Source organism: Paenibacillus sp. FSL H7-0331, assembly GCF_001956045.1.
This window is the reverse complement of record NZ_MRTH01000005.1, coordinates 230,687-346,029: the sequence shown is the minus strand read 5'-3', so window position 1 is coordinate 346,029 and position 115,343 is coordinate 230,687. Positions and strand designations below refer to the sequence as shown.

Sequence of the window (115,343 nt, the reverse complement as noted above, 5' to 3'; positions counted from 1 at the left end):
CAGCTACGAACACATCCCGATAACCATCGACTGCATCAGGCAGAATAGCGCTAACTCCATGCATGACCCGGTTATCATCGGCAAATATCAAATCAAAGGGCTGCAGCGTCGTACTAATCAGCGGATTACGGTCATTATCGTAGATCGTGCTTTCCCCACCAAGGACGTTCTCCCTTGCCAGAACCATCATCATAATGTACGTCACACCATCCCGGTGAACACCCTCTGGAGCCGGTTCTCCCTGCTCGTCGATTCTGGCTAATATGCGGATTTGATGAAGGGACACTTCCCAATCACTGGGGCCTTCCAATTGCTCCACTGCGTTAAAGGCCCATTGGAGCAGCCCTCTTAAAAATGTATTGTCCGTGACGATGCTCTCTTCCATAGGATCAAAGTGTCTTACGATTCCGCCGTTCAAGCTGTTGATTTCGGTTGGCTGGTAATAAGGGCGATCGTTGAAAACATGAAGGGCTCTGTCACTCGTACTGTATTCAATAGTGGCAAACCGGCGAAGCCTGTAGGTTCCATTGTCCTTCATATACTTATCAATTGTAAGATTGTGGAAGCTGTCGATAAATCGCTCAGCGTCATCTTTTTGAAAAAAATCAGCCTGTGTAAAAAAATCACTCGTTAATGGGTAATAACCCTGCTGTGCAACGTGAGCTGAGACCTGCTTAACATCCAGTGTTGTTTGTAAGGTTGGTACAGATGATTTCATAGTTGATATCGCTCCTTATATGAATGTTCGGATAACGGCTGCCAGACGGGGAATACCCTCGATGATTTTGTCCTCCGACATATTGGAAAAATTCAGACGCATCGCATGCTCATGACCACCATTCGGATAAAAGGAACCTCCAGGCACAAAAGCGATCCCTTTTTCCAAACTTTTTGCAAGAACCTCTCTCGTATTGACGGATGCCGGAAGCTCCACCCAGATGAATAATCCGCCTCCAGGCTTGCTAAATAAAGCCGTTTCCGGAAATTCACGATCCATAACATCCAGCATGATATTTCTACGTTTTCGATACACATCTTTGATTTTAATGACGTTTTGATCCAAATCGTATCGTTCCAGATAAGAATGGATCACCTGCTGGCAAAAAGTTGACGTATGCGTATCCGCAGCTTGTTTGGCCATCACATACTTTTCCAGCCACTGCGGAGAAGCACACACCCAGCCGACCCTGAAACCGGGGCAGAGAATTTTGGAAAATGAGCCGAGAAACACGACCTGATCCTTCTGATCCAACGAAGCTAATGAAGGGAGCGAATCACCTTCGTATATCAATTCGCCATATGGATTATCCTCGACCACTACGATCTCATAATGACTGACAATCTCCATCAATTCCTTGCGTCTTGCCAGTGACCACGACCGACCCGTTGGATTCTGAAAATCCGGGATCACATAAAGCAGCTTCACCCGATCTGTAGTCGCCAGAATACGTGTCAATTCCTCCATAACCATGCCTTGATCATCTGTAGGCACCTCGATAAATCTAGGGTTATAGAGGCGAAAAGCTTGAAAGGCACCGAGAAAAGAGGGACTTTCGCACAGTACCACATCCCCTTCGTCGAGAAACAGCTTGCCCGATAGCTCGATTCCCTGCTGCGAACCGCTTGTGATCAAAATTTGCTGTGGAGAGCAGGCTTTATCGAACTTCGCCTGCATCCGCTGTGCAATCTGCTCTCTTAACGGCAGGAAGCCCTCCGTGATCGTATATTGTAATGCTTGCTTGCCGTGGTGCTTCAATACGTGCTGGGATACTTCCTGGATTTCCTCGATTGGAAACAATTCGGGAGCAGGCATTCCTCCGGCAAAAGAGATCATGCCCGGTTGTTCCGTCATTTTCAGAATCGCCCGAATATCCGAACCATTCAAATGCCTAGTTCTTTCTGCAAACATCACACTGCGATACCTCCCGTACTGTCAGATTGTGCCCCCGTATGTATATCATAAAGGCGCACAGTTCCATCCGTACAATACCTATATCGCATCCCATGCATGCAAACAAACTATAGGCTCTGATTGGGGAGATGTGTCTGGATATAGGCTATAAACTCACGTGAAGCATAGGAAAGATATTGATTACGGCGGTAAATGAGAGCCAGCTCCCAGACCATAGCAGGGGAGGTAATCGCAGCTGTATGAATGGGTAAATGCTTTAAGCGACTCGCCATTGATCTGGGAATCAACGAAATTCCCTGCTGATTCGCTACCATTTCACAAACCAGATCCCACATCGAGGACATATGGACAACCCTCGGTTCAAAACCGGCCTGCCAACAGGCTTGAATGACAACATCGTAAAGGACGAACTCTTTGGAGAACAGGATAAACGGTTCCTCCTCAAGTTCCTTTAAATCGACGGACTCCTTCGATGCCAGCCAGTGCTGACTGTCAACAATGGCAACCAGATCCTCCTTCAACAAAGAGAACGTGCCATATAGCCCTGTATCTACCGGCAGCACAGTGACCCCAAAATCGATATGTCCATCATTGACTTGTACCTCCAGATGCTTGGCACTGTACTCGACCATTTGAATATCAATTCCCGGATATTGGCTCTTAAAGCCGACAATGATTTGTGGAAACAGCAGCGCGCCTACCGTAGGCATTAAGCCCATAACCACTTTTCCCCTTTTTACTTGAACCAGCTCATGGATGGACAACGATAAATCCTTCATCGACTGCATAATGTGTAAGGCTTGCTCGTACACAAGGTGGCCGGCATCCGTGAGTTCAACCTCCTTCTCCGACCGGTTCAGCACGAGAACCCCCAGCTCATCTTCAAGGTTTTTGATCGTCTTGCTGATCGATGGCTGCGAGACCAACAAGGTTTGCGATGCTTTTGTAAAGCTTTTGAGTCGGGCCACTTCTACAAAATAGCTCAGCTGTCGAATATCCATCACATCGCCTCCTCTAAACAAAAAGAACCGTATAGATAAAGTCCTATACGATTCCTCCATTTCACACGAGCAGCCTGCCCTCTTGTATAATCAGCTGTCCGTCGATATAAACATCCGGCTCATTCACGACTCCATCCACATGGACGCCAGCCACAATGGTACCGCCAAACGTGTGGTTGCTGCCGAAGGCGACATGAATCGTTCCATATACCTTCTCATCCTCCAATACAACGCCTGTAATCCTCGCTTTGTTGTTGGTTCCGATCCCAAACTCGGCGAGCATACGACCTTCCTGTTCACCCAATATGTGCAGCAGCTTATCCGAGGCAGGACCTTCCACGTCGACCAGACGTCCCTCCTTGATCGTGAGATGCAACGGAGCCCCCAGCTTGCCGATGCCTGCAAAGGAACAGTCGACCTCTATCTGTCCCTCTGCAGTCCCTTCCACCGGTGCTGTATAAGCCTCTCCTGACGGCAGGTTTCCCCACTCTCCCGGATTGAGGTACACGCCCGTACTCGGAAAGCCCTTTCTACCAGCTATGGAAAAAGTTAATGACTTGCCTCCCTTCTCGATGCGTACCGTGCTACCGTGCTCCAGCAGCTCAGCCGCTTTGACGGAAAGCTCTTTGACCTGGGCATAATCTGCCGATATCGCGCCCTCCAGAAACATGTCGGGCGTAATTCCCGGCATCGTAGCGATCCGCGCTCCACGTGCTACCGCTTCCTTGCGTGCCTTCGTATGTGTCAGCGAATGCTCGGTCACACAAACAATTACCTCGGAGCCTTTCATCGCCTCGCTTACGGCGGCTGGCGGCTCCTCACCGGATTTCCCTCTATCCCTCATAATAAGGAGCATGGCCTCGGCCTTCAGCTGCTTTCCTGCTAACCAAAGCGCCATACCCAGCTCCTGCTTAGCCTCATCGGCAACTACAAGGAAGGTTTCTCCTGCCTTTAAGCCCAAGCTGTTGGTCAAGATGTTAATACTGATATCTGTCAGTTCCTTGCTGCCTATCGATTCCATGCTGAATCATCCCTTTCCATCATTTGAATATATAACTATTAATCGACTTACCGATCACGTCTTCAATCGGCTGTAACAAAGCGGGATTGCTCATCGTCGTGCTTAGAATCAGCTGTCCTCTTGGCACATGAATGACGGCTACGGCCTGTCCTTTGGTAATCGCAGCCGATACAACCGGATGGGCGGTTCGGGCATCCAAAGTCATAATAAGATCAGGGAACGTCGCCAAGCGCTGACCGTCCTGTTCCAGTGTCATATATTCATTCCAGAACGTCAGCTCGTAATCACCGATCGTCACATGCCCGACATCCCAGCCACGATCCGTTGTTATTGCGAATTCACTAACCTCGCCTACAGCAACAACGCGTCCACCCAGTTTGCTGCAAACAGCTTCAATTGCCGATTCTCCCTTGTGGGTAAGCAGTGCCTCGCCAAGCTCTATAGCTTGGCTGATCGCACCCGGAGCACCATTGGCCCGTGCATACTTGACCGTTACCGGATTGCGCGCTACGGCGACCAGCCCACCGGCATCCACGGACACTCTTCTTATCAATGATGAGGTTTGTTCAATGGTCGCCGATACACTGACCTCCAAATACTGATTGCCTCTGCCTCCAGCGGCAGCTTGATGAGAAATATATTCGGGTAATTCATGCAGGTTCATCGCACCCATAATAGAGGTTGGATGAGCCCTGCCGTTACATGCCAAGTCAATAATGGGAAGGCCTGTGATTGCAGCCTGAAACCAGCCATTCACTGTCGTGTTCGCTCCGTTCTCATTGACGATGATCCCATCGATCGGCTTTTTGAACGATTCACCCAGCAATTCCATCGCCCGCAGACAGTGAATCGGTTTGACGTGTTTATCCTTGGCGGCAGGTGCACCAACAATCGATGTGGTAAGAAGCGTAGCATCCTCATCCATTTCATCGGCAGTAAGCAGATGAAGAGGACCTACTTCCAACGCCAGCCTGCCAAGCTGCAGCCCATCCTCGATCCAGCCGCCTCCACCTCCACCAAGCACAGCACCTCCATACACGGCATATTCCATCATTTGCTCATCCACATTTATTTTTCCCATCGTTTATCCCTACTTTTTAGCAAATTTGATTATCGAATTGAAGAAGCCATACAACGCATCACCAGCAATAAATCCAGCGGCAAGGATACCCAGAGGTGCTTCCGCTTCTTTTCCCTTGACCTTCAGTACAATGATACGGATCAGAATACCGGATAACACAACCCATCCTGCATTAGGATTAAGAATTAAGAGGCCTGTGGCGAACAAAACACCGAGCTGCCGTTTGGAGCCGCCGATAATTTGCAGGATAGCTCCTGGTATCGCCCACAGGAAGAGCTGCTTCGCCACTTCGGCCGATGCTCCAGCTTCAATCGTTTTGACGTACACCAGATCCACAGGAGGGATCAGGTTCCTTGCGAAAAATCCTTTATATAAAAAGAGTACGGTCAGCAAAGCGACACCAAAAGCAATCATGCCAGTAATGTACTGCTGTTTGCGTCCACGCAGCTCGAGCTCCGGGTCACTGCCGTTACCCCGTAAAATATAGCCTGTTTTCAAATCGTAACCCATGTCCGCAAACGCTGGACCGGTCGCTGCGCTAAATCCGACCAATAAACCCAATGCAATAGGAGGAAATCCCATCAAGACTCCCAAAATCAGCGTAATTAAAGCGACAGCGAACGCCGGAAACCATCCGGAATGCATGGCGGCAATGCCTACAATCAGTTCATGAAGATAGGCAGCCAATGCCGCGAATAAAAGAAACCAGATAAACATGCCGAACGACATTTGTGTTAACAGTCCACCAATTACAGCCAGAATCAAGGCAATAACCAGATAAGCCACGAAGCCAAATCCAAGGGTTCGGGTCGTTTCCTGATCGTTTTTCATCCCATCCGCCGCTTCTGATCCTTCACCCGCTTGCTGCTCCGTGGATTGCCCCTTTTTGTTTTTCGCTTTGAAAATGATCATCGTCGTCTGCACCAAAGCCATAAGTCCCCCACCAATCATAAATCCATGCGGGATATAGAGCAGATTCATATCAACGGCAAACAACGGTATCGAATACTGCCGCAGCAGCAGACCGCTTCCAAACATGGTAAGCGCCCAAATATTGCCAATAAAAGCGACCCCAAAAGCCGACATGGAGAGACCAAAATAGGCACCCACAATTCCTCCAGCAGCACCCAAGCCGAGGAGTACGGACCGTTTACCACCCTTTTGAGCGGCTACGATGGCCTCTGCCGTCGCTACACCCGGTGGCCAGGCTCCCGCCGCAGGAAACACCTTGGAATTAAACAGCTTATACAGCAGTGTTGCATCGAGAAACATCGCCAGAGCTGCACCAATCAGCATCGGAACGATCAATTCCGGCTTGCCCATGACAAATGGAATACCGATAGGAATCAACAAGCTGTTGGCTGCACCAAACGTAGCCGATGAAATCGAGGTTTGCATCAAGTTTTGACGATGAATGGACTTGAACATGGAGAAGGCAGGAATAGGAATCCGCCCTATCAGCATGGCAATTACAGCACCAATAATCGCGGTATTAGGGGTCAGTCCGAGCGAGGTCATGAGCTGCATACCGATAACTGCTCCTACAATCGCCAAAAAGATATTCATGATCAAGGCAACCGGTTCAAATATCGAGGGGTGTTTATCTTTGGATTTTTTGTTTTCAATCATAAATAGCTGCCTCCCATGTTGAATATCCGTCCTATAAGCCAATTCATCTGAGTACATGTATAGCTGTATTTAAAAAGACACCCGTCACCTCCGCCTATCCCCGTATATTAGAGCCCCAAAGCAGCTCTTTTAACATTACATGAATCTAACATAATACCTGACATCAAACATTAACTTACCTCAAAACTATAACAAAAGCAGGCCTGCCTTCCTATGGGAAGCGTACCAAATGGAAGAACGCATTTTTGGGCATGAACACAAAGGTAACATGCTGCTCTCATTCAAAATAGCGTTTTCAACTAATATTGGGTATGTAACAACCTTGTCATGTAAGTCGTGGAAAATCGTATGCAGCCGATGGTCGATATTCAGTCCCGGCAGGTATATCTATGTATGCGAAAAAGCCTTCCTCCCGACGATAACTCGTTCGGAAATGAAGGCTTTTTACAATACTATACGAAGGCTTGTGACTTAAATCCAAGCCTTTAAATTCACTTGTTTAATAAAGTCAGCTTGGGATTGAACCTCGGAGCTCGGCTTCATCGTATCCGCCTCTTCCTGATCTTCCCCGTTCATAATTCGACGGAATAATTCTTCGTTCTTGGTAGCCAGTGCAAAATCGATCAGCGATTCACGCTGAAGTCTGTCGGCTTCCAGCTGAATCAAAATTTCCTCCAGCTCAATGTCCGCAGCTGTTACAAAAAAATGCTTATTTATTTTGGGAACCCGCACTACATAATCAAAAACATTATCAGCGTTCCGGTCGATAGCCATGATATAACCATATTCACTAACAGGCAAGTTTTGCTCAAAAGTGTCTGCCACGATAATTACTCTTTGTCCCAAACGCAACATATGCCATTCCTCCCCAAGATTGACGCGTCTCATGCTTAGTATTCTATACAAATGTATGCCTATTAGCAAAATAATGATAGAGATCGTCCATAAATGGAGTCAAAAAAGACTACAAATATAGGTAGTTTGTAATAATTGTTTTTATTCTAGCATCTTTTATAGGGTTAAGCAATGATAGACAAAAAGCAAGGATACTTTGTTTCCAAAATGGCAGCCAACTGCGCTTTTTATAGAAAAAAGAGTCGAATCTACAAGTTTTATCCCGGTACAGCCTACCGCATGACAGGAAGAGGTTATCCATCAAGTCTGCTCGACTCTCGGATAACCTCAGCTGCATCAAACCCATAACGATCACTTATTTTTCGTATTCGGATGCCTTCTTTTTCAGTTCATCGAAAGCTTTATCTGGTGTTGTTTTATCAAACATCAGCGCCTCGGTAATCGATTTGTATTCTTTGGTATCAAAGTTGTTCCACCCCTTGGCACCCGGGTTAAATTGTTGAGCCCCTGCAATGGACTTGGCAATCATATCCACAGTCAATTTATCGGCAGCTGTGAATTTAGGCGTTAATTGAGCGACAATTTTATTGGAAACCGGCACACCACGAGTCGTTCCGGAAATTTCCCCAACCTCGGGGTCATTCACGAACCAATCGATAAATTTCGCTGCTTCGGCCTTGTTCTGTGAATCCTGACTTACACTGAAGAAGAAGGTCGCCTTCAGCCATCCACCGCCCTGCTTGTCCTTAGGCATTGCCGATACTCCGATGCTTCCAGGCTTCAGACCCTCCCATGAAGAGGCTTGCGCCGCATGTGCGTTTCTGAAAATGATTTTGCCATTCAGCATCAGGTCCAGCTTTGGATCCAGCTCCTTGTCGCCAACTGCGACATCCGGGGGAGGTACAATGCCTTCTTTTCTAAAATCGCTGAACGTCTTCACCCATTCCAGCCATGTATCCTTATCAAAGTTGAACTTTCCTTCCGGCGTTACCGGTTGTCCTTTACCTTTGCTTAATTGATAGGACGTATAGGCTTCGCGGTTCGTTGTCGCATCCTGCATCACATATTGATCCTTACCCAGCTTCGCTTTAATATCTCTGGCAAGCTTGAAATACTCATCCCAGGTGATTCCGTCCTTCAGCTGAAAGCCGAGCTTTTCCAGAGAGCCTTTATCATAAATCATGCCCCAGGCATTATTACCGAGTGGAATAGCTGTTGATTTATCCTTATATTTGCCGGCTTCGACCAGCTTCGGATCAATGTCCTTGACGTTGACGCTGCTTAAATCGGCTAATTGATTTCTGGCATTCCAGTCCGCTAGCCACGCTGCGTCCATCTGGATAATATCAGGTGCATTTTTGGCTGCTGCCTGTGTAGTCAACTTGTCGATATAGCCGTCAAAGCCGGAATATTCCGGTTCAAAGGTGACGTTCGGATTTTTCTTCGTATACAAATCAAGAATTTTGATGGTGGCATCATGTCTCGGCTGGGAACCCCACCAATTGATCCGGAGCTTGATCGGCTTGCTGCTTGCGGCGGGCTTGCTTTCCATTGTTGGCGCTGCAGCCGAATTACTATCCGGTACTTTGGCTGTTTGTGTTCCGGCTGCTGAACAGCCAACCATAGATAATCCCATCACGGTGGATACAACTGAAAAGATTACTTTTTTTCTCATTTTCATCATCCTGCATCATGTCCCCTTTAATTATAATAGCTTACCTTATTCATCATCTATTGAAGATCAAAGCCTATGAAAGCTTTAACCCTTAATACCGGTGGTCGCAATACCTTCAACAAAATGCTTTTGGGCAAGGAAGAAAATAATCACGGAAGGAATCACCGACACCAGACCCATTGCCAGCAGCTGACCCCATTCCTGAGCCGACTGTGAGTCATTGAACATCCGAAGCGCCAAGCCAACTGTATATTTATCAACCGAGTTAATATAAAGCATATGACCAAAAAAATCATCCCAATTCCATAAGAAGCAGTAGATTAATACAGTCACGAGCGCCGGCTTCGTTAACGGGATGATAATTCTCCAGTAAACTCCGAACCAGCTGCAGCCGTCCATTTTGGCCGATTCATCCAATTCCTTCGGAATGCCTCTAATAAATTGCACCAGCAAAAATACGAAGAACGCGCCTCCAGAGCCACCAGCCAGTGCATGCGGTACGATAAACGGCAAATACGTATTGACCCAGCCAAAGCTGTGAAACAACGCATATTGGGGAATAATCGTTACCTGTCCAGGCAGCATCAGCGTAAGCATCAGGATCGAGAACCAAAAGTTCCGCAGCGGAAAGTCCAACCGGGCAAAGCCAAATGCAACCAGACTGCAGGAAATAACGGTCGTGATGAGAATCCCAAGCTCCAGCTGCGCATTGTTCCAATAAAAATCAGTAAAGGAATGACCGGGGATGGCGTACCAACCATTACTAAAATTGACCCACATGGGGTTCGTCGGAAATAGATTCGGCAGGCTCATTTCCTGATTTGATTTCAGAGAAGCGCCCACCCACCAAAACACGGGGTAAATCATCAGCAGGCTGAGCACGGCAAGTCCCAGGTGTCTGAACAGGAGATTCCGTCTACTATTCATTTGCTCTTTCCTCCTTCAGACTCATAGAAAACCCAATATTTCGATGTCAGAAAAATAACAGCCGTGGAGGCCACAATGATCAAAAGCATAATCCACGCAAGGCCCGAGGCATAACCCATTTGAAGACGACTGAACGCACGTTCATACAAATAAAGCGAATATACATAGGTCGAATTGGCAGGTCCACCGTTGGTGATGATCATAGCCGGGGTGAACATTTGAAAGGCTCCGATAATACCCATGATCGAATTAAAATAAATGGTCGGCGAGAGCATCGGCAGTGTAATTCGGAAAAACTGCGTCGTTTTGCCCGCTCCGTCAACCGAGGAGGCCTCATACAAATCATTAGGGATCTGCTTAAGCCCCGCCAGAAAAATAACCATGGCCGAACCGAACTGCCAGCCTACCAGCAGCACTAAAGTCCACAAGGCCGTATCAGGATTCGTTACCCAGCCTGTCCCCTCGATACCAAAGTGGGCCAAAATATTGTTCACAAAGCCTTCCTTGCCAAAGATGTTCTTCCAGAGAATCGCTACCGCAATACTGCCCCCAATCAACGATGGAAAATAAATCGCCGTACGGTAAGCCGACATCCCTCTGATGTTTTTGGCTAACAAAATGGCGACCATCAGTGCCGCTACCAGTCGCAAAGGAACAGAGGCCGCTACGTAAATGAAAGTCACCTTCACAGCTTGTATAAATCGTTCATCGGATGTTATTATTCTGTTGTAATTCCTGAGCCCCACCCACGTTGGCTCCTCCAGCAGCGAAAAGTCGGTGAATGAATAATAAAGCGATTGCAGCATGGGGTATAATGTTAGGCCCAGAAAGCCCAACAGCCATGGAGATATAAACAAATATCCGGCAATCGGTGATTCCCACCGCTTGATTGTGGGTCGATGTCGCTTGATCAATGGATCTGATAGTGATGTTGCTGCGCTTTCTTTCATATCCGCCCACCTCGTTTGTTGTGTTTTTCTTATTATAAAATTTTCGATCCCGGGCGCCTATGAGGGTATATCACTATTTCTTTTAAATTAATCCGATATTTAGGCAGGAGGCGAAGCATTCATGTGGAAGATTGCGATCATTGATGATGACAAACAAGTTCTGAGAGGCATGAAGCAAGCGATTCCCTGGGACGAGTTGGGTGCCGAATGGGTCGGTGAAAGCACGAATGGTCACAAAGGACTTGAGCTGATCCGGAAGGAGAAGCCGGATATCGTCATTACTGACGTGTATATGCCTGTGATGGACGGGCTGACCATGATAGAACACTTGCGGAAAGAGCAGTTCCAGGGAAAGTTTCTGATTCACAGCGGCTATTCCGATTTTGAATTTGCACGCAAGGCATTAAGAATGAATGTGGACGATTATTTATCGAAGCCTGTTTCCAGACAAACACTTCGTGAGTCGCTTCAGCGTGTCATTCTTACAGTCGAAGAGGAAAATAAAATCCAGCTGGAGCAGAAGGCGCTGCGTGATAAAGTCATTTTGTATGAGCCGTTTGTCCATAAAGAATGGTTGAAAACCGCGGTTACCGGAACGATGGACGATTGGAATAAAGAACACCCGCTATTCAATACAGAAAAGGCGCAAACCCATCTGGTGCTGGGCATTGAAATTATGCGAACGGCGCGGATATCCGATGTTGCGGCTCCGGACCGCTTTTTGTTCCGGTTTGCCATTCAAAACATTATTCAGGAAATTCTCAGTGAACGGCAGCTGACCTTCGACTACGTCGAGCTGCATGGCTATCATGCCAGCTTGATTCTGCACTTCGAAAAGGACGCAAGGTATGAGGAACTGATTGATGGGGTGAAGTCGATTGCCGAAATGATCATTGATTGTGTGCACAGGTATTTGTCCATTTCCCTGCATATCGGAATCGGCGGTCTTAAAAACCATTGGTCACAAATATCCGATTCACTGGAGGAAGCGTTCCACTTTTTATCCCAAGGTGCTCCCCTCCTGTCCTCTTCGAGCTTATATGCCTATAACGATTCATCAAGTAAGCGTTCCCAATCGAATGGTGTATTAGCCAAACCGATGCGGTTTTATCACCAGCTGATTGAGGATATCAAAAACACCCAGGGAAAAATGGCGGAATCGATCATTCACAGTTATATCGATACGCTACATGAAAGTTCTGACTCCTCCGAGCCTTCCTTCCACGCGCTGGGCGCACAGTTCTGGACGATAGCCAGCTATGCGCTTAATGATGAGCAAATCCGGTTGTGGGAGATTTATACCGAGGTGCAGATCGAAGCCGAGCTGCGCAGTATTCATACTGCGGATCAATTCGGGGTGTGGCTGCATGATAAAATCCGCGGTATCTGTGTCAATCAGCATTGGCACGAAAACCTGAAGCACAAGCAGGCCGTTGATTTCATGAAGCAATATATTCATGAGAATTTCAAGCAGGACATTACGCTCGCCGAGCTTGCGGAGAAGGTATTCCTTTCGCGCAACTACCTGAGCCTGATTTTCAAAAATGCAACAGGAGAAACGATTAATAATTACATGATCCGGGTTCGTATGGAGCAAGCCAGAGCACTGCTCTTGAAGGGAACGTTCAAAATTTATGAGGTTGCAGAAAGTGTCGGTTACAAAAACATCCCTTATTTCAGTACGACCTTTAAAAAGCATTTTGGAATTACACCCATGGAATTAATCAGATAAATCGGTAATGAGGGCGGGAATGTCAAATGAAGCATATGTTCAAAAAATATCCGATCTATTACTTGCTGTATGGTGGATTCTCCTGCTTCATGGTCATTCTGCTCGTCGTCGTGATCTGGTTGGCATACTCGCTTTCCGCTCAGGAAATGGTAAAGAACACGTCTTATTATCAACAAAATGTATTGAATGAGCTGTACAGCAAAATCGGTATCCAAATGCGTTCAATCGAGCAGGTTTCATTGGCGGCCTCGCGTAATCCTTTGTTGTCCGATTACTCCCTGTTATCCGAAGACGTCTATTCCGACCATAAAAGGGGCGCAGAGCTGGAAGCTTATTTAGCTAGTATCACCTATGCCACACCCATGATCTCCTCGATTCAATTTTATACAAAAAATGTGGTCTACATTCAATCCCAGATGCCTGTTGTCTTTATTGAGGAGCAGAAGGTCAAAGGAGAGCCCTGGTACGCAGCGGTTGAAAATACCGATTTCTCGTGGGTGGGCGAGCGTACAATTCAATTGTTTAACGGGGATTTTTCCGTGATCAGCTTTGCCCGTAAAGTATATTCGTCTACTGGCGAATACAGCGGATTATTGCTATTAAATGTAAAATCGTCTGCTATTCAAAATCTGGTCAAGGGGGAAACGGCGGACGCCAACCGGATCTTGCTCGATTCTGGAGGCAGAGTGATTACGTTAATTGGAGATCCGCAGCTTGGACCCAATATTAAGGATTTTCTTCCTTATACGGTGAACGAATCCGGTTATTTAAAGGTCGATACGAAGGGATATACACTGGCTAACTCCAGCAGTCACTTAATGGTTTGGTCGAAGCATTTCAATTCGGACTGGACGCTCGTCGAGCTCACTCCGTGGAAGCAGATTACTTCAGGCAGTGTTCACAATGCATTTATTTTATCGTTAGTTGGTATTTTGGCGATATTCATTGCCTTGTTTTTCACTTTATTTTTCTCCAATCAGTTTATTAAACCGATCCGGCTGCTGCTGCATGAGATGGGCGGATACGCGGCGAATATCAACAAGGTAAAGCTGCCGGAGGATTACTATAATGAATATGGGGTGCTGTTCGCAGGCTACCGGAAGCTGATCGATCGGATTCAGGAGCTGTATATGTCGCTGGAAAACCAGTACATCAGGCAAAAAAAGGCCGAAATCAAAGCGCTTCAGGCGATGATCAATCCACACTTTCTGTATAATACCCTGGATCAGCTCAATTGGATGGCTCTTGGTGCCGGACAAGATAAAATGAGTGAAATTCTCGAGCTGATGGGACGCATGTTCAGGATCGGCTTGTCCAATGGGGAAAGTCTGGTTACGATCCACGATGAACTGCTCCACGCCGGCTGCTACATGCAGATCCAGCAGCTGCGCTGGGAGGAAGGCCTGACCGTCGTTACACATGTACCTGCCGAATTGGAGCTTTATTATATCCCGAAAATGACGCTTCAGCCCTTTATCGAAAATGCGATCATGCATGGCTTTGACGGAAGATCGGAAGGCACGATCTGCATCACCGCCGTTCAGGAGAATGAAGCGATAATATTTACCGTCTCGGACGATGGCGTAGGACTCAGGAATAACTGGAATTCAGGGGAAAAACGAAGCACCGGTGGTTATGGCATTCGTAACGTCACGGAACGCTTCGAAGCCTTTTTCGGTGCGGATTACGGGATTAACATCCATGACAATGATGCCGGAAGCGGTGTCACTGTTACGATTCGTATTCCCCTGCTGAACGACAATGACATTGATGGTCTGGGAAAGCCAACCGAAGGTATGCCACGTGCTTATCCGATGTAGAGCCAATAAGATTCATCTGACACTTCTCCAGCATGTCATTAGGGTTGGCGAAGCGCATACACCATGTGTACCCATTCGTTCAGCTGCTGCTGTACCGTGATGTAGCCATGCTCATGAAACCACTGCAGCAGCCTGGAACGGTCAGAGGGATAGCAGTTGGCCAGCTTGGCCAGTACATCTGTCCTGCCAGCTGCCTGCAGCCGGGTGAGATGTGCCGCTCTGGCATCTTCATGCTCGAACATAAGACCCGTAATAACGACACGTCCGTGCGGCTTCAGCACACGGTCCATTTCCGCAAGACCCAGCAGCTGCTGGGTCTCGTTCACATGATGGAACGCAAAGCTGGTCGCAGCAAAATGAAACTGGCCATCGAAGAACGGCAGTGCGAGCAGATTGCCAAGCTTCGCTTGCAGCGCGGGATATTTGCTGCGGCAGCGAACCAGCATCTGGCGCGATTGCTCGACAGCCGCAACCTCGGCACCTGTTTCCAACAGCCTTCCCGCCAAATTACCAGTCCCCGCGCCAATATCGAGCCCCACCTCTCCAGCCCTTGGGGCCAGCCACTGAACGGTAAAGGCCAATGCCTGCTCGTACTCATCTGCTGAGGCGATCCAACCGACCGGGCTTTCGCTCAGATCGAGTCGCTTGCGGTCAAACTGCTCAGCGATTTGGTCAAAGCCCCACTGATCCTCCCAGGAGGAACGGGCTGTCCGAATTCGCTTCGTATGCTCTGCGAGCTTGAACAGATCGTCCATGACGAGCGGCTTTCCTTCGTCCACCTGGTCAATCAGCTCATCCATGGCGGTCAGGGTCTGCTTCCATTCTACCCACTTGGAAAACAGGATCGCCCGCTGCAGCTCCAAATGATGATGCAGGGAGGTCGCATCGCCGCTGTCAAACACCCGCAGCAGCTTGGCAATGCTCTCGATGCCGATCCCCATCTCACGAAATGAAGTGATCGTTTGCAGCCGCCATGCATCCTCCTCAGTGTAGTGCCGATAGCCGTTGTGCTCATTTTTAACCGGCTGCAGCAGACCTTTCTCCTCATAGAAACGAATCGCCCTCGGAGTGACATCCAGCCTGCGGGCCAGCTCATTAATTTTCATATGCCCATCTCCCTGCTAACCCCATTGTAAACCATTACGTAAGGGGAAGGTACAGAGGCTTCTGCTTTATTTTCGTTTACCTATTTCCTTAAACAAACGCCTCAGCGTAGTCACCCCCAGCGTAATCGCAGCCCCCATCCCTGTAACCATCACGGTCAGCGCAATATATTCAAAAATGGAATAGTCATTCATTTTCCCCCAATCAATAGGTCCCTTCAAGTCTTCAATCACCTGATTCATCCCATAAATGCCACTGACCACCGAATAGATCGTTAAGATCAGCAGCAAGTAATTGGAACGTTTGGCTGTAAAATTTTCCTGATATTTGTACAGATCAGCCAGCGTTTCATTCACTTCTGCGTACAGCTCGTCACTGCCCAGATGCTTGCGAAGCTGGAGAAAAATTTCTTTGCCCTGGGATTGGGTAGCGACCTCCAGAAAGTAATAGCGGGCAGAAAAAATCGTAATCGAGCGGATCAAATCATCGATTTCGTCCTGATTCTGATCCAGCTGGACATGCGAATAACGGTTCGATAATTTAAGCAGCACAACTTTATAAAACAAATTAATGAGTACGCCATAATAATATGCTCCATACATGTGGTTGCCGAGAGCCGTAGTCACTTCCTTGGACTGATTCGTCAAACAAAAGAAGGAGTTCTCTTCAATCACATAAAACGTATCCGGCCCCCACCTGTCGTAAATGTGCTCATCCAAATACCGTTGAATATAGTCCATATTCGAAGAGCTAATATAAGGCGCGCCCTGAAGGTCCAGTCCATCGACCCGAGAGGCACGGTATATATCCTCAGGTGCAATCGGGCAGTTATCCGTGAAGGAAACCAGTCCCTGTACAAACATCCGCTCATCCACGAAAAAGGGCAGCTTTTCAAAATACGTTTTTTCCAGGTCCGTCTTGTCCAGATAGGCGATCATCCCGGGCACGAGTCCATCCAAAATAAATTCTTCGACCTCGTTGTAAAGCTTTCCATTGTGGACCAGCTCAACCGGCTCATCCTGATCCTTCATATTTTGCAAAATACGGAATCGGTTCACGAACTCCAGCACCTGCGAATAGGTTAAGTCGTCACATCTCACCTCGGTCCGTACCGTAATAAAGCCCAGATCAAAGGGACATAACACGACATCGACCGAATGTATACGAAACGGGATATGCTGTTGATTCATCCGCAGGCTGCAATCCATTTCCAGACGCTTGGAATAACGCAAAAATACATCCTTGGAATCTTTATGAGGAAAAATGACGCTATTCGTAAAAGGTAAATAATACCGTTCCAAATTCAAATGGGATACCTGATAGCCCTCCCCGTAGAATGCAGTCTCCAGCTCCAGATTTCCCAGTTCAAACGCAGCAAAGTCGTCCTTTTGCAGCTGCTGCTTCAAATCATCCTGGCAATCCTCATTAAGCGAGAACGGAAACACGAACTGAAGCAGTGCAGCCTTAAGCCGCTTTTCTTCTAATACAGGTTGAACCATGGTATGGGGTTGGATCATTCTTTTCACCGCTCCTACTGATCACCGAATTGTTCTCTATAGGTAGTATTACTCTACAACCCACCCAATCAATCAAAAAAGATCAAAAATCCAAAAAATTGAAGTAAAACTCCTTGTCCTTAATCGAATTGAAGGGTTCAAGAACGGTACTGAATGGTAATGATAGAATATATTCGGTTGCAAGGGGGATATCGCGCGTGGAGATGCTGTTTATCGTCATTTATTTGATTCTGATTGCCTTGGTGCTGGAGATTTCTTCTACCCTTCTGATCATATCAGGGCTAAAAAAGGAAATCGCGCGCTTTCAGGCGGTTTCCATGCTGACGGCAACCGGTTATACGACACTGGAATCGGAGCTGATCCTGCGTCACCCGGTACGCCGCAATATTGGCGTGTTTCTTATCTTGTTCGGCGTCTTCTCGTTGGCTGTTCTGATCTCCATTATCAGCAGCCTGTTGGGACAAAATTTACGAATCCCGGCTTTGACAATAGTAACCGTTGGACTTGCTGTAATTTTACTAACGGTCAAAAACAAAAAGATGATGGGTCTGCTCAAGCTCAAGTTTCATCGTCATCTGAATCAACAATTTGAGCTGCATCAGCTGCCCATCGAAGAAATTTTGTATACGAGCGACACCGATTGGGTCACGAATGTTCATATCCATGCCGACTCCAATTTAGTGGACCAAAGAACGGATGCCTTATTTGGTACGGAGGAAGATATTTTGCTGCTGTTTGTTCAGCGGGATGATCAGAAAATCAGACAGCAGTGCCTGAAGCTGACGATTCAGGAGGGTGACATCTTGTATGTGTATGGCAATAAATCGGCCATTGAGGAGAAATTTCACCATGAGCTCCAGAGCATGAAGCTGAGTAATCAGAAGGAGCAGCATGTTGTAGGTATGTAAATTGGGGGATCGACGCTACATCAAATAAAAAGCATCCAATGCTACCGACGCGCAGTAGAACATGGATGCTTCTCATAGTCGTTTGCAGATTATTTTACCCGTTCACTACATGAACGGCATGACCCGACAGAAAGCTTTGAACATTATCTACTGCTGTTCCCATCAATCTGGCTCTGGCTTCTTTCGTCGCCCAGGCGATATGAGGTGTAATCAAGCAGTTCGCTGCCGCATACAACGGATTCGAAGGTACAGGAGGCTCCACGGACAGCACATCCACCGCAGCTCCGGCAATTCGTCGATCATTCAAAGCAATTGCCAAATCCTGCTCGTTAATTAGTGCTCCACGAGAGGTGTTGATCAATATAGCCGAATGCTTCATCAGCGCAAGTCGCTCCGCATTGATCAGCTTTTCCGTAGCTGGTGTTAATGGGCAGTGCAAACTAATGACATCCGATTCTGTTAACAGCTGGTCAAGCTCCACCCACTCTACACCTTCGACTGGAGTCGGATTGCTTCTACCGCTACCCACTGCGATAACCCTCATGCCAAAAGCGTTGGCGATTCTTGCCACTTGACCACCAATACGACCAAGCCCGATCAACCCCATTGTTTTGCCTGAAAGCTCAATCAGCGGCGAACGTGTAAAGCAAAAATCTGGGCAGTTGTTCCAATCCCCCGCATGGACTGCGTCACTGTGAGTCTGTACCCGATGACACAGCTCCAGCAGCAGAGCAAATACGAACTGGGCTACGGATTGGGTTCCGTATGTAGGGATATTCGTCACAGGAATTCCCCGCTGTTTAGCCGCTTCCGTATCGACAATATTGTAGCCGGTTGCCAGCACACCAATATATTTGAGCTTCGGAAGCTGCTCCAATATAGCGGCTGACAGCTGTGTTTTGTTGGTCAGCACGATATCCGCATGAGCAGCACGCTCCACAATTTCAGTAACAGCCGTTCGATCATATACAGTAACATTGCCAAGCTGCTCTAATCTTCCCCAATCCAAATCCCCCGGGTTTAATGTGTAGCCATCCAATACGACTATATTCGCCATAACCGCACTCCTTTTATGATCAAGCTTTGATCTACTGTTATAACATTCCTTAGCTTAAGCATACAGCAATAGCCCTGTTATTTCTTCGTTTGTTTCAGCCTATTTTTGTACATAGAGGGTTCACATTTTTGGATAGGTTATACAATCCGCACGTCATTAATTTGGATCATGGAAATGAGCTGTTTGGGCATATTTTACAAATCGATCTTAATAAAAAAGACGGTACACACCTATAATGAGCAGCGTTACACAAGCATTGATCATCACGATTCCCCAAATGGTTAATTTCCCGTCCTTCATGCCAATACGACGCAATATTCGAGACAACATCTTGTTATGCCACCTTCCTTTATAAATTCCTGCGTTCATACACATAGATAGCAATGAACCATGAAACGATGAATAACACTAAACAACCTCCGCCTGCCCACCATCCATACATCGCCTGATCTGCGGAATTCGCGGAAAGGATATGACGAACATATCCTGAAACATGAACATCCATCCATTCCAACACTCGAAAGACAATAAGAATGACCCCTCCAATCGCGAAAATCACGATCAAATCAAGAAACGATGAGAAACGTGATCCTAATGCAAAAAACATCGGGAAATAGATCGAATAGAACATCACTAACACCGCAATCGAAATCAAGATGGACTGTAAGCTGAACCAAGGCAATTCCTCTGTAGGCAACACCATGGCAGCAAGCATACGCCACAGCAGCGTCAGCAGAAAAGCCAATGTCGTAAACAAAAGCACACCTAAATATTTGGAGGTTACAATATCCCGTCTTCGCAATGGAAAGGATGCCAGCATTCTTCCGTTGTGGTTCTTCTCATCCGATTTGCTCGCCACCACGATCAAAAAATGACTGAATATCGCAGCAGGTAATGACAACGGCAAGCCCTCGAAAGCGCCAAGTGCAAAAAAGAAGAAGCCTACGAATATAAATCCAAGTACGATAAAATGTTTTTGAATCTGGATATCCTTCACAAGCAGTTGGAGCATATTATATCACCCCCTGCGTATAGACCAGAATATCATCTAACGAAGGAGTTTCCACCAGGAACTGACTGTTGAATTGGTCCTCCACATAACTTGCTCTCGGGAGCAGACCTTCAAATCCGAGCGCGGTTTGCTGCAAGCCGATGATGGGAAGCGAATACTTCTGCAGCAAATGGACAGGGCCCTTTACCAGAAAATACGTGTCCAGCAGTTCCTCCTTGCTTCCGCAAAAGTGCAGCTGACCATTGCGAATATAAATAATATAATCGGCGATCCTTTCCAAATCGGCACTGATATGGGTCGAGAACAACACAGAACGTTCTTCATTCTGAATGTAATCACTTAATATCGATAGTACCTCCTTACGAAACACCGGATCCAGCCCCGATGTCGGCTCATCCATAATGAGTAATTCCGGATTATGCGCCAGTGCAGCAGCGAGTGCGAATTTCATCTTCATCCCTTTCGACAAATCGCTAATTTTCCTTCGCCCCGCTATTCCAAAATCCTGCAAATAACGTTGAAATATCGATTCATCCCATGTCGGGTAAAAGGAGGCTACGACTTTTTTCATTTCGCTTACCGTCAAATGGTTGTAAAAGAAATCCTCATCGTACACAAAGCCGATTTTGCGCTTAATTTCCCGCTCCCGATGCTGATAGGATTGATTGAATACGATCACCTCACCCTGATCAGGTTTAATCAAATTCATAATGGAACGAATCAACATCGTCTTCCCCGATCCGTTAGGGCCGATAAGTCCTGTAATATATCCGCTTTCTACTTGAAAATTAAGATCGTTAAGGATGAACTCTCCGCTGCGCTTGGTAAAATGCCGAAATTCAATAGCCTGCATTACTCATTCTCCTCTCCATAAAAAAGGGTGAACAGATTCAGCATTTCGTCGTGCTTCAAGCCAAGCGCCTGACTTTTCTTAACAACCGCCTTAATCTGCTCCTCCAGCTCGCGATATTGAATCTCCCGAATCGATTGCTTGTTTTTGCTTGATACGAAGGTGCCTTTTCCGGAAACAGAGGTGACCAGCCCTTCCTGTTCCAGTTCGTCATAAGCTCGTTTCGTGGTGATGACGCTGATTTTTAAAGTTTGGGCAAGATTCCGAATCGAAGGCAGCAGCTCCCCTTCCTGAAGTTGACCGGTCAGGATTTGATTTTTGAGCTGCTCTCTAATCTGTTCATAGATCGGAGCTCTTGATGCCAAAGATATAGAAAGATTCATCAATTCACCTCATCTCCAACAACTGTTTATACTGAATATATACACTATATAATACTCCTGTTCGTAAATCAAGAGATTAGTTTAGAGCTTGTCCAGCCCTTCAAGCACAAATAAACCCCGACCTGGACTTCACAGTCGCATAAGGTGGGGCATAGGTAGCTACAGCGTTATTTTTTTCTGTATTTTAACCGGAAACAACAGCGATCAGAAGGATATTTGGCTGCGTAGTGGGACTTATTCACCGGACTTTTAGAGCTGGATAAGCCCCTCACGCGACACGGTCAGCTTTTCGAATCCGGTATCCGTAATCGCATAGCTGTTCTCAATACCAACCACTCCACGCTGCGGGAATGTAAATTTGGGTTCGACAGCTATGACCATGCCGGGCTGAAGTCGATAGCTGAAGCCTTTGGCAAGCACAGGCAGCTCATCAATCTCAAGCCCGATTCCATGTCCGAGAAATTTAACCTGATCGTCGCCATAGCCCATATAATGGTCACTTAGTCCAGCAGCATGCGCCATTTGCAGTGAATGCATGTACAACTGCTCGCATACGGTACCAGGCAGCAGCTTCGATTCCACACTGCGTATAATTTGCTCCGAATGCTCATAAGCTTGAAGCAAATCCTCGGCTAATGTACCAATAACGACGGTTCGTGTCTGATCGATGACATAGCCATCGATGCAGCAGCCGATATCGATCAGAATCGGTTCGTTGGCTGCAATGGGGCGACGGCTCGCGCTTTGTGGACTTGCCGGGGATAAACCCTGACCTCCGGCGGGACCATCGAAATAAGTCGGCATTGCTGCTGCCTCTCCCGCTCCAATCATTCCCGTAATTACCTCTTGATTATAGCCTCGCATTCTCATTATACCGATGTGTCCAGCACGTCGTACATACGTCTCGATATGACTCATCAGCTCCAGCTCCAGCATTCCCGGGTGCAGCTTGTCGAGCGCATCCTCAAAAGCCAGATTGATGACCCGGCCCGCTTCACGAATGTATCCAATTTCAGCAGCTGATTTGATCATCCGAAGTTCACGGATCAGTAGTGAACCATCTACCCAATCCACTTGTGGCAGTACGGCTTCCAATCGTTTGAGCTGCTGCACAGGAAGTACATCAAATTCAGCAGCAAGCCTCAGGTTACGCGAATGCGCTGCATGGAATAAGGAACGATACACATCGGCCAGCCGTTCCCCAAAGCTTCGGAATGAGCCCAAAGACTCCACGGTAATGGAGGATTCCTGCTCTGCACGTACAACACTACGGCGAACAAAGAACACGGCCTCTCCCTCATTTGGCACAAACAAATACCCGGTCTGCATCGATCCTGTAAAATAATACAAATCGACATTTTGCGTGATCATACAGCCGTCAATCTGCAATTGCAACAGTCTTTCTTGAAGCCGTCTTATACGTTCAGTATGCTCGTTCATGAAACCTCTCCTTTAATATTTCCCGTTCAAAAACGAGCTTGATCATCAGCAATCATCACTGGCTGCACAGCAATTATCGAATTGGCAGCCAATTCAGCACGTTTTGAATTTTTTGATCCCAATAACCCCATTCATGGCTTCCCGGCTCTTCTTCGTAGGTCAAATCCAGCTTCATTGCGCGGCAGTGGTCACGGAAACGCACATTGTCCTGATATAGAAAATCCTCCGTGCCACAGCACTGATACAGCATTGGGCTTGGACCCTCGCCCTGCGCCACTTCCGCAGCCAGTTGAAAAAGATCATTACGGCTCCCCGCAAATTGATCCAGATCGCCAAAGATACGTTGGAACTCTACCGGATCACGCTGCTTGGCAATGGACGCAATATCAAGTGCCCCCGATAAGCTTGCTGCTGCTGAGAATCGATTCGGACACGACAACGCCAGCTTGAATGCGCCATATCCTCCCATCGACAAACCTGCAACAAAGGTGTCCTCCCTTGCCTCCGATAACGGAAAAAACGACCTCGCCAAAGCAGGCAGCTCTTCACTAATAAATGTCCAATACTTGTAGCCAACAGCCATGTCGGTATAAAAACTGCGGTTAACCGCAGGCATCACAACAGCCAATCCATAGGCGGCAGCATATCGCTCAATAGAAGTTCTTCTCATCCAAATCGTATGGTCGTCCGACAAACCATGCAGTAGAAAAAGCGTAGGGTGCTTTTTCTTGATTACATTGGATTCCATTCCGATCTGTCCTGTAGTCGACTGTGGTAAAATGACGTGCATGGATGCGGATACCCCGAGCGATTCCGAGAAAAAATGACAGTCCATAAAAGCCATAGATTCATGTCCCCTTTTGATTAATCTTACCTAGAGGGTAACAGGATTACCAAATAAAATCCAGCGAAAAGCTCTGACGGCTCTATGAGTTCGAAGAAGCCTCCAAGTCCACTACATAGTGGAACGGAGGCTCCATTGTATCAGGATCAACAATCAACATCCACGTGGGGAAGAGCAGATCCGATACCGACTTTTGTGATAGAGAGTTCGGTAAACACACGATTACAGAGACGCTGGTTGTTCCTCTACCGAATGAGAAATATCTTTTCTCAGTGCGGAACTGTCTCCTTATTAGGGCCTGCTAAACCGAGTGCATTGCGTAACCGCAGCATGACAACAACAGCTTCAGCTCGTGTACTCACCTTAGCTGCCCATTCAGCCTGCACTTGCTTGCTGTCTGTATCCGTTGAATGGCTATCATCCAACAGACCTGCAGAGATCGCTCGTTGTTCGAGCTCCGATTCGTCGTTAATGGAATTGGGGTCGATCGCTCTTAAGCTAAGTGCTATGAGGACTGAACGCGTTAATTCGCGGTTCCATTGGTCTGGTGTAAATTCATTTTCCTTAATGATACCGACATCCCGTAATGACTGAATATTACCGTTATAGAGCGTAATCTCAGTGGAATTCACTGCGCTTGGGGCCGAATTGGCTGCGCTCGGGGTCAAAATCGGAACTTCCAGACTTACCGTGAGCAGAGCGGCAAACTCCACCAGTGTCAAGGTATGATCCGGCTTGAAGGTTCCATCCACATAACCGGATATGAAACCATTCGCAGCAGCCTCACGAATCGGAGCCTCCGCCCAATGCCCTGTTATATCGCTAAATAAGAAAGCCATCTCTTCCTGGTTGTCAGCAGCAGTGCCACCCTCCTCAACAACGGGAAGAGCATCAGACACAACGACCGTATCGTTCGATCTGGCAAATCCTATATGACTCGGAATTAACAAACTAAAAGGCAATGTTACAACCGCCATCACGCAGACCAACCTTCTTATAATAGATAGTAAGGAAACAGCAATCATAAGTTTGATTTTGTTTTTGAAAATTCGATATGCCCGAGCTCTGTCAGTAACCGCTTTACGATGAAGAACATTGCTTTTGGGATAGGCCATCATTATTCAAGCCCCTCTCTTTAAAGTTAATGACTTACTCAGCTTCATAAACCTTCAATATGCGACTGCTCTCTCGTTTTCCTTCAGAGGTTATCGTCACATAAATGCGACCGCCATTGCTGTTAAGCTGAAGACCGCTAATCGTGGCTGTGGTCACACCAGATGCTGCAATGGCTGAGGCCTCGCCGCCGCTCAGCGTCTGAATTGGCGTAGCTATCAGTGCATCGGTGTAGAGCTTGATCGTATCACCTGGTTTGATCGCAATCGCTGTAACCTCATCATTACCGTAGGCTCCTGCCAGATTGGATACTCGCAGCTGATTAGGGGATAGCGGAAAGGTAACAGGCTCGGCCGCATATATTTTAGCCGTTCGTGCACTTTCTTCCTCTTGCTTATGCGTTACCGTTATATAAACAAGGCCATAACCAGTCCCAGGTAATGCTGCATGAACCACAACAGAGCTCGCATCATCCGATACAGTCGCGCTGCCAATAGCCACTACAGATATATCGTCCGCATATACCTTCACTGTATCACCAGTCTGCAGGCCGTTGACTGTAAGGGTATCTTCGGATCCCACAGCGTTATGAATTTGAATTTGGGATCGATCCGGCGCACCGCTCGCCAATTCGGCGGCGTATGCTTTAATGACACGTCGACTTTCCGCACGAAGGAAAGAGGTTACTGTCACGTATACATATCCGGCCTGTCTGCCCAACTGTGGGACCAAAACCTTCACTTGGGTTGAACTGCTGTCAGCGGTAGCCGTCCCGATCACAGTGGTTGAAGATGCATCAGCATATACTTTTACGACATCACCAGCAGCCAGACCCGACAGCTCAATTCGATCATCCGTTCCTACTGGCTCGTTCGTCACTACAATGGTGCTTGGTGACGGTGCAGCCGTAATCGGTTCCGAGCGATACTGCTTCACCACGCGTACACTTTCCTGCAGGGGTGGGCTTGTAATGGTCATATACACACTGCCTTCTCCCACACTCAACTGCGGGAGTGATGCATCCGCTGTGTCAGAGCCTGCAGCCACAGTAACCTGAGTCAAAGGAGAGGCTGCCTTCTCAGAAGCGTATACTTTCAAAATATCACCTGCCTGCAAGCCGCTCACGATAATATGATCATTCGTTCCACTAAGCTCATTCAGTACACGAATTTGTGCCAATTTCGGTTTAGCGCTCATGGCTTCACCAGCATATCCCTTTTCCGTTGCCCTACTCTCACCTTTTCCTAACTCCGTCAACGTAACGTAGACAACACCTTCGGTGCTTCCGAGCTGTCCGATGGAGACAACAGTGCCTTCGCGGGAACCCGTTACTGCTATAGCAGAGCCCAATAAATTGGTTTTCGAAGCGTCCGCATATACTTTGACGAGATCTCCTGCTTGCAGTCCCAGCAGTGCAACTGTATCCGGTGTGCCTGTTGAATTATTCGTAATCCGAATGTTGCTTGCAGAAGGCGCCACGGATAAAGGCTCGGCCAGATAAGATTTCACAATACGTCTGCTTTCCGAATACGCAGGCTGTGTTACGGTAACATATACATAACCAGCCGCAGCACCAAGCTGATTGATCGTGATTATTGCGCTATTCGACCCGCTGCCGACTGCAGCAGTACCCAGCGGTGTGGTCGTTCCGCCATCTGCATACACTTTGACGATATCTCCCGCGGACAGTCCGGTTACAGTAACCATATCCGATGTTCCAGTCAGCTTATTATCAATACGGATCATGCCTGGAGCAGGTGGAACCGATGCTGCGGCAAATGCTGTACCGGATACCGCCACCGGAAGCAAAGCCACGCTAACCAAGCACGCCATGCAGGCTTTCATTAAGCTTGTCTTTATAACCTTATTCATATGCAATCAGTACGCCTCCCCCTTTTACTGGCTTGACTTGAAATCCAATGGATATTCATAAATTACCGTTTTATATACATCTCCTTCATAAGAAAGTGAACTGTTGCGCGGCATTTTCACCTTCACCCTGTAGATCACAGCCGGCCCTTTCAGAACCTGAACAATATGCTCGCTTTCCCTCACATAGCTGTAAGGAAACACCACTCCCGGGGACAAATCGTCCACATAATCCTCAAATACGATAACAGGCGCAGCCGACAGCAGACTTCCTTCATAAGGTGTTCCATCCGGACGCAGCTGTAAATTTCCGCGAAGCCCTGCCTCAAATGCGGCATGTGCCAATGGACGCTCAAACACTACCAGACCTTCAGCGAGCCAATCCTTATTTACCTGCAGGGCCGCATCATGAGCGCCACGATTCAAAGTGAATTTTAACCGGTTATGTGTAGTCGTCGTAACAAACCTGTCTGCTTCAAACCCCGTCGTATACAAAAACATCAACACCACAAACAGCAGCAGCAGCGCTCGATTCATCTATTAATCACCGTATCATCGCCTCGCTCATCTGTTTGGCATAACGGACAATTTGTGGAGGTTCGCGGTCATGACTGCCAAACATGCTGTGAAACAGCCATCGTGGTGTACTTTTTACAGAAAGTGTGCCCTCAATATATTCGCCCCTCGGTGTGAGTGTCGTCGTTCCCGTAAATCGGATATCCACACCATCCAGCAAAAAGGTATGCTCCAGCGTATACCGCATCTCATCGATAATTTCCGGAGTAAATCGACCGTTATCTGCATTAGCTGCTTTTTGAATGGCACTGTCAAGCACCATTTCTACTGCATTGGCCCGAGTTGAATATATATCATGCAAAATCGGCTGAAATAGCAGCAGCAGCAAAATATAAACACTCAGCATCTCCACCAAAGCGGCTTTCATGCTGGTATGGAGTCAGATGGTATCGCAAAAGCAGGATGTAAGGATGGTGTATTCGTTCTGCGTTCCATGTCTGCGTACAGGCTGCGATGGATGTCTTCACGAATACCTCCCTGAGCTAATGCAGGTGTGTACATGAATGAGCTCGGAACGTTAGTATTATTGAATAAATCGTCCATTTGCGTCTTTTTATCCTTAATCGAGCTCCACATTGCCACAAAAATGAACAATCCGATGGCAGCCAATGTAGCTGCAATGAGTAAAAACTTTTCCAAGGCCGGTTTCATTATTTATCCACTCCTTCTATGATTCAACCAAAATGATTCGTGCTGCGTGCCAAATCCGTTACATACTGCTGGGCGATGTTTAACGCATTCCACAAATAAATCAACAGCGGGCTAAACGCCGCCGCATAAGCCAAGCTCCCAAAAAACTTGCGTCTTCGCCGCCGATTCTCGCGCAGCATCTGGGTATAACTCTCTTCCCTCGCCTCCACCAAGGCAGAAATATCCTCAGGCGGCGTCATTTCCAGATCTGCGAGCAGCTTGCACAGCTCCTTGGCCTCCTTGGTTCCGATATCCTCGCCAATCGCATGCAGTGCAGCGGACGCCCCTTCATCAAATAACCGCAGCCCTTTATTCAAGGCAGGTTTGATTCTTACCGTATAATCGCGCAGCTTGGTCAGCATCGTATGCAGATTCAGCCTGCGGCGACCAACCCCTTTAAGCTCGTCAGCGATCATGCTGTAAATCATAAACAGCTCGCGGTTTTTTTCCCCGTCGTCAATCTCCTTCCATTTGGCCAGAAAGTAAGTGAGCAGCGAAGCCCTCGTGTTGGTCGCAAGCAGCATCACAACCGGTCCCCACAGCTGAAGCAAGAGTGCAGGCAAGGATTGAACACCCCAATTGAATGAGATGTCATATAAGCTGTTGATCAACCATAGCAGCGCGACACCATAACGGACGGACTGGATTTTTAGCGCATTCATCCCCAACGGATACCCCGTGCGCTCCAGACGTTGATCCAGCTCTGGATGATCCAGCCAGGTTTTCAATCGTATATATTGCAGGCGGGACATATATTTAATGGACAGGGGGGTCCGCAAACGGCGATGTATCAGATAAGCAGCAAGCATGTAAATCAGGCAAATCAGGATGCCAAGAAGTCCTCCGCCGACAGCATATAGATCATGGTGCATCTGAAAGAAAACCTTCGACCTCCTTGTGGGCTAAATAATATGCTGAAGCTGATACCAACCTTCTAATAATCATTGGGCGGACGCCGAAACCAGGTTGCCAGAAGCAGCGAGCCAATAATGAAGCAAACTGTAACCGTCAGCCAAAAACGCCCTTGCTCCGTTCCTAATTGATAGTGTACCGTGCTCGTGTAGCCCATAAATATGACCATCATTAGCAAAAGCAACGGGAACAAAAGCACATGAAGCCAGCTCAGCTGCAGCACCTCAGAGCTGGAATCCCCCTCATCGCGCAGCATATCGATCTGTTTGTGAATATTTTTATCAATCGCCATGAGCGTGCTCTCCACATTTTCGTTACGCAGCAGCCCTTTCAGCATTGTTAAGCCAAGCTGCTTGGCAAAGGATGTTTGAATACTGTAGATAAATTCTTCAACCGCCTTCTCCATTTCGCGCGAGTCCACATAATTAAGCTCCTCCCTGATCAGGTTCATAAAATGACTGCGGATCGCACTGGACGACATTTCCTGACAAGCCAGCTGCAGCGCCATACGCATATTACCGCGGGTAACCTTGTATTTACTGGTCAAAATACCTATCGTTTCTGCAAGATCATAGCCGCTTTGGATTTGTTGGCTGCGCAGCTTCAGCCGTTGATAGATGATCAGTACTGCAAACGCGACAACGGCAATGAACAGACTGAAACGAATATCGAAAGCCATTACGTAGGAAACCATCCCGGCAGACAAGGAGCTCGATACAGCCAACAGTAAAAATCGCTGAACCGAATATTCGTTATAACGCTCCTTCATCGTAGCCTTCAGCAGCAGCTCCAGCTGACGATGTATTCTTCGGTATATTGCCGCAATTCGCCCTGCTTGCTTGTGGCCTCGAGGCTTACGTTTCAGCTGCTTCATGCTAAGTCGGTGTCGGTGCTCTGTCAGCAGCAGCTTACGAAGATAACGGAGAGGCTGCCTCAGAGCCATATACAAACCGATTGTAAATAAACACGCTAAGATGAACAGAAGCGCCATCGTCAAAATCGGGAACATAAACAAGCGCTAAGCCTCCTCATCCGTCGAGTGCTCTGTTGATGATATTACAGGGTTACTCGACATCGCAGCAGCCATTTGCTCCATCGAAACGCTGATTCGGTGCAGCGGATTAGCCGCTACAGGATTATAAACGACTATTCCTTCGTTCTCAGCAATAGGTGATGCCGCTGCCAATGCTGCTAACGCTTGGAAAGTTCGTTCGGACCATTCCGGATGCACCTCACGCATTTCCTTACGCAAGCCCTCACTCAAATCGTTGCGATACGTCCACGTATCCGTTCGCTCATTCCAATGCATCAGCTCATGAGTGCTAATTTCTCCGGTATAGCGATTGTAGCGAAGCTCCATAACACTTTTGAGTCGTTTACGCGTTCGAGTCGTGTCCTGCGTCTGCACAATCAGAATATCGATATTTTCGGCCACACGCTTTTCTTCCTCCTCAAAACGTACACCCGGATTCAAGCTGCACAGCAGCCTCGCGAACTGTGAGGGTACGGTTTCCGGCTTCCATGTGTGAAAGGTGCTGCCAAAGCCCTTGAGCAGTCGTTCGCATGCGAGCATCGCACCCTCCGCCTCGACTCTGCGTACTTCACCGATAATCGCATAGTCGACGTCGAAGCGCAGGATCTGATCCATTGCATGATGAAAGGTACCTTCATGGGTGATCCGTTCGATCAGCTTTTTTTCGGGAAAATCGCGGCTGGCAGCCAGCTCGTAATGCTTTTCGATAATCGCGCCGGTGTAATGGTTTTCCCGCTCCGCTATCAGTGCTTTAAGTGTCGTGGATTTACCCGTTCCTGGCGGACCAATAATTACTGTGTTGCAATGGGTTTTCGATATGCCCTGCAGCAGCTCAACAGCTTCCGGTGGAATGGTGCGGCGTTTGGTATCTGCCAAGTCCTCCACGGTAACCCTACCGATCAAAAACCGTCGAAACGTAATCACATCATGCCTTACATCGGGCTTCACCGTGAGCGTAACCCGCTCCCCCGTATATAAATCCACCTCCAAGGTTGTATTGTATAGATTGACGATCGCATCTTCCTTTTGGCGAGTGAGTGCGCGAATGATTTTATCCACCTCCTGTGTGGAGGCAAATTGAAATGGCATCCGTTCATGGCGACCGTGATGATGGATCCAGATGGAGGTTCCAATAATTTGCGCGGCGTAGCTGTCAGGATACGTTTGCCAGCAAGCCAGTGCCTTAAAGCCGTATATTTCATGAAACATCGCATGTGTCACATCGCCATAGCAGCGCTGCTCTTCCTTGGCAAACCGTCTGAGATTCATGTAATAATCCGGCAGCTCCAGTTGATGCAGACCCTGGCGGTCCACATGGGATTGAATTTGCTCCATAATGGCAGTCACTGTCTCGGGCACACCGATAATCGCTTTGTTTTCCAGCTCGACGAAAGCTTCGGCATCATCGCTATCCGGTGCTCCTGCCAGATTCCGGTTGCCTAGCCCTTGATGCATAGCACCTGCGAATCGTTCACCGACAATTTCTTTGTAGGTGTGGCAGGCTTGCTCGAAAAGCACCTTTCCACCACTACTCATCAATAGGGGAGGCGTATAGGTGTGTTCAACTGAGGACGAAAACGTCGGTTCCCATATCTCAGGCTCCGTATGAAACTGTCCAATATGAAACCGCGACTGACTTGCCAATGTTTAAGCCTCCTTTACAGGCTTCATCCAACGGAACCACGAGCCCTTCGAGGAGCCTGCCGCAGAATCCGTGTGCTTAGCCGTTTCTACAGCAGACGTGTGAACAAGCGGCAAATCATAATAATGCAGCATCGCCTTCGCTATTTTGCCCAGCTCTTTGTTGTAATCGTGATTGTGCGGATGGACCCAGCCAACCTCTGCTTCTTTGCGATAAAATGACGGATCATACGGCAAACTGCCTACATATGGCATCTCCAGCTGGCGTGAGAGCTGTTTTTCATTTTCGATATCGGGTGAGCGAATCATTTTATTAAACAGCAGCATCGATTGGCGCTGCTCCCATTGAAAAACCGGGTGCAAAATATGCTCGCACATTCGCCGCCACTGCGCCTTGGCTTGCTGACTCTGACTCATATAAACAAGCAGCAGATCAGAAGCATGTATGCTTTGTGCTGCCAATGCATGGTCAGGATAGCTGCCTGCATCCAGAAGCACCAGATCAAAGCACTCCCGCGCCTTCTCGATTAGCCATGACACGCCATCCGTCTGGTAATAATACAGCTTTTTCAAATCCCGGCTGCCTGCTAAATAATAAACGTTCGGTGCCAGCAGCTGCATTTTGCTCTGAAGTTCTGCAGCCTGAAGCTGCTTGCCCTGCAAGCTTCCCCACAGCTCATCCATATATTTGGCCGAATAAATCAATCCACTATCCCCGGGGTTCCAGCCGTTTAGTCCAAAAATCCCTACTTTTACTCCCGATAGTGCCGCCAGTGTAACTCCGATTGACAATAAGCTGGAGGTGACACCCAGCTGCGGAAGCGCGCCGATTGCGGTAATGACCTTACTGACAGTCCTTGCCTTAATCAGGCATATCTTCCCCGTCTCATCCGCTACCTGCTCAGGAGTATGGTATGGAAGCACATAGTCAATACCTTGCGCTGCACACAGGCTTTGCGTTGTTTTTAAGGTCAACGGATCCGTACCGTTGCTTAGTAAATAAATAATTCGATTCGCCAGATAATAACTGCGCAGCGTGAACAATTCGTGCATATCGAGCAGTACGTCGCTTACAATCCATACGTCTCCAGGCAATAACGAGGTCTCTGGAGCTGGTACAGAAGGATTCGATACGAGGGTTCGAGCTGTTTTCAGTAGAGAGTCCCGCTTGCTTTCCGTTCTTTCTCCCATCAGAAGAACGGCTACCATATCCTTGGATACGCTGGATACCGACTCATAATCGCCGGAAATTCGTAACGCCTCCAGCAGTCTTCTGTCGCCTGAAACCACATAAGCATTCAATGTTTAATAGACCTCCTTTAAGCTTATATACTACATACTAGTGATAAACGACCAGGAATCGGTACCCCTTCGTACCGTATTTGCGGATCAGTTCTTTTTGATCATTATTGACAATCAGCTCTATTGTACTGACCATACCTGTTGGCTTCTTACGGTCATCGGATGCTCCGATTTCCTGATTGTTGGTGCCCTTGGCATAGCTGACGACAATTTCCTGAAGTTTTTTCTCTTCCTCATAAGAAACATTCAGCTGGTCCAGTTTTTCACGTGATAGCTCCTGATTGGCTGTCTTGTCATCAACTTTTTTGCTTTCCTCCTTTTGGACCAGCAGCAAGGAGACCCGATCACCACGCAGCAAGCTGCCGGGCGGTTTTCCAAACATCCATTCCACCGGAAGCGGCATGTTCCACTCATCAGCACCAGGCAGCAAATGGGCGGTGTTCAGCATATCAGCTGTGATTTGCTCATTCAGCCGAACGGCTCGTGTCGTTTCCTGATGAAGTGCTGATGGCATACGTACCAATGCCCCGTCAACAAGCTGCTCTTTTTTTACCTTGACCGTTTTGAGGTCTGCTTCGGTTATCCGTAAGCCACGTTCGACAGAACGGGCAGCCTGGACCACTTCAACTGTTCCCCAGTTGGGTTCCACGAACCACTTCCAACCGATAAGCAATGCAGGTCCAGACAAGCACAAACCGATGACCAACACATAATACATACATTTATACCAAACATTCATCCTGCCGGGTCCTCCATTTCCTTTCTATCCGTTCCTCCACAGCTTGTGCAGCAGACCCTTGGGACCTGTATGAGGCAGCCAGCTGCGAAGCCAGTCTTGACTCGAACGCTCTAACTGAGCTCGGACTCCAGGGCGGTCCTGCACCAGTATACCCAGCCAGCTCGCCTCAGCCATCCTGGTAAAATCAATCGCCGGAAGCATACAAACCGGTGGTTCGGGAAATACACTCAGCCATTGTCCGGTATGACTGGAATTCACTGCCTTATTGGCGATGCCCCAGACTGGCTTGCCCAGCCGCTGCAGTTCTTTAAGCCGCTTCATATTACGTCTTGCGGCAGCCGATTCCAGCTTATGCAGCATCGGATCCATGACATAAACAAACTCGGAGGCAAGCTTAATCAGCTCGTTTGCCGTTTCATCCTCCCAATTGGAACCGATATCGACCAATATAATCGGCCGCTCTATCTCCTTGAGAATTAACTGCTGCAGTCGGCTGAACGCCAGCTCTGTCCGGTTACCGTCTGCTAGTGTAGGCTGTATCCGATCGATACTTATCGATTCATTGGACCATTCAGCTCCCGATAGGGGTGCCGCTGGCAGCCACAGCGTGTTGCCATCCTCCCAAGCTGTCTGCTGCTCCCGCAAATCCACTCCCGCTTCGTTATAGCAGCGATAATCGGGGGGAGCATGCTTCTCACCATACAGTAGTGCGTACAGCTCCGGATGCCTCGATTGCACCTCCAAAACCGCGTGCCTGACACCAAGCCCGTGCAGTGCGCGGGCCAGCGCTAGTGTCGTGAATGTTGCGCCAGCACCCACGTACAGCCCGGCTACAACCAAGACTCGCGGCGGCGACTTTGATAGCCCCTTTCCACCACTATCCCTTGAGGCTGTGCCGCTTTGTTCCGCTCGACCTCCGTCTCGATTTCGTCCTCGGCCACCATCCTCGTCTATTTCGCCATACATGTCTGCTCCATTGTTTCCTGCTGCTGTTTGCAGCGGCTGGATTCGCAGCAGCTCGTCGCGTACCTCCGCGGCGCTCTGGCAGCGAGCTCGCGGCTCCGCTTGCAGCAGCTTCTCCACAAGCGCCGACAAGCTCGCAGAGATCGCGGCGCTGTGATCGCTCAGCGGCCTGCGAACAGCATAATAATAGTGACCGCCGCTCAGCAAGTAATACAGCAGCGCACCCAATCCGAACAAATCGGTGCGCGCATCGGTCTGTCGACCTTCGAATTGCTCAGGTGCAGCAAAACCAATCGTGCCAATTCGCACCGTATCGGCAGCTTGTCCGGCCTTATAGCTGCGAGCTATACCGAAATCAATGAGCCGTATCCGCTCCTGCGCATCGATCATCAGATTCGCAGGCTTCACATCTCTGTAAATAATCGGCTCAGGCTGGTGGCTGTGCAAATACGCGAACACATCACACAGCTGCAGTGCATAGTCAATCACATGATTGACTGGCAATCGCTTGCCGGACCGTTCAAATCGCTGCAGCAGCGTTTCTCCCTCAATGTAATCCATCACCAGATAGCTGCAGCCATTGGAGTCAGCTGGAAAATAATCAACAATATCTGGAAGATTCGGATGGTTAAGTTTAACAAGCATTTCTGCTTCCGCGAGAAATTCATATTCAGTTCCATTGCTCTGTCTGGATTCCTTAACTGCCCAGCGCTTGCCGGTTAATCGCAAATCATCTGCCAAATATACAGTAGACATTCCCCCGCTTCCCAGCACGGCTACGATACGATATCGCCCTTCGACTACATCACCGATTTGTTTGCCCTGCGGCTGCATCTGCACCTCAACCACCCCCATTTGAGCTATGTGATCCCCTTACACGCTTGTCTACGACCAACACAATAAACTGCTATTACAATTAATCAACATCAGGATTAAACAATATTTAGATACAAAAAAAACCGCCCCTTCCATGCTTTTCAGCATGGGAGAGGCGGTTCTTCCGCTCATCACTTCCAATATTGACTATAAAATACCACATTTTTCAAATTAAATCAACTGTTTAGAAATATACTTGACTCTATTCTAATGTTGAGTCCATTTGTACAACATTTTCCGTTCCATTTTTGGTATTAAAGTATATATACTGAGTGTAAGTAGAGGCTATGTGAACGAGTTGGTATTTATAGTATTCACCATTTAAATAAGGGTCATTTTTTATCGTAACTTTTTGAAGAAATGTTATTTTAGAATCACTAGCGTATCTTGCTTCCAGAAATTTTGTAGCTTCACTTTCAGTAATTTTTAAGTCATCAACTTTAGTTTTATATGTGACTCCCTCAATAAGCCAGTTTGCATCCTTTTTTATTAATTTAATTTCAAATGAAGCACCATCAGATAACATATCAGGTAAACTTATTCCTTCTACAAGTAATGAATTTTCACTGACTTGATTAACTTTTAACCGAGTCTCGATTAGATCAGCAACAGGTAATTTGGTAGGATGACTTTCATTTAATGAATTAGAATAGTATTCTGAAAATTTGCCGTTTATAAAATTATCCGATAAATATTTTGAAAACTCTTTTTTTCTGGCTTCATAGGCTTTAGCAATTGTTTGTTTATCTGCTTTTTTGTAATCGATCCTGTACTTGGCAAAATCTTCTTTAAGAATATTTATATAAAATTGATTAGCATCGGACAGCAACTTATTAATGGTCTGAGCATCGGGTCCAAATACAACTTGGATACTGTCGTTAATGTTTACAACATGATTTGCGGAATCCCATTCGACCTTTGCCTCAAGTGATTCACTAACAAATCGAGCAGGTATCATTGTCTTTTCATTAATAATTTGAGGGGCTACGGGTAGGGTATTCAGTTGATCATTAACATAAGCTTTGATATCTCCAACTGTTAGCACAATTGTTTTAGCATCTTTCGTCGCGGTGATCTTCTTTGTCAAATCATCCCATTCTATAGTAGCTCCCAGATTCTCGAAAATATCTCTTAGCGGTACTAGTGTAGATTCGTTGATAATGACACCATTGATTACCTTGGGTAGCTTCACCTGATGATCTGCAGCTGCTGCGATGTTTAATAATAAAGATGAAGTTGTCAAAGTAATAGTTGTATATGAAATGAATGATTTTATAAGTTTACTTTTCAATATGATCTCCCTCTCCTCTAATTACATTATCGCGTTACATTATAACATGGCGGAAAATCATATCACCAACATTTGTATAAATAAGAAAAATAAAGGACTTAGGGCCGTGACAAAGATACTTGATGCGACTTATCAATTATTCGGGACCAAACGAATGTCTTGTCCTGTCCAGCAGCTCTTGATACAATCAATTTGTGTTATGTAAGCTCTAAGATTGTTCATTAGGAGTGTTTTTTTGGGCGATTATTTATTTGTATTGCTGGTAGGACTAGTAGCCGGTGCTGTCAGTGGCGTCATAGGAACAGGCTCGTCCATTATGTTATTACCTGTTCTTGTATTTGCATTTGGTCCTAAGCAAGCAGTACCCATTATGGCAGTGGCTGCTGTTATGGCTAACTTGACCAGAGTCGTTGTCTGGTGGCGTGAGATCAATTGGCGGGCCTTTGCTGCCTACTCAATTACAGGTGTACCCGCCGCCGCAGTGGGTGCGCGAACATTGTGGGAACTTCCAACAGCTGTTATATACATAGGGCTTGGTATCTTTTTTTTGCTTATGATTCCTGTTAGGTATTGGCTCAAGGCAAAGAATTTCCACATTTCCTTATGGCAGCTTGCCGTCGCTGGAGCTTTGATTGGCTTTTTGACCGGAATGGTCCTGTCTACCGGGCCTCTCAGTGTACCCGCATTCACCTCTTACGGATTAATGAAAGGTGCATTTCTCTCGACCGAAGCGGCTAGCTCACTTGCACTGTATATCAGCAAGGTTGTGACCTTCCAGGAGCTTGGCGCACTGCCCACAGAAATGATGGTACACGGAATTATCGTCGGCGCTTCTCTGATGCTCGGCACATTCGCTTCAAAAGCTATTGTTCAGCGAATGAGTGTCATCTCCTTCCAATATGTGTTAGACATTTTATTGTTAGGTTCCGGGCTTTCCCTTCTGTGGGCGGCAATCCATTAAACCACTTCGTCCAAAAAAAAGCACGGGCCCATAGATTGGGCTCGTGCTTTGGTCTATTCATCGCTTTTAAAGATAAGCCCGTTTGTACGGCTGCGGCACATGAGCATGCTCACTTTTTAATTCCAGAGCTGCATGAGTGGCCCAATACGGATCCCGCAGCAGACCTCGCGCAATTGCAACCAAATCAGCATCTCCATTGCCAATAACCGATTGAGCAAGAGCAGGGTACTCCAGCATACCTACTGCAACAACAGGAACGTCCAGAGCTTCTCGAATAGTGCGTGCATATGGAATCTGGTAGCCCGGGTAGTTTCCTGGTTTTTTTTCGCCTGCTGGTCCCTCCCCACCCGAGCTCACATGAAACACGTCTACACCAGCCTCTTTGTAAGCTTTGGCCAGCTGTAGGGTATGATCGATATCATAACCGCCATCCACATATTCAACAGCAGAAATACGGAAAAATAAAGGCATCTCCGCGGGTATTACTTTTTTAACAGCTTGAATAATTTCCACGCCGAACCGAGCCAGATCCTGTCCGTAAATATCGTCGCGTTGGTTTGTAAGTGGAGAATGGAACTGGTGGATAAGATAACCGTGTGCTCCGTGTAATTCAATCATGTCCACTCCTGCCTCTACAGCCCGTCGAGCTGTGTCCGCAAAAAGCTGTACCATCTCTTTAACTTCATCCGTCGTAAGTGCTCGTGGTACTTTATAGTTAGATCCTGGGTATTTGATCGCAGATGAGGATACGGGCACTTCGGCATCTTCAGCTTTACGACCGGCATGTGCAATCTGGATACCAATTTTGGCGTCATGAGCATGCACTTCATCAATAATTCGCGAGTAGGCCGGAATTTGGTCATCAGACCACAATCCTAAATCCTTATCACTTATGCGACCATCCGGATGAACGTCCGTCATTTCCATAATTATAAGCGCCGTACCTCCGATAGCGCGGCTAAGATAGTGGACATAGTGCCACTCATTCGGTTTGCCGTCCTTGGCATCAACGGAATATTGACACATGGGCGCCATCACCACACGGTTCTTTAATTGCAATCCTTTGATCTCAAAGGGCGTAAACAGTTGATCTCTCATCGTAATCCCTCTCCGCTGTTTCTATTTTGGTGTTACCTTTTACAGGCAATAATGACCTCTGCCTACTTTATTATTGATGCTTTTAGTATCAAATTCAAGTACCCACTTTTATGTAAGATAGTATAAAAAGTATAGTGTTAAGCACGAACCCTGCTCAACTATCCAGCTTTGCATAGCATGTACACTAGTGACGAATCCAATAAAGTAAATGTTTTACATCTAACTGCAAACCATCATTATTGTGCTCGCCCGTACCTTTTACTACAAAGAGCAGCAAGGTTTTTTAAATGTAAATTACTTTTTTGACTTCGGTGGCTAATACTCGGTGAAATGGGAAAACTATCTTCGTCCTATTACACGAAGGAGGCTTTGATTACCATGTGGACTGTCTCCATCCCCATTGTGCTGTCGCTATCGATGCTGCTGACCGGATCTATTAATGAGCTATCCAACGCTCCCAGTAAAGGGCGTCCTTATTATGAAAAAAGAGGTGAGATTGTATGGGAGGTGCCCACTGAGGAAAAGATTATCGCGCTGACCTTTGATGACGGCCCCGATCCTGAGGATACACCACAGATCCTGGACCTCTTGCAGCAATATGGAGCTAAAGCTACTTTTTTTGTGATCGGTGAAAAAGCTGAACGTTATCAGGACCTTATTAAGCGGGAAGTCGCTGAAGGCCATGAATTGGCGAATCACACCTATACCCATATGTATTTCACCCGCGGAGTCAAAGAAAGCAATATGCGTGACCAATTGATGCGGGCCGAAGAAGCTATACATCGGGTCTCTGGGCAAAAGCCGCACTTATTTCGTCCGCCAGGAGGCTACTATAACGATCCACTGATTCAAATAGCCAAACAGGAAGGCTATACGGTCGTAATGTGGTCCTGGCATATCAACACGATGGACTGGAATACACCGGGTGTTAATCATATCACCAACAAGGTCCTTAACAACTCGCGCAACGGAGATATTGTATTATTTCATGATTATGTGGAGGGCAAGACACAAACCATTGAGGCACTCAGGCGAATTTTGCCCGTGCTTAAAAGTCGTGGCTATCGCTTTGTCACGATTTCCGAGCTGCTCGAATATCGCAAAACCAGTCCCGTCAAAGGAATTGATTGAGCTTTAAACCTTAGGATTGAACAATGAAAAAGCACCTGTCAGCATCCAGTAACCTGCTGCCGCGGTGCTTCTTTACTTTTTGAGCTTTCATGAAAATGACATTTAATATTGCTATTATCGCTTATACGCCCCAAAATCCTGCGCCTGTAATGATAACCAATAAAATGAACAGAACCAGAATTTCTCCTGTTGATGTACCAAACCCGCCATATGCACCTGCACAACTTCCCACACCTACACCGCCAACATGTGCCAATAGAATCACTCCTATGTCATGATTAAGTCAACGACATCGAATCCTAATGTGCATCAACCTATGTCATAGTGTATGGCAATTAGCGGAAACGGTATAGACAAATGCACAGATTAACCGCCCATTTCGGGATTTATTGCGATGACTCTTCCAGGATCCAGACACCCTTGGCAGGAATCTTCACAGCTCCACTGACCGCTTGGCCGTCTAACAGCTCGGTGCGCTGGTTTGATCCCAAATTCACCTCGGTCTCGCTGTCATTATGATTTAATATCATCGTATAGGCCTGTCCGTCTTTTACACGTCGTGTCGCTTCAATTCCTTCAGGAGCAGCCAACACGGATTCAATCCCCGCTTGCTTCACCAGCATCGCGGCAAAATCGGCAAGAAACGATTTATCCGGACTGGATGCTACGTACCATGCCTCACCTTGTCCAAAGCTATTACGCGTCAGCACAGGCGTACCCTTATAAAACTCCTCACCATATTCAGCCCAAACCTCAGCCCCTTCGGTATGCAGAATATCACATAACAGTGTGCTGGAATATTCCTTTTTAAAGCCTTCCCGTCCTTCGGTCATCACGATGCGGTTGGACATATGCGGGAATAATGCATCGATTTCTTCAACCCAAATACCGAGCAGCTTGCGCAGCTCACCTGGATACCCGCCAAGTGTAACCAGATCGGATTCATTCACGATCCCACTGAAAAATGTCGTTACAAAACGTCCGCCTGCTTCCACGTAGCGTTCCAGTTTGTCGGCGACTCCCGGTTTCACCATATAGAGTACAGGAGCAATAACGACATCGTAACGGGAGAAATCCGCTTCCACTGAAATCATGTCAACTGCAATATTCTGATCATAGAAAGCCACATAATACTTGGCAAGCTCCGTCATGTAAGACAAATCGATCGTCGGTCCTGAGGAGAACTCCATAGCCCACCAATTTTCCCAATCGATGATGATCGCTACTCTGGCTTCGATCCGGGAACCGAGCAGCTTATCTCCCAGAACCTGAAGCTCGCCGCCAAGCGTCGCGCATTCTCTGAAAACACGGGTATGCTCATGACCGACATGCTCAATAACCGCTCCATGGTATTTCTCACATGCACCGACCGAACGACGCAGCTGGAAGAACATCACCGTATCAGCACCATGGGCTACAGCCTGATAGCTCCACAATCGCATCACGCCTGGACGCTTCAAGCCATTGTAAGCCTGCCAGTTTTGCTGGCTTGGCGTCTGCTCCATCAGCATGAACGGCTGACCATCCTTCAAGCCGCGCATCACATCATGCCACATCGCCACATGACTGAGCGGCGTCGTGTTGGATGGATAGCTGTCCCAGGAAACCACATCAACGTGCTTCGCCCATTTGGCATAATCCAGCTGCTTGAACATCCACATCATATTCGTCGTAACCGGAACATCCGGCGTAACCGTCTTCAATTCGTTGTATTCCAACAGATAGCAATCCAGCAGCCCATCCGAGTTAAAACGCTGGTAATCGAGTGAGATTCCTTGAAAGGTGGTCCGAGTTTCTGCGGAATGCTCACTTAACAAATTAGGCGGCACGATTTCGTCCCAATCATAAAATGTATGGCCCCAAAAGCGGGTATTCCACGCCTTGTTCAACTGATCCAGACTGCCGTAGCGCTGCTGCAGCCATACACGAAAAGCCTTGGCGCAGTTGTCGCAATAACAAATGCCGCCGTATTCATTATTTACATGCCACACAGCCAGCGCTGGATGATCCTTATACCGTTCAGCCAGCTTGCGTGCCAGCCGTGCTGCATAAAGTCTGTAGGTAGGACTGTTCGGACACGAATTATGACGTTGACCAAATGTATGCTTGCGCCCTTCAAAATCGACCCGCAGCACATCAGGATGCCGATGAGCCATCCAGGCCGGATGTGCACCCGTACTTGTCGCCAAGCAGGCATACACACCATTTTCATAAAGCTTGTCCATGATCTCGTCAAGCCATTCAAATTGGTAAGTCTCTTCATCCGGCTGCATCAAGGACCATGAAAACACAGCTACTGTCGCGATATCAATACCCGCCAGCTTAAACATTCTCATATCTTCGGTCATGATCTCTTGCGGCCATTGTTCGGGACTGTAATCGCCTCCATAAGCGATTTTGTTTAATTTATTGCTAATCATGGAACGACCTCCGCCTTCTTTTACTTACCTAACCATCGTTAAGCTGCTTGGCTCAACCTGATTCAATCTATTATGATGAAGGTATACCCAAATTTGCAGAAACCGGAGGCCCTTAGGCGTCCGGTTTCTTGGTATATTATGCTGTATAGAATGGATATTCATAATTGCCAGTTCGAGTATAGCTTATTTATATCCCAGCTTATGCAGGTTGCGCAGGCTGATTGCAAGACTGTCAAATGGATCGTTACCATAGCATTGATCCTGTTCAACCGCTCCCCATTCCACGCCCGCAGCATCACAAGCATTTAGAATGGCAGGGTAATTCATATTGCCCTCTCCCACTTCTGCAAAGCGGCGTTCCCTGTCAGCTGTAACTGCCCAGTCCTTCAGATGCACGACTTTCATACGTCCATCGACTTTACGGATCCATTCAACCGGATCAGCGCCACCAGCCTGTACCCAATGGAGGTCTAGCTCGAAATCAAATACTTCCGGATCGGACTCTTCGAACAAAATGTCCATTCCGGTGCGGCCATCGAATTTAACAAATTCAAACTCGTGGTTATGATAAATAAATTTCAATCCGGCATCGTGCAGCTTGCGGCCGACTTCTGAGAACTCCTTCGCAAACTTCGAGTAGCCTTCTTTGCTTGTCCGGTATTCCGGCGGCAATCCGCCCAATCCTACATATTTGCAATCCCAGATTTGGTGCTTTTTAATAACTTCATCGATATTGTCAAAATCCGAATAAGGAATATGGGTCGCACAAATCGTAAGCTGCTCCTGATCTGCAAGCGCCTTCAGTTCCTTGCTGTCAATGGGGCCTACACCGGAAACCTGGACCGAATCATAACCGATCTGTTTGACTTTTTTCAAACTAGCTGCAATATCCTCCGGTGTTTTCAAAAAATCCCTAACCGTATAAAGCTGTGCTGCAATTTTCAATGGTTATCGCTCCCTCATCTCAACTGTGAATCCCCTTCCATTTTACACGAAGTAGGAATAAACGGCTACCTTGTATTCTATCCGAACAAAAGATACGCTTATTCCTGAAGGAAGGAAATGCTCATCCCTACACAGAAGCTTCAGGATGAAAATAAATCAAATTTGTGATAGCCGTCTAAAGAAAACAGCTGGCCTGCAACCGCCCATGGAAGATTAAGCTCCGAGAACAGCAGACCTTCCGCCGCGGCACGACCTACATCAGCTCCGATACCTGTGATTCCTGTAAACACCGTATTTCCTTCATTTCTCCGCACGAGAAAAGCATCTGAAATCGGATGTGTTTCCCCGCTCGATTCAAAAGCACCATTAACAGCAAGCACAAAATTGCGACACTGCTGAAGTGAGCTTAGAAGAACGACCGATTCATCCTGGATAGCCGCCAATGTATTCAGGTAAATATTATGGACATAATCCTCATTGGCAAAGCTGCGGCTGGATGATTGCGAACCATCGGTTCGAATATAAAGAGTATTGTTATACGTCCATACTAATTCACCCTGTGTCCCTTTAACCGTGATAGAAGGAATGTTTTCGGCATCAAAGCACAAGCTGGCATAGAAATGAACGATAGCTCCACTTTGCGTACGAATCCGAAGACAAGAGGTATCCTCACCTTCAATAGCATTGGCATGATACAGCTCGGCTTGAATATCTAGCGGAGTGCTTTTTTCAGCATTCCCGCTGCCTGCAACCAGCAGGCAATTATTCAGTAAATGAGCCAACGGGTTATTGATCGTACCGTCGAGCACGTAATTGCCCTTATGAATAAGCTTGCCTGCCCACGGTGTACGGTCATAATAGGCCTGTGTCCGCTTCCAAAGACCGACTCCCGTGACATGTTGCACATCACCAATCTGCCCCTCCTGAATGATTCGCAGCAATTCACGGAAGGCCGCTCCCGATGTATTTTGAAAATTAACCTGACATAATGATGAAGTACCCGCTTGAGCTCGCAGCATTTCATCGAGATCCTGTATCGTGACAGCCGGTGGTTTCTCGAGCATAACATGGATTCCACGTGAAAAAGCATACATTGCCATCTCTTTATGCATCGGAATAGGCGAAGCGATTACAACCAAATCCAGCTCGGGATGACGGTCCAGCATCGTTTTGTAATCGGAATAAGGAGCGCCGCCAAGCGACAAAAGCTGCTGCCAACCCTCTGGATTCACATCGGGATTGATATCACTAAATGCCGTGACCTCCAACAGCCCTTGTCCTGACAGCTCAACCAAATGACGGATATGCACTTTACCAAATCCCCCTACCCCTATCAAGGCAGTACGAATTGCTCTCATGGTTAATTCCCTTCTCTCACACATGTATAAGACATTGGGCCGATCAACGATGTAACCCGCTGACCAGCCCGTAAACCTTGCTTAAATTCGTATTCAATAAGGATCACAGCATCTGCAATACAACGTTTTAATAACTCTTGGCATTAACCAATCTTATTGTTAACTTCTCTTAACTTTAACGAACCTAAGCGTTAACAGCAATAAATCTATACGCTGCTAATGATTGATGTCGTTACACATGCTCCAAATAGCGTGCCTTCATCTCGGCCAGCACTTCATCGCCAGGACGATCCCATATCGCCTGATTGAAAATTTCGACCTCGATAGGGCCACGATAGCCTGCCGCTTCAACAGCTTGACGGATACGATTCAGTTCAATGACACCGTCCCCCATCATGCCTCGGCCAAGCAGCATATCAGGAGTAGGCACGATCCAATCGGAAACATGGAAGCCCAGAATTCTGCCGCTCGCGCGGGCAATTTGTTTGTACAGCTCAGGGTCCCACCATACATGAAACACATCGACAACAACGCCGACCTGCTGTGGCGTGAAACGCTCGGCAATCGTAGTTGCCTGGGCAAGTGTTGAAATCACGGAGCGTTCGGCTGCATACATCGGGTGCAGCGGCTCAATACCGAGTGTAACCCCACGTTCCTGCGCATAAGGCACCAGCTCATGGATCGCATCCTCGACCATTTGGCGAGCTCCATCGATATCGCGGTCCGGTGCAGGACCACACACCAACACAAGAACCTCTGCTTCAAACTCAGCCGCTTCATCTATCGCTCTGCGGTTATCGTCGATACGAGCAGCGCGTTCGGCTGCTGTTGCTGCAGGGAACATCCCGCCGCGGCACAAGCTCGATACTTTCAAGCCTGCATCACGGACAATACGTTTACTTTCAGCAAGGCCTGCTTCCTCTACCTTGTTGCGCCATAAAGCAATCCAGGGAATCTCTGCTCGAACGCAACCTTCAGCGGCTTCACGCAAGCTCCAGCTATTGGTCGTAATTTGATTTAAGCTCAAACGGTCTATGTTTGTAAAACGTTCCACATGTATCCCTCCGTCCATTGAATCTGTATCATCGGATCACTTACCTGCTATTCAATTCCCGCTAATGCCAGTACCCGTTTCATCCGCTCCACCGCAAGCTCAGGACGCTGCAGCAATCCCGCTTGATCTGCCAGCACGAACAGTTCGGACAGATGGACGATCGAGCGCGAGCCTTCTGCTCCGGCAATCATCCGGAAATGGTTCTGATGTCCATTCAGGTAAGCCATAAATACGATACCTGTTTTGTAGGCATAGGTAGGCTTTTGGAAAATGTGTCGGGACAAAGCTATTGTCGGCTCGAATAAAGCATCATATTGTGCCAAATCTCCACGATCCAGCGCTTGCAAAGCAGACGCTGCAACCGGAGCGATTGCATCAAAAATACCAAGTAAAGCGTGACTGTAGCCTTGTTCATCGCCACGAATCAGCTCAGGATAATTGAAATCATCGCCTGTGTACATCACTACCCCTTCGGGCAGCAAACGGCGCATTTGAATTTCTTTATCCGCATCCAGCAGCGAAATCTTGATGCCATCTACCTTATCTGCATTAGCACGAATGACGCGCAGACAAGTTTCCATCGCTTCATTGAAATCGGAACTGCCCCAGTAACCGGCAAGCGCAGGGTCAAACATATCACCTAACCAATGCAGTATGACAGGCTGTTTCGTTTGACGAAGAATACGGCCATATACCCGCTCGTAGTCGTCGGGAGTTTTGGCGCAGGCTGCCAGCGCCCGGCTTGCCATCAAAATAATCTGGCCTCCGCAGCCTTCTACATAACCGCACTGCTCTTCATAAGCAGCTTCAACATCTTCCAAAGTTACGTTCGGGCCAGGGGCCAAATGATCGGTTCCCGCACCGCTCGCGACTTTACCGCCAACCGCTTTGGCTTCATCTATCGACCGTTTGATCAGTTCCTGGGCCTGTATCCAGTTGAGACCCATGCCGCGCTGCGCGGTGTCCATAGCTTCCGCAACGGACAGACCCATCGACCACAAATGGCGCCGATAGGATAAGGTGCTTTCCCAATCGATCGACGGCTGGTTCAACGGATCGGTCCCTGCGTACGGATCACACACAACATGTGCGGCCGAGAACGCAATCCGCCCGGTAAATGCTCCTTGAGGTGCAAGAATCGGAGCCTTGGTACCCGCCACGTACTCGTACAAGGCACCCCCGGCTTTGGGCAATGTAAGCTTATCAGTCATGCTGCAATCTCCTCCTATCCTCTATTACAGTTTCAAATCTGGTACATCAACCCATTGCCGTTCTTTCCACGATTGAAGTCCAAGATCGGACATTTGTGTTCCTTTAGCGCCCTCAAGCAGATCCCAAGGGAATGGAGTATCGATAACAAGATGCTTAAGGAACAATTCCCATTGAACCTTGAAGCCATTGTCGAAAATTTGGTTAGCAGGCACATCCACCCATTGCTCTGTGAATGCAAAAGGATTTTCAATATCAGGATTCCATACAGGCTTCGGTGTATTCACACGGTGTTGTACCTTGCAATCACGAAGACCTGCAACCGCACTGCCTTCTGTACCGTCTACTTGAATTGTCAACAGGTCATCACGGTCTACGCGTACGGCCCATGAAGAGTTGGCTTGAACCACAATGTCGCCTTCCAGCAGGAATGTCGCATATGCTGCATCATCCGCTGTAGCTGTGTAACGTTCACCCTGCTCATCGACACGCTCAGGAATATGAGTCATACCCAGGCAAGAAATAGCTTTCACATTGCCGAACAGGTTGTCCAGCACATAACGCCAGTGAGCGAACATATCGACAATAATACCGCCGCCATCTTCCTTGCGATAGTTCCATGAAGGACGTTGTCCTGGCTGCCAATCTCCTTCAAACACCCAGTAACCGAACTCCATACGAACCGATAAAATTTTCCCAAAAAATCCGGAATCAATCAGACGTTTCAGCTTCAACAAACCTGGCAGGAACAGCTTATCCTGAACAACACCGTTTTTAACGCCAGCCTGCTTCGCCAAACGAGCAAGCTCCAGGGAGCCTTCCAGACTTGTATCGGTAGGTTTTTCGCAATAAATGTCTTTGCCTGCCGCGATCGCTTTCTTGATGCTTTCGGCGCGGTGTACAGTCGTTTGGGAGTCAAAATACACTTGATTCGCCGGGTCTGCCAGGCAAGCATCCAGATCCGTGCTCCAGCGGGTAACGCCGTGCTTTTCTGCCAATGCTTTGACTTTATGCTCTTGTCTGCCTACCAGAATCGGGTCGGGCATAATAATATCTCCATTGGGTAAAGTCACCCCGCCTTGCTGGCGAATGGCCAAAATCGAACGAACAAGATGCTGATTCGTCCCCATTCTTCCTGTAACTCCGTTCATAATAATTCCTATTGTGTGCACTTTCATATAGTTGCGCTCCTTTTCGTTTATCATGATTGTGTTCCGTTATGATTACTTTCCCAGCATAGCTGTTCTATGTAGGTTCGTCTTATCAGATTGGAGTAAAATTCTCAGATATGGAAGCGTTTTTTTGCACAACGACAAAAACCCGCTCAGACGGACTGGACGGGATTTCGATGCTGCTGCCTATATTTGTTAGGTGAAAGCTTGACGTAATTTTTAAAGGTGCGATAAAAAGTCGGAAGCGATTCGTAGCCAACCTCGAAGCTGATAGAAACGATATCCTTATCGGACTCTGCGAGCAGCTTCATAGCTGTACTCATCCGCACCTCCGTTAAATACTGCAGCAGGGTCAGTTGATATTGCTCTTTGAATATATGTGCAGCGTGGCGTGAGCTGATACCGAGCCTTTGGGCAAGCTCACCTGGCATCAACGGCTCAAAGTAGTGGGAATCGATATAGGATCGAATCCGTTCGGCACGTAATCCATTGGCATCGGTGACTTGTGAGCTCTGCTTGGCACGGGCGAGCAGCAGCAACACCTCCAGCAGATGAATTTGCATCGCCCATTGGCTGAGCGAGTCCTCCTGCTTTTGCTCGAACAGCAGCTTGCGCAGCAGTTGTCTCAGCTCGTTGCCGCTAACCGAATTGAGCCGCAGCAGGATGGAGCCGTCGATCGTATCTGCCTTCCATTTCGATGCAAAAGCATCCTGCATCAGCGCAGCATCAAACTCCATAACGAGCAGCGTCAAATGCGACTCCGAGGAAACGGCATGATCCGAATGCGGAAAAATAATCGCGGCACACTCCTGTTCAACCGCATGTTTGACTCCATCCAGTTGAATGGAGCCTTCCCCCTCTATCGCATACAATATTTGATAATTGCTATGGTGATGGACATTCACTTCGTAGCTTTCCCGATGCTTACTCTCGTAGAGATGAATTCCGCTCATGGTCACAATCCTTTCACCATCCGATAATCTGAACGCATATCCTCCGTATTAATTCGACAGGCTGTCAGTTATCACTTGTTTCAATACGACCGCATCTGCCAAAAATTGCTGCGGATCATTATCCCTGACAAATTCCAGCATCGCATACCGATGACCAGGAGCTTCACGGGCGATACTGACGTAATCACGCCATTCCTCCAAGCCATCCGCCAAGGGCTTACGCACACCCGGCTCCCACTGAAATACGTGCACATTGGCTAACCAGGGCAGTACTGCTCGTAGATCCTGCTGTCTCTGCTCGATGGTCAAAGCAACTGACGGTTGCCAGTTGCAGCGTATATTCGGATGTCCGATTCCCTCTAGTAAACGAACCGTAGTTTCGCGCGTATCCGTCAGTGTATTTCCATGATATTCAAAATCGACGGTGATCCCCGCTCCCTGTGCCAGATCAGCGATTCTTGCCGCATCGGTAATTACCTTATCCCACCAGGCACCATCAGATATATCTGAGCCTTGGTCCCCTGCCCATACGCGAATCGCAGGAGCCTGCAGGGCTGCAGCTGACTCCAGAACCTGATCAAAGGTCAAACCCTCTTTATTCGTGCACCCAACCCGGTAATAGGAGCCGTAGGAAGCAATCACAATTCCTTCTGATTCCGTCCAGCCCTTTACTTCCTTGGCCCGATTCACATCACCGTGAGGCACATGAATATCTCCGCCCCATTCGATAGCCTGCAAGCCGGCCTGAGCAACAAGCTGAATGATTTCAAGCGGGGACAGCTGACGAAAAGTAACGGATAAAAGTCCTGTTTGTATCAATATACACCCTCCAATGTGCGAATAGTGCTGCTTATCGTTTGATTCCTGTTTTGTGCTGCTTATGGTGTGCTGTTTGCATGTTATTGATCATGCCATGGTTTCCAGCATACTCAGTGTAACCTGATATTGCAAGGGAACGCCACTCAGATAACGTTCACACTCTCCGGCAGCATAGTGGCCCATTCTTGCCACTTCATTACCCATACTCCCGGCAATATGTGGAGTCAGTATCACATTATCCAATGTCAAAAGAGCGCTGTCACGACTTACCGGCTCGGGATGAGTCACATCCAGCACAGCCGTCCGGGTCGGTTCATCGCGAAGAGCTTGTATCAAATCTTCCTCTATAAGCTGAGCGCCGCGTCCTGTATTAATAAAGGTCGCATGCGGCAGCATTTTGTCAAAATGCTGCTTATTCAGCATCCCAACAGTAGCCGGCAGGTTAGCCAGATGGTTGGAGATGACATCACAATTCGTAAAAATATCCAGCAAATCGGTTTTACGTACACCAAGATCGGCAGCCGCTGTATCGGACAAATAGGGATCGAATACATCAATCTGAATATTGTAGGGTTTTAGCAGCTCGATTACTTTTTTACCGATCATACCGGCGCCAAGAATACCTACCCTTGCTGCATAATTACCTGGATAAAGCTGTGCCACCTGTTTGGCTTCTGCATGATTGCGCTTACAGTGAAGTGCTGTTTGAAAATAACCTTTATTGGCCAGCACAATTTGCGCGGCCGTATATTCGGCAACAGGTACCGCGTTAGCAGCCCAAGTGCTGACAACAGCACAATTGCGTGACATGTATTCTCTTGCAAAGCGTTGAACTGAGCCAGCAGCATAAAATAAAACTTTTAAATTAGGCAAAAAAACCTGAAGCTCATCCACTGTAAATAAGGGAAGCCCCCATGTAGAAAAAGCAATTTCCACTCCAGCAAGCTCTTCCATGTGCAGCTTGGCATTGCCAGGGTGTATCCATACGGGCTGCAATTCTACCTGCTGATTAAGCCTGTCCCTAACATTCCCATCAAATACCCGATTAATCATGGTGTTACCCTGCTCGGCCAAAAATATGGCTTTCTTTTGCATCCCCTGTATCCTCCTGACGTTCACTCCGTCTGTATGAAAGCTACTATCTATAGCCCATCATAAACCCGTTAGCAGTGAATTTCCAGCTTTTTGCACAATTCCAATCTCGATCATAATAATTTATATGTTATATAAAAACATATAAATTCCATTTATGAAATAACTGCTCTATAATGAAGATAAATCTTGAGAGGACGTGAACATGAATGGCAAAAGTAACAGGTTTGGATGGAATCGTTGCAGCGGAAACAGATATTGGTCATGTGGATGGAGAAAATGGTCACTTGATCTATCGCGGATATTGGGCTAAGGAGTTGGCAGTTCAATACGAATATGAGGAAATTGCACATTTATTATGGGTGGGAAAACTCCCGGATGCCTCAGAAAAACAGCAGTTTACAGCACGCCTTGCGAACAGCAGAGAGCTGCCCTTGACCGTCCGCAGACTACTCGACAATATTCCCCGGGAAATGCCAATTATGAGCGTGCTTCAAACCGCAATAGCCCTGCTTTCAGGAGAATTCAGCTGGCCCCCAACTCTTGAACAAGCTATTAGCTTAACTGCTGTTGTTCCTACAATTATTGCGTATAGCTATCGATCCCAGCTGGGTCTGGCACCCATTGAACCTGACAACCAGCTTAGTCATACCGCGAATTATTTATATATGCTGACTGGCAAGCAGCCTGAACCAGCTCACATAAAGGCGCTAAACGCTTATCTAATATTGGGCATGGAGCATGGGATGAATGCCTCTACCTTCGCTGCACGGGTCGTACTGTCCACGCAATCGGATATGGCCTCTGCTGTAAGTGCGGCTGTTGGAGCTATGAAGGGGCCGCTTCATGGCGGAGCACCTACCGAGGTGATTGCCATGCTGGATGCAATAGGTAATAAAGAGCATGCAGAAGCCTGGATCCGTCAGGCATTGGAACGGGGTGACAGGCTGATGGGCTTCGGTCATCGCATTTACAAAACCAGAGACCCACGAGCAGAGGCGCTTCGTCACGTAACCGAAGCGCTCTCCAGCAATGATCCATGGTTTGATCTTGCCATCCATGTTGAAAAAACAGCGATAGCCCTGCTTGAAGAATACAAACCGGGACGGCGTTTGTATACCAATGTCGAATTTTTCGCCGCATCGATCATGCGTGCCATTGCCCTTCCTTCGGAGCTGTTTACTCCTACCTTCACGGCAGCCAGAGTTGTTGGCTGGTCAGCCCATCTGTTAGAGCAGGCACAGGTCAATCGGATTTTCCGTCCACAATCGGTGTATACGGGACCGATGCCGGGATAAAAGTTTCATCCCAGTGACAGGACGTCAAGAACGGCTGGAATCCCATATACCTGTCATCCCCGACGCACCAATCAGCACGCCCCATTCCGAGATTAGCCGTTCGTTTGGCTTGCAAATTGTTGCTGTGCCGACCTTTTCGTAAAAGTTGCAAAAAAACAGCCCTCCCCTAAGCTTGGGAAGGGCTGCTTATTAACGGCTATATCGATTTATTTGTAAAGCTTATGGCGCTGTTACTGTATTTTGATCCAAAGTGATTCCAGTCTGAGCTAATAACCGACCTTTGATGGATGCATTACTTTTCATCGTAATATCGGTTTTGCTCAATACAATCCCTTCAAAATGTGCTCCCGTTCCAATCGAAACGGTACCTGCTGCCTGCCAAAAAACATTTTTGGCTTGGGCTCCGCCAGTAAGAATAACTTTAATGCCGCTAGCTTCGGAAATTTTGCCTGCTGATTGAAAAATCCAAACATCATTGGCTCCACCATTAAGCGTAACATCGGAGTTAATGTTCACATCGGTACTCCATTTGTAAATACCGCCTGCAAGTGTCCGACCGCTAATGTCTCCACTATACAGTTCCAAATAATCGGCTGGTCTTCCGGTGGCATCAACAAACGCTGTTTCCATATTGCTTATAGCTGTAGTCAGATTGCTAGGAGTGGGAGACGCGTTGTTGGCACCGAATGCTTTGCCATTAATTTGTGGCGAACGTGAAAATTCATTAGTCGCATCCGCGATTAGCGAGAATCCAGTAATTGCCGTCCAATCAATCGGACTGACCCCTATATCTCCAGTAATTGCAGAGGTGGGAACATTGGTAATCCCTGCTTTTGACAAGATTACAAAATTGCCTGCTGTACCAAGGTCTACTATAGCAGGGCCAACTAGCGGGATGCTAACCGTCAGGGATCCTTCCGATGCCAAGGATGTGCCTGCTGCATTTACTAAGAACAATTTATAAATACCCGCTGCTGCCGGTGCAGCAATCGTAGTTGCCGTCCCATTGCCTACAAGCCTTGTCATCGTAGTCGAGGGAGTAAATGTGGTTGTACCTGCTGGCGCTAACCATGCTGTAACTCCTGCTAAGGGGGCGCTGATCGTTATGTTGACCTCAGGCACTACATTAGCTGTCGCTAAAACTGGCTGGGAAGGTGCTATTAGCGGTGTAGCTGTTGGCGTTGCACTCACCACATTCGAATACATACTAACTGTCCCCGTGTTAGCGGCAGTTGTTTTGAAATAATAAGTCGTCCCATTAGTTAACCCGGTCACATTATAAGTGGCCGTAGTCACAGTAGCAGGGCCGCTAATTTTAGTATAAGTTGAATTATCCAGTGACTGATACAGATTATAATAAGTAGCTCCTGTTACAGACAACCAAGCTAAATGAATCTGTGTATCACCAGCAGATGCCGTGAAATTCGCTGGAGCAGAAAGAACTACGGGAGTTACCACCGAATTTCCATCAGAATCCGAATCGCTACCTGAGCCACTGCCACTGCCACTGCCATTGCTGTTACTACCGGAATTACTGCTGCCTGTATTTCCACTACTAGAGCCTACATTACTTTGGGAATTGGCTCCAATTACCGTAATACCTGTGTCACTACCCAAATACATAAGCTTGTAAACCGTTCCAAGCGTTTGCATACTTGTCGTTAATACAATTACATTGGAGGTGCCTGCCTTTAATTCAGCTCTCGTCGCCTCTAAATTATTATCAAAAGTGAAATCATTCATCGCCACTTTAGTTACAGGTGAAGTAAAGGTGACTTCTATCGTTGAATTGTTGATTGCTATCACTGAACTAACTTTTGGATTATTATTCACAAGCTCCTTCGCTCTATTAATGAAGGTGTTTTTGTTATGCATGAACTCATATGCCATACGAGCTACGGCTTGTCTCTCCGAATTATCCTTAGGGCTGAATCTAATTGTTCCATCCGGATTATCGCTCCCTAAGGTGAAGCCTGTTTTAAAAGCCAAAGACACATATGGTTGTGCCCAACTCGATACTGTGCCCAGATCAGATAGCTTGGCATCGACCGCTACTTTGCCTGTTGTTTCCTCGAGGCCTAATGCACGAATAAAGAAAATCGCAAGCTCTTCTCTCGTTACTTTGGCTTCAGGGGCAAACGTTGTAGCTGAGGTTCCCTGTGTAATATTGGAGGCAACCAAAGCGCCAACAAAACCTCGGTACCAGCTATCCTTGCCTACATCCGTGAACGCGGCTGCTTGCTCTGGATTCTCTTTCAATCCACTCGACAACACGATAATTTTGGATAGCTCGGCGCGGGTAATGGTTTTACGTGGCTGAAAGCTTCCATCCTCATACCCACTAATAATCCCATTATCCACTAAATTATTAATTTCTTTTTGTGCATATGAATCAACAATGTCGGTCAATTGTACAGGTGATGGTACGGCTGCGGATCCGATTGCTGAAGTTAATGAAAATACTAACATGCTCACCAGTAAAAAAGATGAAAATAGCTTTTTGAATGATCTGTTCGTCATGTTTCTGCTCCTTCTGTTGCTTGCTTTTTTTTAAAGAAAACCATCACTTAACAAAAACCGGGAAGCTATAGTCATACTTCCGTCTATTTCCTTTAACCAGTATTAGGTCTTGCGAACCTTTTATATCTCATTTACTTTAAAAATCGACATGAATTTCTCCGTCGGTACTGAATATTTGAGTATCAGCTTATATTGGGTATGAACGCAGAAAAACGGTGGAGCTCATTCACCCCACCGTTCTCTTATTCGTACTTTATACTTTTATTGCACATCCAATCCCTGTGCTTCCAAATAAGCTTTAATCTGCATTCGCGTCGGCGTCTTCAGCTTATTTTTCATATCCTCGGACCAGGTACCGCTTCGCTTACCATCGGTTCGTTTGCTGATATAATCCTTCATCGTTTGATCGTATTTCAGTATCTGCTCCAACATGTCGTCTGTCTGATACGTATTGTGATGGAGGATGGCTTGCAGCGGTAGACGCGGCTTTTGACCTGGGTCTTGATCCGGGTAGCCTATGCACATGCCAAAAATCGGACTTGTATATCTGGGAAGTCGGAGAAGCTTGGAGACGTCTTCAATATGATTACGAATGCCTCCTATATACACGATGCCCAGACCTAGGGATTCGGCTGCAATAGCGGCATTTTGGGCTGCCAAGGCAACATCGACAGTCGCGACAATCCAATTTTCTGCAGTACCCAAGTAAGCCTTATCCGCTTTCTCATGAATCTCATAGGCTGTACGCAAGCGGTACAGGTCAGCGCACCATACGAGGAAAACCGGACTGTTCAGCACATGCAGCTGATTGCCTGTCCACTCAGAGATCTGCCCGCGCATCGCTTCATCTGTCACATGAATGATACTGTAGGCTTGTACATGGCTAGAGCTTGAAGCCCATTGCGCAGCGGTAATGATTGTCTCCAGTTGCTCCTGCGTAACTGGTTGATTCGTAAATTTGCGAATGGATTGATGGCTTGTCAAAAGCTTGATGGTTTCATTCATCTTATCTTCTCCTCCTGTCAGTTCGTAACACGGGCAGCAATTTGTATACAATATTATAGGAGCTGTCGCACGTTGATTGCAAGGCAGAGACATCGCCATAACCGGTTAGCTCTGCAGGTTCGCTTGTCACTCGACAGGAAGTGCACAAAGCTGCGGTCAGGGTGATTTCCTGCATTATGTATGTGGGATAACGATGTAAACTGCTGCCTAAACTCCATCGAAAGGCCCCTTTGTATAAAGCGTTTGTTGAATAAGGGGCCTTTCTAATAGGGCCATTGCCATCAGCACGTCAGCTAATGGCAGCCGAGTCAGCTCTGGATTGCTGCCTCAAAAATTCAAAATGGCCACTACCTGCTTTATCTGCGAAAGCCACGAAGAATAATAACGAGCAGGATATACAGAACCAGAATAGCACCGAAGGACATTCCTCCAGCTGGCTTGCAATGGGCATGATGATGATGATGATGCTTTTTGGGTTCATAGATGTTAATTTCTTCAAAGCTGGCATGCACCGTGACCGGAGCTGCTTGATTGGCAGGCATGGACGGCATCGGATTCATGGATGCAGGTGATACATAAGGCATTTGCATGTTGGGCATTTGTGCGTTGGACATTGACATTGGATATCTTTCCATTCGGGGACACCTCCATAATGTGTAGGGCGCGTTACTAGTGAACACACCATCAGTCTATGGAGATTTACCTATGGGAAACACGGTATTCACCTATATGAATAAAAATAGACGGCTGCCCTTAATCGGACAACTGTCTATACGTGTTAACATTCACCTCGGACAAACCGCAGCTTCAACTCCTGAGGATGATCGCCGAAACCGGCTCCAAACAGGTTCAATCCGCGGCAATTTTCAGCGTCCGCACGAACCTCCAGCCTTACCTTGATCGGCCGGTTGTAATGAAGATCAAGCTCGGCAAGCGTCATGTCCGAGCACTTGATTCCGTTAATACAGCTCTCCGTCTCCGAAACGCTCCACTCGGTCAGCATGCCATACTGCGTGCAGCCGAACTGGAGGTTCTGTGAAAGCTTCCCCTTCCTGTCGCCATAATCCCCCTCGCAGGTCCATGTGCCAATCTGCTTACCGTTGATGCTCAGCGTAATATCCGACGGCCATTCCTGATTGTAGCCGGCTGCCTCCGAGCAGAGCTCAGCGCTGATCAGCAGCTTATGCAGTGGTACACCGCCAGGGAGCGGATTGGCAAATACATATTCCACATGTCCCGCCTCACTGAACCAGAGCAAATTGGCCTTGGTCCGCTCCGGCATATAGAATGCACGCGGATCATCCGGACAGCCGATGGCACCTTCCATACCATGTAGCCCACAGGGCGGCTGAATGGCACAATCTGTATAAAGACCGATTGGCATCGAAATCTCTTCAATTTGCTGCAAGCCTTCGCCCGGTCGCCGCGGCAGCTCGAACAGGAGCGCATCCAGAACACGGGAGCATATCTTCTCACGGCTGCCGCCACTTGTTGACGAGCTAATGAGACCAGCCTGCTCCAGATTTTGCACATTAATGGAAACGGTGGGTTGAGCGACACCCAACTCCTCAACCAGCTGCGAAATACTTTTTGGCCGCTCGCCCAACGCTTCCAAAATACGCAGTCGCAAATCCCCTGACAGCGCCTTGGCTACCTCCTGTATTTGATTTGCAGGTATACGTCTTATCGTATCGATTTGTTCTTCAGCCATATTCATCCATCCTCTTTCACTTAACATTGTAAATTCATAATGTACATTGCGTAATTTAAATATTTTTATTGCGTTTATATAATATACATTGTATATTCTGTATATCAAATAATCAATGAAAGGTTGTGTACATGTGACAACACTTACAAAAGAGGTACTCATCAGACCCGAATATCCAAGACCAGATTGGCAGCGAACCGATTGGCTTAATTTGAATGGGGAATGGGACTTCGGTTTTGACAACGATAATCAGGGGCTAATTGGACGTTGGCATGATGGGTCTACCGGAGCTTTGAACAGAACGATAACAGTGCCTTTTTCTTGGGCCTCCCCGTTGTCCGGTATTGGCGAGAATGTACAAGGAGTCGCTTGGTACCGGCGTACCGTCCGTTGGACACCTGAAGCCGAGGGCTCCCGTTTGTTTCTTCGGTTCGGTGCTGTTGATTATGAATGTCAGGTATGGGTGAATCAGACTCTGGTAGGCAGCCATCGCGGGGGCTATGGGACCTTCGAGCTGGAAGTGAGCAGCGCCTGGAAGTCGGATCAAGAAAATGTGATCGTCATTCGCGTTGAAGACCAGGACGAAGCTTACCAAACCAGAGGCAAACAAGGCTACGGAGAAATCCGCGGGTTATGGCAGACGGTGTGGATAGAAGCAAGACCGGAGCAATATGTAGACCGTGTTCAATTCCTTACTGAGCTGGACGGTACGGTTACCGTGAAGGGTGTTGTTCAGGCTGCCGCTGCGCAAGAAGCCATACTGAGCTTTGACTTTGACGGGGGTACAGTGTCCCACTCGTTGAGGTTGCAGCTTCAGCCAGGGGAACAAGCTTTTGAAACCGTTTTTCAAGTGGAGCAGCCTCGACTTTGGAGTCCCAATGAGCCTCATTTGTATGAAGGTACGATTAAACTAGAGACCAATGATACTGATCAGACTGGCGGAACTGACTGTGTGCAAACCTACTTCGGTATTCGTACGATAGGTACTGTGCTGCCTGAAGGCTTAAAGTCTCGCTGGATCACGCTTAACGACAAACCGGTATTTCTGAACGGGACTCTGGATCAATCGTTCCATCCAACGGGCTTCTTCACCTATCCGACCGATGATATGATGCGTGATGAAATTTATCGTTTGAAGCGTCTCGGCTTGAATTTCGTGCGTATTCATATTAAGCCTGAGGAGCCACGCAAGCTGTACTGGGCGGACAAACTCGGTATGCTTGTTATGGAGGATATGCCTTGCTTCTGGGGAACTCCCGACGAACAAGCCAAAAATGCTTATCTGCCGGAAGCGCTCGAAACAATCCAACGGGACTGGAACCACCCTTCGATCATTTCCTGGGTCGTTTTTAATGAAAGCTGGGGATTGCTACACAAATCCAAAGAGGACACAGGTAAAGTCACTTCCATCTATCTACCTGAAACACAGGAATGGGTCAAGCAGGTGTATGAGTGGGCCAAAGTTATCGACCCCTCACGATTGATCGAGGATAACTCTCCATGCCGTAACGATCATGTGAAAAGCGATTTGAATACTTGGCACTTCTACCTTAATGGCTACCAATTGCTGCGTGACCATGTTGAAGAGGCCGCCCACAGCACTTATCCTGGCTCTACCTGGAATTATATTGACGGACATCAGCAATCGGATGCGCCGCTCATGAACAGTGAATGCGGAGCCGTGTGGGGTATTGAAGGCAGCGCTGGCGACAGCGACCTCGGTTGGCATTATCGATATATGTTAAATGAATTCCGTAGGCACGAAAATATATGCGGCTTCATATTCACCGAGTTCAAGGATGTAACGAATGAATTCAACGGTTATTACCGAATCGATGATACTGATAAAGATTTCGGTTACGGCGGATTTTGTGAAGGCATGAGCTTGCGTGATCTCCACCAGCCCGACTTTATCGTCATCGATGCACCACCGTGCACGACCGTTATTAGCGGTCAGCATGTTAGTATTCCGCTGGCTGTATCCAGCTTCGCTGATACGTACCAGGGACAAGACATGCAGCTATCATGGAAGCTGTGGTACGATCATCTCGGGGAAAAAAAGGTAGCAGCCCAAGGTACTGAAGCCATTAGCTGGAGCAAATATGGCACAACAGTGCTGAATCCGCTGGAGCTGTACATGCCGGAGAACGATGCGATAGCTGTACTCGTCGTGGAGCTCAAGGATCCAGCACGTGCCTCAAGCCATTCGGTTGCGCGTAATTTTATTACCTTCGATGTTCGCAGTCAGACTGCTCAGGGACTGTTTGAGCTGGAAGGTCAATGGCTTCAGGTCGAGCCGGCAAGCTTCTCGAAGCAGCAGTGGGATTATGCCTGGCAGGCACTTCAGCATAACAAAGTGAACGGCAGCGGCACGAACGGCGGATATTTTGAATACGAAATCGATATTTCCAGCCTGACGGCCGATCATCCATTTGGAGATCTTGATCTGTATGTTGAAGCCGGTGCCAAGCAACTGTTAGACAAGGACCAAAAGCTGATCGATGACCCTTCCATCGATATTTCATATATGCACGGCAAGAAGGCGGATCCCGGTATGAACGCCAATTCCTATTATATGACCGATGCCGTCAAGCAACCAAGCACGGTTAATGTTTACGTCGACAACATCCACATCGAGCAATTGCAGCTTCCCGATGATCCGGCTGACAGTCGTGGTGTGCTATCGTGGCATTATCAGACTGATGACCGCAAGCTCGATGAAGCTGGCTCCTACGGCTACCTGCAGCACATCCAGATTCCGAGTCGGCTCATACCCGAGATTATCGCCAAGGGCTCGTTCACGCTTAAACTGGAGGTACCAGCGGATCTGCCTGATGGTTCCGGCGGCTTATGTCTATATGGACGCAATGCGGGAAGATATCCGATAGATATTCTCGTTCGCTATAAGTAATTTCCAACAATCTCACCCGTATAACCTGAATAGCACGCTTGAAGGACTGCTTCGGAAGTGGCATAATAGAAGAATCCCGTATTCAGGATACATTGACGCATACAGAACTTATGAGCTATGTAAGCGTTTAAGTAAAGGTGAGGAGTGTTGTGTAATGGAAAAACCGACTGGTGTTCCACTGGATTTGCTGGATCCCATTCTGAAGAACGTGATTAACGTTTCCGAGGTATCACGGACAGAGAAGCTTTCCGAGATATTGGATTCTTATGCAAACAAGCAAAATAATGACATCTATACGATTCAAAATACAGACAATAAACAGGCCCGCGGCATTGTTGTGGATTTGGACTATTTCTTGGAATTAATTTATTTCAAACGGCTGGTTGAGGAATCGGCAGCTGTAAGTGTAGACCCGGCTGCGTTGGACAGCTTCAAGAAGACAGCCACAGCCAAAGTCGATGAAGCTGCGGATAAGCTGGAGCCAACTCATGACGATTTGGCTGATATTATGAAAATTGCAGAAATTGAGCTTTAACCAAAATGATGGGTTAGCTGATGAAACCAGGGGACTGCCAAGCGGCAGTCCCTTTATATTTCCCTCATTTGTTCGGCTTTCAGTCTAGGTCTTGGTTTATAAAAGCTCCTTCATTACCGCTCATACAAGCGATAACGAAAGAGCTTATACCATCGACTAGTGCTACACGTGCGGGTTATTGTCCCGCTCGTAACCAATAGTTGTCTTTACACCGTGACCTGGATATACCACGGTCTCATCCGGCAGCTTGAACAGCTTGCCATGTATCGAATCGAGCAGCTCCTCCGATCTGCCTCCAGGCAGATCGGTACGCCCAACCGACAAGCGGAACAGCACATCGCCACCAAACAAATACCAGCCCTCGGATTCAGAGCCGATCAGAAAGCTGACACTGCCCGGAGAATGCCCAGGCGTATGCAGTACCTTGATCTCCAGACCGATCAGTTTCAGTACCTGTCCTTGATCCAAAGCAAATTCGGCTGGATCCGTCTGGATCGGTCCGCCAAGCTCGGGGTATTTCGTAGAGCCATTCAGCTTCGGATTCGTCAGCCAGTCTGCCTCTGCATCATGCAGATAGACGGGGCTGCCATTCAGCTTGCGAATCTCATCGACACCGCCGATATGGTCAAAATGGGCATGCGTAAGTAAAATGGCTTCAATCTGCAAGTCGCCAATCCGCTTCAGAAGCGGCTTCGGATTCATGCCGGGATCGATAATTATCGCCTTGCCTTCATTGGATCTTGAAAGCAGGTAGGCATTTGTCCCAATTGGCCCGAGCGAGAACGCCTCAATCTTCAAACCTTCAATGCTCATATAACGCCCGCCTTAAAACGAGGAAAGCAGGTCGCGCAGTTCTTTGACGATAACGGTTTGATAACCGGTGCCTTCTCCGTACTGACGACCCATTTCCTGGCGCGCCACCTGAATTTTCTCATTATAATCCGCAGCATTACGATCCGGGTTTTCCTTTTTGAACTGCGTCATAACTGATTGTACATGCGCCGGACGAGGTCCCCAATGCCCAAGTACATGACCGCTGAAATCGGTGAAAATAATAATCGGAACGGCTTCCCCGCCACCTGTCAAAAACTGCGCCATCACATCCGGATGCTCTTCCTTGATCAACACCTCAGTCGGTACACCGGAAATTTCCAATGCGCGGAACACGACTGGCACGTTACGTACCACATCACCGCACCAATCAGCGATCAATGCGAGGCAGCGCAGGTCATCACGATTGTTCAAGGATTCGAAAAATTCCTTATCGTCCTCGTTTTCCCATGTAAAAGCTTCGTACCACTCCACAAATTTTTCTTGATTCTTCGTCATACCATCAATAAATTGTTGCGGCTTCAAGCCTGTGCGAAGCTTACTTTCCAGGTTTGTACTCATGGTTCCTAAAACCTCCTTATGGGCTGCTATCCTTTTTATTTTAACGAGAAACCACTGCGAAAACAAACTCTTCTTTTGAGAGCATCCTGAATAATCAAAAAACAACCGACAAATGACATGAAGTGACAACCGTCAGCACAGGTTTTGCGATATCACCACACCCGCATACTCTATAACGACAGTTTTTTTCTCAGACTTAGCTCTGATTTCCACTACTGGAGCAGGGGTCTCTATAGCCTCAGGCAAATCATCAAAAAAGTGCCCGCTGTTGCCCCAGGCAATATACGTATCACCTACAAATTCATCCCTCTGCACTGTGCATCTGCCCTTCTCGTATTGACACAGAATATAGCCCAGAAAGCTCTCAAAGCTCTCACTAATAACATACAGCTGTTGTTCGTCACGACCATAATTAATCAACTGTCCGTATGTGCCTTTAGCTCCCGGTGAGAAGTCCATGCCCAGATAGTTACCTCCACCGTCATGTGCAATCGGAAACCAATCCGGATGAAAGGACACCTCTTTGATTTTGTTGGATTCATATGAAATCACATCGGACTGCAGATTGCTGCTATAGAGTCGATTGTGGTTCCAATGGATTCGCATATTGTCTATTGACAAGCCTTCAAGTCCCATATAAATCCCACCCAGACCCTTATCGCCATCATAAATAGCATAAAATTGCTTGAATGCTTCAGGAAAGTGATAACCCGTTACCGCTTCCAAATGGTTGATAGCTTCCGGGGCAGCCGGTCCATTCAGTCTATGCGGAAGATCGGGAACATAGGCCTGCAGCCTTGTGAAAAATGTACATGTCATCGTAAATACCTCCATAATGGTTACTCGTATTCAGTCTTATGTATGCTTATCTACACGCTTATCCACTCTCGCAATACGCCCGATGTTGTATATCACCTATTAGCACTATTAAACTAAAACTCGCAGCTATAATCCGATCAGGTCGCAACGATTTGGATAAGTTGACATAACAAAAACCCCGTTCTAATAAGAACGAGGCTTAATGCAGTTCGCTGTATTTCGTATAATGGCTGTATTCGCTATTTTAGACACTGCGTTTACGATTCCGGGTTAATACTTTAAAAATAATATACAAAAGAATTAGAATAATACCCGAGATGATCAAAGGTCTCATATACGGAGCTGCAATCTCATTGATTTGCTCCCAGTTCGAGCCCAGTGTACGACCAAGATAAACGAATAAAATGGCCCATGGAATCGTTCCAAGCATCGTGTACAAAAGAAATTGCAGCATAGGCATCCGCGCCATACCTGCGGGAATGGAGATAGCCTGACGTACAACCGGGATAAATCTGGCAGTGAACACCATCCCCGCTCCATATTTGTTGAACCATTTTTCTGCCATGTCAATGAAATGCGGCTTAAGCAGCAGATATTTGCCGTATTTCTCAACAAAGGGTCTGCCCCCATACCGCCCGATCCAATACAGGATAACCTGCTGAAGGACACAACCGATCGTTCCAAATACGATGGCCCAGAAGAACGATACCCTTCCTTGTGAAACCAGATATCCACCAAAGGACAGTACAAGCTCGCTTGGAATCACCTCAAGCATCAATCCGAGTAAAATCCCCCATACACCCAGACCCTCAATAAACACTAAAGCGCTATGAATCAATTCTTTTAGCATCCTCTTCCAGCCTCTTCCTCTCTACTCCGGAATTACTCCGCCTAATCATCTTTTTTATTCTAACATACTTGCGGGCCATCGAACCAGCTTGTATGCTGCACCGCAGTTTTATGCCAGGCACAGTTTCGCTTGGGGCCTCCTCCGCATAATCTAATACAGGAAGGAGCGAAGCCTCATGGTGAAGCCGTTGAATAATAATGTCAAACATGATCAGAACTATCCCACCGCACGCAAAATAAGACGTTCCTGTAGTCGCGAAATGTTTCGGACACGCAAAAAGCTCGGGCAGTATATTACACCCGAGCTGGTGAAGCAGGCTGACGAACTCTATTTTAAAAAAGTAATTTTGAATTTGCCATGGATTGTGGCAAACGGCAGCAACCGAAGAGTGCTCTCCGATTGGTGGGAAGAGCAAGTGGCTCCAGAGATCGCAGAGCTATGGAAGGTAGACCTTGTCGTATTGTCCAAGGCGTTCCGCGACTCATTCGGTGGATAGGACAGCACCCGTATACGAACAGATTCCCTTAACCTTGTCAGTGAAGCACATAGTAAGGCTGATTGGATAAGTTGGCATCCAGACCTGGCTCCAACCATACCTCACCTTGCTCATTGCGCAGCTCGAAATAATAGAGAATAGGATAAGGAGAATCCGTATAGCTCCCGGGAATGGCAGCTTTATAAACACCGTTCTCAATCTGCATGCGTACGGTTACGTAGGCTTCCGACTGGTTAACATGTCTGTACAGCAGGCTGATCTGCAGTCCTGCTGATTCATCGGCCAGCATCGCGCGCAGCTCCACAGCTTCACCCTTAGGAGTAGCTTGCGGAGGCTCATGGTGAAGAATTGGCCGAGGCGGCACTGCTGAAGTATTCGAGAGGCTTACAGCTGCTGCCGACTCGTTAGACAACGGATCACGGCTATCAGCAGCAGCAGCTGCTGCTTGGGCATATACCTGCTCCATATCGGCAATATCCTCTTCAATACCCGACATACGATCAGCCCAGTGCCCTTTCATATGGGCTTTATAACCGAATGTAATATCATCGCGATAAACGTCTTGGGTCACGTTGATGATGTGCTGCCAATCGGTTTTGGCGGAGCGGTAGCTGCCCAATGCCTTACGCAGCTGCTGCACATTACCTGTTTGCTCGAACAGCGCATAGGATACACCTGCCCGCAGCTTCTGTGCAAAAAAATGACCCAGTCCGGCCAGAGCAGCAATGTCTACGGACCAACGCCGATAATTGGCTATTGTCTGGTCACCAATGAGTGAATCAGCGACAGCCAGGTGCCGTTCCGCCGTCTCTGCCAGCTCCTCCAGCCACGCTGCAACCGCAAGCGGCGAGTACTTGCCTTGGAGTCTGTTCTGCAAATAATCGCCAACAAATTCGTTAATTCCATAAAAGATAGCTGTATCCAATGGACTAACCGCTCCGAACGTATGGGGTTCAGGTGTATCGAAGGCACTCTCGGACAGCTTGCCTGTATTCACGATTCCCAGATTATTGTACATTTCCGGCCAGTAATAATTGTTGGATGCAGAGGGCAAATGCGCTGTTGTGAACAACAGCAGAATACGGCTGGCATGGGCAAGCGCCAGCTCCAGATCTGGTGCAGCCTTCCTGAATTCATGGCGCAAATATCTCATCCATTCAGCAGAATCGGCTTCGGGATTATAGATCAGCCTGCCCCACACACGATACGTATACACAAACTTTTTCCATTCCTCCCCCGGCAGCTGTAAAGCTTCTTCCTTATAAAGCTCCCGCCCTCCCGGAGTTCCGCTTGTCTTGCGGGCCTTGAACGACATCGGCTCGCATAGCTCCACACCGAGGCTTCCACAAAAGCTGCTGCTTCGTCCATATCCTGCAGCCATCGCCGGATCTCCCCACAGCAGCACCCGCTGTGTGCCAGGCCAAATGCGATGAAGCACACCGGTACTGCGATTATCATTCAAATAATCCGCATAGCCGTATCTGGTAAACCTGCGATAGGTGTTGGTAATCAGCATCAGATCCGCACGATCCGTCGTCGCGACGGGAAGCTCCTTCGTACGTATAGCCGCTTGGTGATAAGGCAATCCCATATGCTCCGCCCAATATTTGGGGGAAACGATCACCGGCATCCCCGTACCCAGGGCGACCTCCAGCATTTGCTCGTCAACACCTTTGGGATGCATATCGATTTCGATCGTGCGTCCACACTCGGTCAAGCCCTTCATGACCTCTTTCCAGAATACGTGCGATGGCTCAGGAATACCTCCCTCGTAATGCGTGCGTAGTGTGACGCCATCGATATCCGGGCAGCACTCCAGCAGAAGCCGTAATCCGTCGCGGCAGTAGACAGCATGATTGGACTCGTCCACGCCGTCAATGATGTGCAGTTCATTTGGGCTGTCGGCCATTTGATATGCATGGTTCCACAACCCCAGCTGAAAATGAATCCCGCGACGCTTCGCTTCCCGACTAATAAACTGCAGCGTCTCCAGATTCCGAGAGACTTCCTCCTGCGGCATGTCCCGAACACGAACCTGATAGCCCGGTACATCCAGGAAATACGGGTAGACGAAGCCAAAATAATTATCCTGCACATTCGGATCATGACCATAATCATACGAAATCCCAAGTGTAAGGTGAAATCGGTTGAAGCGATGGGTAGCCAGCTCCGTCAAATATTCCAACCAGAAGGTCTGATCATAAAACCACGACTTATCTTCAATTTCACTGCAAAAGGATCGGCTGATGCTGCGAATCTCGTTGGCAGGCTCACCCGAGTAGGAATCGATTTCGATCAGATCCGCAAGAGGCGCTTCACTGCAGCGGACACGGTCGGCCAACTCCAATATCGCATAGACCAAGCCGCGTTCATCAGCACCAGTAATGTGCAGCAGGCTTGTTGAGCCTTCGGCTTCGGCAGCCTCCTGACGGATCAGGAACGATTCGGCAGCGGCCGAGCCTTCGGAATTTCCTACAATCGTTATTCGAAGCTTGTCTGCGGTGGTGATTCGGGTTATCTGGCCCTGACCGTCCTGGGCTGTTTCCGTAAGCTCTATGCCTTGCTGCTCCAGCACGTTTGCCAACCGGTCAACTGCCCAGTTCACCGGTTCGCTCACCGCTAATACATCCGATGTGTCACGAACCACGATTACCGTTAACTTGTCGTCTTTTCCCTGCTTCATCCATCAACATCTCCTTCTCATCCTATTGGCATCTTAAATGTGCTTTCTCTGAATATCCGCCCAACCTTCAATTTCAGCCTGTCCTTCCATGCTGAAGAAGCCCGATGTAGATCGAGCTCCTGATTTTGTTACCCCTTAACCGAACCGAGCATGACCCCTTTGGCAAAATGCTTTTGCAAAAAAGGATAGATGACCAGAATTGGCGCCATCGACAGCATGATCGCAGCCATCCGAATCGTTTCCTGCGGCAGTGTCCTGTCATCGCCGCCAGCCCCCGCCTGACCGACCCCATTGGAATCGGAATCGATCACCAGTGTTTTGACGAGTACCTGCAGCGTCCATTTTTTTGAATCGGAAATATAAATCAATGCATTAAAGTAAGTGTTCCAGTGGGCGACTGCAAAGAACAGCGTAAACGCGGCAATCGCTGGCATCGAAAGTGGAATGACAATCCTTAAAAATACCCCCAAATCCGTGCAGCCGTCGATTCTGGCCGAGTCCTCGAGCTCGGAGGGCAGGGATTCGAGAAAGCTTTTGATCACAATCAGACTCCATGCACTAGTTAAGCCCGACCAGATCAATGACCAGTACGAATTGAGCAGTCCCAATTCCTTAATCAAAATGTAGCTGGGTACGATCCCTGCATTAAAAACCAACGTAAAAATGACGGCGCTCAGCATGATTCCGCGCCCGGGCATGCCTTTTTTGGTTAACGCGTATGCAAGCGAGAACGATACCACGACATTAAGCACCGTCCCGACCACGGTTATAAACGTTGTACTTTTTAACGAGTTCAGAAAGCTGTTGGTCGACAAAATGTATTTATAAGAGATCAGTGACCATTTTTCCGGAAATACATAAAATTGCAGCGGCACATACACCTTCGGATCTGTAAAGGAAACACTGAACACATACAGAAACGGAAACACGCACACGGCCGAGATGATCCCGAGCATGGTGTAGTTCACCCAATCGAACGACGTCAGCTTTTTACTGGCAACAAAGCTCATAGCAGGTACCCTCCCCTCAATAAATGCCTTCGTGGCCGAGTTTTTTGACAACATAATTGGATACCATGACAAGCACAAGACCAACGAAGCCCTTGAACATGCCTACCGTTACGCCCGCACTGATCTGTCCTTTCAAAATCCCGTGTGTATATGCATACGTATCGAATACCTCGGAAACGGACAGCACCAATGGATTTTGCATCAGCAGCACCTGCTCAAAGCCAATATCCACCATATGACCCAGTCTTAAAATCAGCAAAATGATAATGGTCGGCCGAATCGCCGGCAGGGTCACATGCCAGATTTGACGCCAGCGTGAGGCACCGTCAACGACAGCCGCTTCATACCGCTGCGGATCGACGCCGGCCATGGCTGCGAGGAATATGATCGTACCCCAGCCTGCTTCCTTCCACATATTTTGTGCGGTGATCATCCCCCAAAAATAGTTCGGGTTCGTTAGAAAGGCCACACTTTCGCGACCTGATCCGGTAATCAGTTTGTTCACAATCCCTACATCGGTAGACAAAATAAAGAAGGTCATACTTGCCACCACAACCCAGGACAGGAAGTGGGGCAAATATACGATCGACTGATTAAACCGCTTGAAGGCTTCGTGTCTAACCTCATTCAGCATAAGCGCCAGGAGGATCGGCAGCGGGAACATGAACACCAGTCCGATCAGGTTAATCGAAAACGTGTTGCGCAGCATGATATAAAAATTGTTATCTGAGAACAGCGATTCAAAATGCTTGCCTCCAACCCACGGGCTGCCCCAAAATCCGCTGAACGGATTATAATCCTTGAAGGCAATCAGTAAACCCCACATCGGCACAAATTTGAATAGTATAAAATACAGGACACCCGGCAGTGCAAGCAAATACATATATTTGTATTGCAGCATCCGAATTCCGAGCCGTGGCCAGAATCCGGTTACCTGCCGTCTTTTTGTAAGTTTCATGTTGGCCAATGCATTAGGCTCCTGCATATGCAACACCTCTCTTCATCTGGGAAATATCAAACGGCAACAGCTCATGCTGAAACCTGCTTAAGCCTGCTGCGTGAGCTCATAATACGGCTGGTTGGATAAGTCAGCGTCAAATCCGGGTACAAGCCAAGCCTGACCCTGATCATCTTGAAGCTCAAAATAATAAACTAACGGGTACACGGAATCGGTATATGCAGCCGGAATTGTAGCTGTAAGCAAACCATCTTTCTCAGACATAGTCACAGTCTCATAAGCCTCTGCTTGATTGACATGACGGTACAATAGGGTCACCTTCACACCCTCTGCAGGCCCCAAAAGCTTGACACGAAGCTCCACTGGATCACCCTTGCGATAATGCACAGGGGACATATGCTCGCAGGCTGGACGCACGTTAGCTGAATCAACAACGGCTGCGGGGAAAATATCCGCATAAGCTAGCGCGTCAGGGTAATGACCTACGGTCACCGCTGCGGGGATAAATTCCTGAATCGATGCGGCTTGCGGGATGAACGCTTCCGCGGACGGAGCTGCTGATGCCGCTGTGTCTGTTCCCGTTTCTGTATCTGCCGCTGCTTCAACACCACTGAGCAGCTTCGCGTGCACCTGCTCCATCACGGCGATATTTGCATCGATGCCTTCCAGACGGTCCGCCCAGCTGCCACGCATGATCTGTACGTGTCCGTATACCTGATCAGGCTGATAAACATCCTTCGTTCTCTCGATTATCTGCTCCCAGGCCGCCTTCGCTGACCGATAGCTGCTGAGTGCTTCCTCCAGACGTTCGATGCTGCCCGTCCGTTCGTGCCAGGAGTAGGCAACCGCTGCACGCAGCTTGTGTGCGAAGAAATGCCCGAGTCCCGCTTGTGCAGCCACATCGATTGCCAGCCTGCGATATGAGGCTTCCGTCAAATCCCCCACCAGCGATTGCGCAGCGCTAAGATGTTTCTCTGCCGATTCGGCCATATCGGACAATCGGTCCGCAACCTCGAGTGGTGTCATCTTGCCGCTGCGTTGATTGCGCAGGCAATCGTCAACAAAGTCATCGACCCGGTAAAATAAAGCCGAGTCCAATGGACTTACCGAACCAAAGGTTTTCGGTGCGGGTGTATCAAAGTCATAGGGCGACGGTTCCCCTGTGCTGACAATCGTCTGGTCCGTATAGATTTCAGGCCAATAGACGTTGTTAGCTGCTGAAGGCAGATGTGCAGTCGTTATTAGCGGCAGGATACGTCCGGCATAAGCAAGCGCCTGTTCGCAATCAGCTGCTGCTGAGTGAAACTGCTGGCGAAGGTATCGTTGCCACACCTCTGGCTCCGTATCCGGGTTGTACAGCAAGCGTCCCCACAGACGGTAATAATACAAATATTTTTTCCATTCCTGTCCATCTAACTGAAGGGTGCTGTCCAGATAAGGCTCACGCCCGCCTTCCTTGCCGCTGCCCTTACGTCCTTTGAAGGCAAGCGGCTCGCACAGCTCGACACCAATGCTTCCGCAGAAGCTGCCGCGACGGCTGTAGCCGGCTGCCATCGCCGGGTCGGCCCACAGCAGCACTCTTTGTGTGCCCGGCCATATGCGGTGGAGCACACCGTATTGACGGCCTTCTTTTAAATAGTCGCCATAGCCATAGCGGGTAAATCTACGATAGGTTGCCGTAATGGACATCAGGTCAGGACGATCCGTGCTCGCCACCGGAAGCTCCCAGGGACGAATACCCGCCTGATGATAAGGCAAGCCCATATGCTCCGCCCAAAACTTCGGAGACAGCACCACCGGCATACCGGTATCGAGGAAAAGCTGCAGCATCTGATCATCTACACCTTTGGTGTGCATATCGATTTCGACAGGTCGTCCGCAAGCCTTAACGCCGCTCATTACGACCTCCCAGAACAGATGGGCCGGTTCAGGAATGCCTCCCTCGTAATGGGTACGAATCGTCACACCGTCGATTTCCGGGCACGTTTCCAGCAGCAGCTTCAGCGCATCACGGCAATAAGCGGCATGGTTGGATTCGTCGATACCTGTAATGATGTAATCAGAGTTTGGACTATCCTCCTGCACAAAGGCATGTGTCCAGATCCCCAGCTGAAAATGGATCCCCCGTCGCTTGGCTTCCCTGCCGATATACTGCAGCGTCTCCAGATTGCGCTCCATTTCTCCATCAGCCAGCTCTGCTGCACGAACCTCGTAGCCTGGCACATCCAGCAAATATGGATAAGCAAAGCAAAAGTAATTGTCTGTTACATTCGGATTATGCCCGTAATCGTAACCCATTCCTAATGCCAGATGGAGCCGATTAAAGCGCTGTCCAGCCAGCTCGGTCAAATATTCGTCCCAGAACGCCAAGTCATAGAACCATGGCTTATCCTCAACCTCACTTACGAATAAACGGTTAATGCTTCTCACCTTATTATGAGGCTTGTCGGAATAGGTTTCGACAGCTAGAAGCACGGCCGCAGGCTCTTCGCTATAAGCAGCACGGTCAGCCAGCTCAAGTAGGCCATAGACGAGACCATTAGCGTCCACACCGATTACCGTAATGGTAGTTCCTTCGGCTGTTTGATTATTAATGATACTAAAGGCTTCTGCAGCTTCCGGAACTTCGATACTGTGTGCTCTTAGCAGCTGCTTGGACACGGCTGAATCCGCTCCCGATACCTGAATATGTATGCTTTCTGGTATGACCTCGGCATTGGAAGCCGACAGTTGTGCAGCAGCACTGACGGTTGATTTCAGGCTTGTATAGCCTACATGGCTCACCTGTAAGCCCTGACGGGTTAATACCGTTTGCAACTGGGTAATCGCCCAGCTTACCGAATCATGGGTTGTCAAGGAATCGGATGCGTCACATGCTATCGTTACGGATACTCCGTTTATTTGCGTCATTAGTCAAAAATCTCCTTTATGATCAAATTTTTAGATTTGTGAAATCTGGTAATCAGCCTTCTCCAGCCATTCTGGGTTAATCGTAACACCCCATCCCGGACCATCCGGTACCTGCACCTGTCCATTGGATACCTGCAGCTTTGAAGTGAATAGAGATTCTGTCCATGAATCCGACTCAATCGAATATTCCATAAAGGTACCTGCATTCGGAATCGCAGCAACCATGTGCATCGTGAACACCGTCACCATCGAGTGATTAGCGGCATGCGGTGTGCAGGTCATTCCCGCGTACTGTGCCAGCTTGGCTACTTCCAACGCCCTGCTTAAGCCACCTATGTAGCAAATATCCGGTTGGACGATATCGACCGCGCGCATCGAAATCATTCTTTTCCAATGAGCCATATCCGTGTCCTGTTCCCCGCCCGTCACTGCTACGTCGAGCGCATCGGTCACCTGCTTCGTCCATTCCAGCTCTGGGTAAGGGCAAGGCTCCTCATAATGGCATACCCCCTGCTGCTCCAGCATCCTTCCGACCTCAATGGCACGGCGAGGCGTGAACCCACTGTTCGCATCGACATACAATGACGTATCGTCACCGATAGCCTTGCGTACGGCGGCTACCACCTGCTCCGTTCTGCCCGGGTATACATCGATATCGCGTCCAAAATTGTTGCCAATTCTTATTTTAAAAGCACGAAAACCCTGCTCCGCTTGCAGCCTTTGGAGCCGCTCCGCTTCGTCGGTGGGTGAAATGTTGCGTCGCATGCTGGAGCCGTACACATCGATAGCACGCGGCTTCCCGCCCAGCAGCTCGCAGACGCTAAGACCGGCACGCTTGCCGTGCAGATCCCATAAAGCCGTGTCCAGACCGCCAACAGCCCTGCAGACATAAGACCCGGGAAATTTGTGCTCCCCCTCCACAACCTTGTCAACCAAATCGGCAATCCGTTCGGCATCAGCCCCCAAGGCGTAGGGAGCTACCTGCTGGTGCAGCACCATTGCTGATATATTGGCGTGGTATGTCGCCAGTTGACCATAACCTTCGAAGCCATCATCGGTTTTCACCCTTACGATACTGATATTTCTTGTGCTAAAGGTTTCGATGCTTTTAATTTTCATATGAATCCTCCTTAAGCCAATTTCCATTTCCTTGGAAACTCTTGTTAAGCTTTATCCACTGCTTTTACACGGGCAACCCATGCATCGCGTCCGGTTATCGTCAGCTGCAATCTCATGCCCTGCTGTGACCACTCTGTGTCTCCCCAATACACATGCTCCGCGTTCCAGGCTCCCCAGGCTTCGGATAGCTCAAGCTCGACATTTTGCGCTTCCCTATGTGGGTTTACAACCCAGATATACAACGAACCGCCGGTTCCCCGCGACAATCGCACCTGCAGCTTCGCATTGGATCGTGTTACATGAGGCTGTATCCCGGTCCATTCCAAAACTCTGGAAAAGTACTGCAAATTGCCCTCATCGTGCGTATGATAATAGGCTGCTGATGGAAAGGTGCCGACAAGCATCGTTTTCCCTTTGCGATAAACATGCTCCACGACAGCAGCAGAGCCGTCCGAATATTGTCCGATCACCTGACCTCCGGCTGACCTGTACGATTGATTGTAAATGCTGCCTCGTACCTGAACGCCACCAAACTCAAAAGAAACGGCATCAGAAATATCGGGCATAAATTCCACGTTGTCCTCCACGGCGCCAAATACCTGATCCAGTCCATGGTTAGGCTGCGATGTCCCGACCTTGCCACGATCTCCAAAGTAGGCTGGACATCCTTCACTGATTAGCGTACCGCCATCAGCCACCCACTGCTGCAGCGCCTCCGCTTCTTGACTCCCAATCATCACGGGATAAGGCCAGTAGAGCACACGGTAATTGGCAATATCCTCGATGTGCACCCAATCCGCTTGAATCCCCAGATCAAAAAATCCCTGATACGCTCCCCACATCGCCTGCTCATAAAAAGCGTTCTTGCCTTCACGGTTTAATAAATAATCGAAAATCTGCGTATCGGGTACAACCAGAATACCGACTTCTCCCTGTACGGGAGCGGATTCGAGCAGCTCACGCTGCTCAGGGGCATTAGCCCACTTGGCTATTGTGCTGGCCATATCGGAACGCGGCGTTCGTGAGCCATCCATCGCATAAGGGCCAAACGCGCCAAACAAAGGGCCATCCAGCAAGGGACGCCAGCGTGGAAAAAGCACGCCTCGCGCGCCTCCGGCCAGTGTAATCATCTGCCAGAGGCGAATATCCTCCGGCTCGGTGACCCGCCCGTCATCCTTCGCCCGTCCGATCACCTGCGGCTGCAGCCACAATGGACCGCCCTGTGTCTCGGCATGCCAGAAGGTTTTGCCGCGCGAGGCTGCGCGTGTCAGATCGACAGCATGCCATTGCTTCCACGGCTCATTGCCCTTGCGCGAAGCGACCCAGGTGAAGCCGTACAAATCAACCTTGGAGGCAGCGAGCCAATCATCGGCACCCATAGACGCCATAACGTTAATGCTCCCCGCTATCCCATGAGCGGTGATCAAATTCTTATCGTCCACGCTGCGGATCAGATCGACCCGCCACTGCATATGCTCATAGAAATTGTGCTTGGTAAAATGCAGCCAATCGATGCATTCCGGATACGGCCCCAGCTGCCGGGGCGTCCCTACCTGCTCCCAGGCCGAATAGCTGTACCGGTGCCACGCCTTGTTCAGCGCCTGCAGGCTTCCGTATTTATTTTGCAGCCATACGTGGAACTTCGCCTTTGTATAAGAACCATGACACACCTGCGGTGAATAATTGCATTCGTTCCATACGTCATAACCCGCCATCGCGGGATGATCCTTATAACGAAGCGCCAATGCAGTCAGAAACTTGCCAGCCAGCTCCCTGACTTCGGGACAATCCAGGGAAAGCACGCCCTGCGAGCCTTCGCCGAAGCCGCCGCTTGAGCTGCTAACGCCCATTTGTGTGCGGAGCGGGGTACCGTCCGCCTTCACATAGGCAGCATGTGCATATTCATAAGCGGCCCATTCCGGAACCGATATAATCATCTCTGCGATAATTGTCTTGATTCCATGCTGGGCAGCCAGATCCATATGCCGGTCATAATCTTCCCAGTCGTATACGCCCTTCTCTACTTCGATGGCTCCCCACATAAACCAGTGACGGTTAATATTCATCCCGTCCTCCTGGGCTACCGCATAATCACGTTCCCAATCTTCCCTTGGCGGGTTGGATTTGCGGAAATAAACGGCGCCGTAAGGCAATTGAGGCAGCTTGCTTATTCCTGTCATGGTTCCCCTCCTGCATATATTTGGGAGAAATTCACAATCGCGCAACACATCGTTATCAGCTTCCCAAGAAAGTAAAAGGAACGGTTCACACTTCGGGAATGCACTACCCTACCTATGTCCCGTTCCTGCATCGTCTAGCAAAAATCCCAATTGCTTGCTGCCGTTAATTATTTTCCAAAAAACTCTTTGTATTTGGCGGCAAACTCTTGATACGATTTTTTAATATCCGCATTCGTATTCAATTTGTCTACATAACTCTTGTATTCATCCATCGATATTTGTCCAACGATTGCTTTGATAACCATCGACTGCCACTCTTTTTCATACTTCGGCCATGTTGTTGTCCACGTATCCGAGTACACAACGTTGAATAAGTTCATTTTACCTACCTTGGCAAAGACTTCGGTATCCTTGATTTTGGCGTCATTGTAGGCTTTAGGAGCAGAAGCATTGAACACCTTCATAATGTTGTTGAATGCCATAGGGAACGGCTGATTCGCATTCGTTGTGACTTCCTTGACTCCTTGATCGGTAAGCTGAGGCTGCCCGTCAACCAACTTGTGATGCACACCCTCGATACCGAAATAGTTGAAATCGGTGAATTCTTTAGTTGTAGTCGTATTGAAATACTCCAGAATTTGCTTCACCTTCGCTTCAGGAACCTTCTTCGAGATATAGAAAGCTCCGAAGAACGGCGGCACCAATGCGACGCTCACTCCGCCCGGCCCCTTCATTGGCGGCAAGGTGATAACATTCGCCTCCGGCTGGACTTTCTTGATGTCCTGCTCCCACGAAAAATCGCGCCAGATGTTACGGGTATAGGAAGCCGCACGTCCGGTCGCAAACATTTCCTCAGCCTGTGTTTTCTTGATTGTGGAAAATTCCTTCGCCATAATTCCGTCGGCGTACTGCTTGCGGAACCAGTCGATCATCTGCGTATAGTTGGGAGTCAGCGTTTCCTTGATCAAACCGCCATCTTTATCAAAAATCGGATCAAGTCCGCCGAAAGCTGCCAAGTAGGAAGGGTCTCCATCTGCGACCAAGAATCCATGACCGAGAATACCAATCGTATCCTTCTTGCCATTGCCATCGAGGTCACTTTCAACGATTTTTTTCAAGGCTGCCGTATATTCATCAAGCGTTTGCGGAATCGGCAGATTTAATTTGTCCAGCCAGTCCTTACGCATCTTGATACCGGGATCGATATTCGGACGGTTACGGGCTACGCCGTATATTTTGCCATTCACCTTCATGTAGTTCCAAACGTTCGGATCGGCGTTTTTCTTGAGGTTCGGGTATTGGCTGAAATCACCGAGCAGAGGCGTCAAATCCCAAAATGCGCCTTGATTGATCGCATTCAGCAAAGTTGGACGGGTCGCTGATTGGGACACGATAACCTCGGGAAGATTGCCAGAAGCCAGCACCAGGTCGAATTTGGTATCATAGTCACCGGATGGAATCCACTCGATATCGAGCTTGCTGTTTGATCTTTTTTGGAACTCCGTCCAATATTGGTCGGCCATATTCGGAACCTCGGCAAACGATGGTACAAGAAATTGAATTTTTACAGGTTCAGCTGCGGCAGGTTTATTCTCCTTTGCCGTATTTGTACTCGTACCTGTTCCTGTCGCAGCAGGAGCGCCGCCGGTGCAGCCAGCCAATAAGCTGATAGATAGGACAGGAGCTACTGCCCAGCTGACTTGTTTACGAAATGATCTTTTCATGTTAACCCTCCTAAAAGTTTGTAGTTCCAGATGCCTCACGTTGTTTCATGATGCTTCACGGACTAACCCTTACGACCAACCCTTGGAAAGCCTAATGCCTGATAGCGCTTTCTTTCCATAGCATAGTTGCAAATTGTCAAACAGGTAAGAGACAAATCTTTTCCTGATTGGGCTTTTGCCACCTCAAGTCAATAATTGTCTCTTTGGCCTGCCAAATGTCTGTTTCCTTATCCATTGCGGTTTTCCGTTCTGTACACACCTGGAGTCATCCGTGTCAGCCTTTGAAATACGCGGGTCAGATTGCGTTCCGAATATCCGATGATCGCCGCAATTTCACTGATGCTTTGATCCGTCTCCAGCAGCAGCCGTTTGGTTTCTTCAACCCTGCATTCCACGACAAACTCCAAAAAGTTAATGCCCATCTCCTTCTTGAACAATCGGCTCAGGTAAGAATGGCTGATACCCATCCGTTCCGCGCAGAGCACCAGAGATATATCCTCTGTACAATGCTCACGAATATATTTACATACCTGCCGAATCACGGATTGTCCGACATTGTTGTAGTAATCCTCGGTCAGTTTTTTATAAAGCGGAAACAGCACCTCTACAAACCAATCTGTAATTTCCCTTGAGGTATGCTTGCTTTCCAGCTGGCCAAACAGGTTGTGCTCAAGAATATCGAGGATGCTGCCTTCTTGCTTTTCCAGGGATGTAATAATGGCTGAAACCAGTACGTAATAGCTCTGATGAATAAAGTTATAGGATTGCGAAATGTTAAGCGCTTTCGAAAAGCCGGTAAGTGACTTCTCCGCTTCCTCAACCTCTCCCTTGGTCAAAGATTCGATAATCGCACCTTCCAGCTCACGCGGATATCTGAAAGCGGAACCTGTTTTGGAATTTTCCAGGTCCTCAATATGCAGGATCGAGTCGGAATCGTGATAAATCCGGTACTGCAGAGCCAGCTCCGCTTCCTTATAGGAAACCGGAACATCGGCAATATGCGAATAACATCGACCCATCCCGATAGAAGCGTCAAATGACAAATAGTTTTTTAACGATTCACGAACCGAATTGGCAAATTCAATCACTCTATGATGCAGCTTCATCTGCTCCATTTCATTTTTCCACTGCATCAGGGCAATCCCTTTACCTTGATAAGGAAAAACATAGCCGTTCAGATGAGGACTTTTTCCCATTAACTCCTGCATGACGTTGGTCACGGCAAACGCTACAATAGGCTTGTCTCCCGGCAAAAACCGCCGTTCCTTATATACATTTTCCACCTCAACCACCATCACCACATAATTGGAATTGACGGTTAGGCCGTATGTGTCACAATCCTGAATCAACGATTCACTGCGGATGTAATCCCCATCCAGAAGCTGCTGCAGACAACGCTCGCGCAAGGTCGGTTGAATCTTCTCCATATAACTGCCGAGGTACTGCGTTTCCTTGCTTAAATAGTCGATACATTCGCGGATGTAGTCCAGCTCGTTGTCCTTGCTTTGAACCTTGCCTGCACCGATCGCTTTGCTGTGCTTAATTAATTGCTCAATAGGGCTGTAAGCTCGCTTCGTACTGAAATACGTAATCACCACAGCCAGAGCAATGAGAAACAAGACGGTCATCATCGTAAAGGAGCGAATCCATATCAGTCTCTCCGTAATGCTCTCCTCAGGGACAATTGCTACATAGGTGCGGCCGAATACACTTTTCACATACGAATAATGTACACGCTTTCCATTCAGGCCATCATCATAAAAGCTGTCGATTGTGTTATCCGATTCGCTGATCTTATGCAGAGCCGGCAGGCTTGAAAGCTTGTCTGCATTCATGAACGTATGCTTGCCCGTAAGCTTCGGGTCTGGATAATTGACGAAAACCAATTCCTGCCCCTGGGACATAATCGTCGTATCTGCCTGCAAAAACTTGCTGACCACCTCCGTTTCAATCTGAAAAGCTATGATTCCTCTCGACGGGGATTTACCTATTACTGGAAGCCGTCTGGCAAAGGTTAGATAACCTTCTCTTTGGCTGGACGGCAGGTAGCTCCAGCTGGAGAGTGCCTCCTGCTTCATGAGCAGTTCAATATCCTCCTTAAATTTATAGTTATCTATATCAATCGTTCCGTACGTATTGGACACAACAATATGGTCAATGTCATTATAAAAATAAATTTCGTTAATAAAGTCGGTAGCGTTCTTCGCCAGCGTAATTTTCGTTAGCAGCTCATGGTGCCAAACTAGCGGATTATCGGTTACCCGATTCGTGAATAGATCATAAATGGCCGGATCTGCTGCCAACTGCAAGGATTCCTTTTCAATATTTTGCAGGATGCGTTCCGCTCTGTCCTTGAGCATCACTAGGGAGGATTTGCTCTCGTCCATAATTTCACTTTTCATGCGCTCCATCGACAGGTTATAGTAGATCATACCTGCTAAACCGATCGGAATACAAACGGCCAAACAGCCGATCCAGACAAAACGGTGCATATATTTTCCACTGCGGCCCGCTTTTCCAAAAAACAAATAACGGGTCCATGATTGAATCCGGTTCGCCATAAAGTCCTCCTCTGGATGAATCTATCAAGTACATTCAGTATACGGCATCCACCTTAAGGCGATAACGGACAATTCTTGATCTATGCGTCAGAATCGCGTGAATCCAGCGTTCATAACAAGTATTGTCACTTGCAATATATAAAAGGTGTCGATTCAGATCGTCGCCGAGCATAGAAAATAAACCTGATGAATACAGGTTTAATCATAAAGTGGATCGAAAGCTCTTAAAAAATGCAGCGGCGTCTGGAACATGGAATACCATGACCAGACGCCGCTACGGTTATTGGGCTACTGTTGTCAGTTATAAAGTTTACCTACCCATCCGCCAATGCTTGGATCAATAGAAGATCATAACTGGCAGCAACACCTCCCTGTATGCTGAACTTCCCCTCGTATTCCTTATACATGTTGGCAAACAGACGTCGCGAACTGAGACCACGCATAGTAAAAGCCTCAGAAGTGCTGGCTCCCATCGCTTTTACCGAGTGAAGAAAATCTCTTGCTGATGCATACTTTTCCGTCTGAATCGAGCGTTCAAATTGGATACTTGAAAATCCTGATTCCCCCAGCAAGCTGTTCCATTCATTTGTCGATAGAAACCACAGTCCGTGTCGCTGCGGCTCTATTCCATTGGCTCGATAAACTTCATTAAAAGCCTTATGCATCTCGCAGAATGTATCAGGCCCGAATGTCGTGAATATCAATGAGCCTCCAGGACGAAGCATCCGTCGAAGGTGACCAAGTGTTTGCCTAGGATTACTCAGCCATTGAAAACAGGCGTTGGAGACAATGAGATCAAACGAGGATGTCGGAGCATTTTTCGCCCACATTTCAACATCAGCATGGAGAAAGCGTAAACGATCCGAAGTCATTTTTCTGATGCCATTAAAGTTAGCTTCATCTGATAGGACACGTTGTTCAGCCAATTTGATCATCGCGGGTGCAATATCAAGTGCAGTAATACTCGCACTGGGCCATTCAGTTACTAGAATCTCGGTCAGCATCCCCGTGCCGCAGCCGATCTCAAGAATGTTGAGCCCGACTATGTTACTTTTGTTCTTCCACCCTAAGAAAGATTTTGCAAGCCGATCTGACATCAAACGCTGAACATGAGCGTGAGCGTCATACGAATTTGCACTACGGTTAAATTGACGTCGGATTTCACTTATCCTACTGCTCATGCCACCATCTCCTCAGTTCATTAGTTATTTGGTCTTCCCTTCCCAAGAACGGGGCATGCCCGCAGGCAGGTATCGTGAATAACTTTGCTTTTGGTAACTGGGCCATCAGCTCCGATGCAGCGCCGTAAGGACAAATACTATCCTCAGTCCCGTGCACAAGAAATACTGGACAAGTGATGCTCTTCAGTTGAGACAAGTATTCCTCGCTTCGCAAGATTTGAAGACCTGCGATTAGAGCTGGAGTTGTCCAGCTACCGATTGGGGGAAGGCTTACGCCTAGATCGGCCTTCCATTCCGCCTCCGTAAATATGAGCTGTCGGAACTTTGTTTCAACGCTTTGTCGGTTCTGTAAGAGCCCTGTAATCATCTTCCTAACGTGTATATCTGCCCAACCGAGGTCAAACTCCTCTTTTGTCCTGGTAAATCGAGCAGTTGCCCCGAACAATACAAGGCCATCAGCGAACCCTTTGATCGCTAGTCTCAGTGCCAGTAAACCTCCGAGAGACCATCCTCCGATCAACAGCGGACCGTGGAAAGCCCTAGTCCTACAAGCCTCTCAATCCAAATACAGAAAATTTTTTACTGCTATTTCAGTCAGGAGCAGCATTTTCTCTGGAGAATCAGCATCACTGTAATCTACAGAAACATGATGGAAATCCGGAAGTAACTCACGAGTCCGATCAAAAATCGCATCCGGCATACCCCATCCGCACAACCATACAATGGTGCCGCTTGTCTGTGGCTGAGTTTTCACTGAATCAAAATCCAATGCAATCATGGACTCAACACCCCTAGTCGAAGTCCGATGTTGTGGATGCGTGCGGCTGCATGGGTCAATTCCTTATCAGTGTGAACGGCTGACAAGGAGAAGCGAATGCGCGCTGTGCCATCAGGCACAGTAGGTGGACGGATGGCAACCGCTATGATCCCCTCTTCTTCTAGAGCTCCGCTGAAGCGTAAGGCCGTATCGTTATCGCCGACGATTAAAGGTACAATTGGGGAGTCGCCGGCACCGATGTTAAACCCGGCGTCACAAAGCGAGGACCGAAATAACCAGGTTGCCGCATAAAGCCTTTCTCGACGCCAGTGTTCCTTTTGTACCAAAACTAACGACTTTGAAATGCCAGCTACGATAGAAGGGGGCAACGCAGTTGAATAGATGAGTGGTCTAGCCTTGTTCACCAGCCATCGAATTAGCGTGCGGCTGCCACAAATATAAGCGCCATAGACACCGAAGGATTTACTGAATGTTCCCATATGAATATCCACATCATTCTGCAGCCCGAGTTCATGACACAATCCCTCGCCTCGCCCCCCGTAGATCCCCCCACTATGTGCCTCATCCACCATTAGCATCGCTCCGTACTCGCGTTTGAGCGCAGCAAGTTCACGCAATGGAGCCTGATCGCCATCCATGGAGAAAACAGCGTCTGTAACGATCAGCTTACGCCGTTTATCACGATACTTATTCAATAGCGTACGCAAATGTTCCATATCGTTATGACGGTACCGGGCATGCTCCGCACGGCTCAATACAATGCCGTCCACAATACTTGCATGGTTCAACTGATCGCTGAAAACAACATCTCCTCGGCCTACTAGTGCACTAATAACACCTGAATTAGCCATATATCCATTAGCAAGAACTAGCGCAGCTTCGCAGTTTTGCCAATCGGCCAGTGCTTCTTCTAGACGACTATAAGACATCCGGTTACCTGTCACATGGCGTGAAGCGCCTGAGCCAGCACCTTCCGTGAGCAGAGCCTCGCGCATTACTTCAATTATCGTAGGATGCTGGGAGAGTCCAAGGTAGTCATTGGAGGACATGTTGAGTAACACTTGTTCTCCGCGCAACGTATAGCCAGGAGATCCGGATACTGAGTTACTTGTACGCAAGGAACGCTCCAACGAAGCATCAGTCATTAATTCAAGTTCTTTTTCCATCCAGTACATGGTTGGCACCGCCTTAAAGGGCATTTAATTCAATCTCAAAGCCCAAATCCTCAATAATTTGATGATCAGCCGTAACGTCTTGGCCTGCTGTCGTTAAATAATCACCTACAAAGAGTGAATTTGCGGCGAACAGAGATAAAGGCTGCAGCGTACGGAGGTTGACTTCTCGACCGCCTGCCACGCGGATTTCTTTTGAAGGACAAATGAAACGAAATAGAGCTAATACCTTCAACGCTTTCATTGACGGCGTGCGGCCTGCATGTTCCAGAGGTGTTCCAGGTATCGCGTTTAGGAAATTAATCGGAATCGAATCCGCATCTAGTTCGCGGAGTGCATATGCCATTTCAACAATTTCTTGATTTGTCTCACCCATGCCGATAATGACACCAGAGCAAGGGGACATGCCGTGTAACTTTACCTTCTCCACGGTTTCAACACGTTGATCATAGGTATGGGTCGTCGTGATGGAGGGGTAGTTGGCCTTACTGGTATTCAAATTGTGGTTGTAGCGATGTACGCCAGCTTCAGCAAGACGTTCGGCTTGATCGTCGCTGAGAATACCCAAACATGCGCAAATTTTCAGTGGAATGGTTTTACGGATTTCTCTAACCGCGTCCACCACTTGATCCAACTCCTTGTCTGTTGGGCCTTTCCCAGCCGCTACAATGCAATAGGTTCCGGCTTTGCGTGCCATCGCTTCACGTGCGCCTGAAAGCAACGTGTCTTTATCAAGCAGGGTGTATTTTTTAACCGGGGCCGTCGAAACAATCGATTGCGAGCAATAGCCACAGTCCTCGGGGCAAAGGCCGCTTTTGGCGTTGATGATCATGTTCAGCTTCACTTTTTTACCGTAAAAATGTTTTCTCACCTTAAACGCAGCCTGCATGAGCAGTAGTACCTCATCATTATCGGCGTCGAGCACAGCAAGCCCTTCCGCGAGCGTTAAACATTCTCCGTTCAATGCTTTTTGGGCATGCGATAGCCAATCCATCTCCGCTGCAATGGTATTCATCTCAATCATCCTCCTATAGTTTGAACTGCAAATGCCTCTTTGATAGGCGCGAACTGTATTGTTTTTCGTGCGGTATGTATCAACGTCTCTGAAGTCGCTTCGGCATGTAAACGGGGAAACCGACCGAGAACCTTTAAGCCACTGTATTGTTCAATTAGTTGTGCATTCGTAGCAACGCTTGGATCGTCATGGGGTTCCATTGACTCACCATCATTCAATATGACGCCAACAATTGGGACTTCACGATCCCGAAGGAATGAAGCAGTCAGAAGTGTGTGGTTAATTGTTCCTAGTCTAGAACGGGCTACAATTATTGCAGGTATCCGAAGCTCTGAGATTAAGTCCACCATGAGGGTATCATCGGTCAGCGGAACAGCGACACCGCCTGCGCCTTCGATGAGTAGTGCCTCGTAACGTTTAGTGAGGGGTACACCTGCGGCGATAATCTCCTTTAGCGTAAGATTTACCCCAGCTTGCTTGGCGGCGAGCATTGGCGTAAGTGGAGCTTCAAATGTAAATGGTGCAACTGCCTCGGGTCGTTCGATGATTCCCGTGAATTTCAGCAGCCGTTCCGCATCGGTAAGTCCGCTACCAAGAGGTGCACCGGACTGAATCGGCTTCCAAACACCGGCATTCAACCCTTCAGCTCGGAGCATAGCGGTAATGGCTGCCGTTACAACAGTCTTCCCGACGCCGGTGTCCGTACCTGTCACAAATAATCCGCGTATCATTTCTATGTTCACTTTGTTCATGTAACCTGGCCGCCTTCAGTGACGTGAAGTATGGATTCCTCCAAAATATCTGTCATGGCATCAAGTTCAGCTTCACTGCTGACAAGCGGAGGGATGAAGACGATCACATTTCCGAGTGGTCTCGTTAGCATTCCGAGTTCTCTGGCCCTTAGACTCGTGCGAACGCCAATTCGATCTGCCCAATCGTACGTCTCACGTGATATCTTATCGCGTACGAGCTCGATTCCGATCATCAGTCCTTTTTGTCGGATTTCACCAACATGCGGGCGATCTTTAAGCGCTGCGAGCTTATGCTCAACAAATGATGCCTTTGCTCTTACTCCTTCGACCATGTTGCGCTCTTCAAACAGTTTCAAGCTAGCCAAAGCAACGGCACAGCCGAGTGGGTTCCCAGTGTAGGAATGACCGTGGAAAAATGTTTTCTGTTCTTGGTAATCGGCATAAAACGCTTCGTACACCTCGTCAGTCGCAAGCGTCGCTGCCACCGGCAAATAGCCACCGGTCAACCCTTTCCCGATCACCATCAAATCAGGTGAAACATCCTCGAGATCACAAGCGAACATAGCCCCCGTTCGACCGAAACCGGTCGCCACCTCGTCAGCGATGAGCAGTACGCCATACTTGCGGCACAGATTAGCCATCTGGCTTAAACAGCCTGGTGGCATTACTATGATGCCACTAGCCCCCTGCACTATCGGCTCCACAATGAGAGCCGCAATTTCATCCGCCCGAGTCTCAAGCAAATTACGTAGTGCGGTTATTGTATCTTCCATTGCCTTCGTCTCACCGCCATCATGGCGATAAGAGTAGGGATATGGAATGACGTGGGAAGGAAATAACATGGGGCGAAACACATCATGGTACAGAGGTATCGCACCGACACTCACTGCTCCAACTGTATCGCCGTGGTACGCTTGATTCATCGTGATAAACTTCGTTTTACCCTGTATTCCCTTGTTATGCCAGTATTGAAACGCCATTTTGACCGCAATCTCGACACCAGTTGCTCCTGAATCTGAGTAAAACACTTTGTTCAATCCTTCCGGAGTTATTCCCACCAATTTTTCTGCAAGCTCGATTGCTGGTACATTGGCCATTCCGAGAAGGGTGGAATGGGCGACTAGCCCTAACTGCTCCGTGATTGCCTGATTTAGCTCCGGCACGTTGTGTCCATGTACGTTGAGCCAAACTGATGAGAAACCATCATAATAAGCGCGTCCTTGGACGTCATACAGCATGATGCCTTCGCCGCGTTCAATAATGAGTGGATCAGAGTTATTGTAATCTTTCATTTGGGTAAAAGGATGCCATAAGTGATCCTTATTCATGGCAGCAAGCCGTTCGTAATCCGTTATCACAAATTATCACCATCCGTTTAACATTTAATTGTTAACCAAATATATATTATTTAGGTTAACAATCGGATTTGGTCATTCTAGCAGACCTGGACGCCTCTGTAAAGAGAATTCAAAGAAAACCCTTCTGCATGGATCACAAAAGGGTCAATCTGGAAATATTTAAATTATGATCTACGAATTGATAATGCGCTAATCTTGTCTAGAACTTTATTTTCTTTTGACATCAACTGCTTACATAAGAAGCGATAGCACCATCCAGCTCAATGTCCACTGCGCCCAGGCTGTCCTGCAAATGGTGGTGGTTTTTGCATCCGACAATCGGAATCACGGGAAAGGGCTGTGCCAGCAGACAAGCCACTGCTATCTGATTGGATGTGGCCTTATGTTGTCGGGCAAGCTCCTCGATCCGGTCCAATCGGGTAAAGTTGGTTTCATTGTGATACAGTCTGTATATATTTTTATTGCTTAATTCGGGCTGTACCTCGTGCTCTCTACGATATTTGCCACTAAAAAAACCATTGGCCTGCGAGCTGTATGGGATGAGTGCGACTCCTGTGCGGATATGCCAGTCTACCAAGGCCTGATCGGTTATAACCTGACTCGGATCTTTGATTGAACCTGGATTGACAGTCGCCAGGCTCCACAAATTGCTAACGGCAATAAACCCTGCATAGCCTTTGCTCACAGCATACTGCTGTGCTTGCTCCAAGCGCTCCAGTGTCCAGTTCGAGCAGGCATAATAACGAATATGGCCCTGCCGCACATGCGTCTCCAAAATGTCAATCAGCGTCTCAACAGGAATACGTGGATCATCACGATGCAAATAATACAGATCAATGTAATCGGTACCTAATCTCTGCAGGCTTCCCAGGATGTCCTGCTCAATCTCTGTGGCTGATAGCCTCGAAACCAGCGGTGTATCCAGTAACGGATGCCCTCCTTTGGTCGCAATGATCAATTGATTCCGATTCCCTCTCTCCTTCATCCACCTACCCAAAAAACGCTCACTGCTGTTCGGCTCGATAGGCAGCCAGTTCGCATATACCTCTGCCGTATCAAGAAAATTGCCTCCGGTTTCTGTAAACGTATTCAAAATTCTGTTAGATTCCTCTTCACTGATCGAACCACCAATATCCGAGGTTCCCAAACAAATAACAGATGGCAGCAAATCTGTGTTTTTAATAGCTTTATACTTCACAATATCAGCCCTCCCGTTTGAATTACGGATTGATTTGGCACACAACTTCTATTATAGGCAATGGCTTTGATCGAAGTCTACTTACTTTAATCGCCTGATCACAAAGAAATACCCCCACCCGGATTCATTCCACGGGTAGAGGTAAATATTGTAACTGCTATTTGGCTATTCCCGCCAAGTATCCCCGGCAGACAACGCATGTATGTTAGTATACCCCTCTTTGCTCAGTTGTACACATACAGCATCTGTCGCCTGCTGACCCGCATGGACCAGAATCGAGTGCTCGCTTCCAAGAACGTCCAGCATGGCTCTGACATCGGGCAATCCCTGATGCACCTTATAGCGTATAAAATGCACCTGACCTGCGTCATGTCTGAGAATTTCCATATGCTCCTGGGAGGCCATTAGCAGCCGATGCGCACAGCTCCCCTTTGCCAAATGTCCCGTCAAAATGACGCAGCAGGCCTTATCCTTGGTCAACTGCTCATAGTACCATTGACCGCGAGCCGACTGCAGCATGCCATCATTGGTCAATACGATCCGACTCCCAATTTCAGATACCGCCTGAAGCCGCTGTGCTTCACTATCCACGAAAACAATTCTCGGATCCACCAGACAAGCCTGAATGCGTTCTATAGCTTCGGACTGCAGCCATTCCGGCCCTTGCAGCAGCTGCTTCAATCCTGCAGTAATCTCCTGTTCAACAAAAATGGGTACTTCGGGAAATTGCTCCCTTGCCCACAGCAGCATCTCCTGACTGCGTCCATAGGTTGGCACAGGCAGCAGAACCGGCCCGCCTTGTCTCAAGGTTTCATCGATTTGCAGCCGCAGCTGCTCCAGCTTCTGCTGTTGGGATTCTGTATCCATCCCATATGCGGCATCTATAATAGCCAGCTCGATGGGGGACTCCAAATGCTTCGGCTGAGGGCGGTCAGCAGCTAATAGCAACGATTCCGCCGTATAGTCACCTGAGTAGAACACCCGTCTACCCTCCACATTCAGCAGCAGCCAGATGGACCCAGCCAAATGACCGCTTCTTCCCCAGCATACGCTCAATCCTGGTTGTATCGTATACCATACGCCGGAGGGCGTCTGCTCTTCAATGAACTTGTATTGGATCGCCGATATATCCTTATCGCGGTAAGGCAGCTCCGCATGACTGGAAGCCGCATACCCCTTCCAAGCCTTATAATAGGAAGGAAGCTGTTCGAAGGTTGCCCTTGTCGTCCATACTTCGCCTGTATAGCCCATCGTATACAGCAGGGGAATCGCTATGGAATGATCCTCGTGGGCATGAGATAAAAATACCGCATTCAGCTGCGGAACCACATTTTCATCGCATAGCGGGTATTCACCCGCCCCCTCCTTCTTGACCCCACAATCGAGTAAAACACGTGTTTGGCCCTGCTCAATCAGATAGCAAGAGCGGCCATGCTCGCCAGCGCCACCCCATACTGTTGCTTGCATATAATATATTCACACTCCACTAGATGTAAGGTTTACCAATTACAAATTTTTCTTGGCCGTAATTCGATTCAAGCCAAGCAGCATCAGCGTCGTCAAACCGACGGATACGACAGCCATTGCCATCCCGAGTGATACTTTGCCCTGCTCAAATTGAGCGAAAATATAGGTAGCCGACGTTTCCATCGATGGCGGTAAAATCATCAGCGAGGCGACCAGCTCACGAACCGATATCGTAAACGTCATCATCCAACCCGCCACCATACCCGGAATAATGAGTGGCAGTAAAATTCTGCGGAAGATGTAGGCCGGCTTGCCGCCAAATACCCGACCGGCTTGAAATAACGAATCGTCCAGCTGGGCAAAGTTCGCTTTTACATATTGAACCGTATAAGGAAGGAAGAACACGACGTACGTCAGGACAACCATTCCGTAGGTGTTATAGAGCGGAATCGGCATCCACGGCGAGTTCCAGAACAGGATGAGTCCAACTACAATAACGATGCCTGGCACGGTATTTGGCAGCAGGGCGAACAAGTCGGTAATCCTTTGCGGCCACGATTGCGACTTGCGAATCATCAGCGCAAAGTACGTGCCAAGAATCACCGCAATCGTTGCGGCAATCAACGACAGGCTGAGGCTGTTCATTAACGCCTGCATGCTCTTGGAGCCCCAAGTCAGCAGATCGATATAATATTGAAGGGTCAAATTGTTCCATTGCAGTCCAACCCCGCGCAGCTTCATTAACGAAGCGGCAATGATGGAGAAATACGGCACAACTATCGCAAGCCCGAGCAGTCCGACTATATAACCCCATGCCAGCAGCTTCTGCCATACGCTCATTCGGTATATTTTGCCCCGTGTTCCTTTACCGCCAACGAGCGAATACGTGAACCTTTGGCTAACCATGGTCTGCATATACCAGATCAACAAGCACGTGCTTAAAAGAATCGAAGCCAACGCCGTTGCCTTGCCAAAATCAATCGGCCAGCTCGATATATATTTATGAATTTCCGACGTCAGTACATAAAAACCGATCTTCCGGCCGAAGGTTGCCGGTGTGCCGAATTCAGCAATCGTTTTAACAAAAATCAATAAGGCACCCATGGCGTAGCTGGACAGCAGCAGCGGGATAATAATGCGTCGAAAGCTGTATATAAATCCACCACCATGCACACTCGCCGCCTCTTCCTTCGTACCTCCGATTTGCAGCAGTGCATTACGGAGAATCAGATACAGGAATGGGAACAAGTGCAAACACATGATTACAATCATACCGAACATACTGAAAAATACTGGGGTAAGAAAGGCCGCTTTGGGAAACAGCTGCTCCAGATAACCGTTCTTCTGCATGAACAAAATCCAGCCCATCGAACCGATATAGGGAGGTGTCATAAACGGAATCAGCATAATGACATCCAGCCAAGTATGCCGACTCAGCTCCGTACGGGCAAATATCCACGCTAACGGCAGCGCCAACAAGGTAGTACCGGCCACTACACAAATACCCAGCAAAATCGAGTTCCAAAATACTTCAGCCAGTTCATTTTCCATAATGGCCCTGACCGGTGCCAGCAGATCCAGCTCACCGCTTGGATACACACTGGTGACAAATATGAAAAAAAGAGGGACGACCACAAGCATCGCCAGCAGCAATAAGGCAAGGGCCATCCCGAGTTTTTTATACGAAAACGAGCTAGTATATTCCATAAGATCACTTCTCTATCTGGTTTCTGGTTATGGCATTATCTACTGACTGCTTACTTGAACAGCTGCGTGAATTTTTTCGTAACGGCATCACCGTTCGTGTCCATCCAGGTCCAGTCGATTTTCATTTGCGGTATTTGATCCACACCCGGACGATTCTTGGCTTTGATATCTTTGCGGCCTGGCAGCAGGTAAGTATCCGCAATCATCGCTTGTGCTTCATCGGACAGCAGGTAATCGATATACGCTTTGGCAGCATCCGGGTTTTTCGAGGTTTTGATAATCGACGCCGGACGCGGGCTAATTACGGTACCACTGGCAGGGTAGATCATATCGATCGGCTCGCCTTTGGCTTTGGCCTGATAAGTCAAGTAATCCACGCCAGCAACTACGATGCTTTTTGCGCCAGTAATAACCGGGTCTAATGCTTCCTGATTCGCACCTGCCATAGCTACACCATTTTTCTTATACTGCTCTAACAGCTCCCAGCCGCTGTCACCCTTGCCGCTCAAGTAGCCAGTAACAAAATCAAGTGCAGAACCGGATAATGCCGGGTCCGGGATATTCACTTTACCCTTCCATTCTTCCTTGGTCAGGTCAGCCCATTCCTTGGGAGGTGTCGGAACCAGTTTGGTGTTATAGCCGATACCAAGTGCAGATGCACTGTAACCGAAGAAATGTCCGTCTTTATCTGACCATTCCGGAATCAGCTTATCGGCATTCTTGGCATCCTTATACTCCAGCGTTAATCCGTTCTTCTTCAGGCCTTGCGTAGCAGGAAGTGAAGCAAGAATGACAACGTCAACGACCGGGTTTGCTTTTTCCGCTTCCATACGGGACAACACTTTACCGGTTGTTCCCTGGAACATTTCGATTTTCACGCCTGTTTTCGTTTCATAGCCCTTTTGAATGGCTTCCGCCAATTCCTTAGGCCCTGCGCTGTATACAACCAGCTTCCCGCTCAGCTTCTTCTCTTCTTTCTTGTCCGCTGGTTTCACTTCTGTTGTAGCTGTGGCAGGCTCTGTCTTGGGAGCTGCTCCATTATTGGGTGTGCTTGCTGTCGGCGCTGCTGTTCCACAGCCTGTAACCCCAAAGCCTACCATTGCCGTAAGCAGCATTAATGCGCTGTTTTTTAACCCTTTTGTCATTTTCAATTCAATACGCCTCCTCGTTTTGTGTGATGAATATACATCGCTTTGTATGTATTCACCCTTTGGTTTAATCTGTAATTTCGTGAATATCTTCCCGACTTATATACATCTCAACTTCTTCACCTGTCGGTTTACGTTCCCGATCATAGGCCGTCCACAATCCCAAGCTGCCCATATCAAGCTGAATTTCATAGCGGTCTCCCAGGTAACTGACGCTCTGCACTTTACCCCGATAAGCATCTGCTGATCCATTCCGGACCCATTGGATTTGCTCCGGACGAATAAGCAGCTTGTCCTTGACCAGCCAATTCGATTTACCGATAAATTGGGCAATAAACGGATGCTGGGGGGTATTATAGATTTGCTCGGGTGTTCCCTTTTGTAAAATCTGTCCTGCCTTCATGACCACAATTTCGTCGGACATCGACATCGCCTCTACCTGATCATGCGTCACATACAAGGCCGTTAGCCCGATATCCCGCACAAGTCCGGTCAGCTCGATCCGCATTTCGTCCCGCAGCATGGCATCCAGCGCACTCAGCGGTTCATCGAACAATACGAGCTGCGGCTTCATGACAACAGCCCTTGCAAAAGCAACCCGCTGCTGTTGTCCACCCGAAAGCTGATGCGGATATCGCTGCTCCAGCCCCTGCAGACGCACCATATCAACTGCTTCCTGAACAACTCGCTTGAGCTCCTTGGTCTTACCCGAGGCTCGCAGACCAAATGCAATATTCTCAAATACGGTCATATGCGGCCATAAGGCAAAATCCTGGAACACCATACCAAAATTTCTGCGATGCGTTGGTCGATCGATCCGTTTGGCACTGGAGAACAAGATGTCATCCCCCAGCCTTAGCTCGCCCTGATCAGGAGTCTCAAGCCCGGCAATCATACGCAGCAGGGTCGTTTTGCCACAGCCCGAGGGCCCCAGCAAGGTCGTAAAGCGCCCTTGCTTAATGTTTAAGTTCGTTGTATGCAGCGCTTGAACGCGGTTGAAGCTTTTTTCCAAGCCTTGAATCACCAGATCCATGCCATTACCTTCCTTTTTCCCCTTAATCCCTGTCCTGCTCGAATTTCTCTTGCTGCCGTCTTCCTAAACTCATTGTAGAGGCCGATATTCATCCAAGTGTTATCGTCACGTAAATGTTTTGTTAATTTTATCAATGTAATCTATTCAAACCTATAGATTTTATCTATACTAATGCTGAAGTCGGTCATCAATCAAAATTATGCTTACGATGCTGGCGTTCTATGAACGCCCTGAGATTATGCTTACGATGCTAGCGTTCCAAAAAACGCTTTAAGATTATGCTTACGATGCTGGCGTTCTATGAACGCCTTGAGGAAGGTGCCCCATGAACCTGCTTAAATTACAAATGGTCGAATTGATTGAAAAGCATAAGAAGGTGACAACTGTCGCCGATGCAATGGGATTAAAACAGCCAACCGTCTCCTTTCACATGAAAAATCTGGAGCAGGAGCTGGGTGTCCAGCTGTTCGAATCGCGTTCAGGGAAGGTGCACCTGACCGAGGCCGGCAGATCGTTATATCACTACTCCGTGAAAATTAATGCATTGGCTCATGAAGCGGAACGTGTCGTGAAGGAATACGACCAGTTAGGTCGGGGAACCTTGAAGATTGGTGCCAGCTATGTACCAGGCACGTACATCCTGCCGCGTCTGCTGAGCAGCTTTACGCAAGCATACCCGCGTATCCAGCTGTCGTTGATCGTCAAGACAGCGCCGGTTATCAAGGAATTGCTGGTCAATCATGAGATTGATCTGGGCATCATGTCGTGCGAGCCCTTCCAAATGCCTCCGCTCCTGGGCGAGACATTTTGCGAGGACGAGCTGGTACTCATATGTTCACCAGGACATAAGCTGGCGAGCTACCCACAGCTGTTCCCGGATCAGCTCCAGAGTGTCCCATTCCTGCTGCACAGCCCGGAATCCAGCACTCGCCAAATGACGATGAAGTGGGCACAGAGCAACCGCATTGAGCTAAATGGGCATATCGAGCTGGATTCACTGGAGGCAATTAAGCAAGTGGTCATGCTGGGGGAAAGCATTTCCTTCGTTTCGCGATTAGCTGTGCTTCGCGAGGTTGAACGCGGGGAGCTCGTATTCCGTCCGATTCCGCAAAATCCATACAAGCGCTACGTGTACTATGCCTACAATCTGGATCGTCGGCAGTCAGCCTTATTGGAGGGCTTTATCCAGCATCTGTTAAATCCGGTTTACAATATCAACACAGCACGCTAACATTCAGATAACAATCGGTCTTTATAGTCTTCCTTGTAAGTAATGAGCAATTCACTATGAGGGAGATGGAATGAAGTGAGAAGAAACAAGTGGTTATGCGGATTGGCATCAGTCGTATGTACGGCCGTACTCGCAGTCAGCATCAGTATACCTGCACCCGTACAGGCAGCAAGCAACATGGTCCCGGATTATGAGGTTAAGCTGTTAATGCAGCCAAGCGCCGTATTGGGTTCCGACGGAAAGCTGACCAGTACAGTAAGAGCAGCCTTTGGCATGCCAAGCACCGTTACCAAAATGAACATCGAGTTTCTGGATACCAATGCCAAGGATATCTACACCAATACCTGGATTCCCCGCATCCGCAAAACCGAAGGTGAAAGTGACTTCGAGCTTACCTACAAAAAACGTTATCCGATCATTAATGACAACATCACGGCAGCATTGACATTGGCCAATCAGGAAGGCTTTGATTCCACTGACACCAATTACGATGCACAGGTCGAATGGGGCTATTTGAATAAAACCTTAAGCATTTCCAACAAAAAAACCGGCAAAAAATCCGGCTACAGCGGTATGGACCTTCCTTCTGCCAGCGATTCCCGCAAGCTGTTAAAGGACAATGTTCCTGGTAAAATGGACAAATGGTTGTACAATGGCTGGGGCACAGATATGCTAAATGCTTCCCGTGTGTATGGTCCGGTGCTGGCCAAGCGTTCAATCGGTACGTGGAGTGGCCTTGAAACGTATATTGAAGTATGGCCGATCCGAGATGCCGCTGGTACAGGCATCGAGAATGTGGTCGAAATTTCCTTCAAAACGAATAGCAGCACAACCGCTTCAACCAAGCACGATCAGTTGATTACTTATCTGCAAAGTCAAGGCTGGTTCCTGGCGCAGGATTCGTTGAAAACCCAGCTGATTATGGACCGCTACTAGAAGCAGCAGTTATGAAATAGAAACAGCCAGCCTTCATGTGAGAACATGATAGCTGGCTTTTCACGTATTAGAGGGCCTGATCAGGCTTTCCGTTCATCCGAACCGTACTTGGCTTATATTCCACGAGAAGCAGAACATTTACAGTTGATAGTCGATTCGTCATGTATCTATCTGCTGCTTTATGTCCATCCTTAAAATAACTCTAACTATTTTACTAACTGTCAGGATAGGATGATGCTCGATGTTCTCGATTTTAAAGTTGTTGAAGAGAAATCGCAATTTCAAGTATCGATCGTCAAGCGACCTAACAAGCCCCCCAGATACTGTTCTCATTAACAACAAATTATCTGTTAATATCCAACACCTTAACCAATTGTTCAATCTGACACCCGATTTGATCATTCGGCAGATTCCAATGGATCAGGCAGGAGTCACTGCAGCACTTGCATATTTAAACGGTATGGTGGATAAGAAATCTATTAACAATAATATTCTGAGCGAGTTGATCCATAAAGCAACCGACAAGCAATCTGGAATAATTGGTACGGTAAGTGTAGGTGACTTTCGTATTGAAACGGATTGGAATCAGGTGGAACAAGCAATTCTTCAAGGGGACAGTGTACTATTTATCGATGGACAGCCCCAGGTCTACATCTTCGATACGAAAGGTTGGCCCCAAAGAGCAATTGAAGACTCTCATGTTGAATCATCTCTTCGAGGGGCGCATCAAGGCTTCGCAGAAACAGCAAGTCAAAATATTGCATTAATTCGCAGGTATATTCCTAACCGGGAATTGAAAATCAAGGAGCAAATCGTAGGTGAACGCGGAAAAACAAAGGTTTCCATCTTATATTTAGCTGACATCGTCAATCCAGAAGTGCTCAAGGAACTTGAATCGAGAATTACGCGGGTTGATGTAGATGCCATCCTGAATACAGGTGAGTTGGCTGAATACATTGAGGATAATCCATACACACCTTTCCCTCAGTTTATTTTGACTGAAAGACCTGATACCGCAGCCTCGCATATCCTTCAAGGAAGATTCGCTGTGGTTGTAGACAAGTCCCCTTCAGTATTAATTGCTCCAGCCATCTTTGTGGCTTTTTTTCAAAGTGTTGATGATTACAGCAGCCGTTGGCAGATTGCGTCTTTTATTCGACTACTCCGGTTTTTCGCATTATTTATTGCTTTGTTTCTACCTGCTACCTACATTGCGCTCATATCCTTTAATTATGAAGTTATCCCCCTGCAGCTCATTTTATCGATTGCCGAAACTAGAACGCGCGTTCCATTCCATCCCATCATGGAAGCCATTCTGATGGAGCTAACGCTCGAAATGATGAGAGAAGCAGGAATTCGGCTGCCAGCGCCGATCGGTCAAAGCATTGGGATTGTAGGGGGCATCGTCATCGGCCAAGCAGCTGTTCAAGCAGGCGTCGTCAGCAATATTATGGTGATTGTCGTTGCCTCTACCGCTATCGCTTCTTTTATTATTCCTAATTACGACATGGGCGCATCCATTCGGCTTCTTCGGTTTCCAATGATGCTGCTGGCTTCAATGTTTGGAATTGTGGGCATAGTTTGTGGAGCGATAGCCTTGGTTGGACATTTCGTTTCGCTTGAATCGTTAGGCACTCCATATAGCAGCCCACTGGCGCCATGGAGATTTGCCGATATGAAAGATGTATTCATCCGTATGCCACTATGGACAATGGGCAATCGACCCAAAGGTACAAAATCAGCGCAATCAGACAAACAAGGCCATTCTCGTGAAAGGGAGGACCCATGAAAAAGTACGCGTCTAACGAAATTACTCTGATGCAGTTTATTTTTATCATTCACGGTGCTCAAGTAGGAGCAGGGATATTCTCTCTCCCCATGGACGTAGCTGAAAAAGCAGGATCAGACGGTTGGATATCCGTTATCCTCGCCTGGTGCTGTAACATCATCGCAAGTATTCTGATTGTGCTAACTTTCAAGAAGTACCCCAACGATACATTACCGGATCTGTTGATCCGTCTGTGTGGCAAGCTAATAGGGAAGCTTCTTATCATCCCAATCACAGCTTATCATGCATTTTTTGTCTGTATCCTACTTTCCTCCACGATGCTCTTCGTCAAGCACTGGTTTTTGCCACTGACTCAGGACTATTTGGTCATGATATTACTCATCATTCCTGGGTACTTTGTTGCTCGCAACGGCTTGCGCGTATTGGGTCGATACTGTGAACTCGTTTTTTATATGATGCTATGGATGCCTTTTATCCTGTTGATCCCTCTAAAAGACAGTCATTGGATTCATTTTCTTCCGCTTTTGAAAGAAGGATGGATGCCGGTCTTTAATGGATTACAAACGACTATATATTCTTATCTTGGTTTTGAAATCGTATTTTTTTTATATCCGTTTTTACAGAAAAAGCAGTTGGCTATTCGTGGAGTCGTTATTGCCAACACGCTGACGTTGATCGTTTACCTGGGAGTCACCTTGATTTGCTTCGCTTATTTTAGCCCTGACGATATCACGAGCTACAATCAACCTCTACTAAACTTGTTGAAAACAATCGAATTTCGTTTTCTCGAACGATTTGATATGATCTTTTTGGTTCTTTACCTGTTTGTCATTTCAACAGCTTGGCTGCCTTATTCGTTTGTAGCTATCTTTAGTACAGGCCACTTGTTAGGAAAAGAAGCTCCCCCACCCTATGCCGCTATATTGTTCCTAGTGGTCATTACAATCGTTATCGTTGTACACCCTTCGTGGAATCTGGTCCAACAATGGCAGCAATTCGGCAGTAAAATAGGAATAGGGTACGCGTATGTATTTCCATTATTTCTTTACCTATACATTCAAGTATATAGTCGATTTCGTAGGAGTGAATCCTGATCAAACACGTTTGTCTATTGAGCCTGCTGCTGTCGATTTCACTCCTTTCAGGTTGCAGAGATCGAATCAATATCGAGGACATCTCGCTATCCTTGTTAGTAGGAATTGATCTTGATAAAGAGAACCAACTTCTTATTTCCTCTTCCAGTCCGGTTTTTAATACAGAAGCGAAAGAGAAGGAGGAGAACACGGTTGTCAAAACCACTACACTTCGCCATTCAAGACAACAATTTGACGCCACGATCAATGCCTTAACAAGCAGGGGGAAGCTCCAAGTGCTGCTCATTGGCAAACGTGTTCTTCAACACAAAGATTGGTTCCCAATACTTGATTCCTTCTATAGAGATAGCAAAGATACAGTTATGACCCGTGTCGTTCTTGTAGACGGTCCGGTTTCAGACATCCTCCTGTTTAAACATAAAGACAAACCGCGTCTACCTTTATATTTGACGAAGCTGCTTGATACCGCTCATCAACGAAATATTACAGTTATTACGTCGCTTCAAGAGCTTCATCGTCAATTTTCGGATAGAGGATTGTCTCCCAGCATTACGGAGCTTAAAAAGGATGGTGAAATTAAAGTGACCGGTACGGCTCTTTTGGATCGGTCTGGAAAATACAAATTGTCCCTTAATGCTGATGAAACCCAACTGTTGAGAATTATGCAGAATCAAACGGATGGGCAGTTTACCTTTACGATTCATCTTCCGCAGCAGTCGGATGATGGTATTTTCCATGAAAATATGATGAGTTTTGTGCCTGAGGCCATTTCTGTCAAAACAAAAACGAATTACAAAGATAACAAGTTTATATTCGATATCGGGGTTAAGATGCGAATTGCCATGAAAGAGCGACTTTTTCCCTTTGACGTCAAACGGAAAGCGCCTGAATTGGAAAAACAAATTCAGGAAGAGCTTCAAAAGCAATTTTCACAATTGCTCAAGAAAATCCAAAACGCTAATATCGATCCGATTGGACTCGGCCTGTATGCGAGGGCCTATGAGTATTCCGAATGGAAAGAAGTTCAGGATAAGTGGGGCGAAGCCTTGTCGAAAGCAGAAGTGCGAGTGAACGTACTGGCGAAAATTCAGGCAATGGGTGCGATGAAGTAATGGTATTTGCCTTCTCCATGAGAAAAGGGACTATGCCCAAGTCATAATCCCCCTCACCTTACAGTTGACTACTATCCAGCTTCGCAAATACGCCGTAACGCCGATCCACCATATAAAAGGCCACCGTTGAGAGTCCGCCCATTACCGCCAGCACCAGAAAAGCGCTTTGAAACCCGAAGTGGGCTGCATAGACACCGCCAAGCATACCGCCAATAATTTTGCCGACACTTAACTGAATGAGAGAATTCAGCATTTGTCCGGATGCTTTTAATTCCTTAACTACGTAAGTATTCACATACTCGGCCAAACACATGTAAAACAAAATATACGTCCCGCCATGAAGCACCCAGCTTAATATGTAGGTAAACGGTGTTAATGCGAACGCATACAAACACCATCTTAATGTATGAATAAGTCCCGAGAACAGCAAAATATTGCGAATACCAAACCGATCATAGAACCGTTGAAAAAAGATCATAAACGGAAATTGACTGAACGAGCCAATCGCAAGCCCAATCCCGATAACCTCCATACTGATACCCTGTTCTTTACTATAAATGGCCTGGAATGAAAATAAAAAGCCCATCGCGATGGACAAGGATAGCGTGTACGCATACAAAATAACCAATTGTCTGTTTTTGAAAATACTGACCAGATTTACTTTCTTGCCGCCGCTTTGGTGACCAGCCACCTTCGGAATACCGAGCGATAGCAAAAAGCAGCCAAACATTATGAGCGAGGTAATCAAAAATATCGTGTTCAGATGCTCTGCGAACAACCAGCCCGCCGCCACTGAAACAATCGCATAGCCAACTGAGCCGAAGGTTCGAATGCTGGAGAAACGCACGACGCCTTTGGAGGAAAGCTCAAGTGTAATCGCGTCGCTAAGCGGATTAATCGCAATCTGGAACAGACTGAATAAGGCCATTGCAATCAGCAGTGGCACAAACATATTGCCTGCCCACGGGATGAGCCATACGGCCAAGCTGGCACACAACGTACAGATCATCAAGATTTGATTTTTGGTCTTGGCCCTGTCGCTTAGTACTCCCCATATCGGCTGTGCAACTAACCCGATAACAGCTCCTATTGAGGTAAGAATCCCGATTTCCGAGTGTCCAATCCCCGCTTCTGTCATATAAATGCCGATATACGATGAGAAAGTCCCGATACTCATATAAACAAAGGCATAAAATATCGCCAGGATTGTAACATTTTTGCTGGGCATGCCGAGTATCCTCCCTATTCTGATTTTCTTCCATGTTAACATAGATTGGCTTGCAGCGTCATGCCCAGTCTGTGACTAACAACTATTGAGCTATCCACTTTACAGCTTCTACCTCTGTTAACGGCATAGAATTTATCTATGTCTAGTCGTTAAAATTTCAATTATATTTATTCCTTAAGCGAAATTATAATAAAGGCTATCACATTATCGAGCAGCAGCTAGTATATCAGGAGGTTTTAATCATGGCAGGAAATTCATTTGGTCAGGTTTTCAAAATAACAACTTTCGGGGAATCCCACGGACCCGCGGTTGGCGTTATTGTAGATGGCGTCACACCAGGCTTTGAAATCGATGAAGCCTATATCCAAATTCAATTGGATCGCAGGAAGCCCGGACAATCTACTGTCACTTCACCCCGCAAGGAATCGGACATTGTGCATATTCTCTCAGGCATATATGAAGGGAAAACTACAGGAACGCCCCTCTGCATGATGATGCATAATCACGATATGCAGTCTTCAGCCTATAACGATATCCAGCATGCTTTTCGTCCGGGGCACGCTGACTTCACCTATTTGCAAAAATACGGAATTCGGGATCATCGGGGAAGCGGGAGAGCTTCGGGACGGGAAACAGCGGGCAGGGTTGCAGCAGGAGCTGTAGCTCGCAAGCTGCTTGAACATAGAGGAGTCAGTCTCGTAGCCTATACGAAAGCCATCGGCGGCATCCACTGTGAGACGTTTGATGAGCAAGAGATTGAGCGTAATGCCGTACGGGCCTGCGATCCCAATGCCGCGGCAGCTATGGTTGCGAAGATTGAAGCGTTGGCTGCTGTCGGAAATAGCTGTGGGGGCATCGTGGAGTGCCGAATCCGCGGGGTGCTGCCTGGCATAGGGGAGCCCGTGTTTGATAAGCTGGACGCTGAGCTGGCACGCGCGATGCTGTCGATTGGGGCGGTCAAAGGCATTGAATTCGGTGCTGGCTTCGCAGCCGCGGAAATGCTTGGCAGCGAGCATAATGATCAGATGCAGGCAGCAGGGTTTATAAGTAATCACGCAGGCGGGATTATTGGAGGAATCAGCACCGGAGAGGACATCATATTCCGGGTTGCGGTAAAGCCTACGTCCTCGATATCAGTCCCGCAGCAGACGATAAACGTCAGCGGTGAAGAGCAATCCATTGTTACCGAAGGCAGGCATGACCCCTGCATCTGTCCCAGGATTGTTCCTGTTATCGAAGCCATGGCTTGTCTCGTACTGGAGGATCACTTCAAAAGACAAGCAGCCATGCAACACTAATCGGAGACACACCAATATCCCAAGCTGCTAATAGTGACAGCTTGGGATGCTTTCATGCCGTATAAGCTTCTAGTATTGCTGCTCCAGATTAACCCGATTGAGCTGTGGCTCTCTGCCTTCCACATAATCTTTCAAATTACGCAGAAAAATGTGCATGGCCCGCTCCTGGTAATATTCCGTAATCCCTGTATTATGAGCGGAGATGATAACATTATCCATATCCCACAGCACATTGTCTGCTGGCAGCGGTTCTACTTCGAATACATCAAGACCTGCTCCCGCAATGGTACCCTGCTGCAGCGCTTCGATTAATGCTTCCGTGTCTGTCGTTCCGCCTCGGCCGATATTGATATAAAATGCCGATGCCTTCATAGCTGCAAACTGGGCGCGTCCCATCACATGGTTGGTTTCGGAGGTGTGCGGCAGTGTATTCACGATGTAATCACTCTCTCGCAGCACCTCATCCAAGCTATCCATCTTAACCATTCGATCCACGTATACCGATTCCGACAAGGTTCGTTTAACACCTAGTACCGTCATCCCGAATACTTTGGATATCTTGGCTACTTCCAAGCCTATCGATCCGACGCCAAGAATGCCGATTGTTTTTCCATGAATTTCGCCCAAGCCATTCAACTGCTCCCACTTGTGTTGAAGCTGATTGCGGATCGACCGCTGCAGCTGACGTGTTAGTCCGAGCATCATAGCAAAGATCGATTCCGAAATCGGGTTCGGGTGTACACCACTGGAATTGGTTAGCAATACCCCATATTCGCTTAGTGCAGTTAACGGCATTCTATCTACGCCAGCTCCCCAGCTTTGCACCCAACGCAGCATGGTGTCCTGTTGCAGACACTCCTTTGTTGCGGTCGAATTCCAACCGGCCACAATCTCTGCATCTGCCAGATGAGGAAGCCACAGCTCACGATCCTTACCACTGATTAACTCCCAATCGCGAGCAATACTGCGGATCTGCTTTTCATGGGTTTCGTTGATTTCCTGAACAAAGACAATCTTGCGTGCCATCCTGATTCCTCCTTAGCATTTAACAAAGTGCTTCGCATGTGTATGTAGCGGCTAGCTCTTCGATCTGCTTGTATGAATACCTATGTAAGCCTTTATTACCCAATATAGCAGATTGAAGCATCGCTTTGGCGACAGTTTTTACATGAATTGCTTTATACTTTTGTAAGCCACCTATGAGCAAGGGCGCCGCGGCTGCGAATAAGACAGCTCCAATCCTTTCACCAGTGCGGGCATCGGCCCGATGTCCAAGCAGCAAGGAAGGCCGAAATATATGTAAAGAAGCCAACTGCAGCCGATCAAGTCCATCCTCCACCTGCCCTTTTACCTGATTGTAGAAAATAGAAGAATCGGCATTCGCCCCCATAGCTGTAACGATTCCAAAATAGGCTGCATGATACGTCTGGGCCAGCTGACCCAGCCTCATTGGATATTCAAGATCGACCTTGCGGAATTGCTCCTTGGTTCTGGCCTTCTTAATCGTAGTGCCCAAACAGCAAAAAACGTCGGAATCAGCCACATAGGCTTTAAGCTCATCTTCAAGCTGCTCGTAATCGGTTATCACCTGTATGCATTTGGGATGTACGATCTGCAGCTTCCGCCTGACCACAACCACCACCCGATCATAGGAGGGGTCCTTCATGAGATATGCAACAAGCTCAGTCCCTATCAGCCCTGTAGCTCCTGCGACAATCGCTGTTTTCCCCACCAGCCAAGCCTCCTAATTCGGAAAATACTTACTTATCTTGTCTGAAATCATCTCGCGCTTGAAGGGCTTGCTAATGTAATCGTCCATGCCGGCTTCCATACATTTCTCCCGATCCCCCGTGAGGGCGTTCGCCGTAACCGCAATAATAACAGGTAAGGTTCCCCGCATCGGAATGCTTTTTAATGCTTTGGTAGCATCCAAGCCGTTCATATGAGGCATTTGCACATCCATAAAAATCAGGTCAAACTCTTCAAAGGTCACGGCTTCAATAACCTCTTTGCCATTTTCCACTACCGTTACGGTATGGCCCATCTTCTCCAGCATTTTTCTTAATACCAGTTGATTAATTTCGTGATCTTCAGCCACTAGAATTTTTAAGGATCTTTGTACAGCCTTCTCTTCCTTTACCAACTCACAGGGACCAACATCTGCATTCGGCTTCTCTTCTTTAAGCGCAACCGTAAATACAAAGGTCGCACCCGGGCCAGGCGTTGGTTCTATCCAGATATCTCCACCCATTTTTTCAATCAGCTTCTTGCTGATCGCAAGCCCTAGCCCCGTACCTTCCGATTTACGCGTCATATAATGATCTAATTGATAAAAGGGCTGGAACAGCTGACTCACTTTGTCTTCAGGAATCCCTATACCACTATCTCGGATCGTAAAGCGAAGATGCAAGGAATTCGAAGTGTGCAGCCATTTCTCAACAGTTACGGAGACACCTCCCGAGTATGTGAATTTAACCCCATTCCCAATGAGATTCATCAGCACCTGCTTAAGGCGGTCAGCATCACCAACAAGCACGCTCGGCACATGAGAATGAACCGAATAGGTCATTTCCAGACGCTTCTCAGCCGCTTTGGAGGAGAGAACGTCAAGTGTTTCAGCGATGCATTCACGTATATCCAGTGGAGCTTCTACCAGATCTGTCTTACCCGATTCGATTTTGGAAAAATCCAAAATATCATTGATGATCGCCAGCAGGGAGTTACCGCTTTTTCGGATAATATCGACATACACTTCTTGCTGGGCATCCAGCTCTGTCGTGTCCTGCAGTAGATGCGTCATCCCGATAACTCCGTTCATGGGCGTACGTATTTCATGGCTCATCATGGCTAAAAACTCACTTTTAGCCTTGTTTGTTTTTTCTGCGGCTTCCTTGGCGACCAACAGTTTCTTCTGTTCCGTAATATCTTTGGCAATAATATAGTAACCGACAGTCGCCTCATTCACGATGATAGGTGCAACGGTTGTTAACACTTCTATAATTAGTCCAGTTTTATGGGTAATCTTATCGATAACCTTCTCAGAGTTGCCATTTTCCACTAAAGCGGAAAGCTTCCTCTTGAGATTAACGCTGCCAATAAATCTGGAAAAGTTCCGTCCTGCCATCTCTGATACAACAAAACCGGTAATTTGCTCCGCCTTTTGATTCGTATTAATAATATTACCTTCCAAATCGAGCGAAAATACCGCATCATGGTTATACTTCTTCAGTGACGTGTAACGTTCTATACTTTCCTGCAGCTTGAGCTCAACAAGCTTATGCTCGGTAATATCCTGAACAGTACCGTTTAATTTCACCGGTGAGCCGTTGCTGTCCATCGTTGGAAAACCACGCACATGCAAATATTTGACCGTTCCATCCAAATGCAAATGCCGGAATTCTTTATCTAATTCATGCCCTTTCTTCGTATACTCCAGTTGTTCTATAAACTGCTGTTGATCCAGAGGGTGAATCAGATTAATAAACTGGGATAGGCGGTTTGGCCGCGGATCGCGGGTCAAATTGTACATGTTGTAGATTTCATCGGATAACATCAATTCTTCGTTGACTATATCCAGCTCCCAGCTGCCCAATAATGCTATACGGTGCGCCTCCGCCAGATTATCCTCATGCTTCTTGCGCTCCGTAATATCACGACCAATACCGAGAACCCACTTGATTTCGCCTTGTTCATCCCGAACTTTTTTATATGAAGTTTCGAACCACAAATACTTGCCGTTTTTGTGCAGAATTCGGTAAGTTAAGGTATCCTCGTCAGAAAAGGTACTCTCCTGCAACATCAACACATCGTCAGGATGGTACAATTCCAAATTGGCACTGCCTTCAATCTCATCCGCCCTGTAGCCCAGCAAATCAGTAATAGAAGGCGAGCAGTAGCGTATAATCCCGTCAGGGGTTGCATAAGAAATCAAATCCTGGGCATTTTCGGAGATCATCGTATACAGCTGCTCGATTTTCAGCAAACTTTGCTCTTTCACTTTTTTGTCGGTCACATCACTCAGATGCGTAATGAAATAAAGCGGTGTGCCTTCTTGCTCATCTCGTACGAGGGAAACGTGCAGCGATGCCCAAACGATGCTGCCATCCTTGCGGACCAACTGTTTCTCACTTTCAAAAGATGCCGCGGCTCCAGATAATAATGGTTGAACCTGGTGATCGTCTAAGAATGTATGGTCGTTATACCCTACTTCGTTAGAGGGTCGATTCATTAATTCTTGCTCATGATATCCAAGGATGCTGCACAGGGCAGGATTCACTTTTAACCATTCGCCTTGAATGGACACGATTGCAATTCCCACAGGTGCAGATGTATATGCATGTTCAAAAAACGAATGATCATCCACTTGTGCCTTCGCCACACGAAACCCTCCATTCCAAAAAATATACTTCTATTATAAACTGATCCGAAGATGAATTGCGACAAAATATGCAGTTACGTGTCTAAGTAATCAGACCTTCCTTTTTATTTACACCTTGTGTGCTTTCTGAAACAGCGAAAAAAATCAACAAAAAATGGAATATAAAAAAACCGCCCATGAATACTGAACTCCGGACGGTTTGGTATAAATAAATAGTTAAAAAAATAATTATTTGGCAGCAGGCTGAAAGAATTCCAGTCGTTCGCCATCAGGACCAAAGAAAAAAGCGATAAGATCGCCATCCAGGATCGTTCGAGGAGTTTCGTCCATTAATCGGACTCCGTGGCTTTTCAGACGGTCGATCTCCACTTGAATATCACTCACAGTAAATGCAATATGATGAACAATGCCATTGTCCGGAAGGCCGTCATGACCGCGTCCGATTAATTCGATCTCCACTTGGTCCGAGTCAGGAAAAGATAAGAAACCCAGCTCCACTCCATCAGCCAGCGCCTTACGCTTGACCAGCTTCAATCCCAATACCTCGGTATAAAAACGGATCGAGGCATCCATATCCTTTACCATAACGCCAATATGCTCCAGCTTGTGAATCAACGTGAACAACACCTTTCCAAGTTATATAATTCGCCTGCGGCGCACCCGCTTGTGCAGGTTACGCATGAAGAATACCATGTCCGAAGGGATTGTGCAATCGAAAAAAGCTAGCTGCTCTAGGCGGGTATCCAATCTGTGTTAGTCTCTATACGATTGCGCCCACTCTGCTTCGCTCTATATAGTGCACGGTCAGCAGCTTCTGCGAGACTGCTCAATCGGGTATCCACCGTCAAATCCGCTTCCGCAACAAACGGCAGCAGGGCGATACCTACACTGGCCGTGAGAGGAATATGCAGCTCATCTTCAATGTAGGGCTTATTTTCAATTTCCTTACGGATTGCATCACCTATAAGGATCGCCTGTTCCAAATCGGTTTGCTGTGCCAGCACCGTAAACTCTTCGCCTCCGTACCGCGCTACCAAATCGGTCTGTCGGGTTTGCAGCTTTAGAATTTTGGCTATATGGAGCAGAACGCGATCTCCAACCTGATGGCCGTAGGTATCATTCACTTTTTTGAAATAATCGACATCAATCATCATGATCGCACAGGGCTGCTGCGTTTCGATACATTTCTCAATGATTTTACTGCCCTCCTGTGCCAGATATCGACGATTATGCAGCTCAGTCAGCGCATCAATCAACGCGTAATCCTCAAGAAGCCTTACTGTGCTTTTTAATTTAAGGCTCATCATATTGAAGGTATCACACAATTCCTTCAGCTCGACAGGCGCATGTTTGAATACACTCGGGTCAATCCGATAATCATAGTGCCCTTCCTTCAGTACCTTGGTACCCTGCAGCAAAAATTCCAGAGGTCTCTCCACACGCCGTGTTACCAGGACAATGCCATACAAGCCGGCAATCAATATGCACAAAGTGATAAGTACAAAAACCCACATGATATCAGAGCGTGCAGCAAACACTTCACTGGTCTTCAGCTCCGCTACAATAATCCAGCGCCGATCCTTCGTCCATTGATAGGAACCGATTACCTCTTCCCCTCGATAATTGGTATAGATCGAGTCCTCTTTGGAATCCGCCAACGCTCTTTGCAAAATTTCCGTATCAATCTTATCCCTTCCGTATACTTTCTGCATATCCAAGCGTGCTTCCGTTATGAGCATACCTGAGTCGTCAATCAAATATTGCTCACCCGCTCGTCCAAAATGCACCGATTGTACCGTCCTTGAAATCGTTCCCAGCTTGACCGATCCATAAATCAGCCCCTGCAGCTCATTGTCGACATTATAGACAGGTGAGGAGAAGACGATGATCGGATCACCTGTTATTCTCGGGAATACAACTTTGGAAATATACATTTTCCCCTGGATCGCCTGCTCAAAAAAAACCTGGTTCTTGACATTCATTCTCGTTTGCTGGCGCATTGCACTGACGAGGATATCACCGTCCTTATTCACAAAACCAAGATTCCCGAACTCGGACTGATTGTTAATAAAGGTCACAAAGTCATTTTGCATATGGTCAATATTCACTTCTTTTACGTCTTGTTTTTGAGACATCTGATAAATATCGGCTGATCTCTCATCCAGCCAACGGTTGATGTAGAGGGATTGCAATGTCAGCTTTTCGGCTAGCTGTTCGTTGACCTCCTCATGAATATTGTTCGTATAGATCCAATAAAATGCCGCATTAATAAATAAACCAAATATAACAATTATCGTTACCGACCAAATCAGAAAATGCTGCTTAATTGTGCGTGATCGGAATTTGGATAACATCTTCTGTTCACCTGCTTTGGAATGGGTATTGTGCAGCTATAGAACTTTACCTATACTTGGTTATAAAGGTTGTTCAACACGGATTTATCAATCTCAAGAATTAACAACTGACAGAGGAGTACGACCATGGAATTTCCTTCGACCGATATGTTATTGTTTTTACTCGCCGCGGGCTTTATCGCAGCATTCATTGATTCCGTGGTTGGCGGTGGCGGACTCATTGCCGTGCCCGCACTTCTGCTCACGGGTCTACCTCCAAGTATGGTACTTGGAACGAACAAGCTGGGAGGCACCTTGGCTTCGATCACCAGCACACTGTCCTTCTTATTTTCCGGAAAAATTAATGGAAAGCTGACGCTTGCTTTATTTCCTCTATCGTTCATTGGCGCCATGCTTGGAACTTATACGGTGCATCTGGTTCCATCCGCATTCTTAAGACCGCTCGTAGTTTGCATGCTGGTGCTGCTGCTCATCTACACCTTAATGCGCAAAAACTGGGGAGCACTCATGTCACCGCGTCCGATGACACCGACGATCAAGCTGGCAACGGCTTTATGCGCATTCGCTCTTGGCTTCTATGATGGCTTCTTTGGCCCCGGAACCGGCTCCTTCCTGCTGTTCCTGTTCCTGCTGCTCGGCTTTGATTTTGTTGGTGCCTCGGGCAATGCCAAGGTATTGAATCTGGCCAGCAATGTAGCGAGCCTGTTAGCCTTCTGGCTGCTCGGTTCGGTTCATATTGGTTATGGTCTTCCCATGGGCGTTGCCATGATTGCGGGTGCGCTTGTCGGCTCTCGTCTAGCGATCCGTCATGGTGCCAGTTATGTTAAACCGCTCTTTATCGCAGTTACGACCCTTCTGATTGGCAAACAGCTCTATGATCTGATCTCTTCGATATTGTAATTACGTATTTCGACAATATATGTCAAAATCCTCCCTTGTGTTGTGTATTCCAGTAAGTACATAAAAAAGCGATGTCCAACACCCTTCATCAGAAGAGGGCCGACATCGCTTTTATAGTTTTATATGGAGGTTCCTTATCGATATCATCCGCAATAGGAAGCACGTTGAGTCCAATTGTCCTGAAACACAACACGTCTCTGGTTTGAAATAAACTCTTTCGCCGGATCGATAACCACATGAGGGTTGCTGACATTGCGAACATCCTCCCAAGCGCACTCAACTCCACGTCCGCCTGCGGTACCAGCGAACATTTTGCAGCTCTGGCAAAATTGCTCCTGCTGCTCTTGATTTAGCTTCACAACCCGATTGCGTAAACAGCAGTATATGTGATCATTCTGGTCCGTATAATTAATATGATTAATAATTTCCATAAGATTCATCCTTTCAAGTAAGGTATCCAACATTCTATTAGTATATAAACCAAATGTTAAATGTATGAATCTTTTTTGTTAAATTAATTTATTTCTCATATTTAATTTTTTTCAGAATCGGTTCACTCATTTTGCCCTGCTTGTTCGCTGCTTTAATTTCAATTATATTCTCTCCGGTCTTCAGCTCAACAGATTTACTCACGCTGGTTTGCCCGACAGCCTGTCCGTTTATAAAGATGGTTGGACTCGGATCATGTATATCCGCGGCACCTACCTTAAGCTGGATGGAGCTGTTGCGTGTAGTGTCAGGCGTAGCTTCAATGGTTACGATAGGCGCTGGCATCGCATACGAAACCTGCTTCTTGATAACCTCGGAGGACTTGCCGCCGCGGTTCACTGCCTTGAATTCAAATACATTGACACCATCCTGCAGATCAACGGTTGTACTGATTTTACCGCTTCCGATCAACTGCTCATTGACATACAGCTTGATCTCCGGATCGGCGTTATTCGCACTCGCTTGCAAGGTCACTGTAGAGGCAGTGGCTTCCGCAGGTAGTGCCTCCACCACAATCACAGGCGCTGGTCCCAAATAAGCGATCATCATCGAAATGGGGTTACGGAACACGACCAGCAGGATGACAAGTGCGGCGATAACAAGCCCGCTCCTGACAAGCTTACGTCTATTTTTGACAGCAAAACGAACCAGCTTGCCTGACTGCCGAAGCTTGACTGCTTTGAAAAAAGTGACAAAGCTTTCATTCGGAGTCGCCAGCAGCTTTTGTTTAACTTCTTTATCCCTGAACGCCCGGGGATCATGATTATCAAAATATTTGCTGACCGCAGCCTTGTAATTCGCATCCATCACTTGTCTCATATTTAAAAATCGTGTGTCTTCCGCAGACCAAACCAGGAAATCATAGATCGTATGAGAGCCGTGGGTCGTCGAGGAGATATATTCCAGCAACCCATAATAATCAAATTCTGCTTCATAGCCTGAGGCATGTCCCAGACTGGGGCGATAGAAGGCATAGGCGATTTTACTAAAATGCTCAGGACCGACACGTGTAAACAGCAGCTTTTTCAAATATTCCTGTATTCTTTCGAGATCCAGCGTATCCAGCCTGTCGATAGCTTTCACAAGCTCGGAGTCCTCTCTTTTGGACATCAACAGCACCTTGTAAATCGTACTGAGCAGGTGGACCGTCTGCTTCTGACGTTTGTCCAGATGACTGTTCAGCTCCTGGTCGACCTTTTCCAGCATAAAGCCCAGCTGTACGATATCCTCGAACTCCAGATTGCCCGGCTGTAGAGTATCCAGCAGATCGAGGCGAATCTCAAGCTTCAGCTGGCCGCAAAAATCCTCATACTGCTGCTTGCCCGATCGCTCAGGCAGTTCGTCAAAATACCGATACAAGACATTGGCTGCTTCCAGCCGCTTATGAACGGAGTCCGTTTGCAGCAGCTTTTTCACCTTTTTCAGTACCTCATTGGCAAAAAAACGCTGCTGCACGATGCTTTCACCATGCTGTATCCAGGATCGGATCTCCTCCATAAGTGCATTGACCGTTACTGCCTTCGCCATACGGTAAGCAACATAACGCTCCGCCGTTCCGGCCTGCTGGGTGTACAATCCACTCATCACCGAATCAAACAATGAATCCCGTCCAAGCAGTTGATCAAAGATTTGCGCGGCTTCGCTCATGCCTTCTTCAGAACGATTGGCAGCCCGGCTGATCAAGATGATAAAGCAGGAATTCAGCAGGGATTTGACGCCCTCATCGGCGAATGCGAAATATTGCAGCAGATATTTAACATAATCCGATGATGGCAAAAAATCGCCGTTCATCAGGTCTCTGCGCAGCAGCGAGACGAATAACTGGTTCAGCCTTACCTTGCTGCCCACGGTCTCTGCGTTCACATAGGAAATAATTCCTTGCAGCGCAGTATCACGATTAGCCTCATACAGCGCTTCATTGCCCTGTTCGATTTCATACAAGGTGTGGAGGTCATAATATGTCTGCACCTTTACTGCCGCTTGATTATGTGTTCCCTGCAACGCTTCTTCAATGAATTCAAATAAAGGATCAAGCTGATCTAATGTATGCCGCTGCTTCCAGATCGTATCCAGAAGGAAATGCTCCTGCGCCGGAAGCTCAGTGTTAATGAATCGCTGATTGGAAAAATCAAATAAGTGCTCTCGCTCTACATTTCGGTCCGGCTGGCGAATACCGCCCTTTTCCACAAAAACTATATGTAAGCCCTGCTTGCCCTCTGGCTCGCTGCTGAAGGTCATAAAGCCCAGATGACGGCGTGTTGAATAAGGAATGCTTCGGTAGATCAAATCCAGCAAATCTTTGGCGAGCTCGGCGCTATCGGTAACATCCGTATCCAGCACGATATAGTTCTTTTTCTTGTTGGCTACAGATGCCATTACAGCGTAAACGAGCTGCTGGTAACGAATTTGATCAATGCCGAGCCGGGACAGCAGCAACTCCGTTCGATCAATGCTGCGGCTGCGGACAGCTTTGTTGTACCCGATATCATCAAGCTCCGGAAGCACCTTGCCCTCTCGGATATCATAAGCGCTCTGAAAGCTGTCAATTTGCAAAATTCGCTCCGGCTCGCGTAGGAAAGCTTCCTTCCGTTCCTTCGGCACCACGAACTGATGCGTGAACGACGCGCTGCGCTGCCCTGTAAAATCAGCCCCTACATAACAGCTGCGGCTTAAAACCATATCCCCATTATCGGCGTGAAAGACGACAAGAGATACCGGATACAGAGCAACGTTCTCCTCGTTCCTTCCCATCAGCTCCTTGGGTGCTTTATAGACGCAGAAGGGGTTCAAGGTGGTTTTGATAAATGCTGAATCCAGTCCATCCGATTTGGCTACCGTATCGAAGCCCTCATTCGTTCGGAAAACCCCTTCGCGATCCCGTGTAAAATATTGCTGCTGTATCGGTTTACGCGAATCCATCACGTTGCATCTCTCCTAGCCACATAATCAAGCTGGTACAAAAGCCATATAAAAGGCTCATCAACCCGAATCGGATTAATCACCCCGGTGATTTGGCTTTTAACCGGATTTGCGCCCAATGCCGACACCGCGAAAAAAGCCGTGTTTTTGAAGTACACATCAATCGCATCCTTAAACGGCCTATCTACCTTTTCGATAAAACGACTGATTTCCCCGTTAATATTTTCAAATTCTGTCTTGTTCAAAAATCCCTTGTGCACTACATTACGGAAGACATTGCTGTTCGGCCTGATGTATTCACTGTCCTCTTCCATCAAATGGGTCAGCATATCGCTTTTGGTCAGGACAATCGCCGTCGGAATATCGGTTTTGCTATTATGCTGGTGAGCGATAAAATTTTCAAACAGGCTGATCACGACCTCGCGCGGCTCGTCATAGCGGTTGGCAAACTCGCCTTCCTCTTCCCCGATATGGATACGCGCTTTATCGCGAATACTCCGGATCTGCAGCGGATCGACCAGAAACAAAATTCCCGAGGAATTCTTGACATGCGCCGCGTAGATGTCCAGGTAGTCACGCTCCACCATGCCCTCTCCAGCCACATCGAAAAACACAAGCGTCAGCGGCGCTTCCCGCTCATCCTTGAATACAAATTGAAAAATGAACGGCTCCTGCTGCTCATTGGGATTCGTCGATTGCAGCATGCTGCCGCGCTCGAATATCGGCTCGTGGTAATTTTGCCTGAACTTGCGGCTGATTTCTGCGCTCAGCGGCATGCAGGCTGCGTTGAAGTTGGAAGCTGTCGTATTTTGCAGCGTATGGATCAAAGACGTCATATAGACCGACTTGCCCACCTGTGAGGCACCAACGATTGAGATGATATTACTCGGAACCTTGCCAGCCGAAATCGGCAGCTCGTTATGGCAGTCCGGGCACAGACGTCTTCTGGTTTCTTCACCGTAACGGTCGGTCACGGCTACCAGCACGTTCTGGATGTAGGTTTTATTCTCGTCGGGTATCGTGAGAGGATCAATGATCGCTTCCATATCCACCTGCGATAGATTGAATTTGCGCCGCCAATCAGCAAGCTTGCGATCCTCCTGCAGCATAAAATCATCATCATGCTCCTTGACATGACTTGCGCGGAATACGACTTCGTCCGGCTCAAACTTGCTGAAGCAATGCGGGCACACAATACTGTAATATGGAGGCCGTTCCTTGACAGGCGGCTTTTTATCAAACATTTTTTTGAAAAAATCCAACATGGACCTTCCCTCCTTCAATCTTTTATGGAAAATATGCTACTGCGGTGAATAAGTTCCGCTGCGCGTCCAATGGACTCCTCAGAACACTTTGCCGCTCCGCTCATTTTTCACCTGACTGCAAAATTATCAGAACTTGACTTCGCAAGCCATCATAAGCCATCGCTACTCGGCAATCAACTCATAAAGCTCCCCAAAAGCTTTACCATCGGTAAAAAATAGTCGGATAAACTCATTTTTCCCAATCTCAATCTCGGGAAGCCGATGATTGCCTGCGGCAAAATCATTAAGGAACGGGTAAGCAATCCCATCCTCCTTGTTCACAGGGGACGCCCCTTCCTTCTTCACATAACACAGCGCGTTCTGCGGAACCGCCATTTCACAAAATAGCTGAATCTGCACCGATTTATATTTACTAAACCATTTATTTCCATATTTAATAGAGTAACTCAGCTTGGCCTTTCCCCCACTGACACGTGTATAATTTTCACGATCGATCTGCTTTAATGGTACTGGCTGACCGCCTCGAATCAGGCAAGGAAATATCCGATAACCCTGCACACCGATATGCTCGATGCGCTCCCGATAGCCGGACCTTGTTTTATATTCCTCCCGGGTGAACAGCTTCAGTCGCTTCGATTCCAGTCCCTCTGGCTCCTGCTCTGTACCATCCGGGAAGCTGTATACATATACGGCCTCCACATGCTTCGGCCACTGCCAGGTGACAACACTTTCCCCGTCCAGAGCCTGACTGGCTGCCTTTACAATTCGGTATTGCATTTCAGGCTCTTCCCACTGCAAAAGAAATCAGCCCCCCATTTTAATAACTTCATTAAAACCATGAATCCCCAAGCATAAGACCCGAATTCGCCGCAAGAGCTGCTTAACGGAATTGCTTGCGTATCGTCTCACCGCCTTGGCGTTCGCCACGAATCGGCTGCTCCAAAGCTGTTTTGCGAAATCCATTTCTTCCCGTTCCAGAGCCACCTGGGCCACCTACCGCTATCAGTACCGTAGATAATGAGAGCACCAAAGCAAGTGCCACATCAGCGAAAGCACGGACGATAAAAGGTTCAACGGATCCCTGTAATCCGGTTTCCAGTATAACGCCTGCGATCAGGCCTCCCAAAGCCCCTCCAATGGCAAAACATTTCGCCAGGAAACGATTGTCAAATACGATACCGAGTGCCAGGCCGAGAAGTGCGCCTATCAGGAGAATCAATAGGATCCGCAGCCAGCCGTGATACCCATCTGCCGCTGTACCTGCACGCTCGTTCGCCAAATGCCAACGTTGCCCATTTTGGTATATTTGATCGAATGCGTTGGCGACGCCTTCCACCCGCTTCACATCATGAAAGGTGCCGTTTGTTTGCGCTGCAATACGCTGCAGCAGTTGATTACCCTCTACCTGTGTGGAATCAATCCCCACGGTATGGATCTGGGTTCGCTGCTGCTGATAGGGAGTAAGAACCTTGACCTCATTCATATCGCTGTATCCGTCGGAGATCAGGATTACGGCCGCCTTACGGTTGGCTATTCGTTCCTTGGTCAGATGCTCCATCGCTGTATCCAGCGCTCTGCCGATATCCGTTTGGCCTATAGGCGCTCCGATCGCGCTCAGCTTCGCTGTAAGCTGTGCTCTCGCTGCCGGATCCTTAAGCTTGGTCAACGGCGCAATCAATTGGGTTTGTTCATTAAATGTGAACACCGCGACCTGCTTCCCATCGTCCATCTTATTGATCAAGGCTTGCGCAGCTTGAATACTTTGCTTCTGAGGATCACTGGTCTTCATACTTTCCGACATATCAATAAGCAGGACATAATCCTGCGGTTTGTCGTTGTTACCTAATTGTAAACCATAACCCCATTGGAACAGGGCTCCCGCAGCAAACAACAGTACTAGTGTCGCCGGAACGAGAAATTTCCA

Annotated in this window: 98 protein-coding genes (2 of these 98 running past the window's edge); 17 read left to right on the top strand and 81 right to left on the bottom strand. The window is 47.7% G+C overall.

The genetic code is table 11. The features are described 5' to 3' along the window. From BK127_RS10115 to BK127_RS10070, 10 genes are all read right to left on the bottom strand, one after another. Positions 1 to 718, bottom strand: the 5' portion of a protein-coding gene (locus tag BK127_RS10115) for a 2OG-Fe dioxygenase family protein (protein WP_076229907.1). Its footprint begins 20 nt before the window's first position; the window shows 718 of its 738 coding nt (coding positions 1-718); its start codon is at positions 716 to 718; its stop codon lies off the left edge, out of view. A gap of 15 nt (positions 719 to 733) precedes the next feature. Then, positions 734 to 1,909 (bottom strand): aminotransferase-like domain-containing protein, encoded by a 1,176-nt coding sequence (locus BK127_RS10110; protein WP_076229906.1) that lies wholly within the window; start codon positions 1,907 to 1,909, stop codon positions 734 to 736. Positions 1,910 to 2,019: 110 nt separating this feature from the next. Continuing rightward, the gene (locus BK127_RS10105) at positions 2,020 to 2,913 is read right to left on the bottom strand and encodes a LysR family transcriptional regulator (protein WP_076229905.1); all 894 of its coding nucleotides are present in this window, start codon (positions 2,911 to 2,913) and stop codon (positions 2,020 to 2,022) included. Between the two features lie 61 nt (positions 2,914 to 2,974). After that, positions 2,975 to 3,934, bottom strand: coding sequence for an aminopeptidase (locus BK127_RS10100; RefSeq protein ID WP_076229904.1), 960 nt, complete (start codon positions 3,932 to 3,934; stop codon positions 2,975 to 2,977). Between the two features lie 19 nt (positions 3,935 to 3,953). Beyond that, entirely contained in the window at positions 3,954 to 5,015 is a 1,062-nt protein-coding gene (locus BK127_RS10095) for an S-methyl thiohydantoin desulfurase family protein (protein WP_076229903.1), read from the bottom strand. 9 nt (positions 5,016 to 5,024) lie between these two features. Then, on the bottom strand, positions 5,025 to 6,644 hold the full coding sequence (locus BK127_RS10090; RefSeq protein ID WP_179097434.1) for an OPT/YSL family transporter: 1,620 nt from the start codon (positions 6,642 to 6,644) through the stop codon (positions 5,025 to 5,027). A 471-nt stretch (positions 6,645 to 7,115) separates the two neighbouring features. Next, positions 7,116 to 7,499: an ATPase gene (locus BK127_RS10085; protein ID WP_076229902.1), complete on the bottom strand. Its 384-nt coding sequence runs from the start codon at positions 7,497 to 7,499 to the stop codon at positions 7,116 to 7,118. A gap of 355 nt (positions 7,500 to 7,854) precedes the next feature. After that, positions 7,855 to 9,174: an ABC transporter substrate-binding protein gene (locus BK127_RS10080; protein ID WP_256711251.1), complete on the bottom strand. Its 1,320-nt coding sequence runs from the start codon at positions 9,172 to 9,174 to the stop codon at positions 7,855 to 7,857. A gap of 84 nt (positions 9,175 to 9,258) precedes the next feature. Then, positions 9,259 to 10,101: a carbohydrate ABC transporter permease gene (locus tag BK127_RS10075; RefSeq protein WP_076229900.1), complete on the bottom strand. Its 843-nt coding sequence runs from the start codon at positions 10,099 to 10,101 to the stop codon at positions 9,259 to 9,261. Next, entirely contained in the window at positions 10,098 to 11,051 is a 954-nt protein-coding gene (locus BK127_RS10070) for a carbohydrate ABC transporter permease (protein WP_076229899.1), read from the bottom strand. Before BK127_RS10070 ends, BK127_RS10075 begins: the two co-directional genes overlap by 4 nt. A 121-nt stretch (positions 11,052 to 11,172) precedes the next feature. Between BK127_RS10070 and BK127_RS10065 the strand changes: the two genes are divergently transcribed. Both BK127_RS10065 and BK127_RS10060 read left to right on the top strand, forming a co-directional pair. Next, positions 11,173 to 12,783 (top strand): response regulator transcription factor, encoded by a 1,611-nt coding sequence (locus BK127_RS10065; protein ID WP_076229898.1) that lies wholly within the window; start codon positions 11,173 to 11,175, stop codon positions 12,781 to 12,783. A 26-nt stretch (positions 12,784 to 12,809) separates the two neighbouring features. Next, entirely contained in the window at positions 12,810 to 14,603 is a 1,794-nt protein-coding gene (locus BK127_RS10060) for a sensor histidine kinase (RefSeq protein ID WP_076229897.1), read from the top strand. 38 nt (positions 14,604 to 14,641) lie between these two features. On the opposite strand, the gene BK127_RS10055 is transcribed toward BK127_RS10060, so the two are convergent. Next, positions 14,642 to 15,709 (bottom strand): MerR family transcriptional regulator, encoded by a 1,068-nt coding sequence (locus BK127_RS10055; RefSeq protein WP_076229896.1) that lies wholly within the window; start codon positions 15,707 to 15,709, stop codon positions 14,642 to 14,644. Between the two features lie 66 nt (positions 15,710 to 15,775). After that, positions 15,776 to 17,224 (bottom strand): hypothetical protein, encoded by a 1,449-nt coding sequence (locus BK127_RS10050; protein ID WP_256711250.1) that lies wholly within the window; start codon positions 17,222 to 17,224, stop codon positions 15,776 to 15,778. Between the two features lie 203 nt (positions 17,225 to 17,427). Here BK127_RS10050 and BK127_RS10045 point away from each other — a divergent pair, with 203 nt between their 5' ends. Then, a complete protein-coding gene (locus BK127_RS10045) occupies positions 17,428 to 18,132 on the top strand; it encodes a TrkA C-terminal domain-containing protein (protein WP_256711254.1) in 705 nt (234 codons plus the stop codon). Between the two features lie 94 nt (positions 18,133 to 18,226). Here BK127_RS10045 and BK127_RS10040 read toward each other — a convergent pair whose 3' ends face one another. From BK127_RS10040 to BK127_RS09955, 19 genes are all read right to left on the bottom strand, one after another. After that, positions 18,227 to 19,189 (bottom strand): D-2-hydroxyacid dehydrogenase, encoded by a 963-nt coding sequence (locus BK127_RS10040; RefSeq protein ID WP_076229894.1) that lies wholly within the window; start codon positions 19,187 to 19,189, stop codon positions 18,227 to 18,229. 207 nt (positions 19,190 to 19,396) lie between these two features. Further along, positions 19,397 to 19,519 carry a hypothetical protein gene (locus BK127_RS44720; RefSeq protein WP_256711249.1) on the bottom strand — a complete coding sequence of 41 codons (123 nt, stop codon included), beginning with the start codon at positions 19,517 to 19,519 and terminating at the stop codon, positions 19,397 to 19,399. A gap of 19 nt (positions 19,520 to 19,538) precedes the next feature. Continuing rightward, positions 19,539 to 20,201, bottom strand: a complete 663-nt coding sequence (locus BK127_RS10035; RefSeq protein ID WP_076229893.1) for an ABC-2 transporter permease — start codon at positions 20,199 to 20,201, stop codon at positions 19,539 to 19,541. A gap of 1 nt (position 20,202) precedes the next feature. Further along, positions 20,203 to 21,054, bottom strand: coding sequence for an ABC transporter ATP-binding protein (locus BK127_RS10030; RefSeq protein ID WP_076229892.1), 852 nt, complete (start codon positions 21,052 to 21,054; stop codon positions 20,203 to 20,205). Continuing rightward, on the bottom strand, positions 21,054 to 21,434 hold the full coding sequence (locus tag BK127_RS10025; protein WP_076229891.1) for a GntR family transcriptional regulator: 381 nt from the start codon (positions 21,432 to 21,434) through the stop codon (positions 21,054 to 21,056). The genes BK127_RS10030 and BK127_RS10025 overlap by 1 nt, the downstream gene beginning before the upstream one ends. 249 nt (positions 21,435 to 21,683) lie before the next feature. Beyond that, entirely contained in the window at positions 21,684 to 22,874 is a 1,191-nt protein-coding gene (locus tag BK127_RS10020) for a M24 family metallopeptidase (RefSeq protein ID WP_076229890.1), read from the bottom strand. A gap of 73 nt (positions 22,875 to 22,947) precedes the next feature. Further along, positions 22,948 to 23,718, bottom strand: a complete 771-nt coding sequence (locus BK127_RS10015; RefSeq protein ID WP_076229889.1) for an alpha/beta hydrolase — start codon at positions 23,716 to 23,718, stop codon at positions 22,948 to 22,950. A gap of 269 nt (positions 23,719 to 23,987) precedes the next feature. After that, positions 23,988 to 24,695: an S-layer homology domain-containing protein gene (locus BK127_RS10010; protein ID WP_179097433.1), complete on the bottom strand. Its 708-nt coding sequence runs from the start codon at positions 24,693 to 24,695 to the stop codon at positions 23,988 to 23,990. Between the two features lie 172 nt (positions 24,696 to 24,867). Then, positions 24,868 to 26,703, bottom strand: a complete 1,836-nt coding sequence (locus BK127_RS10005; protein ID WP_144026419.1) for a hypothetical protein — start codon at positions 26,701 to 26,703, stop codon at positions 24,868 to 24,870. A gap of 24 nt (positions 26,704 to 26,727) precedes the next feature. Further along, positions 26,728 to 27,237, bottom strand: coding sequence for a hypothetical protein (locus tag BK127_RS10000; protein WP_076229886.1), 510 nt, complete (start codon positions 27,235 to 27,237; stop codon positions 26,728 to 26,730). 7 nt (positions 27,238 to 27,244) lie between these two features. Beyond that, positions 27,245 to 27,643, bottom strand: coding sequence for a hypothetical protein (locus tag BK127_RS09995; protein ID WP_179097432.1), 399 nt, complete (start codon positions 27,641 to 27,643; stop codon positions 27,245 to 27,247). Beyond that, the gene (locus BK127_RS09990) at positions 27,640 to 27,927 is read right to left on the bottom strand and encodes a hypothetical protein (RefSeq protein WP_076229884.1); all 288 of its coding nucleotides are present in this window, start codon (positions 27,925 to 27,927) and stop codon (positions 27,640 to 27,642) included. The genes BK127_RS09995 and BK127_RS09990 overlap by 4 nt, the downstream gene beginning before the upstream one ends. Positions 27,928 to 27,950: 23 nt before the next feature. Beyond that, a complete protein-coding gene (locus BK127_RS09985) occupies positions 27,951 to 28,838 on the bottom strand; it encodes a hypothetical protein (RefSeq protein WP_076229883.1) in 888 nt (295 codons plus the stop codon). A gap of 62 nt (positions 28,839 to 28,900) precedes the next feature. After that, positions 28,901 to 29,893, bottom strand: coding sequence for a hypothetical protein (locus tag BK127_RS09980; protein ID WP_076229882.1), 993 nt, complete (start codon positions 29,891 to 29,893; stop codon positions 28,901 to 28,903). A gap of 3 nt (positions 29,894 to 29,896) precedes the next feature. Then, positions 29,897 to 31,555, bottom strand: a complete 1,659-nt coding sequence (locus BK127_RS09975) for an ATPase, T2SS/T4P/T4SS family (RefSeq protein WP_076229881.1) — start codon at positions 31,553 to 31,555, stop codon at positions 29,897 to 29,899. 3 nt (positions 31,556 to 31,558) lie between these two features. Beyond that, entirely contained in the window at positions 31,559 to 32,854 is a 1,296-nt protein-coding gene (locus BK127_RS09970; protein ID WP_076229880.1) for a P-loop NTPase family protein, read from the bottom strand. 37 nt (positions 32,855 to 32,891) lie between these two features. Further along, positions 32,892 to 33,593: an SAF domain-containing protein gene (locus BK127_RS09965; protein WP_076229879.1), complete on the bottom strand. Its 702-nt coding sequence runs from the start codon at positions 33,591 to 33,593 to the stop codon at positions 32,892 to 32,894. A gap of 24 nt (positions 33,594 to 33,617) precedes the next feature. Beyond that, positions 33,618 to 35,390 carry a serine/threonine protein kinase gene (locus tag BK127_RS09960; RefSeq protein WP_083689218.1) on the bottom strand — a complete coding sequence of 591 codons (1,773 nt, stop codon included), beginning with the start codon at positions 35,388 to 35,390 and terminating at the stop codon, positions 33,618 to 33,620. A gap of 244 nt (positions 35,391 to 35,634) precedes the next feature. Further along, on the bottom strand, positions 35,635 to 36,723 hold the full coding sequence (locus BK127_RS09955) for a copper amine oxidase N-terminal domain-containing protein (RefSeq protein ID WP_076229877.1): 1,089 nt from the start codon (positions 36,721 to 36,723) through the stop codon (positions 35,635 to 35,637). A gap of 235 nt (positions 36,724 to 36,958) precedes the next feature. Here BK127_RS09955 and BK127_RS09950 point away from each other — a divergent pair, with 235 nt between their 5' ends. Further along, positions 36,959 to 37,684: a sulfite exporter TauE/SafE family protein gene (locus BK127_RS09950; RefSeq protein WP_076229876.1), complete on the top strand. Its 726-nt coding sequence runs from the start codon at positions 36,959 to 36,961 to the stop codon at positions 37,682 to 37,684. 66 nt (positions 37,685 to 37,750) lie between these two features. On the opposite strand, the gene BK127_RS09945 is transcribed toward BK127_RS09950, so the two are convergent. Further along, positions 37,751 to 38,782: an NADH:flavin oxidoreductase/NADH oxidase gene (locus tag BK127_RS09945; protein ID WP_076229875.1), complete on the bottom strand. Its 1,032-nt coding sequence runs from the start codon at positions 38,780 to 38,782 to the stop codon at positions 37,751 to 37,753. A 378-nt stretch (positions 38,783 to 39,160) separates the two neighbouring features. On the opposite strand from BK127_RS09945, the gene BK127_RS09940 reads away from it, so the two are divergent. Next, a complete protein-coding gene (locus tag BK127_RS09940; RefSeq protein WP_144026418.1) occupies positions 39,161 to 39,913 on the top strand; it encodes a polysaccharide deacetylase family protein in 753 nt (250 codons plus the stop codon). A 121-nt stretch (positions 39,914 to 40,034) separates the two neighbouring features. Here the strand turns inward: BK127_RS09940 and BK127_RS44490 are convergent, their stop codons facing one another. From BK127_RS44490 to BK127_RS09895, 10 genes are all read right to left on the bottom strand, one after another. After that, positions 40,035 to 40,145 (bottom strand): sporulation protein YjcZ, encoded by a 111-nt coding sequence (locus BK127_RS44490; RefSeq protein WP_218639010.1) that lies wholly within the window; start codon positions 40,143 to 40,145, stop codon positions 40,035 to 40,037. A 154-nt stretch (positions 40,146 to 40,299) separates the two neighbouring features. Continuing rightward, positions 40,300 to 42,333 carry a beta-galactosidase gene (locus BK127_RS09935; RefSeq protein ID WP_076229874.1) on the bottom strand — a complete coding sequence of 678 codons (2,034 nt, stop codon included), beginning with the start codon at positions 42,331 to 42,333 and terminating at the stop codon, positions 40,300 to 40,302. Positions 42,334 to 42,516: 183 nt separating this feature from the next. Beyond that, positions 42,517 to 43,278: a sugar phosphate isomerase/epimerase family protein gene (locus tag BK127_RS09930; RefSeq protein ID WP_076229873.1), complete on the bottom strand. Its 762-nt coding sequence runs from the start codon at positions 43,276 to 43,278 to the stop codon at positions 42,517 to 42,519. Positions 43,279 to 43,418: 140 nt separating this feature from the next. Continuing rightward, positions 43,419 to 44,636 (bottom strand): Gfo/Idh/MocA family protein, encoded by a 1,218-nt coding sequence (locus BK127_RS09925; RefSeq protein ID WP_076229872.1) that lies wholly within the window; start codon positions 44,634 to 44,636, stop codon positions 43,419 to 43,421. Between the two features lie 232 nt (positions 44,637 to 44,868). Then, on the bottom strand, positions 44,869 to 45,708 hold the full coding sequence (locus BK127_RS09920) for a sugar phosphate isomerase/epimerase family protein (RefSeq protein WP_076229871.1): 840 nt from the start codon (positions 45,706 to 45,708) through the stop codon (positions 44,869 to 44,871). Positions 45,709 to 45,737: 29 nt separating this feature from the next. Beyond that, complete coding sequence (locus BK127_RS09915; RefSeq protein WP_076229870.1) at positions 45,738 to 46,901, bottom strand: dihydrodipicolinate synthase family protein; 1,164 nt, start codon at positions 46,899 to 46,901, stop codon at positions 45,738 to 45,740. 24 nt (positions 46,902 to 46,925) lie between these two features. After that, positions 46,926 to 48,077 (bottom strand): Gfo/Idh/MocA family protein, encoded by a 1,152-nt coding sequence (locus BK127_RS09910; RefSeq protein WP_076229869.1) that lies wholly within the window; start codon positions 48,075 to 48,077, stop codon positions 46,926 to 46,928. A gap of 146 nt (positions 48,078 to 48,223) precedes the next feature. Beyond that, positions 48,224 to 49,024, bottom strand: coding sequence for an AraC family transcriptional regulator (locus BK127_RS09905; protein WP_076229868.1), 801 nt, complete (start codon positions 49,022 to 49,024; stop codon positions 48,224 to 48,226). A gap of 48 nt (positions 49,025 to 49,072) precedes the next feature. Continuing rightward, complete coding sequence (locus tag BK127_RS09900; protein ID WP_076229867.1) at positions 49,073 to 49,843, bottom strand: sugar phosphate isomerase/epimerase family protein; 771 nt, start codon at positions 49,841 to 49,843, stop codon at positions 49,073 to 49,075. Between the two features lie 87 nt (positions 49,844 to 49,930). Continuing rightward, entirely contained in the window at positions 49,931 to 50,938 is a 1,008-nt protein-coding gene (locus BK127_RS09895) for a hydroxyacid dehydrogenase (protein ID WP_076229866.1), read from the bottom strand. A gap of 206 nt (positions 50,939 to 51,144) precedes the next feature. On the opposite strand from BK127_RS09895, the gene BK127_RS09890 reads away from it, so the two are divergent. Together BK127_RS09890 and BK127_RS44715 are read left to right on the top strand one after the other, a co-directional pair. After that, complete coding sequence (locus tag BK127_RS09890) at positions 51,145 to 52,233, top strand: citrate synthase/methylcitrate synthase (protein WP_076229865.1); 1,089 nt, start codon at positions 51,145 to 51,147, stop codon at positions 52,231 to 52,233. 13 nt (positions 52,234 to 52,246) lie between these two features. Continuing rightward, the gene (locus tag BK127_RS44715; protein WP_256711248.1) at positions 52,247 to 52,375 is read left to right on the top strand and encodes a hypothetical protein; all 129 of its coding nucleotides are present in this window, start codon (positions 52,247 to 52,249) and stop codon (positions 52,373 to 52,375) included. A gap of 77 nt (positions 52,376 to 52,452) precedes the next feature. Here BK127_RS44715 and BK127_RS09885 read toward each other — a convergent pair whose 3' ends face one another. The 4 genes from BK127_RS09885 to BK127_RS09870 all read right to left on the bottom strand — a co-directional run bounded on the left by BK127_RS09885 (position 52,453) and on the right by BK127_RS09870 (position 57,469). Next, the gene (locus BK127_RS09885) at positions 52,453 to 54,753 is read right to left on the bottom strand and encodes an ice-binding family protein (protein ID WP_076229864.1); all 2,301 of its coding nucleotides are present in this window, start codon (positions 54,751 to 54,753) and stop codon (positions 52,453 to 52,455) included. 261 nt (positions 54,754 to 55,014) lie between these two features. Further along, entirely contained in the window at positions 55,015 to 55,758 is a 744-nt protein-coding gene (gene nfsA, locus BK127_RS09880) for an oxygen-insensitive NADPH nitroreductase (RefSeq protein ID WP_076229863.1), read from the bottom strand. Between the two features lie 356 nt (positions 55,759 to 56,114). Continuing rightward, positions 56,115 to 56,393 (bottom strand): hypothetical protein, encoded by a 279-nt coding sequence (locus BK127_RS09875; protein WP_076229862.1) that lies wholly within the window; start codon positions 56,391 to 56,393, stop codon positions 56,115 to 56,117. Positions 56,394 to 56,536: 143 nt separating this feature from the next. Beyond that, positions 56,537 to 57,469 (bottom strand): ArsR/SmtB family transcription factor, encoded by a 933-nt coding sequence (locus BK127_RS09870; protein ID WP_076229861.1) that lies wholly within the window; start codon positions 57,467 to 57,469, stop codon positions 56,537 to 56,539. Between the two features lie 133 nt (positions 57,470 to 57,602). Between BK127_RS09870 and BK127_RS09865 the strand changes: the two genes are divergently transcribed. Together BK127_RS09865 and BK127_RS09860 are read left to right on the top strand one after the other, a co-directional pair. Then, positions 57,603 to 60,380 (top strand): glycoside hydrolase family 2 protein, encoded by a 2,778-nt coding sequence (locus tag BK127_RS09865; RefSeq protein ID WP_256711247.1) that lies wholly within the window; start codon positions 57,603 to 57,605, stop codon positions 60,378 to 60,380. A gap of 154 nt (positions 60,381 to 60,534) precedes the next feature. Further along, on the top strand, positions 60,535 to 60,915 hold the full coding sequence (locus BK127_RS09860) for a hypothetical protein (RefSeq protein WP_076229859.1): 381 nt from the start codon (positions 60,535 to 60,537) through the stop codon (positions 60,913 to 60,915). A gap of 162 nt (positions 60,916 to 61,077) precedes the next feature. On the opposite strand, the gene BK127_RS09855 is transcribed toward BK127_RS09860, so the two are convergent. The 4 genes from BK127_RS09855 to uptA all read right to left on the bottom strand — a co-directional run bounded on the left by BK127_RS09855 (position 61,078) and on the right by uptA (position 63,976). After that, the gene (locus BK127_RS09855; protein WP_076229858.1) at positions 61,078 to 61,728 is read right to left on the bottom strand and encodes an MBL fold metallo-hydrolase; all 651 of its coding nucleotides are present in this window, start codon (positions 61,726 to 61,728) and stop codon (positions 61,078 to 61,080) included. A gap of 12 nt (positions 61,729 to 61,740) precedes the next feature. Then, positions 61,741 to 62,307: a thioredoxin family protein gene (locus BK127_RS09850; RefSeq protein WP_076229857.1), complete on the bottom strand. Its 567-nt coding sequence runs from the start codon at positions 62,305 to 62,307 to the stop codon at positions 61,741 to 61,743. A gap of 132 nt (positions 62,308 to 62,439) precedes the next feature. After that, positions 62,440 to 63,126, bottom strand: a complete 687-nt coding sequence (locus tag BK127_RS09845) for an SMI1/KNR4 family protein (RefSeq protein WP_076229856.1) — start codon at positions 63,124 to 63,126, stop codon at positions 62,440 to 62,442. 244 nt (positions 63,127 to 63,370) lie between these two features. Further along, positions 63,371 to 63,976 carry an undecaprenyl phosphate transporter UptA gene (uptA, locus tag BK127_RS09840; protein ID WP_076229855.1) on the bottom strand — a complete coding sequence of 202 codons (606 nt, stop codon included), beginning with the start codon at positions 63,974 to 63,976 and terminating at the stop codon, positions 63,371 to 63,373. Between the two features lie 175 nt (positions 63,977 to 64,151). Here uptA and BK127_RS09835 point away from each other — a divergent pair, with 175 nt between their 5' ends. After that, a complete protein-coding gene (locus BK127_RS09835) occupies positions 64,152 to 64,472 on the top strand; it encodes a dehydrogenase (RefSeq protein WP_144026417.1) in 321 nt (106 codons plus the stop codon). A 37-nt stretch (positions 64,473 to 64,509) separates the two neighbouring features. On the opposite strand, the gene BK127_RS09830 is transcribed toward BK127_RS09835, so the two are convergent. The 20 genes from BK127_RS09830 to BK127_RS09740 form a co-directional block, all read right to left on the bottom strand. Continuing rightward, positions 64,510 to 67,155 carry a hypothetical protein gene (locus BK127_RS09830; RefSeq protein ID WP_076229854.1) on the bottom strand — a complete coding sequence of 882 codons (2,646 nt, stop codon included), beginning with the start codon at positions 67,153 to 67,155 and terminating at the stop codon, positions 64,510 to 64,512. A gap of 128 nt (positions 67,156 to 67,283) precedes the next feature. After that, positions 67,284 to 68,165 carry a carbohydrate ABC transporter permease gene (locus BK127_RS09825; protein ID WP_076229853.1) on the bottom strand — a complete coding sequence of 294 codons (882 nt, stop codon included), beginning with the start codon at positions 68,163 to 68,165 and terminating at the stop codon, positions 67,284 to 67,286. Positions 68,166 to 68,181: 16 nt separating this feature from the next. Further along, the gene (locus tag BK127_RS09820; protein WP_076229955.1) at positions 68,182 to 69,123 is read right to left on the bottom strand and encodes an ABC transporter permease; all 942 of its coding nucleotides are present in this window, start codon (positions 69,121 to 69,123) and stop codon (positions 68,182 to 68,184) included. Positions 69,124 to 69,210: 87 nt separating this feature from the next. Further along, a complete protein-coding gene (locus tag BK127_RS09815; protein WP_076229852.1) occupies positions 69,211 to 72,033 on the bottom strand; it encodes a hypothetical protein in 2,823 nt (940 codons plus the stop codon). 30 nt (positions 72,034 to 72,063) lie between these two features. Continuing rightward, positions 72,064 to 73,152 (bottom strand): mandelate racemase/muconate lactonizing enzyme family protein, encoded by a 1,089-nt coding sequence (locus BK127_RS09810; RefSeq protein ID WP_076229851.1) that lies wholly within the window; start codon positions 73,150 to 73,152, stop codon positions 72,064 to 72,066. Between the two features lie 44 nt (positions 73,153 to 73,196). Beyond that, on the bottom strand, positions 73,197 to 75,332 hold the full coding sequence (locus tag BK127_RS09805; RefSeq protein ID WP_076229850.1) for a beta-galactosidase: 2,136 nt from the start codon (positions 75,330 to 75,332) through the stop codon (positions 73,197 to 73,199). Between the two features lie 167 nt (positions 75,333 to 75,499). After that, positions 75,500 to 77,056 (bottom strand): type 2 periplasmic-binding domain-containing protein, encoded by a 1,557-nt coding sequence (locus BK127_RS09800; RefSeq protein ID WP_076229849.1) that lies wholly within the window; start codon positions 77,054 to 77,056, stop codon positions 75,500 to 75,502. 227 nt (positions 77,057 to 77,283) lie between these two features. Continuing rightward, positions 77,284 to 79,617, bottom strand: coding sequence for a helix-turn-helix domain-containing protein (locus tag BK127_RS09795; RefSeq protein WP_076229848.1), 2,334 nt, complete (start codon positions 79,615 to 79,617; stop codon positions 77,284 to 77,286). 314 nt (positions 79,618 to 79,931) lie between these two features. After that, positions 79,932 to 80,798, bottom strand: coding sequence for a malonyl-ACP O-methyltransferase BioC (bioC, locus tag BK127_RS09790; protein WP_076229847.1), 867 nt, complete (start codon positions 80,796 to 80,798; stop codon positions 79,932 to 79,934). Further along, on the bottom strand, positions 80,788 to 81,318 hold the full coding sequence (locus BK127_RS09785; protein WP_256711246.1) for an alpha/beta fold hydrolase: 531 nt from the start codon (positions 81,316 to 81,318) through the stop codon (positions 80,788 to 80,790). The genes bioC and BK127_RS09785 overlap by 11 nt, the downstream gene beginning before the upstream one ends. A gap of 36 nt (positions 81,319 to 81,354) precedes the next feature. Beyond that, positions 81,355 to 81,576, bottom strand: coding sequence for a hypothetical protein (locus tag BK127_RS44710; RefSeq protein ID WP_256711245.1), 222 nt, complete (start codon positions 81,574 to 81,576; stop codon positions 81,355 to 81,357). Beyond that, positions 81,573 to 82,751, bottom strand: a complete 1,179-nt coding sequence (gene bioF / locus BK127_RS09780; protein ID WP_179097431.1) for an 8-amino-7-oxononanoate synthase — start codon at positions 82,749 to 82,751, stop codon at positions 81,573 to 81,575. Before bioF ends, BK127_RS44710 begins: the two co-directional genes overlap by 4 nt. Before the next feature lie 13 nt (positions 82,752 to 82,764). Next, complete coding sequence (bioB, locus tag BK127_RS09775; protein ID WP_076229846.1) at positions 82,765 to 83,763, bottom strand: biotin synthase BioB; 999 nt, start codon at positions 83,761 to 83,763, stop codon at positions 82,765 to 82,767. Between the two features lie 5 nt (positions 83,764 to 83,768). Beyond that, positions 83,769 to 84,506, bottom strand: a complete 738-nt coding sequence (bioD, locus tag BK127_RS09770; protein ID WP_256711243.1) for a dethiobiotin synthase — start codon at positions 84,504 to 84,506, stop codon at positions 83,769 to 83,771. 5 nt (positions 84,507 to 84,511) lie between these two features. Continuing rightward, on the bottom strand, positions 84,512 to 85,843 hold the full coding sequence (bioA, locus tag BK127_RS09765; protein WP_218639009.1) for an adenosylmethionine--8-amino-7-oxononanoate transaminase: 1,332 nt from the start codon (positions 85,841 to 85,843) through the stop codon (positions 84,512 to 84,514). Positions 85,844 to 86,096: 253 nt separating this feature from the next. Next, complete coding sequence (locus BK127_RS09760) at positions 86,097 to 87,071, bottom strand: aldo/keto reductase (protein ID WP_076229843.1); 975 nt, start codon at positions 87,069 to 87,071, stop codon at positions 86,097 to 86,099. Between the two features lie 165 nt (positions 87,072 to 87,236). Then, on the bottom strand, positions 87,237 to 88,538 hold the full coding sequence (locus BK127_RS09755; RefSeq protein WP_076229842.1) for an MBL fold metallo-hydrolase: 1,302 nt from the start codon (positions 88,536 to 88,538) through the stop codon (positions 87,237 to 87,239). Positions 88,539 to 88,577: 39 nt separating this feature from the next. Further along, entirely contained in the window at positions 88,578 to 90,245 is a 1,668-nt protein-coding gene (locus tag BK127_RS09750; protein WP_076229841.1) for an ABC transporter permease, read from the bottom strand. Positions 90,246 to 90,295: 50 nt separating this feature from the next. Further along, the gene (locus tag BK127_RS09745) at positions 90,296 to 91,390 is read right to left on the bottom strand and encodes an ABC transporter substrate-binding protein (protein ID WP_076229953.1); all 1,095 of its coding nucleotides are present in this window, start codon (positions 91,388 to 91,390) and stop codon (positions 90,296 to 90,298) included. A gap of 70 nt (positions 91,391 to 91,460) precedes the next feature. Beyond that, entirely contained in the window at positions 91,461 to 92,426 is a 966-nt protein-coding gene (locus BK127_RS09740) for an ABC transporter ATP-binding protein (RefSeq protein WP_076229840.1), read from the bottom strand. A 325-nt stretch (positions 92,427 to 92,751) separates the two neighbouring features. Between BK127_RS09740 and BK127_RS09735 the strand changes: the two genes are divergently transcribed. The 5 genes from BK127_RS09735 (at position 92,752) to BK127_RS09715 (ending at position 98,588) form a co-directional block, all read left to right on the top strand. Further along, complete coding sequence (locus BK127_RS09735; RefSeq protein WP_076229839.1) at positions 92,752 to 93,657, top strand: LysR family transcriptional regulator; 906 nt, start codon at positions 92,752 to 92,754, stop codon at positions 93,655 to 93,657. A 75-nt stretch (positions 93,658 to 93,732) separates the two neighbouring features. After that, a complete protein-coding gene (locus BK127_RS09730) occupies positions 93,733 to 94,593 on the top strand; it encodes a hypothetical protein (protein WP_076229838.1) in 861 nt (286 codons plus the stop codon). Positions 94,594 to 94,834: 241 nt separating this feature from the next. Further along, on the top strand, positions 94,835 to 96,382 hold the full coding sequence (locus BK127_RS09725) for a spore germination protein (RefSeq protein ID WP_076229837.1): 1,548 nt from the start codon (positions 94,835 to 94,837) through the stop codon (positions 96,380 to 96,382). Next, positions 96,379 to 97,476 (top strand): GerAB/ArcD/ProY family transporter, encoded by a 1,098-nt coding sequence (locus tag BK127_RS09720; RefSeq protein WP_076229836.1) that lies wholly within the window; start codon positions 96,379 to 96,381, stop codon positions 97,474 to 97,476. The genes BK127_RS09725 and BK127_RS09720 overlap by 4 nt, the downstream gene beginning before the upstream one ends. Beyond that, positions 97,476 to 98,588 (top strand): Ger(x)C family spore germination protein, encoded by a 1,113-nt coding sequence (locus BK127_RS09715; RefSeq protein WP_076229835.1) that lies wholly within the window; start codon positions 97,476 to 97,478, stop codon positions 98,586 to 98,588. The genes BK127_RS09720 and BK127_RS09715 overlap by 1 nt, the downstream gene beginning before the upstream one ends. A 58-nt stretch (positions 98,589 to 98,646) precedes the next feature. On the opposite strand, the gene BK127_RS09710 is transcribed toward BK127_RS09715, so the two are convergent. Then, positions 98,647 to 99,816 (bottom strand): MFS transporter, encoded by a 1,170-nt coding sequence (locus tag BK127_RS09710; protein WP_076229834.1) that lies wholly within the window; start codon positions 99,814 to 99,816, stop codon positions 98,647 to 98,649. A 242-nt stretch (positions 99,817 to 100,058) separates the two neighbouring features. Here BK127_RS09710 and aroC point away from each other — a divergent pair, with 242 nt between their 5' ends. Then, the gene (aroC, locus tag BK127_RS09705; RefSeq protein ID WP_076229833.1) at positions 100,059 to 101,114 is read left to right on the top strand and encodes a chorismate synthase; all 1,056 of its coding nucleotides are present in this window, start codon (positions 100,059 to 100,061) and stop codon (positions 101,112 to 101,114) included. Between the two features lie 69 nt (positions 101,115 to 101,183). Here aroC and BK127_RS09700 read toward each other — a convergent pair whose 3' ends face one another. From BK127_RS09700 to BK127_RS09680, 5 genes are all read right to left on the bottom strand, one after another. Beyond that, positions 101,184 to 102,140 (bottom strand): D-2-hydroxyacid dehydrogenase, encoded by a 957-nt coding sequence (locus BK127_RS09700; protein ID WP_076229832.1) that lies wholly within the window; start codon positions 102,138 to 102,140, stop codon positions 101,184 to 101,186. Between the two features lie 19 nt (positions 102,141 to 102,159). After that, positions 102,160 to 102,846 (bottom strand): Rossmann-fold NAD(P)-binding domain-containing protein, encoded by a 687-nt coding sequence (locus BK127_RS09695; RefSeq protein WP_076229831.1) that lies wholly within the window; start codon positions 102,844 to 102,846, stop codon positions 102,160 to 102,162. 12 nt (positions 102,847 to 102,858) lie between these two features. Then, a complete protein-coding gene (locus tag BK127_RS09690) occupies positions 102,859 to 105,492 on the bottom strand; it encodes a PAS domain S-box protein (RefSeq protein ID WP_076229830.1) in 2,634 nt (877 codons plus the stop codon). A gap of 228 nt (positions 105,493 to 105,720) precedes the next feature. Beyond that, complete coding sequence (locus tag BK127_RS09685) at positions 105,721 to 106,107, bottom strand: VOC family protein (RefSeq protein ID WP_076229829.1); 387 nt, start codon at positions 106,105 to 106,107, stop codon at positions 105,721 to 105,723. Between the two features lie 116 nt (positions 106,108 to 106,223). Continuing rightward, positions 106,224 to 107,846, bottom strand: coding sequence for a sensor domain-containing diguanylate cyclase (locus BK127_RS09680; RefSeq protein ID WP_076229828.1), 1,623 nt, complete (start codon positions 107,844 to 107,846; stop codon positions 106,224 to 106,226). A gap of 126 nt (positions 107,847 to 107,972) precedes the next feature. On the opposite strand from BK127_RS09680, the gene BK127_RS09675 reads away from it, so the two are divergent. After that, positions 107,973 to 108,746 (top strand): TSUP family transporter, encoded by a 774-nt coding sequence (locus BK127_RS09675; RefSeq protein WP_076229827.1) that lies wholly within the window; start codon positions 107,973 to 107,975, stop codon positions 108,744 to 108,746. A 143-nt stretch (positions 108,747 to 108,889) separates the two neighbouring features. Here BK127_RS09675 and BK127_RS09670 read toward each other — a convergent pair whose 3' ends face one another. From BK127_RS09670 to BK127_RS09650, 5 genes are all read right to left on the bottom strand, one after another. Then, positions 108,890 to 109,177 carry a hypothetical protein gene (locus tag BK127_RS09670; protein ID WP_076229826.1) on the bottom strand — a complete coding sequence of 96 codons (288 nt, stop codon included), beginning with the start codon at positions 109,175 to 109,177 and terminating at the stop codon, positions 108,890 to 108,892. An 88-nt stretch (positions 109,178 to 109,265) separates the two neighbouring features. Further along, positions 109,266 to 112,154, bottom strand: a complete 2,889-nt coding sequence (locus BK127_RS09665; protein ID WP_076229825.1) for a GAP1-N2 domain-containing protein — start codon at positions 112,152 to 112,154, stop codon at positions 109,266 to 109,268. Beyond that, the gene (locus tag BK127_RS09660; protein WP_076229824.1) at positions 112,154 to 113,419 is read right to left on the bottom strand and encodes a TRAFAC clade GTPase domain-containing protein; all 1,266 of its coding nucleotides are present in this window, start codon (positions 113,417 to 113,419) and stop codon (positions 112,154 to 112,156) included. Before BK127_RS09660 ends, BK127_RS09665 begins: the two co-directional genes overlap by 1 nt. A gap of 162 nt (positions 113,420 to 113,581) precedes the next feature. Continuing rightward, complete coding sequence (locus tag BK127_RS09655) at positions 113,582 to 114,196, bottom strand: hypothetical protein (RefSeq protein WP_256711242.1); 615 nt, start codon at positions 114,194 to 114,196, stop codon at positions 113,582 to 113,584. Positions 114,197 to 114,299: 103 nt separating this feature from the next. After that, positions 114,300 to 115,343, bottom strand: partial view of a vWA domain-containing protein gene (locus BK127_RS09650; RefSeq protein ID WP_076229822.1) — the 3' portion only. Its footprint extends 234 nt past the window's final position; the window shows 1,044 of its 1,278 coding nt (coding positions 235-1,278); the start codon falls outside the window, past its right edge; it ends in the stop codon at positions 114,300 to 114,302.

Excerpts from the sequence above, each read along its gene's own strand:
- BK127_RS10045 (WP_256711254.1), top strand. The coding sequence starts at position 17,428 with ATGCTGTTTATCGTCATTTATTTGATTCTGATTGCCTTGGTGCTGGAG.
- nfsA (WP_076229863.1), bottom strand. The coding sequence starts at position 55,758 with ATGAATGAAACCATCAAGCTTTTGACAAGCCATCAATCCATTCGCAAA.
- BK127_RS09740 (WP_076229840.1), bottom strand. The coding sequence starts at position 92,426 with ATGGATCTGGTGATTCAAGGCTTGGAAAAAAGCTTCAACCGCGTTCAA.
- BK127_RS09805 (WP_076229850.1), bottom strand. The coding sequence starts at position 75,332 with ATGACAGGAATAAGCAAGCTGCCTCAATTGCCTTACGGCGCCGTTTAT.
- BK127_RS09985 (WP_076229883.1), bottom strand. The coding sequence starts at position 28,838 with ATGCACCATGATCTATATGCTGTCGGCGGAGGACTTCTTGGCATCCTG.
- BK127_RS10080 (WP_256711251.1), bottom strand. The coding sequence starts at position 9,174 with ATGAGAAAAAAAGTAATCTTTTCAGTTGTATCCACCGTGATGGGATTA.
- BK127_RS10075 (WP_076229900.1), bottom strand. The coding sequence starts at position 10,101 with ATGAATAGTAGACGGAATCTCCTGTTCAGACACCTGGGACTTGCCGTG.
- BK127_RS09860 (WP_076229859.1), top strand. The coding sequence starts at position 60,535 with ATGGAAAAACCGACTGGTGTTCCACTGGATTTGCTGGATCCCATTCTG.
- BK127_RS09750 (WP_076229841.1), bottom strand. The coding sequence starts at position 90,245 with ATGGAATATACTAGCTCGTTTTCGTATAAAAAACTCGGGATGGCCCTT.
- BK127_RS09815 (WP_076229852.1), bottom strand. The coding sequence starts at position 72,033 with ATGACGCAAATAAACGGAGTATCCGTAACGATAGCATGTGACGCATCC.
- BK127_RS09935 (WP_076229874.1), bottom strand. The coding sequence starts at position 42,333 with ATGATTAGCAATAAATTAAACAAAATCGCTTATGGAGGCGATTACAGT.
- BK127_RS10025 (WP_076229891.1), bottom strand. The coding sequence starts at position 21,434 with ATGAATCTTTCTATATCTTTGGCATCAAGAGCTCCGATCTATGAACAG.
- bioA (WP_218639009.1), bottom strand. The coding sequence starts at position 85,843 with ATGAATAAGGATCACTTATGGCATCCTTTTACCCAAATGAAAGATTAC.
- BK127_RS09675 (WP_076229827.1), top strand. The coding sequence starts at position 107,973 with ATGGAATTTCCTTCGACCGATATGTTATTGTTTTTACTCGCCGCGGGC.
- BK127_RS10050 (WP_256711250.1), bottom strand. The coding sequence starts at position 17,224 with ATGATCCAACCCCATACCATGGTTCAACCTGTATTAGAAGAAAAGCGG.
- BK127_RS10070 (WP_076229899.1), bottom strand. The coding sequence starts at position 11,051 with ATGAAAGAAAGCGCAGCAACATCACTATCAGATCCATTGATCAAGCGA.
- BK127_RS09810 (WP_076229851.1), bottom strand. The coding sequence starts at position 73,152 with ATGAAAATTAAAAGCATCGAAACCTTTAGCACAAGAAATATCAGTATC.
- BK127_RS09990 (WP_076229884.1), bottom strand. The coding sequence starts at position 27,927 with ATGAAACCGGCCTTGGAAAAGTTTTTACTCATTGCAGCTACATTGGCT.
- BK127_RS10095 (WP_076229903.1), bottom strand. The coding sequence starts at position 5,015 with ATGGGAAAAATAAATGTGGATGAGCAAATGATGGAATATGCCGTGTAT.
- BK127_RS09655 (WP_256711242.1), bottom strand. The coding sequence starts at position 114,196 with ATGCAATACCGAATTGTAAAGGCAGCCAGTCAGGCTCTGGACGGGGAA.
- BK127_RS09925 (WP_076229872.1), bottom strand. The coding sequence starts at position 44,636 with ATGAGAGCAATTCGTACTGCCTTGATAGGGGTAGGGGGATTTGGTAAA.
- BK127_RS09845 (WP_076229856.1), bottom strand. The coding sequence starts at position 63,126 with ATGACATGTACATTTTTCACAAGGCTGCAGGCCTATGTTCCCGATCTT.
- BK127_RS09920 (WP_076229871.1), bottom strand. The coding sequence starts at position 45,708 with ATGGACGGAGGGATACATGTGGAACGTTTTACAAACATAGACCGTTTG.
- BK127_RS09820 (WP_076229955.1), bottom strand. The coding sequence starts at position 69,123 with ATGAAACTTACAAAAAGACGGCAGGTAACCGGATTCTGGCCACGGCTC.
- BK127_RS09875 (WP_076229862.1), bottom strand. The coding sequence starts at position 56,393 with ATGGAAAGATATCCAATGTCAATGTCCAACGCACAAATGCCCAACATG.
- BK127_RS09700 (WP_076229832.1), bottom strand. The coding sequence starts at position 102,140 with ATGGCACGCAAGATTGTCTTTGTTCAGGAAATCAACGAAACCCATGAA.
- BK127_RS09915 (WP_076229870.1), bottom strand. The coding sequence starts at position 46,901 with ATGACTGATAAGCTTACATTGCCCAAAGCCGGGGGTGCCTTGTACGAG.
- uptA (WP_076229855.1), bottom strand. The coding sequence starts at position 63,976 with ATGCTAAAAGAATTGATTCATAGCGCTTTAGTGTTTATTGAGGGTCTG.
- BK127_RS09835 (WP_144026417.1), top strand. The coding sequence starts at position 64,152 with ATGGTGAAGCCGTTGAATAATAATGTCAAACATGATCAGAACTATCCC.
- BK127_RS10000 (WP_076229886.1), bottom strand. The coding sequence starts at position 27,237 with ATGAATCGAGCGCTGCTGCTGCTGTTTGTGGTGTTGATGTTTTTGTAT.
- BK127_RS09830 (WP_076229854.1), bottom strand. The coding sequence starts at position 67,155 with ATGAAGCAGGGAAAAGACGACAAGTTAACGGTAATCGTGGTTCGTGAC.
- BK127_RS44710 (WP_256711245.1), bottom strand. The coding sequence starts at position 81,576 with ATGATTGCATTGGATTTTGATTCAGTGAAAACTCAGCCACAGACAAGC.
- BK127_RS09965 (WP_076229879.1), bottom strand. The coding sequence starts at position 33,593 with ATGAATGTTTGGTATAAATGTATGTATTATGTGTTGGTCATCGGTTTG.
- BK127_RS10100 (WP_076229904.1), bottom strand. The coding sequence starts at position 3,934 with ATGGAATCGATAGGCAGCAAGGAACTGACAGATATCAGTATTAACATC.
- BK127_RS09665 (WP_076229825.1), bottom strand. The coding sequence starts at position 112,154 with ATGGATTCGCGTAAACCGATACAGCAGCAATATTTTACACGGGATCGC.
- BK127_RS09855 (WP_076229858.1), bottom strand. The coding sequence starts at position 61,728 with ATGAGCATTGAAGGTTTGAAGATTGAGGCGTTCTCGCTCGGGCCAATT.
- BK127_RS09795 (WP_076229848.1), bottom strand. The coding sequence starts at position 79,617 with ATGGCGAACCGGATTCAATCATGGACCCGTTATTTGTTTTTTGGAAAA.
- BK127_RS09710 (WP_076229834.1), bottom strand. The coding sequence starts at position 99,816 with ATGCCCAGCAAAAATGTTACAATCCTGGCGATATTTTATGCCTTTGTT.
- BK127_RS09745 (WP_076229953.1), bottom strand. The coding sequence starts at position 91,390 with ATGACAAAAGGGTTAAAAAACAGCGCATTAATGCTGCTTACGGCAATG.
- BK127_RS09945 (WP_076229875.1), bottom strand. The coding sequence starts at position 38,782 with ATGAGAGATCAACTGTTTACGCCCTTTGAGATCAAAGGATTGCAATTA.
- BK127_RS10040 (WP_076229894.1), bottom strand. The coding sequence starts at position 19,189 with ATGGCGAATATAGTCGTATTGGATGGCTACACATTAAACCCGGGGGAT.
- BK127_RS10010 (WP_179097433.1), bottom strand. The coding sequence starts at position 24,695 with ATGGCGGTTGTAACATTGCCTTTTAGTTTGTTAATTCCGAGTCATATA.
- BK127_RS09995 (WP_179097432.1), bottom strand. The coding sequence starts at position 27,643 with ATGAAAGCCGCTTTGGTGGAGATGCTGAGTGTTTATATTTTGCTGCTG.
- aroC (WP_076229833.1), top strand. The coding sequence starts at position 100,059 with ATGGCAGGAAATTCATTTGGTCAGGTTTTCAAAATAACAACTTTCGGG.
- BK127_RS09825 (WP_076229853.1), bottom strand. The coding sequence starts at position 68,165 with ATGAGCTTTGTTGCCAGTAAAAAGCTGACGTCGTTCGATTGGGTGAAC.
- BK127_RS09910 (WP_076229869.1), bottom strand. The coding sequence starts at position 48,077 with ATGAAAGTGCACACAATAGGAATTATTATGAACGGAGTTACAGGAAGA.
- BK127_RS09905 (WP_076229868.1), bottom strand. The coding sequence starts at position 49,024 with ATGAGCGGAATTCATCTCTACGAGAGTAAGCATCGGGAAAGCTACGAA.
- BK127_RS09895 (WP_076229866.1), bottom strand. The coding sequence starts at position 50,938 with ATGCAAAAGAAAGCCATATTTTTGGCCGAGCAGGGTAACACCATGATT.
- BK127_RS09850 (WP_076229857.1), bottom strand. The coding sequence starts at position 62,307 with ATGAGTACAAACCTGGAAAGTAAGCTTCGCACAGGCTTGAAGCCGCAA.
- BK127_RS10020 (WP_076229890.1), bottom strand. The coding sequence starts at position 22,874 with ATGAACGAGCATACTGAACGTATAAGACGGCTTCAAGAAAGACTGTTG.
- BK127_RS09670 (WP_076229826.1), bottom strand. The coding sequence starts at position 109,177 with ATGGAAATTATTAATCATATTAATTATACGGACCAGAATGATCACATA.
- BK127_RS09680 (WP_076229828.1), bottom strand. The coding sequence starts at position 107,846 with ATGTTATCCAAATTCCGATCACGCACAATTAAGCAGCATTTTCTGATT.
- BK127_RS10015 (WP_076229889.1), bottom strand. The coding sequence starts at position 23,718 with ATGGCTTTTATGGACTGTCATTTTTTCTCGGAATCGCTCGGGGTATCC.
- BK127_RS09800 (WP_076229849.1), bottom strand. The coding sequence starts at position 77,056 with ATGAAAAGATCATTTCGTAAACAAGTCAGCTGGGCAGTAGCTCCTGTC.
- BK127_RS10110 (WP_076229906.1), bottom strand. The coding sequence starts at position 1,909 with ATGTTTGCAGAAAGAACTAGGCATTTGAATGGTTCGGATATTCGGGCG.
- BK127_RS09755 (WP_076229842.1), bottom strand. The coding sequence starts at position 88,538 with ATGCAAGCAACAGTATGGGGTGGCGCTGGCGAGCATGGCCGCTCTTGC.
- BK127_RS44720 (WP_256711249.1), bottom strand. The coding sequence starts at position 19,519 with ATGTTGTCTCGAATATTGCGTCGTATTGGCATGAAGGACGGGAAATTA.
- BK127_RS10105 (WP_076229905.1), bottom strand. The coding sequence starts at position 2,913 with ATGGATATTCGACAGCTGAGCTATTTTGTAGAAGTGGCCCGACTCAAA.
- BK127_RS09870 (WP_076229861.1), bottom strand. The coding sequence starts at position 57,469 with ATGGCTGAAGAACAAATCGATACGATAAGACGTATACCTGCAAATCAA.
- bioF (WP_179097431.1), bottom strand. The coding sequence starts at position 82,751 with ATGTACTGGATGGAAAAAGAACTTGAATTAATGACTGATGCTTCGTTG.
- BK127_RS10035 (WP_076229893.1), bottom strand. The coding sequence starts at position 20,201 with ATGCTCCAACTGCTTGTGAAGGATATCCAGATTCAAAAACATTTTATC.
- BK127_RS10065 (WP_076229898.1), top strand. The coding sequence starts at position 11,173 with ATGTGGAAGATTGCGATCATTGATGATGACAAACAAGTTCTGAGAGGC.
- BK127_RS09890 (WP_076229865.1), top strand. The coding sequence starts at position 51,145 with ATGGCAAAAGTAACAGGTTTGGATGGAATCGTTGCAGCGGAAACAGAT.
- bioC (WP_076229847.1), bottom strand. The coding sequence starts at position 80,798 with ATGAGCAGTAGGATAAGTGAAATCCGACGTCAATTTAACCGTAGTGCA.
- BK127_RS09940 (WP_144026418.1), top strand. The coding sequence starts at position 39,161 with ATGTGGACTGTCTCCATCCCCATTGTGCTGTCGCTATCGATGCTGCTG.
- BK127_RS10055 (WP_076229896.1), bottom strand. The coding sequence starts at position 15,709 with ATGAAAATTAATGAGCTGGCCCGCAGGCTGGATGTCACTCCGAGGGCG.
- BK127_RS10030 (WP_076229892.1), bottom strand. The coding sequence starts at position 21,054 with ATGCAGGCTATTGAATTTCGGCATTTTACCAAGCGCAGCGGAGAGTTC.
- bioB (WP_076229846.1), bottom strand. The coding sequence starts at position 83,763 with ATGAATACCATTGCAGCGGAGATGGATTGGCTATCGCATGCCCAAAAA.
- BK127_RS10085 (WP_076229902.1), bottom strand. The coding sequence starts at position 7,499 with ATGTTGCGTTTGGGACAAAGAGTAATTATCGTGGCAGACACTTTTGAG.
- BK127_RS09660 (WP_076229824.1), bottom strand. The coding sequence starts at position 113,419 with ATGTTGGATTTTTTCAAAAAAATGTTTGATAAAAAGCCGCCTGTCAAG.
- BK127_RS10060 (WP_076229897.1), top strand. The coding sequence starts at position 12,810 with ATGAAGCATATGTTCAAAAAATATCCGATCTATTACTTGCTGTATGGT.
- BK127_RS09725 (WP_076229837.1), top strand. The coding sequence starts at position 94,835 with ATGTTCTCGATTTTAAAGTTGTTGAAGAGAAATCGCAATTTCAAGTAT.
- BK127_RS09720 (WP_076229836.1), top strand. The coding sequence starts at position 96,379 with ATGAAAAAGTACGCGTCTAACGAAATTACTCTGATGCAGTTTATTTTT.
- BK127_RS09960 (WP_083689218.1), bottom strand. The coding sequence starts at position 35,390 with ATGCAGCCGCAGGGCAAACAAATCGGTGATGTAGTCGAAGGGCGATAT.
- BK127_RS09885 (WP_076229864.1), bottom strand. The coding sequence starts at position 54,753 with ATGACGAACAGATCATTCAAAAAGCTATTTTCATCTTTTTTACTGGTG.
- BK127_RS09735 (WP_076229839.1), top strand. The coding sequence starts at position 92,752 with ATGAACCTGCTTAAATTACAAATGGTCGAATTGATTGAAAAGCATAAG.
- BK127_RS10090 (WP_179097434.1), bottom strand. The coding sequence starts at position 6,644 with ATGATTGAAAACAAAAAATCCAAAGATAAACACCCCTCGATATTTGAA.
- BK127_RS10005 (WP_144026419.1), bottom strand. The coding sequence starts at position 26,703 with ATGAATAAGGTTATAAAGACAAGCTTAATGAAAGCCTGCATGGCGTGC.